The following is a 114358-nucleotide window of genomic DNA, read 5'->3' on the forward strand; positions in this document are numbered from 1 at the left end:
TGCTCGCCAAGGCGATCATCGCGTTCTACCTGACCTTCTTTCCGGTGACGGTGAACACGCTGCTGGGCCTCGAGACCGTCGATCCCAGGCAGGTCGACCTGATGCGCAGCTTTGGCGCCTCCAACCACCAGCTCCTGCTTCGCTTGCAGCTTCCCACCGCTCTGCCGCAGATCTTCGTGGCGCTGCGGCTTGCCGCATCGCTGAGCCTGGTCGGCGCCATCGTGGGCGAATGGTTCGGCGACACCACCGGGCTCGGCGTGCTGCTGCTCCAGGCGATGTTCACCGAGAATGTCGTGGCGATCTGGGCCGCCCTGCTCGCTGCGGCCCTGCTCGGCACCGGCTTCTATGCCGTTGTCGCGGCGGTCGAGCGTCACCTCGTGTTCTGGAGCGCCGAGCAATGAGCCGCGCGGTCGCTTCATCGTCGCTCGCCGTCCAGCGCGGCATTTTGGGCGCCGTCCTCCTGATTGCATGCTGGGAAGGTGCGGCGCGCGGGCTGCATCTGCCGGCCTACGTTCTCCCCGCTGTCAGCGACATCGTCGCCGGCCTCTGGGCCAAGCGCGCAACGCTGATTGACGCCGCTGGCTACACGCTGCTCGAAGCGCTGGTCGGCTATGGCCTCGGCTGCCTGATCGGGATTGGCCTTGCCGTCGCCATTGCCTTGGTGCCAGCGTTGCGCAGCGCGATCCTGCCGCTCGCAACCGCGATCAATTCGGTGCCGGTGGTCGGCTATTCGCCGCTGATCCTGCTCTGGTTCGGCATCGGCGTCAGCTCGAAGATCGTGATGGTGGCGATGGCGGTGAGTTTCACCATCCTGTTGTCGATGCTGGCCGGGCTCGACCGCGTCGACCGTCGCGCCGTCGATCTCATGAAGAGTTTTGGCGCAAGCCGTTTCGGCGTGCTGTGGCGCCTGCGGCTGCCGACCGCATTGCCGCTGCTGCTGGCCGGCATGCGCGTCTCCACCGTGCGCAGCGTGATCGTGGCGATCGTCACCGAGATGCTTGGCGCCCATGGCGGGCTCGGCTGGGTGATCTACCAGGCCGTGCTCCAGATCGACTTCGTCCAGGTCTGGTCGGCGATCTTCGTGGCGTCTGCCGCGAGCCTCGCCTTCTTCGGACTGATCGGCTTTCTCGAGCGAAAAATCCTGTTCTGGACATGATGCCATGAAACGACAGATGCGTCTCGGCCTGTTCATCCTGGGCACCGGCAGCCACGTCGCGGGCTGGCGTTATCCCGGTGCGGTCGACAGTTTTCAGGATTTTGCGGCGATCCAGGAGATCGGCCGCACCGCCGAACGCGGCAAGTTCGACCTGATTTTCATCGGCGACAATCTCTATGCCGACGCGGCCGCCCATCCCTCCTACACGCTGCGGCTCGAACCGCTGACGATGCTGGCCGCGCTTTCGACCTCGACCAGCCATATCGGCCTCGGCGCCACTGTGTCCACCACCTACGGCGATCCGTTCTCGGTCGCGCGTGTCTTCGCCTCGCTCGATCATATCTCCAACGGCCGGGCGGCATGGAACGCGGTGACGACGGCCAATCCGGCGACGGCCGCGAATTTCGGTACCACTCATCCCGACCACGCCCGCCGCTACGAGATGGCGGGCGAATTCCTCGACGTGGTCAAAGGTCTCTGGGACGGCTGGGCAGACGATGCCATCGTCGCTGATCGCGCCAGCGGCCTCTACATCGATCCGGCCCGGCTGCGCCCGATCGATCATGACGGCGCGTTCTTCAAGGTGAAGGGCCCGCTCAACATCGGCCGCAGTCCGCAGGGCCACCCGGTCGTGCTCCAGGCCGGCGGCTCGGAGGCCGGACAAGCTCTTGCCGCGCGCACCGCCGATATCGTGTTCTCGGTGGTGCAGGACATCGAGGAGGCCAAGGCCGGTTACGCCTCGCTGAAGACCCGCCTGCCGGCATTTGGACGCAGGCCCGAGGATGTCACGGTGCTGCCGGGCGTCATGCCCGTCGTCGGCCGCACCGACAAGGAGGCATTCGAGAAGCTCAACGTGCTCCAGAGCTTTGTCAGCGGCAGCAATGCACTCGCCATCCTGTCGGACCGCTTTGGCCGGGACATGTCAGCTTACGACCTCGACGGGCCGATCCCGGACATCGCGCCTTCCGACAGCTATCACAGCTTTGCCAGCGTGATGCTCGCCAAGGGCCGCCGCGAGAACATGACGCTGCGCGATCTCTACAATCTCACTGCCGCCGCTCGCGGCCATTGGGTGCTGTGCGGCTCGGCCGAACGTATCGCCGACACACTCCAGCTCTGGTTCGAGGAGCATGCCGCCGACGGCTTCAACGTCATGCCCCCATATTTTCACGAAGGCTTCGAGGATTTCGTCAAGCTCGTGGTGCCAGTTCTGCAAGAGCGCGGCCTGTTCCGGAAAGACTATGAGGGAACGACGCTACGCGATCATCTCGGCCTGCAACGCCCGAACAACCCGTTCTTCAACGGCTGAACAGACGCGGCCAAGCTAGCCCAACGCTTCCGGCCAGCGATGCGCGAACAGCCTGCCCTCTTGCGCGCTCGCGAAGTTGAGCAATCTCCTGTCGCGGTCCCGCGCAGCTATCAGCTGCAACCCAACGGGAAGCGCACCATCGTCGACGATACAGGGCAAGGACATCGCAGGCAGCCCAAGAGCATTTGCGATCGGCGTGAACACGGCATGGCCGCGCGGGCCAACCGTGCAGCCGTCGATCGCGGTGGGATGGGGCTCTCCGGCAGGCCACGGCATGGCTGCGGCGGCCGGCGTCAGCAGAAAATCATATTGCGTGAAGAATGCATCGAACGATCGCTGCAACCCGGCGACGCGATCCAGCGCATCAAGATAGTCGCGCGCACTGTGCTTGCTGCCCGCCGCGGCCATCTCCGCGATGGCAGGCGCAACCTTGTCTTTCCAATCGTGATGCTGGTCCAGAAGCCAGGCAACGCCGGTCTGGCTGATGACCGGCCAGATCTCGGCCAGCGGATCGGCCAGAGTGAAGGATGACAGCGTCTCGATGTCGAGGCCCAGTGCGCGCGCTTGCGCGACCGCCCGCTCGATCGCATCGCGGATGACGGGCTCGACCGGTGCGTCGCCAAAGGTCGGCGCATAGGCAATGCGGGGCCGCGGCAGCGCGGACTCCTCGAGCGTCGCCCTCCATTCCGGGCCGCCAATCACATCCATGCTGCGAATGATATCCCCGACGCAGCGTGCGATCGGGCCGATGACCTCGAACCCGCCCAGGATCGCCGGAAAGCCCTTGCCGCGCGGCACGGTGTCGCGTGAGGGCTTGAAGCCGACGAGGCCGGTATGCGCGGCGGGCCGCCGGATCGAGCCGCCGCCATCGGTGCCGAGCGCCAGCGTGCACATGCCGCTGGCGACCGCGGCGACCGCGCCGCCACTCGAGCCGCCCGGCGTCAGCGCCGGATTCCAGGGATTGCCGGTGGTGCCGAAGAGCATGTTATCGGTGTAGCCGTGCACGGTGAATTCCGGCACGTTGGTCTTGCCGAGGATCACGGCGCCCGCCTCACGCATCCGACGCACCGGCAACTCGTCCTCATCCGGCACAAAGTCGCGATAGAGCTTCGAGCCCCAGGTCGCACGCAGGCCGGCAACCAGGATGTTGTCCTTGACCGTGATCGGTACGCCGTCGAGCGGGCTTGCGGGCTTGCCGTCCCGCCAGCGCCTGCCGCTCGCGTCCGCCGCGGCGAGTGCACCCGGCGCGTCCAGCGTGATCACCGCGTTCAGGCGCGGATTGACTTCGTCGATATGCGAGAGCGTCGCCTCGATCACCTCACGTGGTGAAGTGCCGGCTGCATAGGCGAGTGCGAGCTCGTGCGCCGACAACGTCCAGAGCGGGCCAGTGTCGACCATGGGTCACGCGAGCTTCGGGTAGCTCGGCTTGTCGAAGAAGCTCGCGCCCGCGACATATTTGCGCCCCGGCGACACGTCCGGCTTCTCCTCACCCTCCCCACCGCTTTCGAACGTGAGCTCGAGCTGCACGCCGGAGGGATCGTAGACGAAGAGCTGCCACAGCGACGTGCCGGGCACGATGAATTCGCGCCAGTCGAGACCGGCGGCTTTGAAGCGCGCAACATAGGAACGGTAGCCGGAGCAGGACAGCGAGACGTGGTCGATCGCGGCGGTCCCTGCCGGCGCCTTGCCTTCCGCGCCCAGCGCCGGACCGCCAGCATAGACATGGATGATGGCGAGGCCGCCGGGCTGGGTGCAGCCAAGCCAGGCACCAGGATAGCCGAAATCAGGTCGGGGAAATTCGCGCAGACCGATGATGTCGACCCAGAATTTCCGGGTCGCGGCAAGATCATCGGTCTTGAGCGCGATGTGATAGAGGCCATGCACGGTTGCAAGCGGCAGATCGGTCATCTCAACGTCTCCTCATGCCTTGTTGTCCACGAGCGGCAGGCCGATGTCACGATACAGCGTCTTCAGCTTGCTGAGAAACGGCTGTTCGGTCTTGTGCCGCGTACCGGCGACGGGATCAGCGCCGGCGAGCACGGTGTCGGTCGCCGCCCACGAGAACTCCATGACAAAACGCATGCGATCGCGCCGAAGCGCCTCGATCTCCTGGCACCAGCGTGCAGCGTCGCGCTGGCCGGCTTGATGGCGCATCGCGATCAGGGCCGCGGCACAGGCGGCGTCCTCGATCGCCTGCGTCGCGCCCTGGCCCAGCGTCGGCACCATGCCATGCGCGGCGTCACCGAGATAGAGCACGTTGCAGTCGGCAGCACGGTAGAGCGCGTCGTGCTCCTGCATCCGCGCCCAATGGGTGTCGGCAACGTTGCCGGCCAGCTGATCGATCAGCCAGCCGGCCTGGTCGCTCACCGGTGCATGCTGCGGCGTATAGGTCGCGCGCAATGTGTCCGGCGTCTTCATGTGATCGGGGATCTGTCCCTCGATCGGAAAGGTGCCGGCGACATAGACGTGATCCGGCGGTACGCGGAAGGCCAGAAGCCGGTTCGGCCCGTTGAACCATTGCCCGTAATCGTCGATCAGGCCGCGCGAGGTATCAGGCACCAACAGTCGGGAGATCGCAACTCCGGTGAGCCGTACCGGCGCCTCACCCGATATCGTCCGTCGCACCTCGGAGTAGCGGCCGTCGGCCGCGATCAGGAGATCGATGTTCTCGAGCCGATGCCGGCGTCCGTCTTGCGTCCACGCGACCGCCGTCTTGCGCGGATCGGAGGCCGCGCGCGCGATCTCCGTGATCTCGCAGCCATAAGCGACGTTGTCGCCGGCCGCTTCGCGCAGGACGCGATAGAGCTCGGACCAGCGGATACGCCAGCCCGGTCCGTCGGCGACATCCTTCAGCGCGAGATCGAACAGCACGGTGCCGTCGGTCAGCGAAATCCGCCAGTTCGACCAGGCGAAAGCCGCCGCAGTGACCCGCGCTGTCAATTCGGGATCGGTCGCACCCAGCGCCTTCACCGCGTTCGGCCCGACATTGAGCCCGGTGCCGGCCTCGGAATGGTCGTCCTGCGTCACCCGCTCCAGGCACGTGACCTCGACCCCGTCGAGGGCAGTGAGCCGGCGCGCCATCACGCATCCCGCAACACCGGCGCCGATGATGACGATCCGCATCTAGTCACCTCCGCTCTGCGCGGCGATGACCGCGATCAGGCCGCCGCCGTCCGGCCCCTGGTGCTCGGCACCGCCGGAGACGAAGATGCGGCCATCGCCGATCACGCCGGCGACAAGACCCGCGACCGCACCGCGGATGTGACGTTGCGCGTTGATGTCGGTATCGTCGAGCATGGTATGGCGGTGGCCGCGAACATTGCCGCGCCGGTCCGGCTCGCATTTGACCAGAATGGAGCTGATGCGCGTGAGGTCGGCGGCGGAGACTTGCGGCGCGGCGGCAATGCCGAGATCGGCGAGCACGTCGACAATCGCGCCGATATCGAGCGCGTCCGCCATTGGCCGATGCGCGATGCGCAAGTCGCCGGCCCAATGTGAGCTGTTGCCGAGCACGACGACCTCGTTGCTCTCGACCTCGACGCCGGAGGAAATGCTGGCTCGCGGCGACTGGACGGCGAAGTCGGACAGGAGCGAGGCGTCGGTGAAGTCGCCCGCCTTGATCTCGCCGAGCCCGAGCGCGACGCCAAAGGCGCCGGCGGCGCGTGCAAAGGCCATCGACTTGTTGGGATCGTTGGTGAGCGGCGTCTTGCCCGCGGCGATCGCTGCCGCAGCGCGCGCGACCGTGACGCAGGGGCACTTGACCTGGACGAAATGCACATCCTCCAGACGCTCGATACCGGCATTGGCAATCGCCTGCCGTACCGTCGCTGCCACGCTCTCGACATGCGCACGCCGCCCGACATTTTCCGCGGCGAGCGGTGCGCTGAAGGCGGTCCCGATCGCGAGCCTCGCGGCGCCCGTTGGTGTCGCATCGGTCTCGGGGATGCAGAACACACTATAATGCGGGCTCATCACGCCCTCGGTGCCGCCTGAGAGCACGCAGGGGATTTCCCGGATCAGTTGCGCGGCTGGCTTGCCGAGATGCTTCGACAGCAGCGCCATCAGCGTCTGGGTAAAATAGCCGCGGGTGAAATCGTTGACGCCGCCATTGCCCTCGGTCTTGCCGATGATGGCCGCGACGTCGGAGGCCTTGATGGTGCCGCGTACGATGAGCTCATCCAGTTCGGAGAGATCGCCGGGATGGGCCATCGACAGGCGAAACACGCGCGCCGTTCTCATGCCCCCTCCTGTCGGGTCAATTCGAACAACCGGCTCGGGCTCAGCGGAATCTCCAGAAGCTCGACCTTCCGCGCGGTGAGCTGCAGCGCATCCTCGATCGCCTGCGCGAACAACGGCCCGACCGGAATGGCGCCGGCCTCGCCTGCGCCCTTGATGCCGAGCGGATTGAGTGGCGACGGCGTCACCGTGTGGTCGAGCTCCATACGGGGCACTTCGAGCGCAGTCGGCAATAAATAATCGGCGAGCGAGGCGTTGAGCAACTGGCCCTGGTCGTCGAACGAAAGCTTTTCGTAAAAGGCATTGCCGATGCCCTGCGCCACGCCGCCATGGATCTGGCCTTCGAGGATCATCGGATTGATCACCGTGCCGCAGTCGTGGACCACGACGTATTTCAGCACTTTCAGCTCGAAGGTCAGCGGATCCACCTCGATGATCGCGGCATGCACGCCGTTGGCGGTCGAGCCGCTCGGCGGGCCGAAATATTGCGTCGATTCGAGGCCGGGCTCGGTGCCTGGCTTCACGGCGCCGCGCATCGGGTTGGCGCGTTGCGCGAGCTCGCCGAGTCGGATGAATTTGCCGGGCACGCCGACGATCGAGACTTTGCCGTCGGCGACGACGAGATCTTCCTCCGCGCATTCGAACGCATCGGCCGCGAGCTTCAACGCTTTCCGCCGCACCGCTTGTGAGGCCTCGCTGACGGCGTTGCCGGCCACCACTGCGCCGCGGCTCGCAAAGGTGCCGGCGCCCCAGTAGAACTGGTCGGTATCGCCGGTGACGATGTCGACATCGGATGGCGCGACGCCGAGCTGATCGGCGACGATCTGGGCAAAGCTGGTAAAATGCCCCTGTCCCTGGGTGCCGATGCCGGTCGCCACGCTGACCTTACCGTTGGTCTGCACCTGCACCTTGGCGCCCTCGTAGGGCCCGATACCGGTGCCCTCGACATAGCAGGCAATTCCGATGCCGACGCAGCGGCCCTCCTCGCGCAACTTCGGCTGCTCCTCCGTCAGGAAGCGCCGGTAGCCGATCGCGTCGAGCGCTTTGGTCAGCACCGGCTCGTAATTGCCGCTGTCATAGGTCAGCGGCGCAAAGTCCTGGTAGATGATCTCGTTGTTGAACGGAAACGCATCCGGCGGAATCAGATTGCGCCGCCGGATCTCCGCCCGGTCGATATCGAGCTCGCACGCGGCGAGGTCGAGCAGGCGCTCGATCACGAACACGCCGTGCTGGCGGCCGGCGCCGCGATAGGGCGTCACGATCGGCAGATTGGTGAACACCGCCGTGAAGCTGCTGTCATAGGCCGGGATGACATAGGGCCCTAGCAACGTGCACTGGCTATTGATCGGCACGGTCAAGCCGTACGGATTATAGGCGCCGGTGTCGTGCAGGAAGATGTCCTTGACACCGAGAATGCGGCCGTCGGCTGTGAGAGCGATCTCAGCATCGTGGATCTGGCCGCGCTCATGCGTGGTCGCGACGAAATGCTCGAGCCGGTCCTCGATCCATTTCACCGGACGATTGAGCCGCATCGAAATCCAGGGAAGCGCCACCTCCTCCGGATAGAACATCATGATCTTGGGGCCGAAGCCGCCGCCGACAAAGGGGGCGATGACACGCACCTGGCGCTCGCCGAGGCCGAGCATGGCGGCAAGGCCGTTGCGGATGAAAACCGGCGCCTGCGTCGTATCCCAAATCGTCATCTGCGCACCGCGCGCATCCCACTGCGCGACGACGCCGCGGGTCTCGATCGGCGACGAGATGCCGTGCTCGTAGTGGAAACGCCGCTTGAGTACGAGATGCGCGCCAGCCGCCGCCTTGCGATAGTCGCCCTTGGCCTGGTGCACCTGAGCTGCGACGTTCGAATTGAGATCATCGTGCACGAGAGCTGACGACGATATCAGCGCAGCCTCAAGATCGACGACCGCGGCAAGCGGCTCCAGCTCGACGTCGATGTCATCCAGCGCGTCCTCGGCAAGATACCGGCTTTCGGCCACGATCACGGCCAAGGGCTCGCCGGCATAGCGAACCTTGTCTCGCGCCAGCGGCACCTGGGTGCGGGGATTGAAGACGCTGCCGGCAATCGGAGGCGGCTGGACCAAGAGCGGACCGGGCTGCCAATAGGCGCCGTAGTCATCGGCCGTATAGACCGCGACGACACCCGCCCGCTGCAACGCGCGCGAGGTGTCGATGCTCTTGATGCGTCCGTGCGCGGCCTGGCTGCGCAGGAATGCCACGTGCAACATCCCCGGCAGCTCGACGTCATCGACGAACAGCGCCTGTCCGGTGAGGAGCTTTCGGTCCTCATTGCGCTTGACCGGCGCGCCGAAGAATCGCGTGGTCATGGCGCGGCCTCGCGCAGCTTTGCGGCGGCATCCATCATCGCATCGACGATATTCTGGTAACCGGTGCAGCGGCAGAGATTTCCGGACAGAGCCTCCCGTATCTCATCCTCGGACGGCGACGGATTCTCCTTGAGATAGGCCGTCATGGTCATCAGGATGCCGGGCGTGCAATAGCCGCATTGCAGGCCGTGATGGTCGTGCATCGCCTGCTGCACCGGATGCAGCTCACCGCTCGGCGAGGCCAGCCCCTCGATCGTCGCGAGCTCGCGACCGTTGGCCTGCACCGCGAGCATCAGGCAGGAGCGCACAGGATCACCTTCGAACAGAATGGTGCAGGCGCCGCAGACGCCGTGCTCGCAGCCGACATGGGTGCCGGCGAGCCCGAGCTCATGCCGCAGGAAATCGCTGAGCAGCATGCGCGGTTCGACTGCGCGACGATAGAGCGTGCCGTTGACCCGCAGCTCGATCTGGTGGCTGTCAGGCATGACCGGCTCGCTGATGTGCCGTACGCAGTACGCGCTGAGTCAGAACGCCGGCGACATGACGCTGGTAGTCGGCGGAGGCGTGGACATTGCCGAATGGCGCGATCATCTCCTGCACATGGCCGGCGATGGTCTCGATGGCCTCACCGGTCAAGCGATCACCGACGATCGTCGAGGCAGAAGCACTTGCATCGACGGGCGTCTCCCCGACGCCGCAGAGCGCAATCCGCACCTCGGCGCAGCGCCGCTCGTCATCCAGCGACACGACCGCCGCGACACCGGCAATGGCGAAGTCGCCGCGACGGCGCGCAATTTCCATGAAGCAGGCGCCGCTGCGCGGGCGCCGGGCCGGATAGGCGACGTCAACCAGCATCTCATCGCTGCCGAGATCGGTCGTGAGCAAGCCGACGAAGAATTCGGACGCCGCCACAAGCCGTTCGCCCGATGCCGATTTGATCCGCATCTCGGCCTGCATGGCGACCGCGAGCGCCGGCAATTCGGAGGCGGGATCGGCATGCGACAGGTTGCCGCCGATGGTGCCGCGATTGCGGATCTGAGGATGGGCAATGTGTGGCAGCGCGTCGGCAAAAAGTGGGCAGGCCCCCAGGAAACCGGCATCACGCTCCAGCGTCCGGTAGCGCGTCAGCGCGCCGACCCTGACCTTGCCCGGCTCGGAGCGATCGATCCCGGAAAGCTTGGTCAGGCCGTTGACGTCGATCAGCAGCTCGGGGCGCGCCAGGCGAAAATTCATCGCAGGGATAAGGCTTTGCCCGCCCGCGAGGAACCGCGCCTCGTCGCCATATTCGGCCTTCAGCGCAAGCGCGTGGTCGAGCGACGACGCCGCAACATATTTGAAGGGAGCAGGCTTCATATGGCTCGCATATCGAGGGCTCGCGCGATTGTTGCGAAAGCGAACACGAAACTATCTGCTGTGAACGAGGCAAGTCAAAAGCCCCTCGCCCTGCAATTGCTTCGAAATCGGACAAAAACCTGCTTATTATGCGTCCCGCCTGCGCAAACATTGGGCGCGCAACCACAATCCGCATTTGCGACAATATTTCGCATGGCCATGCCAAAGCCAAGTCTTTCCACATCCGACGAGCCGGTTGCTGCCCCCGCACCGAAGCGGCCCGTGGTCGATGCACAAAACATCTCACTCACCTTCGACACGGCGGACGGCCGCGTCGAAGCGCTCTCCAACGTCAACCTGCAGGTCGTCGAAGGCGAGTTCGTCTCCTTCATCGGCCCGTCAGGTTGCGGCAAGACCACGATGCTGCGGGTGATCGCCGATTTGCAACAGCCCTCCTCCGGCACGCTGACGGTCAACGGTATGAGCGCGGAAGGAGCCCGCCTCGCGCGCAGCTACGGCTATGTGTTCCAGGCGCCGGCTCTGTTTCCGTGGCGAACCATCGAGAAGAACCTGAAGCTGCCGCTGGAGATCATGGGCTATTCCGAGATCGAGCAGCAGCAACGGGTCGAGCGCTATCTGTCGATGGTCAACCTCACCGGCTTCGAGCGCAAATTTCCCTGGCAGCTCTCCGGCGGCATGCAGCAGCGGGTCTCGATCGCCCGCGCATTGTCCTTCGATCCGCCGCTGCTTCTGATGGACGAGCCGTTCGGCGCACTCGACGAGATCGTACGCGATCACCTCAACGAGCAGCTGCTGCAGCTCTGGAAGTCCACCGGCAAGACCGCCCTGTTCGTAACCCATTCGATTCCCGAAGCAGTGTTCCTGTCGACCAAGATCGTGGTGATGTCGCCGCGCCCGGGCCGCATCATCGATATCATCGACTGCGATTTCCCGGCCGACCGATCGCTAGAGATCCGCGAGACGCCGGAATTCCTGAAGGTGGCGCAGCGCGTCCGCAATGGGTTGCGCGCGGGGCACTCCTATGACGAGTAACGCCCTCGCTCTGCCTTTGCGCAGCTCACGCTCGCTGCGGGATCATCCTCTGGTCGCGGGTTACGCGCCGGTCCTGACAATGGTGCTGGCGCTCGTCGCGATCTGGTATGTCGCGGCCGTGGCCATGAACTGGTCCCTGGTTCGTGACGGCTTCGAACGCGAGGAGACGCCGTACACGACGAGCGACGTGCTCGCTGGCACGATGGACGCCGAGCGGCCGCTGCTGCCGGCACCGCACCAGATCGCCTCCGCGTTTCTCGATTCCGTGTTTGGCTATCCGCCATTCGCCCCGCGCAGCCTCGTCTATCATTCGCTGGTGACGTTGTCGGCGACATTGCTCGGCTTTGTGCTCGGCGCGCTGTTCGGGATCGTGCTGGCGCTCCTGATCGTGCACAGCCGGGTGCTGGAGCGGAGTCTCCTGCCCTGGATCATCTGCTCGCAGATGGTGCCTGTGCTGGCGCTGGCCCCGATCTTCATCGTGGTGCTGGGAGCGCTCGGCTTGCACGGCCTGCTGCCGAAAGCAATCATCTCGGCCTATCTGTGCTTCTTTCCCATCACGATCGGCATGGTCAAGGGCTTCACCTCGCCCGACCCGCTCCAGCTCGAACTGATGCGGACATGGTCGGCGACGCCGCGCCAGGTGCTGTGGAAGCTGCGCTGGCCGGCGTCGGTCCCCTATCTCGTCGCGAGCCTCAAGGTCGCCGTCACCATCTCGCTGATCGGCGCCATCGTCGCGGAACTGCCAACGGGCGCGGAGGCCGGCATCGGCGCGCGGCTGCTCTCGGGTTCCTATTACGGTCAGACGATTCAGCTCTGGTCCGCACTGGTCGCTGCCGCCGTGCTGTCATCCGGCTTGATCGCGCTGATCGGACTGATCGAGCGCACGATCGGCCGCCGCATGGGAGCACATTGATGGATCCGCGCAAGCTGAGGCTGGGATTCATCGCCGCAACCGCCGCGCTGGCGCTTGCTTCCGCGCTTCCACTTGCACCACAAACACCGCCCTTGTCGGCCTATCCAGCCGTCTGGCCAATCGTCGGGGCGGCCGGCGCATTGTTCATGGTGGCTGCCTGGCTGTCGGACTGGCGGGCAACGATTCCCGGTCTCGCCGGTGCGGCACTTGCCGCCACGGCGTCGCTGCTGCTGCTGAGCGATCCGGCCGTGGCGGGATCGGCGCGCGCGGGCTTCTGGATGATCGTGATCGCCTGCTGGCTATCGGCGGCCCTCGGCGTGATCACTCTCGCCGGAATGCACCCGGGCCGGGGCAAGCGGCAACGCGTCGTCGGTCTCCTGGTCCCGCTCCTGTTCGGTCTCACCGTGTTCTATCTCTGGGAGGTCGCGGTGCGCGGCTTCGGCGTGCCGCCGGTGCTGCTGCCCTCGCCAAGCGCGGCGGGAGCGAAATTCGTCCACTCGTTGCCGACGCTTGGCGCCGATTTCGTCCAGACCTTCGTGCGCGGCGTGCTGGCCGGTTACGTCATCGGCTGCGGTGCCGGGCTTCTGGTGGCGATGCTGGCCCATCGCTACGCCTTTCTCGGCCGCGGGCTGTTGCCGCTCGGCAATTTCTTCTCGGCGCTGCCGCTTGTCGGCGTCGCCCCGATCATGGTGATGTGGTTCGGCTTCGACTGGCCTTCGAAGGCCGCCGTCGTCGTGCTCGTCACCTTCTTTCCGATGCTGGTGAACGCGATCGCCGGGCTTAACGCCGCCGGCCATATCGAGCGCGACCTGATGCGCTCTTACGGCGCCACCCATTCCCAGGCGCTGACCAAGCTGTACCTGCCGGCTGCGCTCCCGTTCATCTTCAATGCGCTGAAGATCAACGCCACACTTGCCCTGATTGGCGCGATCGTTGCAGAGTTTTTCGGAACTCCGACGCAGGGCATCGGATTTCGCATCTCCGTCGAGGCGGGCCGCATGGCCATCGACATGGTCTGGGCGGAGATTGCGCTGGCCGCCCTCGCCGGAATGGCCTTCTACGGCATTGTCACGCTCGCCGAACGCGCGACAACATTTTGGCATCCGTCCTACCGGACCTAGATCGGCAAGGTCCGCTTTGAATTTGGAGTCTTGCATGAAGCACGCATTGGCACTGGCGGCAGGTCTTTCGCTCGGCCTGACGCTTTCGAACGCACAAGCAGCCGATTCCGTCACCATCCAGCTCAAATGGGTCGCCCAGGCCCAGTTCGCCGGCTACTTCGTCGCCAAGGACAAGGGCTTCTACAAGGAGGCCGGTCTCGACGTGACCATCAAGCCGGGCGGGCCGGACGTGGCACCGCCACAGGTGCTCGCCGGCGGTGGCGCGGACGTCACGGTCGACTGGATGCCGTCGGCACTCGCCTCGCGTGAAAAAGGCGTGCCGCTCGTCAATATCTCGCAGACCTTCAAGAAGAGCGGCCTGGAGCTGACCTGCCGCGCCGACACCGGCATCAAGAAGCCCACCGACCTCAAGGGCAAGACGCTCGGCATCTGGTACGGCGGCAACGAATACCCCTTCCTGTCCTGGATGTCGAAGCTCGGCTACAAGACCGACGGCTCGGCCGGCGGCGTCAAGGTGATCAAGCAGGGCTTCAACGTCGATCCGATCCTGCAAAAGCAGGCCGACTGCGTCTCGACCATGGCCTACAACGAATACTGGCAGGTGATCGACGGCGGCTTCAAGCCGAGCCAGCTCGTCGTCTTCAAATACGAGGACGAAGGCGTCGCTACGCTCGAGGATGGTCTCTACGTGCTGGAGAAGAATTTGAAGGATCCGGCCTTCGTCGCCAAGATGGCAAAGTTCGTCAAGGCGTCGATGAAGGGCTGGGAGTACGCCAAGGCTCACCCGGATGAGGCCGTGAAGATCATTCTGGCCGGCGACTCGACCGGCGCAAAGACCGAGAAGGATCAGAAGCGGATGATGGGCGAGATCGCCAAGCTGCTCGGCGAAGCCGACGGCAAGCTTGACGTCAAGGACTACGACCGTACGGTCGCGACCCTGATGTCAGGCGGCTCCGATCCGGTCATCACCAAAAAGCCCGAGGGCGCCTATAGCTTCGCCGTCTACGAGGCGATGAAGAAGTGATGCCACGGAGGACGGGGCGCTCGCACGTCCCGTCCTCCCGGCGATTCCGATCAGATCGTTGCGGCATCCGGCCGCGACGGCGTCACGCCGGCTTCGATATCCTGAAGCAGCTGCAGCAATCTGGCGCCTCCCTCCATCAGATCGGCCTTGATCGACTGCTTCACCGCCTCGGGATTTCTTGCGGCAAGACCGTCGAGCACGTTGAGATGCTGATGCCGTCCCGGATAGGTCGGGGTCGCATGCGGATACAACATGTTGAGCAGAGGACCGTTGCGGAGCCAGATCGTCTCGATCATCTCAAGCAGCTCGGGTGCGTCGGCAGCCTTGTAGAGCGTATGGTGGAATTGCCAGTTCACCTGCACGGCCTCGCGCCAGCGCCTGCCGCGTTCGGCAGCGACCAGCGCCTGATGATACTTCTTGAGATTAGCGATATCGGCCTTGGAGATCCGGGTGGTCGCGCGTTCCGCGGCCAGTCCTTCGAGCAAAATCCGGATGCCGCGTAGTTCCTCGTACTGAGCCGCGCTCAGGCGCGCGACCTCGATCAAGCGGCTTGCCTGCATGTCAAGCACCCGCGCGCGCACCAATTGCATCAGCGCTTCCCGGATCGGCGTTTCGGAGACGCCCATCGCCTCGGCGAGCTCGCGGATCTTGAAACGGTGACCCGGACGGAATCGTCCCTCCATCAAGGCGAGCCGCAATTCCCCGAACACACGGGCCGTCAGGTTGTCGCGGCCGACCAGACCGACAGCATCGTTGGACATCGAGGGGCCTGCTTTCCAGTCGAAGGCGACCGATCTCTATGCGTGGTCTGCACGTCTGCCCGCGGTCTTTGCACGATCAAAAGGCGAGAAAGGTCTTCGCAGTTATGATATATCATATATTGTGTTGGTGTCGCAACGGCGCCGCCGTCCGACACGAGGGACTTGCCATGGCACCTGATGACAGCTCATCCAGGCTCCTTTCGCAGGACGAGGCGTTGCGGGCCCGAGCCTTGAAGGTCATTCCCGGTGGCATGTGGGGCCACATGAATGTCGCTCGGCTGCCTCCCGGCTATCCGCAGTTTTTTCGCAGCGCGAGTGGCTGCCGCCTCCGGGATATGGCGGGCACCGAATACGTCGACCTGATGTGCGGCTACGGGCCGATCGTGCTCGGTTACGGCGATCCCGATGTGGAGGCTGCAGCCACGGCGCAGCGTGGCCGTGGCGACTTGATGACCGGGCCGGCTGAATGCCAGATCGAACTCGCCGAGCTCGTGGTCGAGACCATTCCGCACGCCGACTGGGTGCTGTTCGCCAAGAACGGCACCGACGCGACGACGGCCTGCGTGACCATCGCGCGTGCGGGCACGCAACGGCGCAAGGTGCTGGTGGCGAAAGGCTCCTATCACGGTGCCGCGCCGTGGTGCACGCCCTCGCTGGCCGGCGTCACCGCGGAGGATCGAGCCCACATCCTGCACTTTGATTATAACGACGTTCCGAGCCTGGAACTAGCCGCCGACGAGGCCGGCTGCGACCTCGCAGCAGTGCTGGTGACGGCGTTCAAGCATGACGTGAGGCGCCACCAGGAGGCGCCGACGCCCGCGTTCACACACGCGGTGCGGAGGATCTGCAACGCGGCCGGTGCAGCGCTGATTCTCGACGACGTCAGGGCGGGCTTTCGCCTTCACACCGGCGGAAGCTGGGAGCCGTACGGCGTGCGGCCCGATCTGTGCGCCTGGAGCAAGGCGATCGCCAACGGTCATCCGCTTGCGGCGGTGACCGGCACCGATCGCTTTCGCGACGCCGCGCAACAGGTTTATGTCACCGGCTCCTTCTGGTGCTCGGCTGTACCGATGGCGGCAGCAATTGCCACCATCAAGAAACTGCGCGCGACCGGTGCGATCGCAACGATGGAAGCCATGGGCCACCGTCTACGCGACGGGCTCGAGGCGCAGGCACGCGCGCATGATATACGGTTGCGGCAGACCGGGCCGGTCCAGATGCCGATGATCATGTTCGAGGACGATCCGGATTTCGTGCTCGGTTATCGTTTCGTGCAGGAGGCCCTGCGGCGCGGTGCCTACATGCATCCCTGGCACAACATGTTTCTGTGCGCTGCACATCAGGCCGACGATATCGATCGAGTCCTCGAGGCGACCAACGAAGCCCTCAAGCAGGTGGCCGCTCTGGTCGACCGGCGCCAGTCTGCGAAAGCGGTCCAGTGAACGCGGTGCGGGCATCCATGCGGGTGAATGACGACTGATACGCGAGCTCAACAGGAAGGCAGTTGTAATGACAAGCTTTTCGGCCATGTTTCGTATGATCACCGCGTTGGGCCGGTTGACTGCCCTGCTCGGCGCGCTGGCGACTCCGCTCCATGCCGCCGAACCCAACCGTGGGGGCAGCCTTGTCTATGCCTATCTCTCGGGCCCCGGCACGCTCGATCCTCATGTTGCCTCGAGCCTCGTCGAACTCGAAGTCATTCACCACTTGTTCGAGCCGCTGGTTGCGATCGACAATAACTATAACGCCAGGCCTGTCCTCGCCTCGAAAATCGAGACCAGTGCCGATGCCACGGTGTTCACCTTCACTCTCCGCAAGGGGGTGAAATTCCACAATGGCAAGGAGATGACGTCGGCCGACGTGCTTGCGTCGTTCGAGCGCTATCGCAAGGTCAGTCCCAACGCCTCCGTGCTCGCCGATGTCGACGGCTTCGAGACGCCCGACCCATACGGCTTCGTGATCCGGCTGAAGAAGCCGAACGCTGTGTTCGTCGACGTGCTGAAATCGCCGGTCTATCCGTTCGAGATCTTGCCAGCCGAGCAGAAGGACAAGGCGGCGCGCGAGATCGACATCATCGGAACCGGTCCGTTCATGCTTGGCGAGTGGGTGAAGGACAGCCATCTCGTCATCAAGCGCTTCGACGGCTATGTCCCTGACGAGAGCGCGCCCGGGCCGGATGGTCTGGCCGGGCGCCGCACCGCCTATCTCGACCAGGTCCGCTATAATTTCGTGCCCGAAGCGAACGCTCGCGTCGCCGCATTGCAGACCGGCAACGCCGACGTCATCGGCGACGTCCCCCGCGATCTCGCCAAGCGTTTTGACGGCCAGGCCAATATCACGACGCAGCAGATTTTCCCCTATTGCATGCAGGTGTTCGTGGTGAACACGCAGGCGGCGCCGACCACCAATCCGCTGGTCCGCCAGGCGATCGAGGCGGTGGTCAATATCGACGACATCACCGGAGCCATGGGACAGATCTCGCGACCGGGCCATTCGCTGGTGTATGCGTCGAGCCCCTACTATCAGGGCGATGCGATGAAGCCCTATTACGACCAGCGCAATCCGGCCAAGGCCAAGGAGTTGCTGAAGCAGGCCGGATACAACGGCGAGAAGATCGTGCTCCAGACGAATTCCAACTACCCGAACTTCCGCGACGCCATCCTGGTCTTGTCCGAGCAGATGAAGGACGCCGGCTTCAACGTCGCGGTCGATATCGTCGACTGGACCACCAACGCGAGCAACATGCAGCGCGGCACCGGGGTCTGGAATGTATCCACCACCGGCTATTGCTCGAATCCATTGCTCGGTCCGCAACAATGGAAAGTGATGTTCTACACCTTCCCGCACGTCAAGGACGACCACGTTCTCGACGCTGCCTATGACGCGTTCTACGCTTCACTTGACCCGCAAAAGCGCATCGCGGCCTGGGCCGATATCGAGAAGCGTGTGCTGGAGCAAGCCTACATGATCAAGATTGCCGATATGGGCACGATGCGAAGCTACAACGCCGCCAAGGTCGTGAATTTCATGCCCTACTATATCGTTCATTTCTGGGACGTTTGGCTGAAGTAGCGTCGTAGGCAAAGCGCCGGGCTGGGCAGGAACGAAAAGCATCGTATCGGGTATCTCATGTTTCGCACGATTAGCGTCCGTCTCATGCAATCCATACCGGTCCTGCTGCTGGTTGCAGTGCTGTCTTTCATTCTGATGCATCTGCTGCCGGGAGATCCGGCGGTGGTGATTGCCGGAGCCGATGCCACGCCCGCGGCGGTTGAACGAATTCGTCGTGAACTGGGCCTCGACCAGTCGATCTGGCGACAGCTGTTGTCCTGGTTCCTCAACCTGGCACAGGGCAAGTTCGGCAGCTCGCTGGTGCTGAACCAGACCGTGCTCTCCGCAGTTGGAGAGCGTCTGCCGGTGACGTTGTCGCTGGCCGCCCTGTCGCTCGCGATCACCTTGCCGATCGGTATCGCTCTCGGCATCCTGGCCGCCTACTTCCGGAGCAGCTGGATCGACGCGGGTGTCATGGCGATCGCACTGATCGGGGTCTCGGCCCCGAGTTTCTGGATCGCGATTGTGTCAGTCATCTTGTTCAGCGTGAAGCTCGGATGGGTCCCGTCCGCAGGCTACGCTCCGTTGCTGACCGCGGGCCCCGGCGCCTGGTTCGCCTCGCTGATCCAGCCCGCCATGGTGCTCAGCCTGTTTCAGATCGGCTTCCTGGCGCGCATGACGCGCTCGGCGATGCTCGATGTGCTCGAGCAGGATTTCATCCGGACGGCGCGCGCCAAGGGCGTGAGCGAGTGGCGAACCGTCGGCAAGCACGGCTTCCGCAATGCTCTGGTCGCCGTGGTGACGGTCAGCGGCATCATCCTCAGTCTTCTGATCGGAGGTTCGGTCGTCGTGGAGCAAGTGTTTGCGCTGCCGGGCATCGGCCGGCTCGTAGTGCAGGGGATCATGGCCCGCGACTATCCGCTGATCCAAGGGACCATGCTGTTGTTCGGCTTCGCCTTCGTGCTGATCAATGTCGCCGTGGATATCATCTATACCCTGGTCGATCCACGGGTGCGCTATGACTGACGTCGTACTCGCCGCTCCGTCGACCCAGATACTGGCGGAACGCCGGCGGTTTCGCGTCCTGCGTAAGCTCGCCGCACACCGGTCGTTCAAGATCGGACTGGTGCTTGTCACCGTCCTGGCGCTTTGCGCGATCATCGGGCCGATGCTGACCGGCACCGATCCGACGGCCATGAGCATTCGCTATCGATTCAAGCCGCCGTCGGCGCGCTTCCCGTTCGGCAGCGATCAATACGGACGGGACATCCTCACGCGTGTGCTGTATGGCGGCCGGTTGTCGCTGTCGATCGGATTTTCAGTGGCCCTTCTCTCAGGCGTCTTCGGCGCCATGATCGGCGTCATAGCAGGATATTTTCGAGCGCTCGATCCGTACGTCATGCGATTGATGGACGCGCTGATGGCGTTCCCGGCGATCCTGCTTGCCATCGGTATCGGTGCGGCCCTCGGCGCGCAGGCCGGCAGCATTGTCGTGGCGCTCGCGGTCGCCTATGTGCCTCGGACCGCTCGGATCGTGCGTGCGTCGGTACTGGTCATTCGCGAGATGGAATATCTGCAGGCCGCGCGGGTGAGCGGTGCCGGCGACGCGCACATCATCGTCAAGCACGTGCTGCCCAATTGCCTCGGACCGCTGATCGTCCAGCTGACCTTCATCTTTGCCTACGCCATTCTCGCGGAGGCGACGCTCAGCTTCCTCGGCATCGGCCCGCCGCCGCCGGCTCCGAGCTGGGGCAACATCATCGCCGAAGGGCGTGACTACTCAGTCGAGGCGTGGTGGGTGATGCTGTTTCCCGGCCTCGCGGTCAGCCTCGCCGCACTCGGCATGAACCTGCTCGGCGACGGGCTACGCGACGTGCTCGATCCACGCTTGAAGATCGAAACTTGAATGGCCCAGCAAACCCTTCTGAGCGTCGAGAACCTCACGGTCCAATTCCGCGGCGACGCCGGCTGGGTGAATGCCGTCGAAGGCGTCGAATTTGCCGTTCGCGCCGGCGAATGCCTCGGCATCGTCGGCGAGTCCGGCAGCGGCAAGAGCGTCAGCGCCCTTTCGATTCTCAGGCTGCATAGCCGTGCTAACACACGTTACCCATCGGGAACGATCCGCTACGACGGACATGATCTTCTGACCGTTTCGCAACGCCGGCTGCGCCAGGTTCGCGGCGGGGAGATCGCGATGATCTTCCAGGATCCGATGTCTTCGCTCAATCCGGTCCTGAGCATCGCCGACCAGATCATGGAGCCGTTGCGCCAGCATCAGGGGCTGTCGGCACGAGCTGCCCGTCGCGAGGCCATCGAGCTCCTGGAGATGGTGCGGATTTCCGACGCCTCGCGCCGCATCGACGATTACCCTCACCGGCTCTCCGGCGGAATGCGCCAGCGCGTCATGATCGCCATCGCAGTGGCGTGCCGTCCCAAGCTTCTGATCGCAGACGAGCCGACCACCGCCCTCGATGTCACCATCCAGTCCCAGATCCTGGAATTGCTGCGCGAGTTGCAGCGCGAGATCGGCATGTCGGTGATTCTGATCACCCATGATCTCGGCGTGGTCGCGGAGTTCGCGCAGCGTGTCGTCGTCATGTATGCCGGGCGGGTCGTCGAATCCGCTACCGTCCCCGCCCTGTTCGAACGGCCGGTGCATCCCTACACTGAAGGCCTCATCCGCGCCGTGCCAGATCCCGACTCGGACGTACGCCGGCTCGCCACCATTCCCGGGAACATCCCCGATCCGGCGACGTCGATTGCAGGGTGCCGGTTCAATCCGCGCTGCCGCGAGGCGATCAAGGCCTGCCTGACAGAGCCGCCGACGCTGATGGACGCCGGTGCAGGGCATTTCGCGCGCTGTCCGCCGCGCATCGCCGGGGGAAGAACCGCATGAGTGCAGCTCCCATCGTCGCCGTGCGCGAATTGGTGAAGACCTTTGCCGCGCGAGGGGTGTCGTTGCGTGCCGTCGACGGTGTCAGTTTCGATGTCGGGCAAGGAGAGACGCTGGGCCTCGTCGGGGAGTCGGGCTCGGGGAAATCCACCACCGGACGCATCCTGGTCGGGCTCGAAGCCGCGACCAGCGGTTCAATCAAGCTGTTCGACCAGGAGGTTTCTCCGGCGAGCGGCAAGGCTGCACTCAGGGCAGTGCGTCGACGGCTGCAATTCGTGTTTCAAGACCCGCAGAACTCGCTCAATCCCCGCATGCGCGCGAAGGATGCAATCGCAGAGCCGCTCGATGTTGCGGGCGGTCTGTCGCGCGCCGCGCGCCATGATCGTGTTTGTGAACTACTGGAGATGGTCGGTCTGCCGCGTTCGTGCGGCGACCGCTTCCCCCACGAGTTTTCCGGCGGCCAGCGCCAACGCATCGGCATCGCGCGCGCGTTGGCGCTGAGGCCGGACTTCATCGTCTGCGACGAGCCGGTGTCGTCGCTCGACGTCTCGATGCAGGCGCAGATCGTCAATCTGCTGCTCGACCTCCAGGAGCGGCTTGGCCTCAGTTATCTCTTCATCGCCCATGATCTCGCGGTGGTCCGCAGCATTTCGGCGCGGGTGGCGGTGATGTATGCTGGCAGCATCGTCGAGATTGCGCGCAAGCACGACCTATACACCTCTCCCCGGCATCCCTACACGCAGGCGCTGCTTGCGGCGATCCCGCGTGTCAAGCCGAACAACGCCCGCGCCGCGGTCGTGACCGGCGAATTGCCGAGCCAGATCGACACGGTGCCGGGCTGCACGTTTCATCCGCGGTGTCCGTTCGCATTCGGACGCTGTCGAGCCGAGAAGCCGAAGCTGCGCGAGATCGCGCCAAGCCATCTCGCCGCCTGCCACCTCCACGAAGTCCCCGCCTGACGGCTGCCGCCGCCGCTTTGCCGATTGATGGAGTTTTGAGATGACTGATCGCGATCTTCTCTTCATGCCCGCCACGGCGGCCGCAAGCCTGATCCGCAAACGCGCTTTGTCTCCGGTGGAGTATGTCGACGCCGTGCTTGGGGCGGTCGAGCGGACGCAACCGACGCTCAATGCCTACGCGACGGTGACCGCTGATGCGGCGCGGGCGCAGGCTCGGGTTGCTGAGCAGGCCGTCATGGCCGGCGAACGGCTCGGGCCGCTGCACGGCATTCCCATCAACATCAAGGATCTCTTTGCGACCAAGGGCGTGCGCACGGCGCATGGATCGGCGATCCTTGCCGACAATGTTCCCGCGCAGGACGACATCCTTGTGACTCGCCTGAAGAACGCGGGCGCGATCATGGTGGGGAAATCGACCACACCTGAATTCGGCCACAAGGGCCACACTGACGGACCGAGCTTCGGAACGACGCGCAACCCCTGGAATACCGCGCACACCGCAGGCGGATCGAGCGGTGGCGCGGCCGTCGCGGTCGCGGCCGGACTTGGGCCGCTGGGTCTCGGCACGGATGGCGCGGGATCGATCCGCATTCCCGCGGGGGCCTGCGGCGTCGTTGGACTGAAGCCGACCACCGGCGCGGTGCCCTATGAGCAGACCTCGGATTCGTTCTTCAACTATGCCGCAGCCGGTCCGTTGACGCGCACCGTTGCCGATGCGGCCTTGATGATGAACAGCCTGGTGGGTCCGTCCACGCTCGATCCCTGGTCGCTCGGTGCGCCCGACAACGGGGCGCTGACGCCCAGCCTGATCTCGGAGGATTTGTCGGGACTACGGATCGGATATCTCTCCGCGATGGGCGATTGCAGCGCAGACGTTGCGGCAAACGCCAAGGCCTCGCTCACAGCCCTCGCAGCGCTTGGCGCAGAGGTCGAAGAAGCCGGCGCTGGGATGGACTGGATTGCGGGCCCTGCCCGGCTGATGTACCTCGCCAACCTGAACGTCTATTTCGGCCACCATCTGGAAAAATGGCGCGACCAGATGGACCCGGTCCTGGTGGAATGGATCGCAGCGGGCAGCCGGGCGACCCTGGTCGATTTTCGCAAGGCCCAGATCGCTCGTTCGCGGCTCTATCGTGCCGTGCAGAAGCTCCTGGAAGATTATGACTTCCTTGTCACGCCCACCTTGCCGACGACCGCGATTGCAGCCGAGACCGGCAAGACCGTCGATGCGTTGTTCAATCGCGGTTGGAACGCTTTCGTCTATCCGTTCAACCAGAGCGGCAATCCGGCGCTGTCGGTGCCGAATGGTTTTGGCGCGGATGGATTGCCGACCGGCCTGCAAATCGTCGGCCGATGGTGGAAAGACAATGATGTTCTGCGCCTCGGTGCGATCCTCGAACGGAGTCGCCCCTGGGCCGATCGACGGCCGCCCACTTGAAGAACGATCGGACGAAGCCTCTACCTGCAAGCCTGACAAGACGGGGAGAAGAGCGTGGCAAACGCTACCAATGACGGACCTTCATGCCTGCCTCAGATCAAAGGCACCGTCGTGCTGCATGGTCTCGAGGACAAGGCGGACGTCCATCGCGATGCCTGGGGCATCCCGCACGTCCGCACACGCGGGACAGCAGATGCCTTCTTTGCGCAAGGCTATGTCCATGCCCAGGACCGGCTCTGGCAGATGGACGCCGCACGCCGGCGCATGCTGGGCCGTTGGGCGGAATGGGAGGGCGGCGCAGGTGTCGCGGCGGATACGCTGGCGCGGCGGCTCGATGTCGCGGGCGCGTCGCAACGCGACTTCGCCGGTTTGTCGGGCGAGGCGCGCGCAATGCTCGAAGCCTATGCGAACGGCGTCAACGCCTTCCTGGCGCAGGGCACGCCGTTGCCGTTCGAGTACGACCTGGTCGGAGGCGATGTCGAACGCTGGGAGCCGTGGCACTGTATCCTCGTGATGCGGCAGCGCGGCTATCTGATGGGCTCGGTCTGGTTCAAGCTGTGGCGCGCGGCGGCCATGCGCAGAATCGGACCGGATCACATCGCCAAGCTGCGTTACGATGATGGCGGCCAGGATGTTCTCGCCACGCCGCCGGGCGCGGAAGGCAGGCGCTGGACCGCCGCGCTGCAGGATCTGGCGCCAGCGATCGAAGCACTGGCAGCGCTCGCGGGGCCGGAGGCCACCGATGGCGGCAGCAACAATTGGGCGATCGCGCCGTCGCGGACCGCGACCGGCCGGCCGTTGCTGGCCGGCGATCCACATCGCGTCTTCGAGATGCCGAGCCTGTATTCGCAGTTCCACCTCGCCTGCGACGCCTTCGATGCCATCGGGCTTTCGGTACCCGGCGTGCCGGCATTCCCGCACTTTGCCCATAACGGCCATGTCGCATTTTGCGTGACTCACGCCTTTGTCGATATCCACGACGTCTATGTCGAGAAGTTCAAGCCCGGCGACGCATCCTGCTACCTGTTCCGGAACGAATGGCGCAACAGCGATGTCCGTCATGAACGCATCGGAGTTCGCGGTGGGCCTGCCGTCGATGTCGAGGTGATCGCGACCCACCATGGGCCGGTGATCGCTGGCGATCCGCATCAGGGAGCGGCATTGACGCTGCGGTCGGTGCAGTTCGCGGAACTTGATCGGTCGTTCGATTGCCTGCTGCCGATGCTGCGCGCCGGAAGCGTCGACGCGCTCTATGAGGCGACGCGCGGCTGGGGCCTGATTGATCACAATCTGGTCGCGGCCGATACCAGCGGGCGGATCGGAAATCTCGTGCGCGCCATCGTGCCGCGGCGCCCGCGACTGAATGGCTGGCTGCCGGTGCCGGGCTGGACGGGAGAGTATGAATGGCAAGGTGTCATCCCCTGGGAAGATATGCCGCGCGCCTTTGACCCGCCGGAAGGCTTTCTGGTCACCGCGAACAACCGTGTCGTCACCGACGAGAATCCGGATTATCTGTGCACCGACTGTCATCCTCCGTACCGAGCCAAACGGATCGCTGAGCGGCTGACCGAACTTCCAGCCGCGACCGCTAACGACATGGGCAGCATCCACGCCGACACGCACAGCTTCACAGCGCGCGAATTCATTGCCCGCCTGAACCGGCTCCCCGCGATCGAAGGACCTGCCGCCGCGTTGCGCGACCTCATCGTCAATTGGGACGCACGCATGGCTGCCAATTCAAAGGCGGCAGCAGCCTATGCGCGGACACGACGCGAGCTTGCGCGTATCGTGCTCGATCGATCCGGTTTGAGCGCGGTGTCGCGAGATCCCGTCGCCCAAATTGCCCCCGGCGTGGCGCCGCTCAATCAGATCTGGTGGGCACTCCCGTCATTGCTGCGCAACGACGATACCGCGTTGCTCGGCGGTTGGGATTGGGATCGCGCTCTGACGGCGGCGCTCGAGCGCGCCGCGGAGGCCGACAAGGACAAGACATGGTCGGAGCTGCATCACGTCCGCATGTCGCATCCGTTGTCGGCGGCCTTCCCGCGGGCGGCATCGCAGCTCGAACCGCCAGGGCTTCCGGCTGGCGGCGACAACGATACCGTGATGGCCAATGGATGCTATTGGGCTTCGTCAGGCCTCACCGCAGCCTATGGCGCGGTCGCACGCTATGTCTTTGATGTGGGTAACTGGGACAACAGCGCCTGGGTCGTGTTTCATGGCGCGTCCGGGCACCCCGCGAGCCCGCATTTTGCTGACCAGCATGCATCATGGGCCTCCGTCCAGATGGTTCCGATGTTGTATGACTGGGGCACGATTACGAAGGCCAGCGACCAGCTCGTGCTGAAGCCTTCCACGTAGGTCCTTCGAAGCGCCCCCTACCCGTCAATCAAATTGACCTAGAGGAAGGGCACCAATTTGGGAGCGCACCGGGCCCGAACCTGGGACCCGCTGATCAAGAGTCAGCCGTGGCTTAGGTATGCGGCTTCGCCTCACTAGACTAGATGACCTTCCGGCCGGCCAGCGCTTTGATTTCGTCATCCGAAAGGCCCAGCCAGCTCTGATAGATGTCGCGATTGTCCCGACCTATGTCGCCGGCGGATTCACGTAACTGCGTGCGATCGACGGTAAAGCGAGGCACAACGTTCGCCATGGCAACCGAGCCAAAATCGCGGTCGGGAACGCGGGTGATCATCCCACGCGCTCGGGATTGCGGATCGGCAGCGATCTGATCGATCGCGTAGATCGGCGCCAAGGTGCCCTCCTCAGCCGCAAAGGCGGCAAGCACGTCCGCAAGCGTATGATCACTGCACCATTGCGAAAAGATCGCGTTCAACTCAGTCGAATGGTCGACGCGGCGGGCATTGTTGGAAAAGCGCGGATCCTCGATCAGGTCCGGCCTGCCAATCGCCCGGCAATTCGCGGCGAAGAGCGCATTGGTCGATCCGGCAAGCGTGACCCAGCGATCATCCCGGGTCCGGTAGACGGCTGCCGGCGCGGAATAGGCGTTGGCGTTTCCGATGCGACCGCGCACATCCCCCAACTGGTCGAACTCGATGGCCAAGACGTCGAGCAGGCGGAAAACCGCCTCGGTCAGCGCGAGGTCGATCTCCTCGCCGGGCGCATCCGGGTCTCTTGCCCGCTTCCACAGCGCCGCAAGCACGCCGACCGCACCGAACAGGCCACCGATGGCATCACCGATCGGATATCCTGGATGCATCGGCTGTCCGTCGGCGTCACCGGTGATGTAGGTGAGCCCGCCCATGGCCTCGAAAATCCGCGCGAAGCCGGGCCGGTCGCGATAGGGCCCGTCCTGGCCGAATGCAGTCGCACGCAGGATGACGAGACGCGGCTGGAGCTGCCACAATACCTCTTTCGACAGTCCCCAACGGTCGAGCGTGCCGGGACGAAAATTCTCGATCAGTACGTCGAAATACGGCAGCATCCGCTTGAACAGCGCCACGCCTTCCGGCTTGCGAAGGTCGAGCGTTGCGAATTTCTTGTTGCGGTTCACCGTCTTCCACCACAACGGCTTGCCGTCCTTGAACGGGGGAAAGGCCCTCACGCCGTCGCCCTGTCCGGGCATTTCGAGCTTGAGGACATCGGCGCCGTAATCCGCCAGCAGCGTCGCGGCGAATGGCGCAGCCACGATCGTCGCGATGTCCAGGACCTTCAACCCATCGAGCGGCCCACTCATCTCTGTTCCCCGAACATGTTTGAAACCTAGCTACGGCTCACGCCGCATCCCGCAGTATAAGGCGCGCAATATTAAGCTGGTGGATCTGGCTGGTCCCCTCGTACAGGCGAAACAACCTGACGTCCCGGTACCAGCTCTCGATCGAGGAATGATCGGCGATGTAGCCGGCGCCACCGAACATCTGCACGCAGCGATCGGCCACCCGGCCGCACATCTCGGTCGCAAAGTACTTGCACATCGATGCCTCGAGCGCGACGTCTTCACCGCGATCCCGCTTGCGCGCAGTTTCGATGATCATCGATTGCGCCGCAAAGATCTCCGTCCGGCAGTCGGCGATCATCGCCTGAACGAGCTGGTAGTTCGCGACCTGCTCTCCGAACTGAACGCGTTTGCTCGTATGCTGGATCGCCATATCGAGCATCCGGATCGCCGGCCCGGTGGACAGGGCGGCCAGATGGATGCGCTGCTTGTTCAGCACCTTCATGATGGTCTTGAAGCCCACGCCTTCGCGGCCGCCGATCACGTTGGCCGCGGGCACGCGGCATTGATTGAAGTAAACAGCGCTGACGGGCGAGCCGGCCTGCCCCATCTTGCGATAGGGCGCGCCGGTCGAAAGGCCGGGACTGCTGCGCTCGACGATGAAAGCCGAAACGCCCGCCGCGCCTTTCGAATGCGGATCCGTTCGCGCCGTGACAGTGAAGACGTCAGCCAGGGGTGCGTTGGTGATGAAGCATTTCTCGCCGTCGAGGACGTAATGATCGCCTTCGCGGCGGGCGACGGTCCGCACGTTCGAGGCCTCCGAGCCGGCATCGGGTTCGGTCACGGCGAGGCAGCCGGTCCATTCGCCGCTGGCAAGGCGCGGCAGATAGGTCTGCTTCTGCTGCGCGGTCCCGTCGGCGACGATGCCCTCCGATCCGATGCCGGTGTTGGTTCCGACACGGGCGCGAAAGGCGACCGAGCATTGCGACAGTTCGAATGCCGCCAGAACGAGCTCCTCGGTGGTGAGCCCTGCGCCGCCATAGATCTCGGGGATGCTCCAGCCGAAGAAGCCCTCCGCACGCATGGTAGCAACGATATCCGCCGGGACCTCATCGTCTCTCTCGACGCGTGCCTCGACCGGAATCGCGACGTCACGGACAAACCGGCGAACCCGCTCCAGCAGGGCCTCGAAGACGGCAGATTCGCGGATCACGGCAGAGCCCTCCCGATGCGTCTCATCCTTGTCATTCCTGGAGCGCCTCCTCGCGTCGCGCCCGGATCGTCGGCAGCATGATCAGGAGAATCGCGATCGCGGCCGCGGCCAGCAGGCTTGCCGAGAGCGGCGAGGTGAGCAGCGCGGTGGCGTCACCGCGCGACAGCACCATGGCCCGGCGGAAGTTTTCCTCGATGGCCGGGCCCAGCACCAGACCCAACAGCAGCGGCGCGGCCGGCAGTTGCAGCTTGATCAAGACATAACCAAACACGCAGAAAGCGGCTGCCTCATAGACTTCGAACGTTCCGCTGTTGATGGAATAGACTCCGATCGAGCAGAACACCATGATCGCCGGGAACAGGTATCGATAAGGGATGGTGAGCAGCTTCACCCACAGTCCGACCAGCGGAAGATTGAGGATCAGCAGCATCAGATTGCCGACCCACATCGAGGCAATCAGGCCCCAGAACAGGGTTGGATTCTTAGTCATCACCTCCGGACCCGGATGGATGTTGTGGATGTTCATGGCGCCGACCATCAGCGCCATCACGACGTTGGAGGGGACCCCGAGCGTCAACAATGGAATGAACGAGGTCTGGGCGCCGGCATTGTTCGCCGATTCCGGACCGGCGACGCCCTCGATCGCGCCCTTGCCGAACTGCTCGGGATGCCGCGACAGCTTCTTTTCGAGCGTATAGGACGCAAAGGACGAAAGCACCGCGCCGCCGCCGGGCAGGACTCCGAGCAGCGTCCCCAGCGCCGTGCCGCGCAGTACCGCCGGTATCATGCGGCGGAAATCATCGCGGGTCGGAAACAGATTGGTGATCTTCTGCGTAACCAGCGACAGCTTGTCGTCCTGCTCGAGATTCTTGACGATCTCGGCAAAGCCGAAGATGCCCATCGCCAGCGGAACGAAATCGAGGCCGTCGAACAGCTGCGGAACGCCGAAGGCAAACCGCTGGCTGCCGCTGCTGAGATCAGTGCCGACGAGACTCAGCAGCATGCCAAGCACGACCATGCCAATGCCTTCAATGAAAGGGCCGCTCGACAGCACCGAAGCAAGAATCAGCCCCAGGACCATGAGCGCGAAGAATTCCTTGGGGCCAAACAGCAGGGCGGTCGCGGTCAATGGGCCCGCCAAGGCAGCGATGGCGAGCGTCGCCACGCAGCCGGCGAAAAACGATCCAATCGCCGCGGTGGCAAGCGCGACGCCGGCGCGGCCCTGCTTCGCCATCTGGTAACCGTCGAGCGTCGTCACCACCGAAGACGACTCGCCGGGCAGATTGACCACGATGGCCGTGGTCGAGCCGCCATACTGCGCACCATAGTAGATGCCCGCGAGCATGATCAGCGCGGCATCGGGTTGCAGCGCGTAGGTGATCGGCAGCAGCATCGCGATGGTCGCAAGCGGACCGAGGCCGGGAAGCACCCCGATCAGCGTCCCCAGCAAGCAGCCGAAGAAGGCGTAGAGCAGATTGGTGGGTTGAGCGGCGGTCGCAAATCCGATCGCCAAATTGTGAAAGAGATCCATCGATCGGCTCGTTCAGTTGAGAAGGGACGGCCAGACGGGCAGTTGCAGCCCGAGGCCATAGACGAACACGGCCAGACACAGCACAATGAGAACCGCCGCGTTGGTCAGCGCTCCGATCCAGGTGAACTCGGGACTGGCCTTGCTCGACACCATGATCAGGACGAACAGCGCGCCGACCAGGCCGAGGGGAAACAACAGGGCTCCGAACAGGATCACGGATCCGGCCACCCAGACGAGCCCTTTTAGGTCCCATTTGCGCAGCACCTGCCGGTCTGTGGTCGATTTCAACGCGCCAAGCATCACGACGAGACCGATCGCGGCGAGCACGATCGCGAGCAGACGCGGGAAATAGCCCGGCCCCATTCGCGCCGTAGTGCCCGCGGGGTACTCCAGGGCTCCGACGAAGAAGAAGGCTGCAATGGCGAAAAACAGCGCACCCGACACAAAGGCCCTCTGATTGCGGATCGTCAATCCTCGCATTCTTGCTGTCCTCCCTGGCTCAGTCTTTCCCCCGTCTCGCCCGGCGACGCGCGTTCATCGAGGGCTTCCATCAGAACCGGTACGCCGACGGCGCAGGCGTGCACGCCAAGATGCGCGGTCATCTGGAGAACTTGCCGAATCTCCCGCTGGTCAATACCGAGCCGAAGAGCCCGCTTGATCTGCACACGCAGTCCGTGCGGATCGAGCGCTGTGAAGCAGGCGTTCAAGGCGAGCGAGATCAGACATTGCGACCGTCGGTCGAGACCACCTCCAGCCTGCGGGTCCGCGAGGAGATCCAGCAGGACAGCGAAATAGCCGGGATCGTATCGCAACCATTGCTCGCAGAAGTCCGGCCAGTCCCCGAATTGCGCAACGTAGGCGTCTCGCAGCACTTGCTGTTTATGCGAGAGTTCGGCACGATCGACCTCAAGGCCCGCGCTCGCCAATTCTTCCGCCAGGATACCGATGCCAAGGTTGCACCCGTCCAGCCCCTGAACCGTCGCGAGGCGGAACACGTCGGTGATCTCCCGCGCCGTGGCCCCTTCCTGAAGCGCCAGCCGCAGGTGCAATGCGAGCCCGGAGCGAAACAGATGCGTTGCCGATCCATCGAGCGCGACGTAGATCAGCTCGCACATCTTGCGCGATAGCGGCCCCTTCTCTGCGGCATAGCCGGCATATTTGCCGTACGCCTGGAGGAACGCCGGATCGAGCCGCAACAACCCCTCCGTCCAGGGCCGCCAATAGCCGCGCGCCCTGACATAGGCGTCCTTCAGGGCCTGCTGTTCCGCCGTCAAACCGGACATCACGATGGTCCTGTCAGGCAATGTTGGTCAGCGTGATCCCGCCATCGACGGTGAGCACCTGCGCCGAAATGAAGCCGCTCTCGTCGCCGGCAAGGAAGCAGATCGCCTTGGCGATGTCGTCGACCGTGCCGAGCCGGCCCAGCGGCGTCCGTGCAATCCGGCGCGCGTCGAGCTCGGCGTTACGGTTGCGCATCGTGCCTTCCGTCGGAATCGCCGACGGCGCCACGGCATTGACGCGAATGTTGCGCGCGCCGAGCTCGGCTGCGGCCGCGCGCGTGACGCCCATGATTCCGGCCTTGATGCCGCTGTAGACGATGCTGTTCTTGGCCGAGATCAGGCCGGCAACGGAGGCGACGTTGACGATGGCACCGCCGCGCTCCGCATCCATGACCTCGGCGGCAGCCTGGATTCCCCAGATCACCGCCTTGAAGCCGATGTTGAGCATGCGCTCGACCGTTTCCGGAGCGATGTCGGCGGTGGACTGATAGCGGACCCATGCTGCGTTGTTGACGAGGATGTCGAAACGCCGCTGCTGCTCGGCCAGTCCAAGAATCGCTTGGCGCATGCCGTCGCGGCTGGCCACGTCCTGCGTGACGGCAACCGCATTGCCGCCGGATGCCTTGATCGCGTCCACCGTGCTGCCTACGAATTCCGGCTTCAAATCATTGACGCCGACGATCGCGCCGCGCGCTGCGAGCTTGAGTGCCGTTGCGCGACCGATGCCGTTTCCGGCGCCGGTGACGAGTGCGACGCGGCCTGCGAGCGTCTGATCCCTGGTTTCGGTCATGGTCATCTCCCTCACGCTCCTGCTTCCGCAAACGGAGCAACTTCCGATACGTAACGGCGGCCGAATGCGCTGATCAGGGCGCTGGCATCACCCTGCGCCTGGAGCGTGCGGATGCGACGGAGATGGCGGTGCACCGGCACATCCCATGTAAAACCCATGCCGCCATGGATCTGCAACGCGCCTTCGCTGATCGAGCTGCCATAGGTCGCCGCGGCGAGAAACGCCGCATCGCGCTGACGTGCACCGCCATCATCGGACAGGCTGCGCGTGATGGCATGACGGATGCTTTCGAGCCCGAGCTTCTGGCGCGCCAACGCGTGGCGGATCGCCTGGTTGTAGGACAAAGCGTGGCCGAACTGGCGGCGGGTCGAGGCGTGCTCCTGCGCGAGCGCCAGACATGCTTCGGCCGATCCCAGGATGGCCGCCGCACGGAGCACGTTGGCATCCGAGTTGAGCAGATCCCATGTTCCCACCGGCAGGATGGAGCCGATCGGGATTTCGACTTTCTGAAGTCGCACGGCGTGTTCTGGCACCGTCAGGTCGAGGCCGGCGGCTTCGTCGACGAGAACACCTTCGGCCTTCGTCGCAATCAATGCCACAGCGCCCGCACTCATCCGCACCAGGATGTAATCGGCCATCGCCGCGCCGGGCGCTCGCGCGAGCGAACCGCTCAGCAGCAGCAATCCGCCCTCGCGTTCGGCGATGGCCTCACCATGCCAGGCGATCGTCGCCAGCGTCTTGCCGGAGACGATCGCGGCGGCGAGACGTGGCAGCGACGACTGAAGCAGACGGCCCGCGAGAATGGTCTCCAGAAGCGGAAATCCAAGCAACCTCGCATGCGCGGCCGCGATCACCGGCACCGCGAAACCGAGCGGCAGGGCCAGTCCGCCCACCTCCTCGTCCGCGATGACGCCGAGCAGACCATCACCGGCGAGATTTTGCGCCTGTTCGCGCACCTCCAAACCCGCACATGCGGCCGCTGCGCGAGCAGCGGTTGCCGCGAACTCGTCGGGCTGAAGTCCTTCGCCGGGCATGGTCATGATCTTCCTCTTTCGAAAACTGTGCGACTACAACTGCCCACTACGCGAGAAGCCCGCCGTCGACGGGCAGGATGACGCCATTGACATAGGACGCCATCGCCGAGGCCAGGAATATCACCGGCCCGGCGATCTCGTCGGGCTGACCCACACGCTTCAGCGGGGTGCGCGCCATCAGGCCGGACAGCCTCGCCGGATTTTCGCGGGTGGTCTCGCTCATCTCGGTCTCGACGATGCCGGGCGCGACGGCGTTGACCCGAATACCGTCCGGCGCGAGATCGCGGGCGAGCGCCTGCGTGAACAGCCTCACCGCACCCTTGGACGGCGAATATCCAAGAGTGCCACCCATGCCGACAAAGGCCGCGGCGGAAGCAACGTTGATGATGGACCCCCGCGTCCTGCGCAACGCAGGAATGAAGGCATGAACCACGTTGAAGGTGCCGTTGACGTTGACGTCGAAGACCTGGCGCCAGTTCTCGTGGGCGCGCGGGCTGTCGATCGGCTCGCGAATGATGATTCCGGCGTTGTTGACGATGACGTCGGCGGGGCCGATCTCCTCGTCCACGCGCTTCGCCATATCGCTGCACGCCGTAGGGTCAGTCACATCGAGCGCGTAGGCGATCGCGTCCTTGCCTCCGTCCCTTATCTCGCGAGCGGCCGCATCGGCCCGCTCCTGCCGCAAGTCGGTCACGACGACCCGTGCCCCGGCGGCGGCCACACCCAATGCGATGGCGCGTCCGATCCCTTGGCCCGCTCCCGTCACCACGACGAGACGATCCTTCAGCAACCCCGCTCCCTGGCCCTGACCTACGGACATCACCGGCTCCCTGCCGTTCGCAACGAGGCAATGCGAAGAACGACCATCACTTGCCTCGCGACAGCTGGAGGATGCGATCGGCGATAATGCCAAGCTGGATCTCGGTCGTGCCGGCATAGATAGTCTCAGCGCGCGCCTGGAGATAGATCGCCTCGAACCGTCGCCGCGCCACCTTGATCGCGGGAATCTGCGGCAGCGACGCCTGCTGAAGCAGTTCGAGGGCGAGTGCGGCAAAGCGCTGATGGGCTTCGCTCCAGTAGAGTTTTGCGAGACTGCCGCGTGCCCCGATCTTGTCACCGTTGGCGAGCGCCTCGACGGCGGTCTCGACATGCGCCTTCAGCACCTCGATCTCGACTGCGACCTCGCCGAGCCTGACCGCGTAATGGCGCTCGGCGACCATCTCGGACAGCGCGGCATCCGCCTTGCAGGCCGAAATCAGATGGCGCAGCTCGTTCTCGAATCGCCAGGCGCGATACATGCGATTGGTCGCCCGCTCGATCTCGAGCACGCGGATCGCTGCGGCCCACCCTTCGTCGGGCGCGCCGATCGCATCAGCCTGGGCAACCTCGACCTCGTCGAAGAAGACCTCGCAAAAGCTCTCGCGCCCGTCGATCGACTTGATGGTGCGCACGCGCACGCCCTTGGCATCGAGCGGCACCGCGAACATCGCAAGGCCGCGATGGCGATCCTCCAGCGGCCCGGTGCGGGCGAGCACCAGGCAGCGCTGCGACCGGTACGCACCGCTGGTCCAGATCTTCTGGCCGTTGATCCGCCAGCCGTCACCGCTCCGCGTGGCACGGGTGCGAAGCCCCGCGAGATCGGAGCCGGCCTCGGGCTCGGAAAATCCCTGGCACCAGATGTCGCGCATCTCGAGGATCGCAGGCAAGAAGCGCCGTTTCTGCTCCTCGTTGCCGACGGCCAGGATGATCGGACCGGCGAGCTCCTTGCCGATCGAGTTGACGCTCTCCGGCATCGCAAGCCGACCGATCTCCTGGTTGGCGATCAGATGTTCACGCAGCGTGCGACCGTGCCCGCCATAGGCCTGCGGCCAGGTGATGCCGGTGAGACCGGCGCGGTACATCGCCGCCTCCCAGGCGACGGATTGCTGGAGCGTCGGCGCCGCGAATGCAGCGCTGTCGCTGCGGAAGCTAGCCGGCAGATTGGCATGCAGCCAGCGATGCATCGCGTCGCGATAGGCCTCGCCCGTCAGGTTCTCACCCGCGACAGCTTGCGTCGATACCGCTTCAAGTACACTCATCGCTTGCTTCCCGCTTTCGCCGTAGGTGCCGCAATACCCTGCCGGGCCGTCCGTCTTCACTGCGACTTGAGAAGATCGCAGGCGCTTTCCGACGCCGGGCGCCACGCATCCTCCGGCGCGATCGTGCCGGTGATCTCGTAATAGTCGTAGGTGTATTTGGATTCCGCCGGCGCCTTGATCCGCGCGACATAGAGCGGGCGCATTACCTGGCCGTCGGCCCGGATGCTGACATTCTTCATTTCGAAATCGTCGACCGGCGTGCTCTTCATCCGCCGCATCACGGCATCGCCATCGTCGGAACCGGCGGCCGCCACCGCCTTCAGATAATGCGTGATGGCGCTGTAGGTGGCCGCCTTGCCCTCGTTGAGGAGCTGGCCGTTGGTCGCCTCCGCATAGCGTTTGGCAAAGGCCCGGCTCTCCGGCGTCATGTCCCAGTAGAAGGGCGTCGTCAGCCGCACGTTCTGGAGATCCTTGAGCCCGATGCCATGCGTCTGGCTGATCATGAGGCCGAGGGGGACGAGCAATTGGGTCTTGGTCAGCCCGAACTCCTGGGCCTGCTTGATCGCATTGGCGAAATCCGCGCCCGAATTGGCAAGCGCGATCGCCTTGGCGCCGCTGGCCTGCGCCGTGAGCAGGAACGAGGAGAGGTCCGAAGAGTTCAGCGGATGCAGCACCGACCCCACCACCTTGCCGCCGCCGGCCTCGATGAACTTCGTCGCATCGGCCTGCCAGGCCTTGCCGAAGGCATAATCGACCGTCAGGAAGAACCAGCTGTCGATGCCCTGCGCCAGCAGGGCTTTCACCGTTGCCTTCGGCTGGGCATAGGTATCGACCACCCATTGCGTAGTCATCGGCGAGCATTTGTCGTTGGTGAAGAACGAGCCCGCCGTGCCGGCCAGCATGTAGGGCTTCTTGCGGTTCTTCATGATCTCCTGCACGGCAAGCGCGATCGACGACGCCGAGCAGCCGACGATGGCGTCGACGCCTTCATTGTCGACCCAGCGCAATGCGATCGCGACGCCGACATCGGGCTTGTTCTGGTCGTCGGCGATCACGAGCTCGATCTTCTTGCCGTTGACCGCTCCGCCGAAATCGGCGACCGCAAGCTTAGCGGCCGCGACCGAGCCAAGGCCGCAATTGTCAGCATAGGGGCCATTCTGGTCGTTCATGATGCCGATCTTGATCACGTCGCCCGAAATCCCCTGCGCGGACACGGGCGCCTGCGTGAACAGCAAGATCATCATGCCAAGCGCAGCGACCGTCCATCTCATCATGTTATCCTTCCTGCTTCCCTGCGTTTCCTCTGGGCCTGCTTTTGCGGCCTCTTGTCGTTGCGTTCAGTGTCCCTGGATCGGCCGTTCGCCGTGCGGGATCAGCAGCGCGTCCAGCGCCACGGCCCCCTCGCCTTCGGCGCGCAACAGCAGCGGGTTAATGTCGATCTCCGCGACCGTCTCGGCATGCGCCGCGGCGAAGCGCGACAGCGCGGCAACGGCGCGGGCCGCGGCGTCGAGGTCGGCGCGCGGCCGGCCCCGCGCGCCGTCGAGCACCGCAAACGCCTTGAGCGATCTGAGCATCGCCATGGCCTGCGCCTCGCTGACCGGCGCCATCTGCACGGCGGAATCCTGGAGGATCTCCGCAAAGATGCCGCCGAGGCCAACCATCACCACCGGACCGAACACCGGATCGATGCGGCTGCCGAGAATGAGCTCGGCGACGCCTTTGGCCATCGGAGCCACGATCACGCCGTCGATCACCGCCTTGGGCGCCCTGGTTGAGACGCGATCGCGCATCTGCGCATAGACGCGCCGGACCTCGGCTTCCGAACCGAGGCCGACGGCCACACCGCCCACTTCCGTCTTGTGCGGCAGATCGGGCGAGGCGATTTTCAGCACCACCGGATATCCGATCTCGGTGGCCGCACGCACCGCCGCGTCCGCGTCCAACACCAGACGCTCGGCAAGCACGGGAACACCGGCACCGGCAAGCGCGCGCTTGGCACCGAGCTCGTGGCGGAAGGCGTCTGCGGCAAGCGGCGCTGCCTGCGCGACTGCCGCTGGCTTGTCTTGTGGACGCTTCGATGCAGCCTGCAACCGCACCAGCGCGGCGACGGTCGCGCAACAACCGTCGAAGCTCGCGATCGTGGGAAAGCCCAGCGCGTGCAGCTCGGCCAACGCGTCCTCCGGACCGTCGACACACAAAACGATCGCACGTGCGGGGAATTGCGCGCGCATATTGCGCAGCGTGTCCATGTAGATGGAGCGCAAGCGCGGCAGATGCAGCGAGAACGGCAGCGGCAGGATCACCGTGTCGGCGCGATCGTCCGCCACGACCGCGGTCATGATCTTCTCCAGCAGATCCGGGCGGCTCGACATCTGCGCCGTGGCGTCGACCGGATTGCGGGCCGATGCAAAGGGCACGAGCTCCAGAATCTTCCGTTGCGTGTCGCCGCCGAGCTCGGGCAACGACAATCCCACCGACTGCGCGGCGTCGGCAAGCAGCACGCCGAAACCGCCGGAGGCGGTGAGGATGGCCACACCCGGCCCCTTTGGCAGCCGGTCCGGCAGCAGGATCGATGCGGCGTGGCCGAGATCGATGAGCTCGTCGATGCTGCGAACCCGCACCGCGCCGCAACGGGCAAACAGCGCATCGAACACGGCATCCGACCCCGCCATCGCGCCGGTGTGGGAGGCCGCGGCGGCCTGGCCCGCCGCCGAGGTCCCGATCTTCATGGCGACAACCGGCTTGCCGGCATCGCGTGCCTCCTCCATCGCGGAGATCAGCCGACCGGCGTCGCGGCAGGCTTCGAGACAGCACAGGATCACCTTGGTGGCGGGATCGCGCGCCATCCAGGCGATGCCGTCGGCGATGTCGATGTCGCACTCGTTGCCCGTAGTGATGAAACGGCTGACGCCGACGCCACGCTCACTGGCGAGGCGCATCGTATAGCTGCCGAGATTGCCGCTCTGCGACACGATGCCGAGCGCGCCCGCGGCCGGCATGCCGTGCTCGAGCACGATCGAAAACGTCGCGATGCTCTTCTCGGCAACGCTGACCGCGCCGAGGCAATTCGGCCCGAGCAGGCGCATGCCGCCGTTGCGCGCGGCAACGCGCAGCCGTTCCTGCATGGCGCGGCCCTGCTCGCCGAGCTCGGCAAAGCCCGACGAGAATACGACGACGCTGCGGACACCTCGGGCAGCGCACTGTTCGACCGCCTCGCCGGCGCGCTCCGCATCGACCGCGACGATGGCAAGATCCGGCGCCTCCGGCAGGTCGGCGACGGAGGCGTAGGCTTGCAATCCCTGCACCGTCGCAGCCTTCGGATTGACCGGATAGATGCAGCCTGCATAGCCATGGCGGCGCAACAGATCGACCGGCCGGCCGCCAATCTTGGTCGCCTCCTGCGAGGCGCCGATGATCGCAATCGAACGCGGCGACATCAGCGCGTCGAGACCTTCTCCCGGCCGCATCTCAGCGCCCCTTGAAAACCGGCGCGCGCTTCTCCAGGAACGCCTGCCGCGCTTCCTTGGCATCTTCCGTCTTCGACAACGCCATCGTGATGTTCTGCTCGAAACGATAGGCGTCCCGCGGCGGCATCAGCTCGACCATGTTCGCCGCATTCTTGGCGTACTCCATCGCGATCGGGCTCTTCGAGGCGATTTCCCTTGCGATCTTCATCGCTTCGGGAATCAGATTCTCCTTGGTCGTGCAGGCCTCGATGACGCCGAGGCGATAGAGTTCGGCGGCGGGCACGCGGTAGCCGGTGAAGAACATGCGGCGCATCAGTGAGCGACCGAACAGCGTATTCAGCATGGCCGCACCGCCGGCGAGACCGACATTGATCTCGGGCATGCCGAAGACGGCCTCCTCGCAAGCGTAGAAAATGTCGCAAGAGGCCATCAGGCCGACGCCCGCGCCGAGCGCAACACCGTTGATCGCCGCGATGACCGGTTTGGCGCATTCACGGATGCAATTGCCGGTCTCGCGCGTGATACGGTTGTGGCTGTGGAACGCGCCGATCTTGGCCGGATCCGGACGATCCTTCAAATCCGCGCCGCTGCAAAACACCTTTCCGGCTCCGGTCAGGATCGCGACCCTGACGTCGGCGCGCTCGGAAATCTCGTCGAACACGCTCACGATGCGGTCGCGCATGGCGCGGTCGAGCGCATTCACCGGAGGACGGTTCAGCGTCACCAGCGCGATGTGATCGGACACTTCAAGGGTGACGATATCTCCTGACATGGCTTCCTCCTGGGCTTCCGCTTGCATTGTGTTCGTCTTGCTTAGCGCCTGACCGATCGGTCAGCTTTCTGTGCTGATATCACCAACTGCGCTTACTTGCAATATCCTCTCGATCTTCTATTGACCGACCGATCGGTCAGCCGATAGATTCACGATAAGCAAGAACGAACTTGAGGAGGACTCCCCATGCCCAGGATCAGCCGACGCCAGGCGACAGCTCTGATCGCCGGCGCCCTCGCCGCACCACTTGGCGCGCCTGCCATCGTGAGGGCGCGCTCGTCGCAGATCTTCATCATCGTGCCCTATGCGCCAGGCGGCTCGATTGACAGCCTGATGCGCTCGATCGCAAAGGCGATGGCCGAAACTCTCGACCAGCCGGTGCTTGTCGACAACAAGCCGGGCGCCAACGGCATCGTCGGATCGCAATATGTGGCGCGCGCGCCGAAGGACGGATCGGTCCTGCTGGCCGGCGGCACCGGGCCGATCTCGCTGAACGTGCTGTTGCGCAAGAACCTGCCCTACAAGCTCGAGGACTTCGCCTCCGTCGCCATGCTCTGCAACGGGCCGCTGTCGCTGACCGTAAACGCGCGGACGCCGGCGACTGACGTGAAGAGCTTCATCGCCTACGCCAAGGGGCGCGACAAACCGCTGTTCTACGCCACGCTCGGTCCGGGCAGCGTCACGCATTTGTTCGGGATCATGATGGGCAAGTCGATGGGATTTGCCGTCACCGACGTCGCCTATCGCAACAATCCGGCTTCCATCATGGAGACGCTGTCGGGAGAGTGCGATCTCAATTTCGCAACGCCCGCCGCCGTCATCGAGCACGCGCGCGGCGGCCAGCTTCGCATCCTCGCGCTCTCCTCGGACAAGCGCATGGCGAGCTATCCTGAAATACCGACACTGGCCGAATCCGGTTATCCAGACCTCACGGCATCATTCTGGACCGCGCTGCATGCACCCGCGGGCACGCCGCGCGATGTTATTGCGCGGCTGAATGCGGCAACCAACGCCGCGATGCAGAAAACCGAAATCGCAAACCAGCTCGAGACCGACGGCCTGATCGCCGATACCGGCGCACCGGAGCGGCTCGACGCCCAATTGACCAAGGATGCGGCGCTCTGGGGACCGGTGATCAAGGCGCAGAACATTGCTCTGGAATGAGGCGTTGCGTCCGCAGCCTGGCTGGTCAACGCGATTTTCGCCGGCCGGCCCGCGGCGGCTCTACCCTGGGAAGCTCGACCCGCTCGCCGCTTCGCAGGCCGTTGAACAGCGTGTCGAAGAAGATGTCCGCGATCTGCTCCGGCGTGGCTGACTTGTTCGGATTGTACCAGCGATGCATCCAGTTCAACGAGGAGAGGATCAGCCGCCCGGTCATGGGAACATCGACCTTGCGGATTTCGCCGGCATCGATGGCTTCCTGGATCAGGCCGCGCAGAAAGTTCTCAAAGCGGTCGCGACGCGTCAGCCGCTCCTTGTGCCGCTGGCGATCAGGATCGTTCCAGAAGGCGGTCGTGGAGGCGATCCAGGCCCAGCGATAGCGCCGGAAATATTCCGCCGTGGCGACCATGAAAGCGCGGATCTTCTGCGAGGGCGGGCCGTCGGGAATGCGATCGCGCACAAACAAATAGAGTTCGAGCGTCGAGCCCACCGCCACGCGCGCGTAGATCTCGTCCTTGTTGGAGAAGTGATGATAGAGCAGCGACTTGGAGATGCCGCAGGCGAGCGCGATGTCGCGCATCGAGGTTCCCTCAAATCCCTTGCTGGCGAACAGCCGCCCGGCCTCGGCGAGGATCTGAAGCACGCGATCCGACGCCTCGGCCTGGTTCGCAACGCCATCCTTCATCGTTGACAATTCGGTCATGAACTCCGCAATCCATCCGTCGTCCGAGGGTCCTTAGAATGAAACTAGTTTTTCACCGACCGATCGGTCAAGCCCGGCGATTCCGGTGCGAGCAACCATGAGCGCGGTCCGGATCAGGCGCATCGGCGCGACCAGGGATCAGCTCGGCGAGAGCCCGGTGTGGGATGAGCGCCGACAGCGCCTCGTCTGGATCGATGCACTCGCCGGATCGATTCATGCGCTCGATCCCGTCACAGGTGCCCTCGAGCTGTTCAGCGTGCCCGCGCCGATCGGCTCGCTGGCGCTGCGAGGTGACGGCGGCGCAGTGTTGGCCCTGCGCAACGGATTTGCGCGCTATGATTTCGATGGGTGCGCGCTGACGGAAGGCCCGTCGATCGGGCTCGACCACCCGAAGGTACGGCTGAACGACGGCAAGGCCGATCCCCAGGGGCGTTTCCTCGCAGGCACGATGCATGGCGACCGCGCGCCGGACGAGGCGCCGCTCGGCGGCCTCTATCGCCTTTACGCATCGGGCGCTCTAGAACTGCTGGAGACCGACCTCGCGGTGAGCAACGGACCGTGCTTCAGTCCGGACGGACGAACATTCTACCTTGCCGACAGTGCGAGGCGGATCATCTGGGCCTACGACTACTGTCAGGATGGCCCACTCACGAACAAGCGCGTCTTCGCCAACACGATAGCGCACGGATCCGGCTCCGACGGTGCGACGGTCGATTCCGAAGGCCACCTCTGGTCCGTCCTCGTGCGGATCGGCAAGGTCGCGCGGTTTGCGCCGAATGGGACGATCGCGCGGACGATCGACATGCCGACCCGTCATCCGACCAGCGTGACCTTCGGCGGACCCAATCTCGACGTTCTCTACGTGACATCGATCTCGCGCAGCCACGCTCTTGCCGACGATCACCCCGATGCCGGCGGCTTGTTCGCCGTCGAAGGCCTCGGCGTTCGCGGACTGCCGGCGCACAGATTTGGCTCGGACTGACCCGCAGCTATGGCTCCGATCTCTTGATCTGACTTTTGACTTGGCTTTTGACCTGCCGCGGCACGTTCTCTGCCATGTAATCCACGAATACCCTGATCTTCTCCGGCAGATAGCTGCTCTGGAGAAACGTCGCATAGATCCCTTCGTCGAAGGTGGAGTTCGTCACCCGGAATCCCGGCAGCAGGCGTAGCAGGCGCCCGCTCTTCAACTCCTCAGCCACGGTGTAGTCGTCCAGCAGGGCGATGCCGTGTCCGGTGACGGCGAGATCGCACAGCACCACCCCGTTGTTGCTGCCGAAGGACGACGGCACGACGATCTCGCGCAGCTTGTTCCTGCGCATGAACTTCCAGACCACGTCGTCGGGGCCCATCCAGTAGGTCAGGCAATTATGGCGGGTGATGTCCTCCGGCTCGCGCAATTTCGGCATCCGGCCGACATAGTCCGGCGAGGCCACGAGAATTCGCTCGCTCCGCAGCAGCCTTCGCTGCATCAGGCCCGGGTCCTTCGGTGCCTGGATCTGGAAGTCGACGTCGAATTCGTCTTCGCGAAGCAGGGCGCGCCGCTCGGACAGACGCAGCTCCACCTTCAGCTCCGGATAGAGCTTCTGAAAGCCCGGAATCAGAGGCGACAGCACCTTGATGCCGAACAATGTCCGCGAATGCACCCGTAGCGTTCCGCGCGGCGCGGTCTGGAGGGCGAGCGCCGCGGCCTCGGCATCCTCGATGCCGTGCAGCACCTGCTCCGTCCGCTGAAAGAAGATCTTGCCGGCATCGGTCAATCCGAGATGGCGTGTGCTGCGGTTCAGAAGCTGTACGCCGAGCTGCGCCTCGAGCTCGCCGATGTAGCGCGACACCGACGCGGGCGAGAGCCCGACGCGGCGCCCGGCCGCCGAAAAGCTGCCCTCGCGGACGGCGCTGACGAACAATTCCATGGCCTGGAGACGATTCATCGATCTTTTCAGATTCTGCAAAGGACATGCTCAGATTACGTCAATTGTTCGAAAAAGCTCAAGCCCGTAACCTCCTGACAACGGATCGCAAAAGCGACCGGCGGATCGCAAGCGCGACCGCGATTTGGCGGAGGACCCAACCGATGGAATTCGGCGTATTCATTCTGGCGCAGCAACGCGGTTATCATCAGACTTCGCAGCAGGTCATCAACAATGCCGTCGAGCAGACCGTTGCGGCCGAGCAGGCCGGCTTCGATACGGCCTGGTACGCCGAGCACCATTTCAACAATTACAGCCTCTGTCCCTCGCCGCTGATGATGGTCGCGCATTGCGCCGGCCTGACCAAGCGCATCCGCCTCGGCTCTGCCGTCTGCGTGTTGCCGCTGTACAATCCGGCGCGGCTGCTCGGCGAGATCGGCTTTGCCGACACGGTGTCGAACGGCCGCCTCGATCTCGGCATCGGCTCGGGCTACCAGAAGTTCGAGTTCGACCGCTTTGGTGTGAATCTCGACGATTCGCATGCGCTGTTCGCCGAATTCTACGATGTACTACAAGCCGGCATGCGGGAGCGCATCTTCTCCTATTCCGGCGAGCACCTAAAGATGCCGCCGACTGCGATTGCGGTGCGCACCGTGCAGACACCGATGCCGCCAATCTGGGTGACCTCTGGACACGGCGAGACGCTCGGCCGCGCCGTCCGCGACAACCACAATCTATTCGTCACCGCGCTGCTGAACGGCCTCGACGCCATCAAGGCTCTGCGTGAACGTCTCGAGGGCATTGCCGCGAAGGAAGGGCGTTCGATTGATGACACCCGGTTCGGCTTCCTGCGCTGCGGCTATGCCAGCGACAACGAAAGCGAGATCCAGTCCTATCTCGACAATGCGCGCTTCCAGCGCCGTCTCTCCGAGAGCCTGAAATTCCGCCGCGCCCAGAGCGACGACGGCTATCTGATCAAGGAAGAGGCTGGTCCGAACGACATGAGCCTGGAGACGATGCGCAAGAACCTGCCCGTCGGCAGCGTCAATCAGGTGATCGACCGCATGCTGGAAGAGATCAGCATTCTCAAGCCGACCCACATCGCGCTTCAGACCCAGCTCGGCGATTTCGACCAGCGCACGGTGCTGCGCCAAATCGAGCTGTGGGGTAGCAAGATCATTCCCGCGATCCGCAAGGAGCTGAAGTCCGGCCGAACCGAACGCGGCGGGATCGCGAGCGAAGCGATCTCGGCCTAGCGCACCGCTCGGGGCGACTCCGGAGGTACGTCATGGGATGTCACATGCCGCAAATGGGCGATTTCCGCTCAATCGAAGCCGCCGAATTTCGGCTAGCCATGCGCAATCTGGCGAGCGGCGTCGCGATCGTGGCGACGGGAGCAGAGACTGCGCGGCGCGGGCTGACGGTCAGCTCCGTCACCTCGCTGTGCATGGATCCGCCCTGCCTGCTCGTCGGCATCAACTCAAGCTCCGAAACGCATGCCGCGATCCTTGCCAACGGCCGCTTCGGGGTCAGTCTCCTCGGCAAAGGGCAAGAGGATCTAGCGCTGCGTTTCGCCGGCGGCATCAAGGGCATCGACCGCTTTACGACGGCACCATGGGAGCAAGGCGTTCTCGACGTGCCGCTGCTCGAAACCGCGATCGGCGCATTGCAGTGCGTGTTGCACCATCACCAGTTGGTCGGCACGCACGGTCTCTTCATCGGCAGGATCGTGGCCACCCGTGGCGGGAACGGCGATCCGCTCGTCAATTTCCAGGGCGCGTTGCGAGCGTTGCCGCAGGCGTAATCGATCTTCGATGATGCCGACCCGCTACCATCGCCGGACGGGGCAGGATTGCAAAGGAGTGGCGTCGTGATCATCGAGTGCTACGACGGCGGCATTGTCCGACTGGCTGACCCCCTCGACTTCCGCAAGTTCAAGCTGGTGCTGCATGCCGACGCCCGGCGCGAAACACAGAGTTGGAATGGCATCACGCTTTTGGACGATCGCGATGCGCTTGTTGCGATCGATCTTGTCCCTACCTTGGCGGGTCGGCCTCATGATGCAAGCTGGGACCAGCACTACGCGGAGATGGTGGCAAAGGCCCGCGAGCATGGCTGGATCGATGCCGAGCGGCACGCAATCCGGGCACATATTGAACGAATGCCTTAGGGCTGCAGGACCGCCAGCCATCGACACAGGTTGCCGGAATGAAACTCTGACATCCTTCGATAAGTGTTTGAATGCAGCGCATCCATTCCTCCAGCCCAGCTCGTCCCGATGTTTGTTTTGGACCGATGCCAGAGGCACCAAAATGGATGAACAACCGAAATCTTGCGCATCTGGAGAGGACGGGGCGCGGGCCCGCGACCTCTCCGTGCGGGACGACCGCCGTCGTTTGGCTCTCGATCGATCCTCCATGTCACGAGATCGATTGAGAAAATTTCCTTGACCAAGCCGTGGCAGATCGGCCGTTGAGGTTCATCGTCCGCATTGCGCAGGTGTGATGCTTCATGCAAGCGATCGCCGCGCGACGGCTTGGCAAGGCAAGTCCTTGATTTTTATTGAAGCCCGATCGACTTGATCACGGGTGCCAGGCTTGCCGAAGTGGCATCAACAATTCGCTGGAATTTATCCGGGCTGGAATCACTGTCCGGCTCCATGCCCTGAAGACGATAATTCTCCTGGAGTGCTGGGTCGGCCATCGCCGCGCGTGTCTCCTGCGCGATCCGGTCGATGATTGTATCCTTGGTCATCTTCGGTGCGAACAGGCCGAACCATCCCTCATATCGTAGATCCGGCATCCCTGATTCAATTGCGGTCGGGATGTCCGGCGCACCGCTCAACCGCCTGTCGGTCGTGACCGCAAGCAGCCGGATCTTGCCGGCCCGACTGAGTTGCTGCAACTGAACCGACATCACGGCAATGACAAGAGATATCTGACCGCTCACGACGTCACTGGTTGCCTGGGAGCTCCCTCGATACGGAACGTGGACGATGTCGAGCCCACCTGCCTGCTGCTTCAACGATTCGCCGACGAGGTGATTGCCAGTGCCGATGCCCGGCGTCCCGTAGGACAGCTTGCCGGGATTGGCCTTCGCATACGTAATCAGGTTTTGCAAATTGGCTACCGGCAGCGAGGGGCCGACAGCGAAAACCAGCGCAGTGTTGATCAGGCGGTAGATCGCCCGGAAATCGCCGGCGGAATAAGCCGGATTTCGCGTTATCAGCGGAATGATGACCTGGGTGCTGCCATTTCCCAGGAGCAGCGAATAGCCGTCGGCGTTCTCGCGCGCGACCGCGGTCGTTCCGATCGCACCGCCCGCACCGCTGACATTTTCGACAAAGCTCGGACCGAGCTGTGATGACATCTTTTCGACCCACGGACGTCCGATCTGATCACCCGGGCCGCCGGCCGCATACGGGATCACCAGCCGGATGGGGCGGGAGGGATAATCGGCGGCCTTTCCGCTGCGCGGAAGTCCAGCGATCGTGGCTGCAAATGCAGCCGTCTTAACGAGGCGTCGCCGCGAGAGGGAGGGCATGTCTTATTCCGAAAGTCGACAGCTGTTGATGAGGCGGGACCGGCTCCCGAAACTCCAATCGCAGCAGGCCGCGGGCGTCGTCAATGACACACGCGGTTGGCGAAATGACACGACCCACGTGCGCGACGGGATCCCCACCTCGTTTGCGGCATGCACCCCCTGCGTGGAGCTTACGGCTGCCCGACTGAGATCGCTCTCAACCACTGGCTTAAGCCATTAATTTAACAACGGTATTTCTTCCGGGAGGCCTCAACCAAGTGACCGGGAGTACAGCCTTGCGGTCAATGTCCTGTGCTTTGGTCCAGTTTACTCGTCCCCTTGATCTGCTAGACCCAATTCAAACATTTTTGACTCCCTGCCGAGGGGGCAATGGCGCTGCCCGACGACAACAACCAGGACTCGGCCATTTCTTTTGGGCCATTTCGACTGTTTCCCAAATCCCGGTTGCTGGAGCGGGATGGCGCGCAACTTCACGTCGGTGGCCGCGCACTCGACATCCTGATCTTCCTGGCCGAGCGGCCGGGAGAGGTCGTCGACAAGCGCGAGCTGGTGAAGCGCGTCTGGGCTGACGTGAATGTGGACGACGGCAGCCTCCGCTTCCACATCGCAGCGCTGCGCAAGGCGCTTGGCGATACCGGCAAGGCGGCCCGTTATGTCGTCAACGTCCCCGGGCGCGGCTATTGCTTCGTCGCGTCCCTCGCCCACACGGCGCCTGCGGTCCAGCCTTCCCCGGTTGACATCTCCCTCTCCCGCTCGCTTCCGCCTCCACTCGCCCGTGTGATCGGGCGAGACGACGTCATCGAGAAGATTTCGACCGGGCTCTCGCTGCATCGCTTCGTCACGGTGGTCGGCCCCGGCGGCATCGGCAAGACCGCGGTGGCGGTGACCGTGGGCCATCGCCGGCTTGCTCATTTCGACGGACAGGTCTTCTTCGTCGACTTCGGACCGGTGAGGAAGCCCGAGCTCGTCGCAATCACCATTGCGTCGACACTTGGGCTCTCCATCAATGCGGAGGATCCGGTCCCGGCCCTGTTGACGCACCTCCATGCGAAATCGATGCTGCTGATCTTCGACAGCTGCGAGCACGTGCTGGAGACCCTTGCGCCGCTGGTCGAGCGTCTCGTTCGCGAGACTCCGCGATTGCATGTGCTCGCGACCAGCCGCGAGTCCTTCCGCAGCGAAGGCGAACGGATCTTTCGACTGTTTCCACTGGATTGTCCGCCCCGGCGCGACGACCTCGCCGTGGCTGATGTCCTCGCCTATCCTGCAGCCCAGCTCTTCGTCGAACGAATCGCGCAAAGCTCCGGCCCATTTCAGCTCAGCGCAGAAGAAGCGCCGCTCGTTGCCGACATCTGCCGCCGCCTCGACGGCATCGCGCTCGCAATCGAGCTCGCCGCCGGACGCGTCAATGCCTACGGTATCGCGGGCACGGCCTCGCTCCTCGACAGCCGCTTCTCGCTGCAGTGGCGCGGGCGGCGCACGGCCATTCCGCGACATCAGACACTCAGCGCCGCGCTCGACTGGAGCTACGACCTCCTGCCCGCATTCGAGAGCGCGATCTTGCGGAGATTGTCGATCTTTGTCGGACCGTTCACGCCGGAGGCCGCCGCCGCCGTTGCTTCCGGCGATGGGCTCAGCGCCTCTGAGACCATGGAGGCTATCGATAATCTTGTTACGAAATCGCTGATCGCCCCGTCGGGCGCACGGGCACTGCGCTATCGTCTGCTGGATACCACGCGCACCTACGCCCTCGGGAAGCTGAACGAGGTCGGCGAAGCGAAGCGCATTGCGCGACGGCATACCAAATATTTTCGTGACCTGTTCGAGCACGCCGAATCCGAGACCTCCCCCCCGCCGTCCGACTGGCTTGGCACCTACGGCGCGGAATTGGACAATCTCCGCGCTGCGCTGGATTGGGCCTTTTCACCCGATGGCGACGCGCAGCTGGGCGTTGCGCTGACCGCGGTCGCGGTGACGCTTTGGGTGCGCCTGTCGTTGTTCACCGAGTGCCGCGAGCGCGCCAGGACGGCGCTTGCCGCGCTCGGAGATCACGCCAGCGGCAACGACAGGGTGCGCATGCAGCTCCTCGCGGCGCTTGGCTGGTCGCTGATGTACGGAGAAGGACGCGCACGCGAGGCGCGCCCGATCCTGGAGGCCACGCTCGAACTGGCCGACAAACTCGATGACAAGGATTTCCGGCTGCGCGCCCTCTGGGGATTGTGCATCGACCAATTTAACAACGGCGAATTCGGCAAGGCGCGCGCGTTCGCCGATCGTTTCGCCACTGCTGCGGCAGGCTCATCCGATAAGACCGACCTGATGCTGGCCGACCGGCTGACGGCCGTCACCTTGCATTTTCTCGGCGACCAGAGCGAGGCGCGCCTACGCATCGACCGGGTCAATGCATCGCTGCATGTGCTGGTCGACAAGCCGAAGATCTTTCCACTCGATCTCAGAATATCGACGCAGTATTTCCGCGCCCGCATCCTGTGGCTCCAGGGCTTTGCAGATCAGGCCCTGGCGCTCGCCGAGCAAAACCTCCACGAGGGTCGTGCCAATGACCACGCGCTGACCTTCTGTAGCGTGCTGGGACAGGCCGCCTGCCCGATCAACTTCCTCGCCGGCGACTATGACGCCGCCGAACGCTATGGTGCCGAGTTGCTCGGGCACACTGAACGGCACGCGATCCGATTATGGGGCCTGTGGGCGCGTGCGTTCAACGCGCTGGTCATCGCCAAGCGCGGAGATGTCGAGACCGGCCTGCCGCTGCTGCGCGACGAACTCAATCGCGCAGGCGATGCGCGCTTCCTGCCGCGCTTTCTTCTCCTGCTCGGTGAGCTCGCGGCTTGTTTCGGACAGGCCAACCAGATCCACCAAGGCCTCGACGTGATCGAGAACGCTTTGGTCCGTTCCAACGACCGGCAGGAGTATTGGTATCTGCCGGAGCTGCTTCGAATCAAAGGCGAGTTGCTGCTGAAGGAGGCAACGCACTCGCAAGCCGCCGAAGCCTGCTTTCAACAAGCCATCGAGCTGGCAGCCCATCAGGGTGCCGCCTTCTGGGAACTCCGATGCGCAATCAGCATCGCGCAATTCAGGATCGGGCGGAATCAGCACGCGGACGCTCTCGCCATCCTGGAAAAGGTGCAGGGCGCGCTGACAGAAGGATCTGATATCGCCGACATGCGGATCGCACGCAGCCTGATCGCACAACTGCGGACCTGATCGCTACCCTCCCGCGGCAGCCGCGCGCCGTGGCAGCTTCCAGTCCGGCCGAATGAAATGGCAGGTGTAGCCGTCCGGATAACGCTCGAGATAATCCTGGTGCTCGGGCTCGGCCTCCCAGAACTCGCCTGCGGGCGCGACTTCGGTCACAACCTTGCCCGGCCACAGATGCGATGCCTCGACATCGGCGATCGTGTCCTCAGCGATCCGCTTCTGCTCCCCGCTGGTGTAGAAGATCGCCGAACGGTAGCTCGTGCCCCGATCGTTGCCCTGACGATTGAGCGTCGTCGGATCGTGGATCTGGAAGAAGAACTCCAGCATCGTTCGGAAGCTCGTCTTCGCCGGATCGAAGGTGATCTCGATCGCTTCCGCATGCCCCTCGTGATTGCGGTAAGTGGCGTTCTTCACCTTGCCGCCGGTATAACCGACGCGGGTGGAGATCACGCCGGGCTGCTTGCGGATGAGATCCTGCATGCCCCAGAAACAACCTCCGGCCAGAACTGCGCGCTCTGTCGTCATATCTTCACTCCCAGTTGATCGTGCTGCCCGCGCCAGACAAGGACGGGACGGGCAGCATATCGAAACCGCGTGGTTAGGTCAGCTTGGCGTCGAGTGTGATCGTTGCATTGAGCACTTTCGACACTGGACAATTCTTCTCCGCCTCGCCCGCAATACGCGCGAATCCGGCATCGTCCAGGTTCGGTACCTTCGCACGCAAGGTCAGCGCCGACTTGCTGATCTTGAACCCCTTGCCTTCCGGCTCGAGCGTCACCGCAGCTTCGGTGGACAGTTCGGTCGGCGTAAAGCCGGCGAGTTGAAGACCAAAGGCCAGCGCCATGGTGAAACAGCCCGCATGCGCCGCGGCTATCAATTCTTCGGGATTGGTCCCCTTCTCGTTCTCGAAACGGGTTTTGAAGGAGTACGGCGTCTCGGCGAGCACGCCGGACTCGCTCGACAGATGCCCTGTCCCGTCGCGGCCGGTCCCCTGCCAAATGGCTTTTGCCTTGCGGATCATGTGATTTCTCCTCGTTTAAGGTGGATCAGGCGACAGCGGCGCTCCGCACCGGTGGAAAGTGACATTGACGTGGCCGCCTGTCACCTCACCAACCGGTCGCGCGCCGCAGCAGTTCCGTTGGCCGCCGATCTGGGCGGAGCCCGTGTCGGCGTTGAAATAGATTCCCGCAGCTCAGGTCGGTAGCTTCTGCCCGGCCTGCTCACGCACCATGTAGTCGGCGTACCACTCCGGCCAGTTCTCGTCGTGCCCGCCTGTGCGCTTCTCATGCTCGCCATGTGCCGCCGCCGCGCGGCGCAATGCGCCGGCAAGCTCGCCCGGCGAGGTGAATGTCGTATTGGCTGCCTCGATGCGACCGGCCAGCCTTGCCGTGACCTCCTGGAACAGCCAACCATTGCCGTCGGGATCCCTGAATGACGCAAAGGAGCTGTAGCTGCCGCGTTGCGGGTCAGGACCGTTGACGCGGACGCGGCCAAAGAGATACGGCTCGTCGACGCCTGCGTGGACGTCGCCTCCGCCATGGAAGGGTTCGCTGACCTTGATGCCGCGGGTGAGCAGATCCTGTCGGGCTGCTTCGAGATCGGAGACGATCAAATACAGACCTTGTGCCGAACCGGGCGCTGCGGCGGTCACGTTGTTGCCGAAGATCACGGAACAGGCGGAGCCCGGTGGCGTGAACTGGATGACACGCCAGCCATCGCCTGAGGCAAAATCGGCATCCAGCCTCCAGCCAAGATTCGCATAGAATGCCTTGGCGCGATCCGCGTCCGACACCGGGATCACGACGATCTCGAGCTTGACATCAACACCACGCGATTTCGAGGGCTTGGCAGCTGCTTCGTGATTCATCTCGATTGTGACCATGTCGAACTCCTGATTTGAGGCGAACCGCTTCTCAAGCGGCACTGGCAGGCATCATGATGGTGATGCGGGTGCCACCTCGCCCGGCTTCGCCGCACATGCGGGCTTGGATGCTGCGCGCGAGACCTTCCAGGATCCGGCTGCCGGCCCCTTGAAGCGGTCTTGTCGCACCGATGCCATTGTCGGCCACTGTGCAGAACCAGCCACCTTCGCGGTTCACCATTTCGATGCGGATCTGCGCGCCATTCTTGTTCGAAAAGGCATGCTTTGCCGCGTTCGTGACCAGCTCCGTAAGCATCAGCGCGAGACGATGACATTGCCAAGCCGGGAGCGAGCCGCTCTCGATCGACGCCTCGCAGCGGATGCCGGCCGGCTCCAGCACCGCCTCGGAGAGCGCGCCGCACAGACTTTCGAAGAAGGCCTCGACGGAGATCGTCGACATATCGTCATTGTCAGACAAAAGTTGATAGAGCCTGCCGAAAGCGACGATGCGCCGCTCGAGCCTGTCCACCGCAACCGACATGTCCCTGATCCCAGGGCGCGTGAACTCGCGGCGGACTGACGCACCCAGGAGCGTCAAAGTGTTCTTCATGCGATGGTGGGACTCCCGCAGCACGAGTTCCCAGTCACGCGACGCATCGTCATGATTGGCGGCGAAGTGAGATCGAACGACCTTGTCGTTCGGCCGAGAGCTCAGATCGGGCATCATAGCCTCCCCCGTTGGTAACAGGCCTACCTCGAAGCCCATACTGGTGGAGAGTCACCGCTTACGCTCGTTAGACGTTGCAAGATTCTGTTATGATTGGTCACGCGCGATAGTTGCAAAAGCCTACCGACTTCGTGGGCACTCAAGGCTCTGCCTGGTTCTCCCGATTGCCGCATAAGCCGTTCGCGTTTAAACAAAATTCGTTGCTTATCGTGCTCGGGCTTTCGACCCTTTCCTGCGTTCATTGCTCGATTTCGCCGCTTTCGGCCGGTTTACTCACGGCCCTGTTCTGATAGATCAAACAGACAGCTGCACTTTCCTTTCGCTGGAATCATGGCGCGTGCCAGACACTAACGACCAGGACTCGGCCATTTCCTTTGGGGCCTTTCGGCTGTTCCCAAAGTTGCGGCTGCTGGAGAAGGATGGCGCTCCGCTTCACCTCGGCGGCCGCGCGCTCGACATCCTGGTCTTTCTCGCCGAACGGGCCGGCGAGGTCATCGACAAGAGGGAGTTGGTCAAACGGATCTGGGCCGACGTGAATGTCGACGAAGGCAGCCTGCGCTTTCACATCACGTCGCTGCGCAAGGCGTTGGGCGATGCCGGGGAAGGCGCCCGCTATATCGTCAACGTACCCGGCCGTGGCTATTGTTTTACGGCCCCGCTGCTCCGCACCGCGACTGCGGACAGCAGATCCCCCGCCCCTGCCGCCTCATCGCGCTCGCTGCCCGCCCCGCTTGCGAGGATGATCGGACGCGATGACGCCGTCGAGAGGATTGCGACCGAGCTGTCGCTGCACCGCTTCGTCACCATCGTCGGCCCCGGTGGCATCGGCAAGACGTCGGTCGCACTTGCAGTCGCGCATGCCCAGCTGGCGGGCTTCGATGGCCAGGTGTATTTCATCGATTTCGGCGCGCTGACGGACCCGCGGCTCGTCCCCGGCACGATCGCCGCGGCGCTTGGCCTCACCATCAATTCCGACGACCCGATGCCTGGGCTGCTGACGCTCCTGCGCGGTCGGCGAACGCTGCTGCTGTTCGACAGTTGCGAGCACATTCTCGACGAGCTCGCGCCGCTGGCGGAGCGTATCGTACGGGAAGCCCCCGAACTGCATGTTCTCGCCACCAGCCGAGAGTCCTTTCGAACCGAAGGTGAGCGCGTGCATCGGCTGTTTCCGCTGGATTGTCCGCCGCAGGGCGGCGGCGGGCTGAGCATGGCCGATATCCTGGCCTATCCGGCGAGCCAGCTTTTCGTCGAGCGTATTGCCGAGAGTCTCAGCGAATTCGAACTGAGCGAGGAGGACGCGCCGCTCGTCGCTGATATCTGCCGGCGCCTGGACGGTATTGCGCTCGCGATCGAGCTTGCCGCAGGACGGGTCAACGCCTACGGGATCGCCGGAACCGCCTCGCTGCTCGATAGCCGGTTCGCTCTCATGTGGCGGGGACGCCGCAGCGCTATCCCCCGGCACCAGACGTTGAGCGCCGCGCTCAGCTGGAGTTACGACCTGCTGCCGGCGGCCGAGAGCGCCACGTTGCGCGGCTTGTCGGTGTTCGTCGGACCATTCACGCTGGAAGCGGCACTCGCCGTCGCCTCTTGTCAGGGCATCAACGAGGCGGAGGCCATCGACGCGATCTCGAACCTGCTCTCGAAATCCCTGATCGCGACGTCTCCCGCGGAACGACGGCTGAGATACCGGCTGCTCGACACGACCCGCGCCTTCGTGGGCGACAAGCTCGTCGAGAGCGGTGAAGCGGCCCGCGTCGCGCGTGCCCACGCCGAATATTTCCGCGACTTCCTGCACGACATTTCCGTCAAATCCACGGGCATGCAGAGCACGGGCGGTTTCCTGCCCTATGCCGACCATCTGTCGAACGTCCGCGCCGCACTGACCTGGAGCTTTTCGGAAAGCGGCGACCGCTCAATCGGCGTGGACCTGGCGGCCTCGGCCGCGCAATTCTTCCTCGAGCTGACATTGCTGACGGAATGCTACCGGTGGACCCGGCAGGCGCTTGCGTCGGCCGATGCCGTCGCCGTCGACAGCCGCAAGGAAATGACATTGCAGGCCGCCCTCGGCGTGTCCGTGATGTTTACGCAAGGTAATACGGAAGGGGTCAGGTCGGCCTTCACGCGCAGCCTGCAACTGGCCCAGGAACTTGACGATTTGCACTGGCAGCTCTGGCTGTTGCGCGGACTGCACATCTACCTGACCCGGGTCGGAGATTTTCTCGGCGCGCTCGGAACCGGCGAACAGGGCGAAGCCGTCGCGCGCAAGCTGAACGACCCGACCAGCACCTTGAATGTCGAGTGGATGCTGGGCGTGGCGCACCACCTGATCGGCAATCAGGATAAGGCCGTCCAGTTCTGCGGCAGCGCGATGGTGCACAATCCAGGCTCGCAGCGGCTCAATATCGGGCATCTCGGTTATGACGACCGTATCGTCGCGCTGGTCGCGCTGGCACGCGGGCTCTGGCTCAGCGGCCGGCCCGATCGTGCGATCGAGGCGGCCAGATATACCGTGCGGGAAGCCGAGTTGCTCGAGCAGCCTCTGACGCTCGGGATTTCCCTGATCTGGACCATCCACGTGTATCTGTGGGTCGGCGACTGGGCCAGTGCCGATAGCCTAATCGAGCGGCTGATCGATCATGCCGCACAGCATTTCCTCGGCCCCTATCATGCGGTCGGCATTGGCCAGAAGGGCGAGCTTCTCGTGCGCCGCGGCGACATCGCCGGCGGCATTGAACATCTGCGCCGCAGCCAGGCCACACTGTACGCAACGCGACACCGGATCATGACCACGGTGTTCGCGACGGCGCTAGCCGAGGGTTTGGCGGCCCAGAACCAGTCCGACGAGGCCTTGCGCACGATCGACGAGGCCATCGCCCAGATCGGCGATCATGGCGAATCCTTCGACATGCCCGAAATGCTTCGGGTCAAGGGCGATATCCTGGCGCAATCCGGCAGGGCGGCGGAGGCCGAAAGCTATTTCCGGCAATCGCTTGCCCAATCGCGCCGGCAATGTGCGCTCGGCTGGGAGCTGCGGGGAGCCATGAGCCTCGCCCGCCTCTGGCAACGGGCCGGACGGAAGCGCGACGCACAGACCCTGCTCGGTCCGCTCGTGGCGCAATATCACGAGGGCCTGTCAAGCCGCGATCTGGTCGCAGCCAGGGAGCTGCTCGAGGCCCCGAATTAAGAGCATCTTCAACGGGATACCGTAAGATCAGGCTCTCGCAACTCCTAACAACTTCTAACACGCCAATCAGCACGCGTCCCGCCATGGTGATCCCCATTCATGGTGGATGCAGCGAGACATGGCACTTCTTGACGATGCGATTGACGCCTGTGGGGGCTTAGCCCGCTGGAACAGTCTGAACCGGTTCACGCTGCATCTGTCCGTTGGCGGTACGTTGTTCTCCGATGCCGGACACGCCCGCGAGTTCAAGGATGTGACCGCCGAGGGATCGACGCGGACGCAATCCGTTCGCTTCACCGGCATTACCGGCGGCGAACAGTCCGGCGCCTTTCAGCCGGACGCCATCACGATCGAGAGCCTGGATGGCCAGGTGTTGCGGACCTGGCACGACCCGAGCCTCGCCTTCCCCACCAACGGCGCGCATGCGCTGGCCGACGAACTGCATCTGGTCTTCTTCTGTGGAGTCGCGATCTGGAATTATCTCACGACGCCGTTCCTCCTCGCCCATCCCGACGTCGTGGTGGAGGAGCTCGAACCGTGGCAGGAGCACACTGAGGCCTGGCGGCGTCTTCGTGCGCAATTCCCGCCGAGCCTCATCACCCTTGCGTCCGAGCAAGTCTTCTATTTCGACGAGAACGCCTTACAGAGGCGGGCCGATCATGATCTCCTCGGCACGCATGTCGCGCACTATTCGTGGGCCCACGAGGACTTCGGCGGCATCGTGGTGCCAACCTTGCGGCGCTCGCAGACGCTGGGGCCTGACGGAACCGTGATCGCCAAGCCCGTGCTGGTTGATGTCGAGATCTTCGATGCCGTCTTCGAGTAGCGGCGTTAAAGGGCCGGCCGCGCGGGCCGCGTCCTGGCGAAAGCTCGGATTCAGGTAAACACCTGACAATTCGAATAAAACCCAGTCTGCTGCGACCGGCCGTCGCACCCTGTGCGCCTCCACATAATCTAACAGATCCTAATCACCCCTAACGGGCTTCCCGGCCCGCTCACGCTTATCCTCTCAGCATAGCCAGGTTGCGAGCTCACCGGCCGTCGCGGATGGCCGCGAAGCTCAGAGGGGATGAACGATGTTGATCGAATTGCAGACGGGCCACGCCCGAATTAATCTTCCGGCTCGCCCGCAGGATCACGAGGTCTCTCACGCAGCCCTGGCGATTCCCCGGGAAGGCAGTTGGCGTCACATCGCTTGCAGCTCCGAGGCCACGACGGAGGACATCACGATCTCACGATGGGAAGATTCGCGAGCCTCCGGGAGCCACGCAGCGATCACGCCCCATGATCGATATTTCGTCGGCATCGCCTTGAAGACCACGCGCGCGAAGCTGACCAGGGAACGTCAGGTCATTTTCGACGGCGTCATGCCGTCGGGAACGTTCTATGTCAGCGCGCCATCGAGACAGCTGAGCGCACAGTTCGAGGCGCCGTGCGCCTTTCTCCATCTCCACATATCAGCTGACTATTTCCCGGCTCGATGGTCGCCAGGTGCGGCCGAAGAGCTCGATGACCTCATCGCGCTGCGCGATCCGCTGACCGCAGGGTTGGCCAAGGCCCTCGCCGAGCAAGGCGACGCCGCGGGCCACCAATTCGCCCGCTGCATCGGCCAGATCCTGGCGATGCATCTGATCCGGCCGGAATTGCCACGCGCCAAGGTCAACGCCTTGCCGAAATGGCGGCTGCGGCGCGTCGAACAGCATGTCGCCGCCCATTTCGAGCGCAGTATCAGCCTGTCCGAACTCGCCAGCGTTGCCGGCCTGTCCAGGATGCATTTTGCGGCACAGTTCCGCGCAGCGACTGGATACCGGCCTCGCGAATATCTGCTCAATTATCGGATCGAGCACGCGCAGTCGCTGTTGACGACGACCGAAAGGCCGCTGGCCGAGATCGCTCTCGCCGTTGGCTTTAGCACGCAAGCGCACTTTTCGACCGTCTTCAAGCGTATCAGCGGCCAGACGCCGGCGCGTTGGCGCGCCGCCAGCAAGGCCGAACGGCCGGACATTGACATGCTCTCGCGTCGCCGTCCGTCTACGGACGGGGACTGGATCGCCAAGACCGCCGCATGACGCATCCGAAACAGCGAGCAACAGAGATCACGAAATATGCGCCTGATCCGATCTCCGACGCCTTTAGCGTAAGTGCCCTGCCACTTGCGCCGGCTCGAGCCCTCTTCCTCCCGGGCATGCGAGCCTCTCGGGGCCGTCCTGCGCCCACACAGGACGGCCCCATTTTTTTGCCGCTGGGTTCGCTCTCGACCGCAAGATTCGTCGCAGAGTTCTCGGTCGCGAGCACCATGAAGAGGTCAGGCATCTTGTAGGTCTTGTTGGCGAAGATCGGGCGGCGGGAGTGCCTTCAGCACCTGCGCAAGTGCGTCGGACGCCAGCGCGGCTGCCGCGACCAGCGAGGACGTTCCCAGAAGCAGGTTGCGTCGGTCGAGCGTCTGCCTCGATGCGGCATCCGTCTCGATTGCATCACTCATTCGATACTTCTACGTCACGGAATGCACTGGCGACGGTTGAGCGCTGCGCGACCTCACCACGCACCTGAATCCGACGTGACTGGTCGATGTATCGACCGGCTCGGCGTGGCGTGCGGCTGGACGGTAACGGCGGCAATAATTCGGCGCGCAGAGATGCGAGCCGCCCTTCAAGACTTTACGTGGGATCTGGATGTTGGGTTGACATGGGTCGAAGCTCGCCTCCTCACGGCCGCCACGCGGATTTTGCGGAATGCAGCAGGGCTTCGCGACGTCTGCGACACGCCGCGCCGACCACCAGTCTCCGGTCCATTCCCAGACATTGCCGATCATGTCGTAGAGGCCGTAGCCGTTCGGCGGGAAGGCCATGACTGGCGAGGTGCGCTCGAATCCATCCTCGCCGAGATTCTGGACGGGAAAATTGCCCTGCCAGATGTTGGCCATGTGCTTGCCACCCGGCATCAGCGCATCGCCCCACGCGAACTCCTCGCCCTCGAGACCACCGCGCGCTGCGAATTCCCATTCCGCCTCGGTCGGCAGATCCTTGCCGGCCCAGCGCGCATAGGCCGCCGCATCACTAAAGGAAACATGCACGACCGGGTGATCGTCGAGGCCCTTGATGTTGGTGCCGGGGCCATAAGGATGCCGCCAATTGGCACCGCGCATGAAGCTCCACCACTGGCTCCAATCGCGCAGATCGGTGATCCGTGGCAACGGCGAGAACACCAGCGAACCTGCGTACAACATCTCCTTCAGCGCGCCGGGATAGTCCTTGGGATCGGGGACGATCTGCGCCTCGGTGACATGACCCGTGGCGTTCACGAATTGCTTGAATTGCCGGTTCGTCACTGGCGTACGGTCGATCCAGAAACCGTCCACGGAGACCCGATGGCTCGGCGCTTCCTCGGGATAATGATGATCGGATCCCATGCGAAACGTGCCGCCTGGAATGAAGACCATCTCGCCGGTCTTCGCATCATCCGGCAACCATTCTCGGTGATCCAGGTCCGCCCGCAGCATGGTGGAAACTCCGATACGCGCACTCCACCGAATGCTACGGCGCGGACGTCAGAGGCCGTCGATGACAGCGAATTGCCTGGTGCGTTGGGCGCATTTGTCTGGTCCTTTCTTCTTGGCGCCGATGGCAGAGATGCAGTTAGTAGGTTGCGTCAACATCTCTCCCTTTTTTTAGGCGCACTTTTTAAGGCACGCGGCAAAACCACGCCACGTGCGCTTCGCCATCCGCAAAGCGCTTCCAAATCATATCGCTTAGGTTGCAGACGGTATCCGAAGATTGGACGGCTGTGATGTGCATTTTGTGCCAATAGACCCGTGTGGCGCGTGAGGCCTAACGACCCATGCGGTAAATCCTCTAGCCACGATGCTATGTGGCAAATATGTCGCCTCAAATTCGATGATGATTTGCCTCAAAGCGCGAAGTCAGCTTGTCGCTGCCACTTCGCGTTGTGGTGGTATTTCGCTGCCGGATGCCGCAGAATAGTCGCGCTTTAGTAACAGGGTACAGCCATGGGGCAATTCCTGCTGGTTGATTCGCGGAAGCTGGACGGCTTCGAAGGTCTTCACCAGGCCGTCCATGGCTCTCACGTCGACGTCATGCAACTCGGACGCGGGCGGCTGCGTGGCACATTATCCCATATCGGCATCGGCGATTTCTCGCTCAGCATCGGCAGCTTCAACGTCGGCATGCGTACGCAGCGCGTTTCCAGCGACGACAAGCTGATCATCGGAATGCTGCTGGCGGCCGAACAGCGTGTCGCTCATTGGTCGTTCGACATGCAGCTCAACGACGTGCTCGTGATTCCGCCGCTGCTCGAGCATGACGGGGTCTTTCACGGCGGGTCCGCCTACGCTGCCATGCGCTTCGATCTCGGCGAAGTCGCATCGCTGTTCGGCGGTGAAGCTAGGCTGAGCGATCCGGACACATGGCGCGGCCGCGGACATTACCGGGCGGATCCCGCAACCGGATCGATGGCCTCACGCCGCCTGGTGCGGATCATGTCGCATCTAAGCAGCCACAGGCACGGCCTGACGCCATCGACCGCCGATTTCTGGAAACGATCGATCGTCGAATGCATGACGGAGAACGTCATATCGTCCCTGCCGCCCGACGACGCTGGATGGCTGCCTTCCGCAAGACGCCTGATCCGCAGGGTCGAGGAGTATCTGCACGAGGCCGGTACGCGCCCGGTGCACGTTTCGGAGATCTGTGCCGCGCTCAGCGTGTCACGGCGTACCTTGCATCGCGCCTTCCAAGAGGTGTTCGGCCTCGGCCCGGTCAGCTTCCTGCGGCACAAGCGCCTATGCACCATCCACTCGATCCTGCGCGATAGTGTCCCGGGCTCGACCACCGTGGCGGCGGTGGCCATGCAGCAGGGCTTCTATGAGCTCGGGCGTTTTGCGCAGTACTATGCGACGATGTTTGGTGAGCGCCCTTCCCAGACATTGGGATTTGGGTCATCGCCCGATGTCAAGCGATGAAGCGGCGGACGAATAGTTGAGATCGCCACCGCAAACGTCAGGCAGGACAATTCAAGAGCGCGTCCGGGGCGGGGCCAGCCGGATTTTGGGTCGAGGAAGCGCTCCCAGGTCCAGACCACCTCGCGCGAGGTCAGGGGCGCGCCATCGTGGAAGGTCACGCCCTCGCGCAGCGTAAAGGTGCAGGTGCGCCCATCCGCCGAGGTCTCGATCGTCTTGGCCAACATCGGAGAGACGGTACCGTCACCGCGCCAGGCGACGAGACCAGATCGGCGACATCTTCGCCGCCATCCGCCGCGCCCTGACTGCCATCGGCTAGCGGCCGACGGGGGCGCAACCGTCACTTCGAGTCTTTGTTCAGCTCGATCGCAACCTGTGAAACCCAGGCGCCCGGCGCATCCATGACAAACGACTGGTGCGTGCCTTTGGTCCGGATCGTCACCAGTGCTGCGACCGTGTTGCCTTCGATCCTGGCCTCGATCAGTCCGTCCTCCACGCTCGATCCGTAGATCTTGCCGCCCTGGCGGTATTCGCTCTCGAACCAGTTCCCCGAGAAATCCGTCCCGTTCTGCTCGATATTGGCGGACAGGATCATCTTGTAGGCCTCACTCGCACATTTCAGATCCAGAGTGAGCGAGCGGCCCGGCTTCGTGACATTGTAGGCAACCTTGCAACGCACCCTCTCGTTCTGACCATCCTTGGGTTTCATCGACCCTGTCCCGGACCACGAGCCGGCCAAAGCGTCCAATGTCGCCTCGGCGGGGAACGCGCCCAGCGCCACCAGCGCGAAGCAGGCGGCAGCAAGGCTCGTTTGTGTCACGGACAACTTCAAGGACATCGCGGCAATCTCCGATTGATACGTTTGGACCGATCTTACCTGCGGCGAGCCGATCAAATTTTGGCGAACATGTTGGGATATGTTGCAGCGTGTGACTGAAGCCCGCAGCCCCGCGCATGCGCTAGTGCGCGCTCGACCGCGACGATGGTTTGAGGCCTCAGCCCTGCGGCAGCGCGTCGAGGTGACACGCCACCCATTGCTCGCCTTCAGCAGAGCGTAGCTGCGGCTCCTCGGTCCGGCAGCGATCGAACACGTACGGACATCGGGTATGGAAGCGGCACCCGCTCGGCGGATTGATCGGGCTCGGCACGTCGCCACCGAGGATGATGGGATTGCGCTGGGCACCGGGTTCGGGCAGCGGGACCGCCGACAGCAACGCCTTGGTGTAGGGATGCCTCGGCGCGGCAAAGATCTCCCGGCGCGGCGCCACCTCGACGATCTTGCCGAGATACATCACCGCGACGCGGTGGGTCATGTGCTCGACGATCGCGAGGTCATGGCTGATGAACAGCAGCGCCAGGCCGAATTTCTGCTGAAGGTCCTGGAGCAGGTTGACGATCTGCGCCTTGACGGAGACGTCGAGCGCGGAGACCGCCTCGTCGCACACGATCAGCTCGGGCTCGGCCGCGAGCGCCCGCGCGATGCCGATGCGCTGACGCTGGCCACCCGAAAATTCGTGCGGCCTGCGGTTCAGTGCCTCGCGCGGCAGGCGCACGGTGTCCATCAGCGCCGTGACGCGGACCTCGAGATCTTCCGCGGATTTGGCGAGACCGAAATTGCGGATCGGCTCGGCCAGGATGTCGCGCACGCGCATACGCGGATTGAGGCTGGAAAACGGATCCTGGAACACCACCTGCACGCGGCGGCGCATCTGGCGCATCGTGGCCGGCGCGGCGTCGTCGATACGCTGGCCATCGAGGATCACCTGGCCGGCCGTCACATCGAACAGCCGCAGGATGGCACGGCCGACCGTCGACTTGCCGCAACCGGACTCGCCGACCAGCGACAGCGTCTCGCCGCGCGCGATCTCGAACGACACGCCGTCGACCGCGTAGACAAATTCGGACTTGCGCCCGAACAGGCCGGTCTTGACGGGAAAATGCTTCTTGAGGTCGTTGACCTGGAGCAACGGAACACTCATGCCGCAATCGCTCCCTTGGCCGCATAGTGGCAGGCTGCGATGTGGCGCGGCCCTTTTTCTTCGAGGCCCGGCGCATACTGCCGGCAGAGATCGGTCGCCAGCGCACAGCGGCCGGCAAAGACGCAGCCGGTGATCGGCTTCCTGAGATCGGGCACCTGCCCGGGAATCTCGGCCAGCCGCCGCGCGGTACCGGTCAGCGAGGAACCGAGCCGCGGCACCGCGCCGAGCAGGCCCTGCGTATAGGGATGACGCGGCGAGCGGAACACCTCGGCGACCGGCGCTTCCTCGACCTTGCGGCCGGCATACATCACCATGACGCGCTCGGCGATCTCGGCGACGACGCCGAGGTCGTGGGTGATCAGGATGATTGCCGCACCGACACGGCGCTTGAGGTCGAGCATCAATTTCAGGATCTGCGCCTGGATGGTCACGTCGAGCGCGGTGGTCGGCTCGTCCGCGATCAGGAGCTTTGGATTGCAGGCGAGCGCGATCGCGATCATCACGCGCTGGCGCATGCCGCCGGAGAGCTGATGCGGGTATTCGCGCACGCGTCGCTTCGGCTCGGGAATACCGACAAGCGTGAGCATATCGATCGCGTGTGCCTCGGCGGCCTGCTTATCCAGACCCTGATGGATCATCAGCGTCTCGCGGATCTGGCGGCCGACGGTCAGCACCGGGTTGAGGCTCGTCATCGGCTCCTGAAAGATCATCGAGATGTCGTTGCCGCGAATGGCGCGCATCTCGCGATCGGACAATTGCAGCAGATCCCGTCCCGCGAAGCGGATCGCGCCCGCGACCCTGCCGGGCGGCTCCGGAATCAGCCGCATCAGCGACATCGAGGTAACCGACTTGCCGCAGCCGGACTCGCCGACAATTGCGAGCGTTTCGCCCTCGTTGACATGGAAGGACACGCCGTCGACCGCGCGGTTGATGCCGCTGGGCGTACGGAAATGGGTCTGGAGGTTCTCGACTTCGAGCAACGCCATTTTGGTCAGCCCCGCAACATCAGAGGCTTTTGGCCATGCGCGGATCGAGCGCATCGCGAAGGCCGTCGCCGAGCAAATTCACCGCGAGCACCGTGACGGACAGGAACGCCGCCGGAAAGAACACGATATAGGGCTTGACCTGCCACAGCGCGCGGCCTTCGGCCATGATGTTACCCCAGGACGGAATGGTGGGTGGCGTGCCGGCACCGATGAAAGACAGGATCGCCTCCGTGATCATGGCGCTGGCACAGATATAGGTCGCCTGGACCAGCATGGGCGCGAGCGTGTTGGGCAGGATATGGCGCAGGATGATCATCGGCGTCCGTGTGCCGCAGGCCACCGCCGCATCGACATAGGGCTGCTCGCGCAGCGACAGCACAACGCTGCGCACGAGGCGGGAGACGCGCGGAACTTCGGCAACGGTGATAGCCAGAATGACGTTGCCGACACTGGCGCGCGTGAGCGCCATCAACGCGATCGCAAGCAGGATCGGCGGGATCGACATCAGGCCGTCCATGAAGCGCATCAAAATGCCGTCGGCCCAGCGGATGAAGCCGGAGACGACGCCGATGGCAAGGCCGGCCGCGGACGCAAATATCGCAACGAACAGCCCGACTGTAAGCGAGACCCGCGCGCCAAAGAGCACGCGGGAATAGATGTCGCGGCCAAGCACGTCGGTGCCGAACCAGAAAGCCGCCGACGGCGCGCGGGTCCGCTTGGCCGGCGCGAGCGCGGTCGGATCGACCGTTCCGAGATACGGCGCGAAGACCGCTATCAGAACGAGCGTCAGCAACAGCGCACCGCCGATCGCAATGGTGGGATGGCCGCGCAGGAAGCCGACGAAACCGCGCCGGATCGCGACCGGCCGAAGGATCTCCGGCAGTTGCGGCGCGACGACGAAGCCGGCCGGCAGCGTTTGCGGATTGACAGTCATGTCGGTCAATAGCGGATCCTCGGGTCAACGAGCGTGTAGGTGACGTCGATCATCAGATTGACCAAGACGTAGACGAAGCTGAAAAGCAGCACGATGCCCTGGATCACCGGGTAGTCGCGGCGCAGGATCGCATCGATCGTGAGGCGGCCGAGGCCCGGAATCGCGAACACGCTCTCAGTCACGACCGCGCCGCCAATCAGAAGCGCAATCCCGATCCCGATCACGGTCACGATCGGCACCGACGCATTCTTCAGCGCGTGAATGAACAGGATGCCGCCCTGCCCGAGCCCCTTGGCACGCGCGGTGCGGATATAGTCCTGCTGGAGCACCTCAAGCATGGTGGCACGGGTGATGCGCGCGACCAGCGCGATGTAGACACAGCCGAGCGCAATCGCCGGCAGGATCAGATTTTGCAGCCACGGCCAAAAGCCCTCCGTGAGCGGCGTATAACCCTGCACAGGGAGCCATTCGAGCTCCAGCGCGAAGACGTAGGCAAGGACGTAGCCAACGACGAACACCGGCAGCGAGAAGCCGAACACGGCGAACGCCATGATGGCACGGTCGATGAGGCTCCCGGCCTTCCATGCCGCCACCACGCCGAGCGGCACCGCCACCACGATCGTGAGCAGCAGCGTGACGATCATCAGCGACAGCGTTGGTCCGAGACGCTGCCCGATCATCGTCGAGACCGGCAAATTGGTGAAGATCGAGGTGCCGAGATCACCATGCAGGATGCGCCAGACCCAGCTGCCGAACTGGACCAGGAAGGGCCGGTCGAGGCCGAGGCTCTGGCGGATGCGCTCCACATCCTCCGGGCTCGCCTGGTCACCCGCAATCACCACGGCGGGATCGCCCGGCGCGATGTAGAGCAGGCTGAACACGAACAGTGCGACAATCGCCATCACCGGCAAGGTGGCGACGATGCGCCGGAGGATGTAGGAGAGCATCTGGACCTATTGCACGATCATGCGGACTTCGACACGCCCCAGAAGAACGGCAATGGTCCCTTGGCAATGCCGGTGACGTTCTTGCGCCACGCGGTGTAGCTCAGGAAGAAGCCGGTCGGAGCGTAGACGACGTCATCGAAGGCCGCCTTGTTGAGGCGACCGATGGTGGCCTTTTCCTCGTCGAGGCTCTTGGCCTCGAACCAGGCGGCAACCTCCTTCTCGGTATTGGGGCTTGTGGGCCAGCCGAACCAGGCCTTGTCGCCATTGGCGCGGATAGCCGTGTAGGGTGCGGGATTGATGCAATCCGAGCCCGCATGCCAGGTGTGGAACATGTTCCAGCCGCCCTGTCCCGGTGCTGTCTTCTGCGCACGGCGTGAGCCGACCGTGCCCCAATCGGTCGCGACGAAGTCGACATTCATGCCGAGCCTCTTCAGCAGGTCCGCAGTCACGTCGCCCATCGCCTTGGTGATCGGCTGGTCCTGCGCGACGAGGCACGTGACCGGCTGGCCGGAATAGCCGCTCTCGGCGAGCAGCTTCTTGGCGGCGTCGAGATCGCGCTTGCCCTTCAGGATCTCGCCACCCGCTTCGGTGTAGAGCGGCGTATCCGGCGTGAAGTAGCCGGGCAGCGGCTTCCACAGCGAATTGTCGTCGCCGACGATCGCGCGCATATAGTCTTCCTGGCTCATCGCCATCAGCACTGCGCGCCGCGCCCGCACGTCGTTGAAGGGTGGATACAGGAAATTCATACGGAACGAGCCGATATTGCCAAGGGGATCGCCGATATCGACGCTGATGTTCTTGTTCTTCTTCAGGACCGGGACGAGATCCGCAATCGGATTCTCCCACCAGTCGATCTCACCGTTCTGCAAGGCAGCCGCCGCGGTTGCCGGATCCGGCATGATCACCCACTCGACGCGGTCGACCATGATCTGCTTGCCACCGGCAAGCCAGGATGATTTCTCCTGCCGCGGCGAATAGTCGGCAAATTTCTCGAACACGGCCTTCGCGCCCGGCACCCACTCGCCCTTGGCGAACTTCATAGGACCGGAGCCGACATAATCCGAGATCTGCTTGAACGGATCGGTCTGGGCGATGCGCTCCGGCATGATGAAGGCGCAAGGCGAGTTGTTCTTCGCAAGCGCGTAGAGCATCTTCGGGAATGGCTGCTTCAGCACCCATTTGAAGGTGCGGTCGTCGACGGTGGTCAGCTCCTGCTGGAGCGCCTTGATCATCAGGCCCATCGGATCGCGTGCCGCCCAGCGCGAGAGGCTGGCGACGACGTCCTTGCTCAGCACCGGCTCGCCGTCGTGAAACTTGAGCCCCGGCCGCAACTTGAACGTCCAGGTCGTGCCGTCATCGGTCACTTCCTCGGATTCGACCATCTGCCGCTGTGGCTGGAGCGAGGAATCGACGCCGTAGAGCGTGTCCCAGACCAGCGCGGCCGCATTGCGCACGACATATTGGGTGCCCCAGATGGGGTCGAAATTGGCAAGATTGGCCTGCGGCACGAAACGCAGGGTGCGGGCCGAAGCGCCCTGGGCGATCGCCGGGGCCGAGAGGCCGCCCGTCAATGCCAGACCGCTCGCGCCGGCCAGTCCCTTCAATACGCTCCTGCGATCCATGTAGTCCTCCCGGTAATGCCGTGATGCCGGCCGATCATTGGCCAAAGGCAGGTGAAACAGAGCCCATTGGCCTGCAAATGGTATGCCAGTAAACGCGCCTTCGCCAGCGCGATCTCAACGGCTATTTTGATGGCCCGGGCCTCAAAGAGCGGCCGCCAGCACCTCGCCGGTCTCGAGATGGGGGATCGCCTCGACCAGCTTGCGCGTGTAGTCAGTCTTCGGATTATCGAACAGCGCCCGGCTTTCGCCCTGCTCGACGATGCCACCGTTGCGGAGCACGATGGTGCGGTCGCAGAGCATGCGCACCACGTTGAGATCGTGGCTGACGAACAGCAGCGCGATGTCGTTCTCGCGCCGCAAGCGATCGAGCAGTTGCAGCACCACCGCCTGCACCGAAACGTCGAGCGCAGCGGTCGGCTCGTCCAGCACCAGGAGCCGCGGGCGGCAGGCGATCGCGCGGGCAATGCCGACGCGGGCCTTCTGGCCGCCGGAGAGCTGATGCGGGAAGCGCGGCAGCAGATCGAGCGGCAGCCCGACCCGTTCCGCGCACTCTTCCACCCGTTGCCGCAACGCATCGCCAGCTCGCATGCCGTCGAGCCTCATCAAGGGATGGGCGATACAGTCGAAGGCCGTGTAGCGCGGGTTGAGGCTTTCGTTCGGGTCCTGGAAGACCATCTGAATGTCTTTGCGCAGGGGCGAACGATGAAAGTCGCGCGACGCCACGTGGCCGATCGACTGCCCGTCGAACACGATGTCGCCTTCGCTGGGATCGATCAGACGGCAGATCATCCGTGACGTCGTGCTCTTGCCGGAGCCGGACTCCCCGACGAGACCGACGCTCTCGCCACAGACCATGGTCATGGAGAAATCGGCGACCGCCGCGGAGCCCTGATCGAAACGCTTGGCGAGTTTCCGTACCTCCAGGAGCGGCGGGGTGCCATGCGGGACCTCCGCCCTTGGCTTGCTCACGACCGCAGCGGCGCGCTCCCGCTCCTCCTCGGTCACGAGATCCTCGATCCGGGACGTCGCCGTCGGCGAGGCCGCAACAAGGCGCCTGGTATAAGCGTGCTGCGGCGCGCTGAAGAGCGTCTTCGGGCTCGCTTCCTCGACGATGCGCCCGCGCTCCATCACGGCGATGCGGCGGCAATAGCGCGCCGCAAGGCCGAGATCGTGCGTGATCAGGATCGTCGCCATGCCGCGTGCGGCGGCGATGTCCGCGAGCAGGTCCATCACCACTTTCTGCGTAGTGACATCGAGACCAGTGGTCGGCTCGTCGGCAATCAGCAGAGCCGGATTGCAGGAGATCGCGATCGCGATCATCACACGCTGGCACATGCCGCCGGAGAGCTCGTGCGGATAGGCATTCATCCGCGCCTCGGGGTCGCGGATCTGGACAGCGCGCAGCAGCTCCAGCGCCTCGGCACGAGCGGCTTCTTTCGATATCCGCTTGTGGGTGAGGATCGCGTCGGCAATCTGCAAGCCGATCGCCCGGATCGGATTGAGCGCCGCCCGCGGATTCTGGAAGATCATCGACATCGCAGCACCCTGGAGATGACGGAGATCATCACCCCTGAGCTTTGTCACGTCCTGCCCGCGAAACAGGATTTTGCCGCCGGTGACGCGTCCGGCCGCATCGAGCAGTCGCGTCGTCGCAAAACCGGTGACCGATTTGCCCGAGCCGCTTTCGCCGACGAGGCCGAGCATTTCGCCCGCTTCGACAGTGAGCGTGACGCCGCGCACGGCCTCGACCAGCCCACGCCGTGTCGAGAACGAGACGTGGAGGTCGTCAATCCTGAGCAGTTGCTCGCTCATGTGCGCATGCGGGGATCGAGAATGTCCCGCATCCCGTCACCGAGAAGGTTGAAGCACAGCACGGCCATCATCAACGCGAGGCCCGGGAAGGCCACCAGCCACCAGCGTCCGGTCGAGATGAAGCGCGCGCCCTCCGCGACCATGATGCCCCATTCCGGTGTCGGTGGCTTAACGCCGAGGCCGATGAACGAAAGACCCGCAGCGTTCAGAATGGCCCAGCCGAGATTGAGCGAGATCTGCACCGCCATCGCCGGCAGGATATTTGGCAGCAGAAAGCGCAGCACGACCGAAAAATGGCTCTCACCGCAGGCGCGTGCGGCCTCGACCCAGCCGACATTGCGCCTGACGTTGACCTCGGCCCGCGCGAAGCGGATGTAGAAGGGAAGATTGATGATCGCGGTTGCGATCACGATGTTCTCGATCCGATTTCCCAGCGCCGCGACCATCGCCATTGCCAGCACGAACAGCGGAAAGGCCATCATCACGTCGACGAAGCGGCCGACCGCGCGATCGAGCTTGCCTCCGGCATAGCCGCAGAACGAACCAACGACGGCGCCGATCACGAAGGAGATGCCGACCGCCGAGACCGCGATCGCAAGGTCGAGCCTCGCTGCGATGACGAGGCGGCTGAACACATCGCGTCCAAGCTGGTCCGTGCCGGCGATGTGCGCCGCGCTTGGCGGCAGCAACGCTTCCGAGACGTTCGAGACCACGGGATCATAAGGCACGATCCATGGCCCGATGATTGCGATTAGAACAAACAAGGTCACACCCGCCGCCGCGACGGCCGTGAGCGGGTTGCCGCGCAGGATCCAGACCGAATGACGGAGGGTGGCGCTGGTCATTCGATCGACACCCTGGGATCGGCGATGCCGTAGCAGACATCGACGATCAGATTGACCAGCACGAAGATGCCAGCCATTAGCAGCACGAAGCCCTGCACCGGCGCGTAATCGGAGGACAGCAGCGCATCGAGTGCATAGGAGGCAACGCCTGGCCAGGAGAACACCTTCTCCACCAGGACATTGGCGCCCAGCATGGTCGAGAACACGATGCCGGCGATGGTGATGACAGGCAGGATTGCGTTACGCAGCGCATAGGTGACGACCACCTTGTGCCACGAGAGCCCGACCGAGCGCGCGGTCCGCACGAAATCGCTGCCGAGCGACACCAGCATCGAGGCGCGCGTGATCCGCGCCAGCGGTGCGATCACGAACAGGGCCATGCTCACTGCCGGCAGGATCAGCTGCTTGCAGGCCGCCCACCAGCCGTCGATATCGCCGGCCAGCAGGAAATCGATCGACAGGAAGCCGGTGTGCTGCGGCGGCAGCGAGGTGAAGACGTCGATCCGCCCAGTCGGATCAGGCGCAAGTCCGAGCAGATAATAAAAGACGTAGATCAAGAGCAGGCCGGAGACGAAGGTCGGCACGCAGACCCCGAGTGCGCAGAACAGCCGCACGCCGTGATCGACAATCGAACCCGGCCGCAGCGCTGCGACAACGCCGAGCGGCACCGCCGCAATCAGCGCAATCATCAGCGCGGTGAAGGTGAGCTCAAGCGAGGCCGGCAGCCGCTCGCGCAGATCCTTCAGCACCGGCTGCCCGGTCATCATGGAGCGGCCAAGATTGCCATGGCCGATGTCGGAGAGATAGAACACCAGCTGCTCCGGCACCGATTTGTTCAGCCCCATCTGCTTGCGGATCAGCTCGATCTCCTCCTTGCCTGCATTGGGCCCCGAGGCGAAGAACACCGCGGGGTCGCCAGGCAAGACGCGCATCAGCAAAAAGGTGAAGACAAGCACACCGAACAGCGCCGGCAGCGACGACAGAAGCCGCCTGCCCGCCCGCACCATCGTTGCGCCAACACCGGTCATCACCTTTCAGCGTCCCTCTTTGCGGATATCACTTGCGGCTGATATCGCGATAGTCGAGCTGCCGGTGGAACTCGTAGGTGTAGCCCTCGATCGACGCGGCCATCACGGCGTCCTGGTTCGGCTGCCACAACGGGATCTGCGGCATCTCGCTGAAATGGATTGCATTCAGCTTGCGGCCGTCTTCCTCGTACTTCGCCTTGTCCGGCTCGAAGCGAGCTTCCTGCGCAATCGCTGCGAGCTCGGAATTGTTGATCGAGCTGTAGTTCCAGCGCTGATTGCCGGTGTAGAAGTTGCGGTAGAAGTAATCGGTCGACGGCAGCCAGGCGACGATGCCTTCGGTGAAGAACGGCAGCTTCTTCTCGTTGATCTGCGTCGACATCTGCGCATCCGGAAGTTTCTGGATGTCGACCTTGATTCCGATCTTGCCGAGCGATTCCTTCACCAGCGCCGCCATCGGCTCCGCGGTCGAGGCCTGGCCGACATTGAAGCTGAAAGTCGTGGAGAAGCCCTCGGGCAGGCCCGCAGCCTTGAGGTATTCGCGGGCCTTGTCGAGGTCGATCTTCACCGGCGCCTGGAATGGATAGATGCCGTTCGCCGGCATGCCATCCGCCCAAGTCGCTCCGAACAACGGCGCACCGCGGCCGAACAAGGCGGCCTTGAACATGTCGTCATAGGGCAGCGCGAAGGCGATGGCGCGGCGAACATTGACGTTGTCGAAGGGCGGAATCTGGTTGTTCATCGAGACGAAGGTGATCGCATTGTATTGTGGCGTCGAGATCACCTTGAGCTTGCCCTTGGCCTCGAGCGATTGCACGTCGCTGGCCTGGAGATCGAGCACGAGATCGGCGTCGCCGCGCTCGACCAGATTGGCGCGGGTCGCGGGCTCCGGCACGGACTGCACGATCACGCGCTTGAAGAACGCCGGCTTGTTCGCAGAGCCGCGGTTCCAGGCCTCGTCGCGCTTGAGGATGACCTGCTCGCCGGGCTTGAAGGTCTCGACCACATAGGCGCCGCTGCCAGCGGTGTGCTCCTTGAGCCAGGCGGTGGCCCAGGGATCGTCCGGCGTCGCGTGCTCCTTGGCGACCTTCGAATTGATGATGATGGGATAGACGGTCGCCAGGTTCGGCAGCGCAAGCTTGTCGGGCTTCGGCAGCGTCACCTCGACCGTGAGGGGATCAATCACCTTGAACTGATCGGCCGACGTCAGCGATCCCGTCAACAGCTGCGCCTTGCCGAGGATCGGCGCGGTGACGCAGCGATCGAGCGACCATTTGACGTCCTCGGCCGTGACCGGCGAGCCGTCCTGGAATTTTGCGTCCTTGCGCAGATGGAACATGATCTTCAGTCGATCAGGACTGACGTCATAGGAGTCGGCGAGCTCGCCGGTGATCGTGTCGAGATCGAACACCCATTTGCCGTTGAGCTGCTTACGGCCGAACGACACCAGCCGATCGTAGGTGCTCATGCTCAACCCGAAGGACTCTCGGGTCGCACCGGGGATGTTGGGATCGAGCGTATTGACCGATGCGCCAGTCACATAGCGCAACGTCTCGGCCCTGGTTTGCGCCTTCAAAGGCGCAGTGGCGATGAGCAACAGCGCGGTGGTGGCGAGGACGCAGGACGCCGGCCTGAAAGACACAAAACGCATTGGTTTTTCCTTGAATTTCGACAAGAACGCCAGCAAGGCATGGTGAGAAAGAAGCAAATTACGCGCCAGTCGCAGATGGGCGCATCGTCGCGGCGGGGCGTGGACAATCACGTGGATTCACCCATTTTTTGCGCCGTCCGCGTCACCACGGCCTGCGGTACGTCATATGCGCTGAGCGAAGCCCAGTGATGCGCGATATCGCTACGGAACAGGCCGCGCGTCAGGCCATGGACCAGCTTCGGGATCGCGGTCGTCATCGCATTGATCGACGACCCCGACGGACCGAAGCTCATGGTGGATGCGATGGCGAAAAGGTGAATGTCGGAGATCCACGGCGTTTCGCCGGGTAGGCGCTCGGTGAAGGCGTAATCGTCGGCGAGATAGGGAAAACGGCCGAGCCGGGTGTTGCGCTCATTCTCCGGGGGCTGATAGCGGTCGGCCCAGGTCGCGATATTGCCCGCAAAGCTGCGTAGTTCGCCGCGCTCGGCAAAGTTCATGTCGATGCCTGTGCCGCAGATGACGAAATCCGCGGAGACGGCGCCGCGCGGCGTCCGAAGTTCAACGCCGCGATCCGTCTGTCGGCCCCCCTCGACCGGCGCGCCTTCGTGCAATATGAAATTAGCATGACGCGCGCAGCGGTCGAAGGTTGGCTGCGGAAATCCTTCCCGCATCTCGAGGACCTTGCGCATGAAGCGCCAGCGCCAGGTATCATCGAGATCACTGAGATGACGAAGGAAGCCACGAAAGGTCAGCCAACGATAGGGCTGGATCAGCTGGATCTGCGCCCGGCGGCAAAGCAGATGCACCTCTGCGGCGCCGGCCTCCAGTGCCGTTGCCGCATTATCGAATGCCGATGCGCCGGCGCCGATCACGGCGACCCGCCTGCCGCGGAGGCTTTGGAAGTCGATGTCGTCGGCGACGGTCGCGACCGAGCTGGCCGGCAGATGGCGCAACGGCTCTGGAATCATCCAGCCGCCCATTCCCTCTTGTCCGGTCGCAAGCACGATCTTGCGCGCATAGAGCGTTTCGACGCCATTGGCACGTTTCACGCGTGCGGCGAGCAGGCCGTCGGCCGCGGGCGCGATTTCCACGAGTTCGGAGCCGTTGCCGACCGGCAAGCCGATCGTGCGCCGCAGCCACAGCAGGTACTCGGCCCAGTGGCCGCGCGGAATCAGGTCGAGCTTGTGCCAGCTGTCCTTGCCGAAGCGGGCCTCGTGCCAGGACTGGTACGTCAGACTCGGGATATCGAGGTCGGGACCGGTGTAGTCCTTCGGGCTGCGTAGCGTCGGCATGCGGGCATAGGTGAGCCACGGGCCCTCCTTTCCCTCTTCAGCTTTGTCGAGCAGCAGGATGTTGGTGACGCGGGAGCGCATGAGGCCAAAACCGATGGCGATGCCGGACTGGCCCGCGCCAACGACGAGCACGTCCAGCGCCGGCTTTCCGTCCGGTCCCTGCTTCGGAGGTAGCCACGCGGCGCCGGGATGCGCGATCCTTGCGAGATCGGCGCACACGTTTGCCTCGAGCTCTGTCAGCGCGTCACTCATGCAGCGAGCCAGCCTCCGTCGACCACCATCACGGTGCCCGTCGTGAACGAGGACGCATCGCTTGCCAAGTGCAGCGCCGTTTGCGCGATCTCCTCGGCCTCGCCAAAACGCTTCATGGCATGGCGATTGCGCGAGGCCTCGCGCACCTCATCCGAATTGGCGTGACGGGCAAAGCTGCGGCGAAGCATCGGCGTATCGATCGCGCCGGGCGCGATCGCGTTGACGCGAATGCCGTCGGCGGCGAAATCCACCGCCATCGTGCGGGTGAGGCTGACGATGGCGCCCTTGGCGGCGATATAGGCGCTGTTTCCCTTGCCGCCGGCAATCGCAAGCTGCGACGCCAGGGTGATGATCGAACCACTCTTTTGCCGCTGCATCTGTGGCACGGCGGCGCGTGCCCACAGCCAGGTGCCGCCGACATTGGCGCGGAACACCGCGTCCCAATCTTCCGGGCTCGTCGTCAGCACCGTGCCACCGCAGGAGAAGCCCGCCGCGGTCATGAGGATGTCGAGCTGGCCATGCCGCGCCACGACATCGCCGACGATGGTCTCGGCGAAACCGACATCGCCGACATCGCCGACATGCGTTGTTGCCTCTCGCACCAGGCTCAACGTCTCCTCAAGCCCCGCCGCATCGCGATCGACCAGAGCGAGATGCGCGCCCTCTTCTGCGAACAGCTTTGCACTGGCGCGACCGATGCCCGAACCGGCTCCGGTGATAATGGCCGTGCGCCCTTCGAGCCGCATTTCAGATCGCCTCCTTGTGCTGCGTCCACCACGCGCTCATGGCCGCGGCCGACTCGGCACGGCCGAACCGCGCTCGCCAGCCGAACTCGTCAGCCATGCGCGCGACTGACAACGGTGCACGATCCGGCCCATGCAGTTCGATGACCGTTTTCTCTCCGGGCGCCGCGAGCCGGCACTCAAGGCCGGGATGCAACGCCGCAAAGGCTTCGCCCCATTGCAGCGCCGACCAGGGCGCGCCAGTGGAGATGTTGTAGAGCCGGTGGCGTGGCCGCTCCGCTTCGATCAGCACCGCCACTGCTTCGGCAGCGTCTGGAGCGTAGATCCAATCCTTGATCCCAGGTCCCGGCATGAGCGCTGGTTCGCCACGGGCGAAGTCGGCGAGAATCTGGAACTGAAGGCTCGGCGTATCCCGCACCTTGCCGATCCGCTCCCATGGACCGAACACGGCGCTGAGCCGAACGTTCAGAAAATCGCCGCCCCGCAGCTCCGCGAGCCGCGCCACCGATCGCTCCGAGGTGAACTTGCTGATCGCGTAGAAGGAAACAGGATCGCAAGGCGTCTCCTCATCCAATACCGGATAGCGCTGCCCAGCAGCGCCATAGGCGGAAGCGGAGGATAGATTGACGACCCGTCGAACCCCACGGCGGACCGCCGTGCTCAGGATCGGCATTTGGGCCATCACGTTGATTTCAAGGATACTCGAAGTGTTGGTTCGTTCGAGATGATCTCCGGCCGTTATGGCGGCGCCTAGGACGATCGCATCAAAGCCCTGTTTTACAAGCGCATCGATCCTTTCCACGTCCGTGATCTCGCCCTGAACAACCGTGAGCCGTTCCCGGTAATCGGCAAAGGATCGCTCCGCTCCCGCCGGAAGTTGCTTGCGATCATACAGCGTCACGTCATGGCCGCGCGCGAGCAGCACCTCCGCGAGATTGAGGCCGACAAATCCGGTGCCGCCGAAAATGACGATCTTCATCGCGCGCGATCCACCGTCATAGCAGCTTCGCCCCGAAATTCCGCTCCGGATCCATGTCGGCCACGAGCCGGCCAGTCGGCTTGGCCGCCTCACCGCCACTGCGCGCGAGGAATTTTCCGCTTCCGGGGCTCGCCAGGCACTTGTCGCCATCGACGACAACGCGACCACGCGAGAGCGTGGTCACCGGCCAGCCCCTCAGCTTGCGGCCGGCAAATGGCGTATAGCCGGTGAGGTCGTGCATCATCTCGTCAGCGATCGTCGTCTCGCGGTTGGGATCCCAGATCGCGATATCGGCGTCGGCGCCCACCGCGATCGAGCCCTTGCGCGGATGGAGATTGTAGATTCTTGCCGGCGCCGTCGAAGTCAGCTCGACGAATTTCTCCAGGCCCAGCCGGCCCTTCGACACCATCGCGTCGAACAGCAGCGGCAGCCGCAACTCCAACCCCGGCAGGCCGTTCGCGACCTGCTTGAAGTTCGGATTGGGCCCGGCGCGCAGCTTGCCGGTCTCGTCAAAACGATAAGGCGCGTGATCCGACGAGATGGTCTGGAGATCGCCGAGCGACAGCGCCTGCCATAGCGCTTCCTGGTCGGAATGCGTGCGCGGCGGCGGGCTGCACATCCATTTGGCGCCTTCGATGCCGGGCTTATCGAGATCGTTCGCGGTCAGGAACAGATATTGCGGACAGGTCTCGGCGAACACTTTCAACCCCTGCCCGCGCGAGTCGCGGATGACCTTGGCGCCTTCGGCGGTCGAGACATGGAAGATCATGATCGGCTGGTCGATCAGCGCGGCCATGCCGATCAGCCGCGTAAAAGCTTCCGCTTCAGACACGCGGGCATGACTGACCGCATGATATTTCGGCAGCGTGTAGCCCCGTGAGAGCAGGCGCTTCACCATCCAGGCGATGATGCCGTGGTTTTCGGCATGCGCGCACAGCATCGCGCCGGACTGGCGCGCAGCGAGCAGGATGTCGAGCAACGGCTCGTCGTCGACCTTGAGACGGTCGTAGGTCATGAAGATCTTGATCGACGCGTGCCCCTGCTTCACCAGCGCCGGAATGTGCTCCTCGACCGTCTCCTTGGTCGCGTCCGCGATGATCATGTGAAAGGCGTAGTCGATCACCGCGCCCTTCTTGGCCAGCGCGTGATAATCCTCCACCACCTGAGGCAGCTTCATGCCGACATGCTGGGCCGCGAAGGGAATAACCGTAGTCGTGCCGCCAAAGGCCGCCGATACGGTCGCGCTCTCGAAGGTGTCGGCATTCATGATGCCGGCGGCGGACAATTGCTCGATATGGGCGTGGCTGTCGACGCCGCCCGGCAGCACCAGCTTGCCGCGCGCGTCGATCTCCCGCTTGGCCGCCGGAAGGTCGCGACCGATGGCTGCGATGGTTTCGCCGGAAATGGCGACATCGGCCTCGAACACATCGGTGGTGGTGGCGACGCGCCCGCCGCGGATGATCAGGTCATAGGTGGGTTCAGTCATGAGGCACTCCGTGATATGCCCGAGGCAAGTAGTCGTAATTTCGCAGGAAGACCATCATGTCCCGGCCGCGCATTCTCGTCATCAACCCGAACTCCAACCCCGCCGTTACGCAGGGGCTGGCGGACGCGCTGAAGCCGCTCGATTTCGCGGGAGGACCCGAGGTGGTCTGCAAAACGCTGGCGGAAGGTCCGTTCGGCATTGAAAGCCAGGCCGACGTCGACAGCGTCGCAATGCCGCTGCGAAAGCTGGTCGAAGGCGATAACAGCTCGGCCGCCTTCGTCATCGCCTGTTATAGCGATCCCGGACTTCAGGTCTGCCGCGAAGGCACTGACCGCCCCGTGTTCGGCATCGCCGAGTGCGGTGTCCTGACCGCGCTCGCCCGCGCCGAGACGTTTGGCGTCATCGCGATTGCGCAGCGCTCGATCCCGCGTCACATGCGCTACCTGCGCCAGATGGGACTGACCGACCGCCTTGCCGGCGAGCGGCCGCTCAACATGAGCGTCGCCGAGACGGCCTCGGGTGAAGGCACGCTGGCGAAAATGATCGACATCGGCCGCGCGCTGCGCGATGAAGACGGCGCCCGCGCCATCGTCATGGGCTGCGCCGGCATGGCGCGCCACCGGCGTCTGCTGGAGGACGCGCTCGGCATTCCCGTGATCGACCCGACACAGGCGGCCGTCACCATGGCGCTCGGAGCGGTGCAGGTCTCGCGTCACTAGGCGTCCTTCAGCTCTTTGGCATCCTGCCGCGCGAGCCATTGCGCGTGGCTCTCGCGCGCAAGCGCAAACGTGTCTCGCTGCGTCGTATAGAGATTGCCGAACATGCGGCCGATCGGCCGGTAGGCGTCGAGATCGACATACATGTTGACCTCGTCGACCAGTCCCTCGCGAGCATGAACCCTGAGCACCTCGCCGACGAGGAGCTCGCGATCGGGCGAAAAATTCAGCACCACATGGCGACGGCATTCCAGCGCAAACGGTGCAGCAGCGAGCCTCGGCACCTTCACGTCAACCGAGGGAAGCGTGGCCAGCCCCGTCGCCGCAACCTCGCTGTCGCCGGACGGGAAATCGACGGCGCAGTCGTTCATCGTCGCCGACAATGCCTCGTCCACCATGTGGACGACAAACTCGCCGTCGCGGTGGATGTTGCGGGTCGTGTCCTTCGGGCTGTGATCGGGCTTGTGCTGGAGCCCCAGCACGATCAGCGGGGGATTTTCCGAGAAGACGTTGAAGAAACTGAACGGCGCGGCATTGACCGCCCCGTTCTCGTCCAGCGTCGTCACGAGCGCGATCGGTCGCGGCACCACCACACCACACAGCAGCTTGTAGCGATCGCGCGGATCGAGCTCGCGCAACGAAAAGCCCGATGTACTCATGTCCGACATCACTTCTCCGGCGGCGGCATCGCGCCGGTTTGGCTGGTGATCAGGCCATAATGCTCAATGCGTCGGTGCCGGGCGAAATCGAAGATCGTGGTCTTGCCGAAGGTCGTGGCGTCGAGGTCGCAAGCATGAACCAGAACCTCGTCATCTTCCGTCTTGGCTTCGGCGACGATCTCGCCATTGGGATCGACGATCAGGCTGCCGCCAAACAGCGGGTGCCCGTCCTCGACGCCCGCCTTGCCCACGGCGACGACCCAGGTCGCGTTCTGATAGGCACCCGCCTGCACGGAGAGGCGGTTGTGAAACAGACGCTTCTCGACGCCCTCCTCGCTCTTCTCCGCGTTGACGGACGGCGTGTTGTAGCCGATCAGCACCATCTCGACGCCTTGCAATCCCATGACACGAAAGGTCTCGGGCCAGCGCCGGTCGTTGCAGATGGCCATGCCGATGATGCCGCCCAGCTCGCGCCAGACCTTGAAACCGAGGTCGCCCGGCTCGAAATAGCGTTTCTCCAGATGCTGGTGCGAGCGCTTGGTGTCGTACTCCACATGGCCCGGCAGATGGACCTTGCGATACTTGCCGACGATCTTGCCGGACTTGTCGGTCAGGATCGCGGTGTTGAAATGATGGCCGTCGGGCGTCAGCTCCGCATAGCCGAAATTCATGGCCATCCGATGCTGCGCCGCGCGCTCGAACAACGGCTTTGTCGCCGCACCCGGCATCTCGCGTTCGAACCAGTTGTCGAACTCGGCGCGGTCTTCGACGTACCAGCGCGGGAAGAACGTCGTGAGCGCCAGTTCCGGATAGACGATCAGGTCCGCGCCTTTGGCCTTGGCCTCGTCCATCAGCGCAATCATGCGCTTGACCACCGCCTCCCGGCTGTCGGCTTTCTGGATCGGGCCCATCTGGGCGGCGGCAACATTGACGATACGCATTCGTGAGTTTCCTGATGACCTATTATGCGAAGCTGACCATCGCAGCTTCAACAATTTTCCGGCGCGCGCAGCATAACGCAGGCTCGCACCGCTTTTCCAGCCGGACGCGCCTCATGCCGTCCGCCCCCATTCGGCATCCTGCAAGAGCCGCCAGTTGATCTTGTTGCTTGCGGTGCGCGGCAGAGACTCGACGAAGACGACGGCCCGCGGCGCCTTATAGCTCGCCATCGCACCGCGCGCCCAGTTCACGACGTCGTCCGGCGACGTGGTCGCACGCGCCGCCTCGTCCAGCACGATTAGCGCCTTGACGGTTTCGCCGCGGTAATCGTCCGGCGCCGACACGATGCAGCATTCCCGGATGGCGCGATTCTGGTACATCGCGGCTTCGACCTCGGCGGGCCACACTTTGAAGCCGCTGACATTGATCATTCGCTTCAGGCGATCCACCGCAAAGAAATAGCCGTCGGCATCGCGATAGCCGAGATCGCCGGTGCGCAGGAACCGCTTGCCCGAGAGCTCGATGAAGGATTCAGCATTGGCCTGTGGCCTGTTCCAGTATCCCCGGAGCACCTGCGGCCCGTGCACGACGATCTCGCCGGTGACATTGTCGTCGAGCTCGATCAGGCTCTCGGGATCGACGACCCTCGCATCGGTCTCGTGAACGGCAATGCCGAGGCATTGTCGCTTCGGCGCCGCCATCGGATTGATGTGGGTCGGCGACATCGTCTCGGTCATGCCGTACCCCTCGACGAAATCGAGGCCGAAGCGTCCTTTGAGCCGCTCAGCGACCGCCGTCGGCATCGCCGCGCCGCCTCCGGTCAGCACCTTGAGTTTCGCAAAACACCGGTCGCGGAACCGAGCGCTGGCGAGGACGTCGACGATCATGGTCGGCGCCGCGTTCCAGAACGTGACGCCATAGCTCTCGAACAGGTCCGGGAGCAGGTCCTTGTCCCACCGCGCCATCAGCAGCAGCGTGGCGCCCGCCACCATCGCGGCATTCATCGACCCCTGCATGCCCGCGACGTGGAACAGCGGCATGAAGCCGGTCATGACGTCGTCAGCGCCCATTCCATACCAGCGCGCCTGCAACAGGGCAGTGAACAGCGCACTGCGATGGGTATGCATGCACGCCTTTGGCTTGCCCGTCGTCCCCGACGTATAGGCCAGGATCATGAGATCGTCGGGACCTGCACTCATGGTCGCCGGCGACACGCCTTGCGTGATCGCCGATGACCAGGAATGCCAGCCCGACGACGACGGCACCTTCGACGGTGCTTCGGTCACGCAGGACGGCAGCGTATAGGGTGTCGCGGCCGGAACCTCCTCGCGATACTGCGCCACAACGGCGTGGGTGATGGCCTCGCCCACCAGAGCGGCAAAAACGCCGCTTAGCTCACTGCCGATGATTGCGACCTTCGCGCCGCTATCCGCGGCGAGACAGTCAATTTCGGCGGTCTTGTTCATGGGATTGACTGGCACGATCACCGCGTCCGCCCGCATCACCGCATAATAGGCGATGACATATTGTGGCGAGTTCTGGAGCGCGATCATGACACGGGCGCCGCGCGTCACGCCGCAAACGCCTTGCAGGAAGCCGGCCATGGCGTCGACGCGATCGCGCAGCTCGGCATAGCTCAGGCTCGCGCCATAAAACACCGTCGCCGGATGCGACGGCCGGTCGTTCGCGGCACGTGCCAGCGCATCATAGAGCGTCCCCTCCGGCATCGCGAGATGCCAGGGCTCATGCGCCGGCCAGGCCGGCGATCGACGGGCTGTTGCGTGATCTGCCCTCACCCCTGCTCCTTGTCCGCGATGTCGAGGCCGTGGTCGAGCGCGTCGAGAAGCAGCGTAGCTTCGTGCTCTGAGATCACCAGCGGCGGCGCCAAAAACAGCGAGGTCTGCTCGCCGCTGGTTCCGATCACCGCTCCGGCCTGCAGCGCCCGCTCCGCCACGCGCGAGGCGATTGGCACCTCGGTCGTGTCGGCGTGCCAGGTACGCCAATCCGGTCCGTGCAGCTCCACCGTCCAGTGCAGCCCCTGCCCCGCCACACGCTGGACGCTCGGATGCTTTTGCGCGATCTCGAGCAGGCGACGGGTGAACAATTTCTCGAGCTTCTGGACGTGCTCCAGAATCTTCTCGTCGGTGACGACCTTCAGATAGGCGCTGACGGCGGCCATGCTGATCGGATGGCCGCGCAGCGTGCCGTAGTTCTGCCAGCTCGTGCCCTTGAGCCGCTCGACGATGTCTTTGGACACCACGACGGCGGCAACCGCCGCCGCACCGCCGCCGAGCGATTTTCCGAGTGTCACGATATCGGGACGGCTCTCCGCGCCCTGGAATGCGAACCAGCGCCCCGCGCGTCCTGCGCCTGTGACAACCTCGTCCGCGATCCAGTACGAGCCCGCCCGCCGCGCACAGCGCGCGACCTCGTCCTGATAGGAGCCGTCGTAATAGATACCGCCTTGCGTGTAGTCGATGATCGTCGCCGCCGTGTCCGAGAGCAGCCGCGGGGCATCCGCCAGATATTCGCTCGGCGGCGTATTGTTGGCCGGCGCGCCATAGATCGCGCCGTCCGGCGCCGGAAGGATCCGCACCGGCGCCATCGGCGCCGGTAGCTTCGAGCCACCGGCATGCACCGCAAGACCGCCGTGCCATTGCGGCTGCACCGTCATGCTGCGCGACAGGCCGGTGATGCCGTGATAGGCGCGCTCGCGCGTTGCCAGCGCGGAGCGCTGCGTCAGCGCTTGGCAGAGCGACAACGCCATGTCGTTGGCCTCGCTGCCGCTGATGCAGAAGCGGACAGCACCGACCCAATCCTCTTCGCCTCTGAACGCGGTGGCCATCAGATCGTCCGCCGCCTGCTCGCGCCCGACCCAGGTCCAGCCTTCGTTCACGACCGGCGTATCCGCGGCATGGCGGATCGCCTCCACCATCGCGGGGTGGCGATGTCCGAGGCCGCCACCGGTGTTGCTGCCATCGATCAGCTTGCGGCCATCGGAGAGATGAAAATAGACGCCCTCGCCGCCGACCACGGCCATCGGCGCGGCTTCGCCTGCATTCAGCCCGGTTCGCAACAATTTGCTCATCGCCATCCCCTCACTCTGCCGCTACGGCGCCATAGCCGCCGCCGCCGCACATCTCGATCGTGACGAGATCGTCTTGCTGCAACACCAGGTTCGATTTGCCGTCGATCGCGACGTTCGCGCCCTGCCGGACCAGCGAGATGCGGCAAGCCTTGCCGGATTCGCCACCCTGCATTCCGAATGGCGGGATCACCATGCGCTCGATGCACGTGGTCAGATGCATCGATGGCGCCAGGATGCGGTACGTGCGGACGGAGCCGTCACCGCCGCGATGCGCACCGGCGCCGCCGGAATCCCGGCGAATGGCCTGCTGCTCCAGGCGGATCGCATAATTCGCCTCGATCACCTCGACCGGCGTGTTCGAGGTGTTGGACAGATGCACCCGGGTTGCCGACATGCCGGCCCGATCGTGCCGCGCGCCCTCGCCGCCGCCGTGAACCTCGTAGAGCATCTTCCACGAACCGTTCTGCCGCGGTTCGGCAAAGAACAGCACACCCGCGGTGGTCGCACCGCCAGCCGACAAGCGTTCTGGGATAGTATCCTGCATCGCACGAAAAATCGCATCGACGATGCGCATGGAGGTCTCGTGGTTGCCGGCGGCAACCGACGCGGCCCAGCCCGGCTCCAGGATCGAGCCCGGGCGCGTGATGATGGTCAGAGGCCGGAGCGCGCCCGCATTCTGATTCATGTCGCGCCCGCTCATGATGCGCGCAGCATAGGCGACAGCCGAGCGGGCCATGAACGGCGTCGTGTTGCAGAAGTTCGAGACGCGGTCGCAGCTTCCAGAGAGATCGAAGGTCGCCTCGTCACCGCGAATACTGATCTTCACATGGATGCGCGCGGGCGCGTTGTTGACGCTGCCGTCGTCGAGGTAGTCTTCACCTTCGTAGACGCCGTCCGGCAGCGCACGCAGTGCCTCGCGCATCTCGATCTCGGAGAGATCGTGCAGGCGGGACTGCGTCGCCATAAAGACCGCCTTGCCGTGCTCGCGGCAAAGCTCGAGGATGCGCTTCTCGCCGGCCTTGGTCGCCGCGATCTGGGCGAGCAGATCGCCCTCGCAGGATTCGGCATCCCGGACGTTGGCCTTGAGCAATTGCACGATCGGCGTGATGACGCCGGCCGAGGTTGCGATCAGCACCGGCGGAATCCGCATCGCCTCCTGGAACGTGTCGATGGCTTTTGCAAAATAGCTGCCCGGCCAGGTGCCGCCGATGTCGGGCCAGTGCGCAAGGCTGACCGCGAAGGCCACGATCTCGCCCTCGAAGAAGACGGGCCGCACGACCTTGACGTCGTTGAGGTGATTGCCGCCGAGCGCGCCGACATTGTAAATCACCACGTCGCCATCGTTCAGGTTTTCGCGCGGCATCACCTTCAGCAACTCTGGGATGGTGTAGGCCATCGCGCCGAGATGGATCGGGATGTCGCGGCCCTGCCCGACCAGGCCGCCGTGGCCGTCGGTGATCGCGGAGGAAAGATCCCCGGCCTCGCGCAGCAGCGGCGAGCGCGCCGAGCGCGTCATCACCAGGCTCATCTCCTCGGCCGCAGCGGAGAGCCCATGCCGGATGACTTCGACGACAAACGGATCGAGCGTCATGCCGCCCTCCGCGTCAGGAACAGGTTGCCGGCGGCGTCGGGTCTTGCCTGCCAGCCGGGCGGGACAACCACGGTTGACCAGGCGTCCTCGATGATCGCGGGGCCGCTGACGATCTCGGCCAGCGCGGCGCGGTCGATGATTGCGGTCTCGGTCTCGTGCAAGCCGTCGAACGAGCAGATGCGCTTGCCCGACGACACCGCCCTCGCCACGGTCGCGGGCCGGCTCACAACAGTCGTCGAAGGACGCCGCGCCTGCACCCGGACGGATTCAATGACGCAAGGCTCGCTTGTCGCATAACCGAAGAGCTCGTGATGCCGTGTCAAAAAGTTCTTCTTGAGCTTGGCTTCATCCAGCGGCAAAGCGAACGGCACCGGAATGGCATCGTTTTGCGCCGCGTACCGCATCAGGGCAACGAGCTCGACCTGAATCTCCGCTTTCACAACCCCGTTGGCGATCAGCGGCGCCGAGGCATCGTCAATCAACGTTCCGATCCGTTCCGACACGCGCGCGAGGTCGATGCCATCAAGCGCTGCGCGCAGAGTCTGCTGCTGGAGGAAGCTGAAATCGGCGGTGAGGCAGCCCAGCGCCGAGAAAGCGCTCGATGCGCTCGGCACGACTACCTGCGCAATCCCGTAGAGGTCGGCAAGGCCTGCGGCATGCATCGGGCCGCCACCACCGAAGGCGAGCAACGTGCAGTCACGCCCGTCGATACCGCGCTCGACCGTGACGCGGCGGAGCGCACGCGCCATCGTGGCATTGGCGACCTTGATGATGCCGAGTGCCGTTTCGGTCAGGCTCAGTCCGAGCGTATGGGCGATCGGCGCGATGACGCGCTTGGCGGCCTCGATGTCGATGCCAATGCGCTCGCCGAGTTTTGTCTGGGAATTGAGATAGCCGAGCACGGCATTGGCGTCGGTGATGGTCGGCTCAAGGCCGCCGCGGCCGTAGCAGACCGGCCCCGGCTCGGAGCCGGCGCTCTCCGGCCCGACCGTCAGGCCGCCGGGACCGTTGCGCACGATCGATCCGCCGCCGGCCCCAATTGAATGAACCGCAAGCATCGGCTGACGCAGCGGCTTGTCGCCGAGCATGCGGCCGTCGGTCATTTCCGCCTGGCCGTCGACAATGAGACAGACGTCCGTCGTGGTGCCGCCCATGTCGAAGGTCAGCATGCGCGATGTGCCGAGCTGGCGCGCGATGCTGACCGAGGCCGAAACACCGGCCGCCGGGCCCGACATCGCCATCACCAGCGGCCGCTGCTTCACGGCGGAGATCGGGACCATCGCGCCGGCGGAGTGAAACACCTGCAAGCCAGGACCGATCGGCAGCCGCTGCTCCAGCTCGCTGAGATATTCCACCGCGATCGGCATCGCGGCGGCGTTGAACACGGTCGCCGAGGTCCGCTCATATTCGCGCGCCTCGGGATTGACCTCGTGCGACAGCGAGACATGGGCGACGACATCCTTGAGGCGCTCACCGAGCATCTTTTCATGCGCCGGGTTAGCGTAGGCATGCAGCAATGCCACCGCGACGCTCTGCACGCCAGTCTGTTTCAGCCACGCCACCAGACGCTCGATCTCCGCGTCCTCCAGCGCCTTCAGCACGCGTCCCTCGTGATCGAGGCGCTCGGCGAGCCCAAAGCACCGCTCGGGCGGCACCAGCGGCGGCGATTTTGGCGGAATGTCCAGACGATAGAGATCGCGGCGGCGATAGCGCGCGATCTCCAGCACATCGGCAAACCCTTCGGTCGCGACCAGCGCCACCTTCGGCAGCCGGCCCTCGACGATGGCGTTGGTGACGCGCGTGGTGCCGTGGACGAAGCGCTTGACCTCGCTCTTGCGCAGGCCCACCGCCTCAATCGCCTCCAGCATCGCTTGAACCGGAGCCTGCGGCCGTGACGGCACCTTGGCGATCCGCGCCTCGTTGGAATCGCGCCGGATCGCGATGATATCGGTGAAGGTGCCACCAATATCGGTCCCGACTTCCCAGTGACTGTTGGAATCGCTCATGTGCTGGGTCAGCTAGGCATGACGTCCGGACCGGACATCGGGTCCCTGCCTTCCATCGTGACTTTCCATGCCGAACCGAGAGCGATCATCATGCATCCCTTCTCATGCCATCGTCGGAGAGCGTGCGACAGAGCTGTCGTCCGAGTTGTCGCAAACCGTCCTGCGGCCGACGCCGCGCGCCGCGACACCGGTTGCACGTTTTGATGCAGCATTGCTCACGTCAAGGGCACGCGAACGAAGATCGTTTGGCGTGACACGCGTGCAGCACACCCCAGTTTTCCAAGCGCAAATCGCATCATTTGGTGCACCGCGATATCGAACGCCTCCCGCGCCTGGCTAATTTGCAGGCGCTTGTCCGATCCTTTGGGACAGTCAGTTGCCTAGGAGCTATGCAGCGCACTCGGCTCAGCCTCTCTCTATTGTATGAGCAGTTTTCCGTATCCGGCCAGCCGCAAGGCCTCTTCGAGCGAACGCAGCTCCTCCGCTGTCGCCGGCGGCTGCGGCGGCCGCGCCGCATCGCATGAAAGCCGTCCAAGCAATTTCAGGCAGGCCTTGAGCCGCACGGTTGCCCGTCCGCCCGGCGCATTGCGGTAGATCGCGACCGCCAACGAATACAGTTTTTCATGCGCGGCGCGCGCGTGTTCCCAATTGCCGACCTCGGCCGCAGTCCACAAGCTGACGACAAGCTCCGGCACGACGCAGGCGAGGCTGACCTGGCTGCCGGCCGAGCCGACGAGATAGCTCGTCATGAGGTGCTCGTCACCCGAGCCCAGCACGACGAAGTCCGGCCGCAGCTTTCGGATCAGCCTCAGGTTCTGCTCGTAGGTCGCGACCTCCCAGCTACCTTCCTTCACGGCGACGAAGCGTGGGTCGGCGACCAGCCGCTCCAGCAGCGACGGCGCATAGGCCATGGCACCCGCGCCGACCGGTGCGGCGTAGAGCATCAAGGGCCCGGTCGTCGCATCGCGAATGCGACGGTGATGCTCGATGACGCAGTCATCTGCGTGAGCCAGCGCCCAGCTGTTCGGGGGAAACACGAGAAGCCCGTCGGCACCTGCCTGCTCCAGCGCGGCCGCCTCGCGCGCGGCCTCAAGGCTCGATTCATGATTGACCCCGGAGACGATCAGGCAATCCTTCGGTGCATGCGCACGCGCCAGCTCCACAACCCGCCGCTTCTCGGCCAGCGACAGCACGAAATTCTCGCTGGCGTGGCCGTTGATCAGGAGCCCATTGATGCCGGGCACGGATGCGACCGAGGCGAGATGCGCAGCCAGCGCCGGCTCGTCGATTTCGAAATCGGGCGTCATCGGCACGATCGTCGCGGCATGGATGCCGCGCAGGCGATCGCCGAAGGTTCGCGTTTCCGCCGACATCGCCGGCTAATGAATGATCTGGTCGAGGAACGTCCGCGCCCGCTCGGACTTCGGATGCTTGAAGAACTCCTCCGGTGCGGCCTGCTCGACGACCTTTCCCTCGTTCATGAAGACGATGCGGTCCGCGACCTCGCGGGCAAAGCCCATCTCGTGGGTCACGCACATCATGGTCATGCCCTCCTCTGCGAGCTTCTTCATGGTCTCCAGCACCTCCTTGACCATCTCCGGATCGAGCGCCGAGGTTGGCTCGTCGAACAGCATGATCTTCGGCTGCATGCACAGCGCGCGCGCGATGGCGACACGTTGCTGCTGGCCGCCCGACAGCTGCCCTGGGAATTTTTCGGCCTGATCCGGTATCCGGACCTTGGTGAGGAAATGCATGGCGAGGTCCTTCGCCTCCGCCTCCGACATCCCATTGACGGTCATCGGCGCCAGGATGCAATTCTCGAGCACCGTCATGTGCGGGAACAGGTTGAAGCTCTGGAACACCATGCCAGTGTCGCGTCGGATCGCATCGATGTTCTTGCGCTGATGGTCGAGCTCGACGCCGTTGACGTAGATCAGGCCCTCATCGTGCTTCTCGATGTGGTTGATGCAGCGAATGAGCGTCGACTTGCCCGAGCCGGAGGGGCCGCAAACGACGATCTTCTCGCCCCTCGCAACCTTCAGATCAATCTGGTTCAGCGCTGTGAAGTCGCCATAGTGCTTGTAGACGGCCTCCATGCGCACCGCTGGCGCCTGCACCATTGCCCCCGTCACGCTGCCATCCATGGCCGTGCTCATCGATACCTCACTCATGCGCGGGCCTCGACGCTGGCGACCGGGAGACTCGCGGCAGAGCGCTTCGCCTTCACGGCGCTCGATCGGCCAAAATGCTTCTCAAGACGACGCTGAACCGCATCCCAGACGGAGGTGAGGATCAGGTAGTAGGCCGTCGCCGCCGCATAGACTTCGAGGATCTGAAAGTGCTCCTGCATCAGCATGTCGCTGCGGCGCATGATCTCCTCGACCGAGATCACGGAGGCGAGCGACGTCGCCTTCAGCAGCGAATTGATGGAGTTGCCGAGCGGCGGGATCATCAGCCGGAACGCCTGCGGCAGGGTCACGCGACGGAGCGTCACCCAGGGCGACAGGCTAAGCGCCCAGGCGGCTTCGCGCTGGCCTGCCGAGACGGCCATGAAACCGCTGCGCACGATCTCGGCGAGATAGGCGGCTTCATTGAGGATCAGTCCGACCAGTGCGCAGGTGATCACGCTGAACTTGATCCCCAGTTGCGGCAGGCCGCTATAGATCACGACGAGCTGGATCAACAGCGGCGTGCCGCGGAAGAACCAGATGTAGAACCGCGAAAAGCCTGACAGCACCGGATTGGACGACATGCGCATCAACGCGATGCCCATGCCGAGAACCAATCCGCCGGCCACGGCCGCCACGGTCAGGCCGATGGTGACGAGCACACCCTTCATCAGGAAGTAGTTGAAGAAGTAGTTGACGGCGGCCGTCGGACTGAAATGGCTCATCGGCTCGTCTCCGTAGCTCTCAGGCCGGGCCCGGGCCGGCGATCGCGATCGGCTGATCCGCGGGCAGGCTGGTCAGGCCGAACTTGTCGAACAGCGCCTGATAGCTGCCGTCAGCCCGCATCGTGTTCAGCGCCTTGATAACGGCCTCGGCGACTTTCTTGTTGCGGAATGCCATCGCGGTGCGCGCAAGGCCAAGCCCGCTCAAGACTTCCTTGACGCGGCCGCGGCCGACAAGATCGCGCGCCACGCTGTCGACGAGCAGCGCGTTCTCCACCTGCCCCGCGAGCAGCGCACTCACGACGTTGGTCGCCGTCGGGAACGTGCGCATCTCGACGGCTCCGCCGCCTTTCGCCACGCTCGCGTCGCTGAATTTCTTGAGCCAGTTCATCTGATAGCTGCTGACCTCGACCGCGGATGATTTACCGATCAGGTCATTTTCGGTAGCAATTTTTGTGCCGCTATCGGGCGCAACCACGACGGATATCGCCTGGGTTGAATAGGGCACCATGTACATCAGCTTCGAACGTTCCTCGGTCCAGAACATGCCGGTATTCATGCCGTCGATGCGGCCTGCGGTCATGGCCGGGATCATCGCCGGAAAATCCATCCGGACAAGCTCGACCGGGAGACACAGACGTTTGCCGAGCTCGACAGCGAGTTCCACATTGAGGCCCTGCAACTGCCCGTCCTTGTCGACGAATTGCTGTGGCGGATTGGTCGGATTGATGGAGAGCTGCAACTTGCCCGGCGCAATCAGATTGTCGTCGGTGATCGCGGGCGTGCAGGCGGCATGCGCCGCATTGGATGCGAGAACGAGCGCGGCAGCCGCGCTCAAGCGAAGCAGTGTCGAGACCATGTATTACCTCCAGTAAGACGCCAATGACCGATGCAGTCCCTCGACCAGGATTCCCCTCGACGTTTCTTGGATGCGGCCGGCCGGACTTTGCGACACGGCGGACAGCATCGTCTTCGATCCCCTCAAGCCGGTCCCGACATCGGCTTGAGCTGGATGCGCACGAAATTCTTCACCAGGGATTCGAACGGACCGAATCCCCTCACCTTCAGAAACTCCGGCGTCTCGAACGCCCATCGTCCCGCGACTTCGTACATGGCCGCGTATTTCGGCCCGTCTCCGACAGAGACGAAGCGTTTTGCGGAGAGCCAACCCGGACAGGCGAGCAGATCCGGAAAATGCCTCTGCTCGTACCAGGCGTTGAACGCCGCTTCATGCTCGGGATCGATATCGACCCGCACAATGTGGATGAAGGATTCGTCCGCCATGGCGACCCCTACCTCAGGCGAATGTCGCCGGCCGCGCGCGCGACGCCGACGGTCGTTGCGATGGCGTCGCACAGCGCGGGAAGCACTGGCAGCAGCGGCGGCCGCGGATCGGCTTTACCGATCAGGCCAAGCGCCTTCAGCCCCTCCTTCATCCGCGTGTGCATGTCCATGATCGGCGCGGGGCCATAGATCGCCCGGACGATCGGATAGAGCCGCTCGTTGACGGCGCGCATTGCCTTGAGATCGTCGGCAAGCGCGGCCTGCCACAGCACGATGAACAGATGCGGCGCGAGGCTGACGAGGCCGGAGAGAATGCCGTCGCCGCCGATGGCAAGCTGCGGCAGGAACCAGTTGAAATTCGACGGCAGGATCGCCACGGAAGGATCGGCCTGCTTGACCGCCCGCCGGTTCTCGTCATAGGCGAAGATGGTGTCGCTGCCCTCCTTGATCGCGATGACGCTGTCGAGCGCAGCAATCTTCGCCAGCGTCTCCGGCGAATAGCCGAATCCGGAGCTGAGCGGATACTGGAAGATCGATACCGGAATCCCGATGGCGGAACTGACCGCCTGCACGAAGGCCACCGGCGCGCGCGAGGTCGCCGATGCACCACCTCCAAGTGGCGCCGGCGGGAATAGCACAGCGCAGTCCGCGCCGGCGGCTTCGGCGAGCTGGGACTGATGGATCGCCTCGGCAGTCGAATGCGCGATGATGCCGGCCAGCAGCGGCTTGCCGCCGATCTGCCGACGTGTCCGCTCGATCACGGCCTGGCGCTCGTCGTCGGAGAGCGATCCGCCCTCGCCGGCATGTCCGTTGACGAACACGGCCGCCACTCCGTCTGGGCACGCACAATAGTCGAGCACGCGGGCGTAGCCGTCCCAGTCGATCGCGCTATCGTCCCTAAAGGGCAGCACGGTTGCGACCGTGACGCCGCGCAGATCAGGCTTCTTCATCGGCTTGCTCATGACGGTTTCCGCCGCGGAAATTTCAGGCTCGCGCGCGCCTTCAGCACTTCGAGACCACCTTCATTGCGGGCGCTCGCCTCCCAGATGACGGTTCGGGTCTCATCGTGTTGCTCCGCGATCCAGACGTCGAAGGTCAGCGTGTCGCCGTAGAACACGGGGCCGGTGAACCAGAACCGGTCCTCCACCGACACGCCGATGGTGCCGACCAGCTCGCTGGTGAGGATGCTGGTGCAGAGGCCCGCAACCATGATCCCCGGCGCCAGCCTGCGGCCGAAGCGGGTCGCGCTTGCATAGACCTCATCGACATGGACGGGCCCGAAATCGCCGGTCGCGGCGATGTACAGCGCACCATCGGCCTCGGTGATGGTCTTGCTGAGGCTGACCCTGTCGTTGACCTTCAGATCGTCGAAGGATTTCGGCTCGTACATGGCTCAGCCCTTCGCGAAGGGAACGAGCATCGCGGTGCCATCCACCACGATCGCGCCTGAGGGCGACAACGTGCAGGTGACGCGGCAGGTCGCCTCGTCGCCGGCGACCTCGACGATCTCGGCCTTGGCCTCGACGGAATCGCCGACGATCACCGGTGCGGCAAAATTCAGCGCGATGCTTCCGATCCGCCGCGTCGGCCCGCCGAGCTGGCTAAGGCAGGTGGTGGCGAGACCGCCGACGGCGAGCTCGAAGGCGACCATGTTGGAGGCGCCCGCCTTCTTGGCGCGGACGGCATCGACATAGAGACCGCCGAGATTGCCGCTGATGCCGGTGAACATCGCCTGTTCGGCCACCGTCATCGTTTTACGGAAGGCGAAGGCTGCGCCGGGCTTGAGAGGTGAATGAGACATCGGTCGTTCCCTAGAGCTGCAAGCCGTTCTTGATGGTGCTGCGCGCAACCAGCATGCGGTGGATTTCGGAGGTACCGTCATAGATGCGGGTGACCCGCGCATCGCGATACATGCGCTCCAGCGGCAGGTCCTTGCTGAATCCCATGCCGCCGAACACCTGGATGGCGCGGTCGACCACGCGGCCCTGCATCTCCGAGGCCGCGACCTTGATCATCGAAACCTTGTCGCGTGCATCCCGCCCCTGGTCGATGTCCCAGGCCGCGTTCATCACCATCATCTTGACGCCATAGATCTCGGTGGCGGAATCGGCGATCAGCTTTTGCACCATCTGGAAGTCGCCGATCAGCTGGCCGAACTGGCGCCGCTCGCCGGCGTGCCGGCGCATCATCTCGAGCGCGCGCTGCGCCATGCCGACGGCGCGCGCGCCGATATGGGCGAGCCTGATCTGGAGCACGCTCTGCATGATCAGCTTGAAGCCGCCGCCGACCTCGCCGAGCACGGCGTCCTTCGGGATGCGGCAGTCCTCGAACGACAGCTCGGCGTGGCCGTAGCCGCGATGGCCCATCATCGGCTGGGTGCGCGCCACCTTGAAGCCGGGCGTGCCGCGGTCGACCAGGAACAGCGTGATGCCGCCGCGGGCCCGCTTGTCCTTGTCCGTCAGCGCCATCAGGATCACATAGTCGGCGATGTCGCCGTCGCTGATGAAATGCTTGGTGCCGTTGAGCACCCAGGACTCGCCGTCGAGATGCGCCGTCGTGCTGATCGAGGCGGCGTCGGAGCCGGCGCCCGGCTCGGTGATCGCCATGGCGCAGATCTTGTCGCCCCTGACCGTCGGCAACAGGTAGCGCTCGATCTGGTGGCCCTTGCAGGCCATCAACATCGGATAGACCTGGCCGAACACACGGCGGATCAGCGCGTCCGAGGTCTTGCCGAATTCCTCCTCGACGAGGCAGTGCTCGACGCAGGACAGCCCGCCACCGCCGACATCGGCCGGCATGTTCATGGCGTAGAGACCGAGCTTCTGCGCCTTGGCTTTTGTCATCGCCAGCGCATCGGCCGGCACCGTGGCCGTGCGCTCCACTTCGTCCTCAAGCGGCTGCACTTCCGTCTCGACGAAGCGGCGGATAGTATCGACCAGGAGGCGCGTATCCTCAGGAATTGAAAAATCGATCATCGCGCCACCCCCACAGCCTTGGCTGCAACCATGGCCTCGATGGCGGCGGCGCCGTAACCGATCTCGCCGAGCACCTCGCGCGTCTGTGCACCGAGCCGCTGCGGCACCAGCCGCACCGCCGGCGTCTGGCCGTCATAGCGCGCGGGATGCGCAACCATCCGGATCGGCGCGCCGCCCGCACTCTGGGCCGTCTTGAACACGCCGAGATGGTTGAGCTGGGGATCCGATTCGAGATCGCGATAGTCCTGCACCGGCGCGTGCCAGATCCGCGCCGCTTCCAGCAAGGGTAACCATTCGGCCGTCGACCTCTGCTTCAGCCTGATAGCAACGATCCGCGTGATCTCCTCTCGCTTCGAAAAACTGTCGGCCTCGCCGAACTGCTTCAATTCCTCGCTGTCCAGCGCGACCGCCAGCGCCTTGGGTGCTGCCATGGAGATCGCGAGATGGCCGTCCGCCGTGGCGTGGACGCCGTAAGGCCCCGGGCTGAACCAGGCGGCAATGCCGGCCGGCCCGCGCGGCGTCGGCGACGGCGCGCCGTTCAGCCAGGCCGTCAGCGGCTCGACCTGGAGATCGATCGCGGCCTGGTACAGGTTGACCTCGACGAGCTGACCCTTCCCGGTCTTGGTCCGCGCGAACAGCGCCGCGAGAATGCTCATCGCATAGAGCGAGGCTGCGTGTTGATCGACGATGACGGCACCGACCGCCGTCGGCTCACCGTCGGCACGCCCGGTCCGCATCGCAAGGCCCGACATCGCCTGAAGCAGGAGATCCTGACCCGGACGGTCCTTGTAGGGACCATCCGATCCGAAGCCCGTTGCGACCGCATAGATCAGGCCGGGGTTGATCGTCTTGAGCGTCTCGTAGCCGAGGCCGAGCTTGGCCATGGTCCCCGGGCGGAAATTCTCCATCACGACATCCGAGGTCGCGACCAGCTTCTTCACGGCGGCGATGCCATCGGGATGCTTGAGATCGACGGCGATGCTGCGCTTGTTGCGCCCGGTCGCGAGATGATTGACGCTGTCGCCCGCGACAAAATGGTTGGCGACAGCCCAGTTGCGCTGAAACGCGCCCTCGATCGGCTCGACCGCGATGACGTCGGCACCGAGATCGGCGAGCGTCTGCGCCGCCAACGGGCCCGCGAGGTAATGATTGAAGCTGAGGATCTTGACGCCGTCGAGCAGGTTCATCCGTTCACACCATGCCTGGCGCGCGACCTGCGCGTTCGGTGACGCTTCTGTCGCTGCGCGATGTCTTCGCGCGAAGCGTAAGCCGCGGCTTCCTGCATCGACAACATCGCCATCAATTATTTTCCGCGCGAGGTTGATAACCGAAATCTATGATGCACATTGTCATCGCTCACTCATGATCGGACCGACCTCATGAATCTCCGACAGCTCGAAATCCTGCGCGCCGTGATGCGCACGCGATCGACGGTCGCGGCTGCGAAGGATCTCGGCATGTCGCAGCCAGCGGTCAGCAACGCCATCAAGCACGCGGAGACCGCGCTCGGCTTCCTGCTGTTCGATCGCATCAACAAGCGCATGATCCCGACCCAGGAGGCGCAGATCCTGCTCGCGGAAGCCGAGCCGCTGTTCCTGATGCAGGATTTGATCAGCCAGACGGCCGCGCATCTGCGCGCCGGCCGCAAGGGGCGGATGCGCATCGTGGCGACGTCCGAATTGTCGGAGTCGCTGTTGCCGCAGGTGGTCGCGCGGTTCAGCCGCGATCATGGCGGTGTCGAGATTTCGCTGGAGACGCAGCGCCTCGACGATCTCCTCGAATATGTCGAGACCGGTGTCGTCGACATCGGCTTCGCCATGGAGCCGCACCCGCGACCGACGCTGGACTATCTGCCGCTGGCGCAGCTCGACATGGTCTGCGCCTGCCCGGCCGACAGTCCGCTCGCGCAGCTGAGCTTCGTCAGCCCCACCGATTTGCGCGACATGCCGCTGATCAACGCCCGGACGTCGAGCCGCATCAGCAGCCTGATTCAGGAGGCCTTTCGCCGCAGTGCCGTCAACTTCGCACCCGCCATCGACGTGCGCTTCATGAACGTTGCCGGACATTTCGTCGAGGAAGGGCTCGGCGTCACCATCATGGACGAGCTGACGGCCTCCTCGAAGCGCTACGACCGTCTCAGAAGCGTACCGTTCAAGCCGAAGACCGAGGTCACCGTGTCGGCAATCGTGCCCGCCGGCCGCATGCAGCAACGGTTGACGCAATCCCTGATCAGGCACGCGCGCGAGGAGATCGCGGCGCGGATTGCGGCGGCGCGGCAGTGATGCCCTCATGCGCTCGCCCGCGATAAGGATGCCGGCCACGCCAATTCGAACCGCTTGACCAGCGCAAGCGCGGCCGCATCCTGCGCCGCCGGCAGCGGCAGCCGCGGCGGGCGTGGATTGCCGACCGAAAAACCCATATGGCCGAGCAGCGCCTTGCTGCCGGCGACATAGGCCTGGCCGCCGACGAATTCGATCACCGGCAGATATTTCAGGTAGAGCTCGCGCGCCTCCTTGATCGCACCGTCATCGGCGACGAGACTGAAGATGCGCGCCATCTGCGACGGCACCACATTGGAGGCGACTGCCACCCAACCCTGCGCGCCTTCCACGAAGGATTCGAAGCCGAGGATGCCGCCAAACACGGTCAGCCTGTCACCGCAGAGGCGGATGATGTCGCGCACCCGCGTCACCTCCAGCGTCGACTCCTTGATATAGAGACAGTTGTCGATCTCGGCGAGGCGCGCCACGAGCTGCGGCTTGAGATCAACATTGGCGGTGGCCGGATTGTTGTAGACCATGATCGGCAGCGAGATCGCCTCCGCCACCGTCTTGTAATGGTGGACGAGCTCGTCGTCGGTCGGCGTCGAGTAGAACGGCGGAATGATCATCACGCCATCCGCGCCTAGTTTTTCGGCACGACGGCTGAGGCGCACGACCTCGCGCGTATCCTCCGCGCCGGTGCCGATCAGCACCGGCACGCGACCTGCGGCCTGGCTGATAACGACGTCGGCAACCAGCGCCTTCTCGTCGTCATCGAGCGACAGGAATTCGCCGGTCGAGCCGAGCGGAATCAGTCCATGGATGCCTTCCGCGATCTGCCAATCGACGAACGCCCGCAGCGATGCGACATCGACGTCGCCGGCCGGCGTAAACGGGGTGATCATGACGGTGTAGGTGCCACGGAACGTCTTCATCGGGGAGCTGCCGGATCATCGAGCGAGGCCACGGGACGGCGATACCTTGCGGAATATCCGCAGGATTTATGCAATCGATTGCGCAACTGGCTCAGCATTGAGCAACACCATCCATTTTTTGGGCTTGATCCCCGCGGATTTGGCCCATAAATTTTCTGCAATCGTTTGCAGTTTATCGGCAGGTTTGATGAGCGTCACGCTCAAAGATGTGGCACAGGCGGCCCGTGTTTCGGTCAGCACTGCTTCCCGAGCACTGACCGGGACGGGCCTGACCAGCGAGCGCACGCAGCAGCGCTTGACGCGCATTGCGCGCGAGCTCGGCTATCGGCCGAACCCGATCGCGCGCGGCTTGAAGACCGGGCAGTCGCGGCTGGTCGCGCTGCTCGTGCACAATCTCACCAACGCCTCGTTCCAGGTGATGGCCGAAGTGGTGCAGGCGCGCCTCAAGGCGCTGGGTTATCAAATGCTTCTGTGCATCGGCGGCGACGATGCCCAGCAGGAGAGCGACACGCTCACCACGCTGGTCGACCACCGCATCGACGGGCTGATCGTGGTGCCCACCGGCAAGAACGGCGCGCAGCTCGAGACGCTCGCCAAGGACGTCCCGATCGTCTGCCTGGTGCGGCGCGATGACGCAACCGACCTCGAGACCGTGCTCGCCGACGATCCGCAAGGCGCCTATCTCGGCACCCGCCATCTGATCGAACTCGGCCACAAGCGCATCGGGCTGATCGTCGGCCGCAGGGACACGACATCCGGCCGCGAGCGTTTGTCCGGCTACATCCGCGCTTTGCGCGAGTCGGACATCCCCGTTGACGACACGTTGATTCACGCCGGCCATTTCGTGCCCGAGACCGGCGCGACCTGCTGCCGCGCCCTGCTCGATCTCCCGCGCCCGCCCAGCGCGATCTTCGTCGCCAATCACGAGGCAACGCTCGGCGTGCTGCGGGTGACGGCGGAGCGGAACATCGCGATCCCCAATGATCTGTCGCTGCTCTGCTACGAGGACATGCCGTGGTTCGAATGGCATCGCCCGGCGATTAGCATCGTCGACAACGGCGCGCGCGATCTCGCCAATCTCGCCGTCGACCGGCTGCTGCATCGCATGGACGCGAAGGGCAATGGTAATGATGGCGTGCGCGAATATCGTGTCGGCGCCCGGCTGGTGCAGCGCGATTCCTGTCGCCGGTTCGACGCTGCGAAGTCCGCGAAATCCAAATCTCCCCCGTCCAAATCGTCTGCGGCCAAGTCGCCTGCGACGAAGCCCGCGAAGGTCTGATCAATGCCCTATGTCGAAGTGCTCGCCCCGCAGGTTCCGCCCCAGCGCAAGGCCGCGCTGGCGCGGTCCGTCACCGACGGCCTGATGTCGGCCTTCGGCGTCACCGCGGATACGATCACGCTCTACTTCCTCCCCATTGCGCCGGAGGACTACGCCCATGCCGGCACGTTCGGCGCACAGGACACAGGCATGCGGATCCTGCTCAAGGTGCACGCCTTCCGCCGCACCGAGGCCGAGCGCCGCGCCGCCGCCATCGCCCTGACCCGCGGCGTGTGCAGCGCTTACGGCGTATCCGGTGACGATGTCGCGGTCTACTTCCTCGATCGCGACAAGAGCGAAGTGTCCCACAATTCCAAGCTCGCCAGCGACTGACGGGAGCCTCACGCCATGGACCGCTTTTACAGCCAAGACCAGAAAGCCCTGCGCGAGACCGCCCGCCGCTTTGCGGAGGCCGAGATCCTGCCGCGCGCGGCGACCATCGACCGCGAGGACCGCTTCGATCGCGCGCTCTACCAGGGCATGGCCGATCTCGGCCTGTTCGGCATCTGCCTGCGCGAGGGCGCGGGCGGCGCCGGGCTCGATGCGGTCGCGGCCTGCATCGCGATGGAGGAGCTGGCGCGCTGCTCAGGCGCGGTCGCCAATGCCTTCGCAATTCCGGTCGAAGCGGTGTTGTTCTTTGACCACCACGGCACCGATGCGCACAAGGCGCTGATCCCGAAAATCCTGAGCGGCGACATCATTCCGGCCACCGCCGTGTCCGAGCCCGATCACGGCTCCGACGTTGCGGGCATCCGCACCAATGCCGTCCGTGACGGCAATGGCTGGCGGCTCAACGGCACCAAGGCCTGGGTGACGCTCGGCGGCGTCGCCGACCGCATCATGGTGTTCGCGCGCACCGGCGCGGATGCCGGCCATCGCGCCATTTCCTGTCTTCTCGTCGACGGCGCCCTGCCCGGCATCGCGCGCGGCAAGAACGAGGAGCTGCTCGGCATGCACGGCCTCGACGACTGCCAGATCACCTTCTCGGACGTGCAGCTGCCGGCCGACAGCGTGATGGGGCCGGAGAACCAGGCCTTCAAGATGGCCATGAGCAATTTCAACTTCAGCCGGCTGATGATGGCCTCGATGGCACTCGGCATGGCGCAGGCCGCATTCGAGGATGCCACCGCCTACGCAAAGGACCGCAAGCAGTTCGGCCAGGCCATCATCGGCTTCCAGGCCGTCCAGTTCATGCTCGCGGACATGTCGACCGACATCGCCGCCGCGCGCCTCCTGATCCATCACGCCGCGCGTCTGCACGATGCCGGCGAGCCGATCGCCAAGGAGGCGGCGCAGGCAAAGCTGTTCACGACCGACATGGCGATGAAGCACGTCTCCAACGCGCTCCAGATCCACGGCGGCAACGGCTATTCGCGCGAGTACCGTATCGAGCGGCTGTTCCGCGACGTCCGCCTCGCCCAGATCTACGAGGGCACCAACCAGATCCAGCGGCTGATCATCGCCCGCCAGGTCGAGAAGGAGGCCGCGTGATGGGACGCGTGCAGTCATGCTGAGCATCATCACCGCAGCAGAGGCCGCAGGCCTCATCCGCGACGCCGACACGCTGATCGTCGGCGGCAATGGCGGCACGGGCGCCGCCGAAGCCATCCTCGATGCACTGGAGCAGCGCTTCCTCGGCGGTCAGGGCCCGCACAATCTGACGCTGATCAACATCACCGGCGTCGGCGCGGTGACCGAGAAGGGCCTCTGTCATCTCGCCCATGAAGGCATGATCGCACGCGTGATCGGCGGCAATTTCGGCTTGCAAGTGCCGTTCATGCGCCTCGTCCGTGACGAGCTGATCGACGCCTACAATTTCCCGCAAGGGGTGATGAGCCAGCTCTGCCGCGCGATGGCGGCGAAGCATCCGGGCGTGCTCACCCATGTCGGCCTCAACACCTATATGGACCCGCGCCAGGACGGCGGCCGCATGAACACGCGCACCACCGCGCCGCTGGTCGATCTGCTCGAGCTGCACGGCCAGTCCTGGCTGCTCTACCGCGTTCCTGCCCCGCCCGATGTTGCCATCATTCGCGGCACCTCCGCGGATGAGGACGGCTATATCAGCATGGAGCACGAGGGCACGACGCGCGAGGATCTCTCGATCGCGCAGGCTGTGCACAATGCCGGCGGCACCGTGATCTGCCAGGTCAAGCGAATCGTCAAACGCGGCTCGATCCATCCGCAGATGGTGAAGATCCCGGGCTTCCTGATCGATCATGTCGTGCTCGAGCCCGATCAGATGCAGACCTACGGAACGGTCTACGACCCCGCGCGCTGCGGCGAGACGCGCGTGCCGGTGGCCATGATCACGCCGGATCCGCTGACCGAGCGGCGCGTGATCGCCCGCCGCGCCGCTTTCGAGCTGCGCCCGCGCGACGTGGTCAATCTCGGCGTCGGCATCTCCGCGATGATCCCCAATGTCGCCGCCGAGGAAGGCATCTCCGACCTGATCACGCTGACGGTGGAATCCGGCGTGGTCGGCGGCGTGCCCGGTCATGCTCGCGAGTTCGGCACCGCGATCAATCCGCGCGTCATCCTCGACCAGGCCTATCAGTTCGATTTTTACGACGGCGGCGGATTGTCATGCGCCTTCCTCTCCTTCGCGGAGGTCGACGAGGCCGGCAACGTCAACGTCACCCGCTTCGGCGACCGCCGCGACGGCTCCGGCGGCTTCATCGACATCACGCAAAACGCCAAGCGGCTGATCTTCAGCGGCACCATGACCGGCGGCAAGTTCGACATCGGTGTCGAGAACGGCCGCCTCGCGATCCGGCGCGATGGCGCCTTCCGCAAATTCGTAGCCCAGGTCGGCCAGATCAGCTTCAGCGCGTCGCTCGCCGCGCAGCGCGGCCAGCACGTCAGCTACATCACCGAGCGCGCCGTGTTCGAGCTCGAGAACGGCAGCGTGACGCTGACCGAGATCGCACCGGGCGCTCGCCTCGAGGAGGACATCCTCGCCCATATGGGCTTCCGCCCGCGCATCAGCCCGCAGCTGCGGGATATGGACCCGCGCATCTTCCGTTCCGGGCCGATGGGGATCGCACAGAGCTTCAAGGCGCTGCCGGCACGGTCACGCAAGGTCGCCTGAGGGATCCCTATGGACACGAGCGCACCGATCAATCTCCGCTATGAGGACATCGCGCTCGGCGCGGAGTTCGAGACCGCCGTGCACACCGTGACGGAGGCCGATATTGCGACCTTTGCCGACGTCACGCGCGACCATCACCCGCTTCATGTCGACGGCGCGTACGCGCGCTCGCGCGGCTTTCCGGCCGTGATCGGCCACGGCCTGTTCGGCCTGTCGCTGATGGAGGGACTGAAGTCCGAGCTGAAGCTGTACGAGGAGACGTCCATCGCCTCGCTCGGCTGGGACGAGGTCAAGTTCAAGGGCCCCATCGTCGCCGGTGACAGCCTGCGGGTCCGCTTCCGCTTCGTCGAGAAGCGGCCGACCAAAAATCCCGAGCGCGGCATCGTCGTCGAGACGCTCGATCTCATCAACCAGCGCGACGAGGTGGTCACCGCTGCCCGCCACATCTCGCTGATTTTGACCCGGCAGGCCGATCAAGGCATGCCGCTTGCTACATGACACGACAACACGAGAAGACGTCGGACCGGAGACGGCTGCCACCCACGATTTGACAGGAGTACTTTGATGCGATTTCCAAAAACCTTCTCCGCTTTCGCTGTTCTGATCGGCCTGTCGCAGGCGGCCGCCGCCCAGACCTGCACGCCAAAGGTGCCGGCGTCGAGCCTGATCGAGGCGCCGAAATGGCAGATGTCGATCAACCCGACGCTGCCGCCGCAGCAATTCGTCGACGACAAGGGCGAGCTGCAGGGCCTCAATGTCGAGCTCGCCCGCGAGATCGCCAAGCGCATCTGCGTCGAGCCGGTGTTCCTGCGCATGGACTTTCCGCCGATGATCCCGGCGCTGCGCTCCGGCCGTTTCGACGCCATCAACACCGGCCTGTTCTGGACCGAGGAGCGCTCGAAAATGCTCTACCTCGTGCCGTATGCGCAGCAGGCAATCAGCATCTACACCGACCCCGCCTCCAGCCTGAAGCTGGAGAAGTTCGAGGATCTCGCCGGCCGCGTCGTCGGCGTCGAATCGGCGACCTACACCGAGCGCAAGGCACGCGAGTTCAGCGCCGCGATGGAGGCCAAGGGCCTGAAGCCGATCGATCTGCGCACCTTCACCACCGTCACCGCGACCTCGGCGGCGCTGCGCGCCGGCCAGCTCGAAGCCGCGCTCAACATCAACGAGACCGCGAACTCGCTCGAGCAGAAGGGCATCGCAAAGATCTGGGTGCGCGACATCGCCGGCACCGACATCACATTTGCCTTTCGTGACAAGCTGCTCGCACAAGCTTTCGCCGACGCGCTGACTGCGGCCCGCGCCGACGGCACCTATGACAGACTGTTCGACAAGTTCGGCATGACCAAGCTGAAGACGACGACGTTTGCCATTCGTGGCGAGGGGCCGACGAACTAAGGGGGCGTGCTCTGCTCTTGTGTCCCGGGCGCGCTGCAACGCTCTTGCGTTGCGGCGCAGAACCGGGACCCAGACGGCGACACCGCACGCGGCGAGATGGCCGGGCGACGAGCCGTCACACCAGGCTCGACTTGCCGCGGCTCAGCACCTCACCGGCGCCCTTGTCGCCGACGATCCTGCCCTGCTCATACACCACCCGGCCGCGGGCAATGGTCGTCACCGGCCAGCCGGTGACGTCAAACCCCTCCCAGGGTGTGTAGTCGGCGCCGTGGTGCAAATCGGCCTGCTGAATGGTCTTCTTCAGCTTCGGATCCCACAGCACGATATCGGCATCGAAGCCGATTCCGATCGAGCCCTTGCGGGGATAGAGGCCGTAGATGCGCGCGTGGTTGGTCGCGGTCAGCTCGACGAACTTTTGCAAGCTGATGCGCCCCTTCGAGACGCCCTCGGAGAACAGGATGGGCAACCGCGTCTCGACGCCAGGGATGCCGTTCGGGACCCAGCGGAACGAGGTGCGGGCATTCGGCGTCAGCTTGCCCTTGGGATCGTCATAGCGGAACGGGCAATGGTCGGACGAGAAGGTCTGGAACACGCCTGACGTGATACCTTCCCAGATCGCCTGCTGGCTCTCGACATCGCGCGGCGGCGGCGAGCAGACATACTTGGCGCCGGTGATGTCCATGTTGAGGCCCTTCATGTCGTCGGCCGTCAGCGTGATGTATTGCGGGCAGGTCTCCGCATGCACCGGCAGGCCGCGCTGCTGGGCCCAGCGCACCTGCTCCATCGCCTCGCGCCCGGAGACGTGGACGATCATGATGGGAACGCCGATCACCTCGGCATGGCTGATGGCACGATGCGTCGCCTCGCGCTCGACGGCCTGGGGCCGCGAGGCGCCATGATAATAGGGCGCGAGGTGGCCTTCACGCTCGAGCTTCGCGGTGAGGAAGCGGATGGCGTCATAGCCCTCGCAATGGACCATCACCAGCGCCTCCTCGCGGCGCGCGACCTCGAACACCTCGAGCAGCTGCCTGTCGCTCAGCACGAGGTCGTCATAGGTCATGAACACCTTGAACGAGGTGTAGCCGTCCTTGACCAGGGCCGGCAGCTCCTGGCCGAGCACGACCGCGGTCGGATCGGAGATGATGAGGTGAAACGCCGTGTCGATGTAGCACTCACCTTCCGCGAGCTTGCGGTAGTTCTCGACACAGGTGCGCAGCGAAGTGCCCTTCTCCTGGAGCGCAAAGGGCAGCACCATGGTGTTGCCGCCGGCCGCCGCCGCGCGCGTCGCGGACGCAAAATCGTCGGCCATCACGACGTCCGGGCCGGAGGCCTGGGAGATGTGGACGTGGCTGTCGATGCCGCCCGGCAGCGCCAGCAGGCCCGTGGCGTCGATCTCGCGCGCGGCGCCCTCGATGCGATCGGCGATGCTGACGATGCGGCCGTCGCGAATGCCGATATCGGCGGAAAACTCGTCGCTGGCCGTCACGATGGTGCCGCCGCGAATGGCGAGATCGAGCTGCGTCACAGAGGTCTCCGTCACTTGGTGATCGGCACTGTCTGGAATATCCGGCCCCACGACGCAAGGGCCGTGATGTCGCCGCCGGCGAGACTGAGGCTTCGCCACAGCGTGACCGCGACCGAGTCGAGCACGGCGATATCCAGATCGCGTTCGAGCGAGGCGGCAAGCGCCGCGCCGTCAAGATTGGTGCAGAGGATGACGACGGCATCGGCGCCCTCGGCCGCCACCGCGCGGATCATGTCTGCGATCGTCGCAGGCGCGACCTCGCCGAAGGAGAAATTGTCGCGAAGCCCAAGATGCCGCTCCGCATGCGGGGCGATCCCCTCCTCGGCCCAGACATCTCCAATGCGCCGCTGAACGTCGTCGGTATACGGCGAGACCAGGCCGACGCACCGGGCTCGAAGCGCGCGGGCCGCATCGATGCAGGCGAGTGTCGAGGTCGTCGCCGGCACGCCGGTGCGCGCCGTGATCGCTTCGCACAGGCTGCGGTCGCGGCCGATGCCGAGCCAGCTGGCGGACGTGCCGTTCCAGGCGATGGCGTCGACCTTGGCATCGGCGAGCAAATCCGCCGCCGGGAGCATCACGGAGGCATCGAACTGGCTCAGTGCGGCCGCATCGAGCGCGATCTCGGTGACACGGAAGCGAGAGAAATGCGCGGTGACGTCGACCACGCCATGCAGCATGGCGCTGGTGACGGGCTCCAGCACCGAATTGGAGGACGGCGTGATCATGCCGAGACGCTTGCGCATGGCCCTACTCTACGACGCCTGCGCGAGCCGCGTCGACTCCTGCCGGATCAGAGCTAGAATGCGGCGCTTGGCGTCGTTGAATTCGGGGCTGGTGATGTCGCGCGGGCGCGGCAGGTCGAAATTGACGGCCTCGCGGATCCGGCCGGGCCGCCTGGTCATCACCACGATCTTGTTGCCGAGCACCAGCGCCTCGTCGACGCTGTGGGTGACGAACACGATGGTGCAGCGGCGCTTCTGCCAGATCGCGACCAGCTCCTCCTGCATCTCGAGCTTGGTCTGGGCATCCAGCGCCGCGAACGGCTCGTCCATCAGGATCACGCCCGGGTTCATCAGCAGCGCACGCGCAATGCCCACGCGCTGGTTCATGCCGCCGGACATTTCGGAGGGATGATGGTGCTCGAAGCCGCGCAAGCCGACGAGATCGATGAACTCCATGGCGCGATCGTAGCGCTCGGATTTAGTGACGCCCTTGAGCTTGAGATGGAAGGCGATGTTGTCGATCGCCGTCAGCCACGGCATCAGGGTCGGCTGCTGGAACACCACGCCGCGGTCCGAGCCCGGCCGCTCGACCTGCTTGCCGCCGACCAGCGTGCGGCCGGAGGTCGCCTGCTCGAAGCCGGCGATGATGTTGAGCAGGGTCGACTTGCCGCAACCGGACGGGCCGAGCAGGCAGACGAAGTCGTTGGTTTCGATGTCGAGATTGATGTTGTCCAGCGTCAGCAAATCGCGGCCGCGCCGCTTGTCGGAAAACACCTTGACGATGTTGCGAAGCTCGATGGCCGCCATCAGCCCGCCCTGCCCTGCACGGTGGTTGTCTGCTGCCAGCGCAGCGTGCGCGCCATGATCGCCTTGAGGCCGATATCTGAGAGATAGCCGAGCAGCCCGATCGAGATCATCGCCGCGAGCACGATGTCGTAGCGCAGGAAATAATAGGAATCCCACAGCACATAGCCGAGGCCGCTCTTGACCGCGACCATCTCGGCCGTGACCGTCAGCATCCAGGCCGAGCCGACCGCGATGCGTAGCCCCGCAAAGATCGAGGGCAGCGCCGCGGGCAGCACGATGTCGGTCAGCATCTGCCGCTGGCTTGCGCCCATCATCGCGCCGGCGCGCACCAGATTGTGGTCCACGGTCTTGACGCCGTGAATGCTGTTCATCAGCACGGGAAAGAAGGCGCCGAGAAAGACCAGGAAGATCGCCGGCTTGTCGGCGATGCCGAACCAGATGATGGCGAGCGGAATCCAGGACACCGGCGGGATCGGCCGCAGGATCTGGAGCGTCGGCTCCAGCGTCTTCTCGAACAGCCGCGACCAGCCGATCGCGACGCCGGCGAGGATGCCGAGCGCGCTTGCCAGCGCAAAGCCGCCGAACACGCGCAAGGCGCTGGCGAGCGCATCGCGCAGCCAGTGCCCGGAATAGGTCTGCGTGGTCTCGTCGAACCCGAACACCCAGTCGCCGAGCGCATGCAGCACCGCACTCGGCGCCGGCAGCAGGGCCGGCGGCAGCATGCCGCTGCGGGCAAACGCCTCCCAGCCGGCGATCAGCAGCGCGGGCACAATGAGGCGCTCGAGCCCCTGGAGCGCCCGCGTCAGCCGAAACGCCGGCTTGGCTGGAGCTGTGTCAGTAACCGAGGTCATTCTTGGCTTTTCCCGTGGCCTGCTCCAGGAAGGAATAGTCCATGTTCTTCTCCGCTTCCGCGGAGACGTCCTTCGAGATGTATTTGAGGTCGCGCATCATCGCGGCGATCGCGAGCGTCTGCGAACGATGGATCGCGGGATCAGGCGAGGCGTTGTTCAACGCCTCGGTCGCCACCGTCTTGTCGAGGCCGGTGAGCTTGTTGATGACGTCGATCCACGGGCCCTTGTCGGCCATCAGCCTGTTGTCGAGCTCGACCACGGCGGTGACGATGCCCTGGACGCCGGCACGCTGGCTCGCGATCACGTCGGAGCGGGTGACGATGAGGTTGGTGAGGTTCCCCGCGGCCTGGTCGTACGGCAGCACAAAATGCTTGCCCGCGCCCGCAAGCCGGATCTGCGAGGCGAACGGCTCGACCGAGCAGATCATGTCGACCTCGCCGCGCTGAAGCGCCGCGAGATGGTCGGACGGATTGGGAATGTTGATGAACTGGATGTCCTTGTTGGGATCGACGCCCTGCTTCAGGAACGCGCCGCGCATGTGGATGTCCTGCGCGTTGCCGCGCGAGGCCGCGACCTTCAGCGGCTGCCCGTCGCTCTTTGCCTTCGCGACGGTCGCCTTGAAGGCCGACCAGTCATCCGGCGGAAGGTTCAGCTTCGCAGACGAAAGACATTCCGAGCCGCCATTGATCTGTCCGGACACGGCGACGACGTCGAAACCTTTGTCGAGCGCGGTGATGTAGTGGAGATAGGTGACCTGCGCGACGTCGATGCTCTTCGATATCAGCGCGGTGAGAACGTCGTTGCCCGAGTTGAAGCCGGTGGCCTCGACCTCGACGCCCTTCGCCATGCCGGGGATGAGTGACATCGGCAGGCAGTGCGCGCATTTGGCGTAGCCGAGCTTGATCTTCGCCGTCTGCGCGGAGGCGAGCTCGCTGCCACCGAACATCGCCGCCATCACCACGAGACCCAGTCGCAAACTCGTCCGCATCGCTTACTCCGTCTCAAAGGCGCGAGATCCCGCGCGTTGCGCAGGATCATCCGTCGCTCTTCGCCGCAGCGCAATCCGGTTTTTGCATGCTGCATACAATTTGCGCGGTATGCCATTGTTTTCAGCTAGATGCGTCGGTATTTTGGGCAAGCTAAAGAGCTCAAAACGGCTAAGATCATCTTGAGAAACGAGGCACGCGTGCAGCCAAAATCGGAAGCGCCGAAGGGACGAAAACCGCCCAAGCTCAAGCGGATGGGCCTGCACGAGCGCGCGGCTGCGCGGATGCGGACAATGATCATTCGCGGCGAGCTGCCGCCGGGATCGCAGACCCGGGAAACGAGGCTATCGAAGGAGCTCGGCGTGTCGCGCACGCCGCTGCGCGAGGCGATGAAGGTGCTCGCGGCCGAGGGATTGATCGAGCTGCGCCCCAACCGCAGCCCGCGCATCGCCGATATCGCAGTTGACGGCATCTCGGAATTGTTCGAGGCGCTGGCCGGCATCGAGCGGCTCGCCGCAGAGCTTGCGGCGGAGCGCGCCACCGAGCGCGACCTCGCCCGTCTGCGTACGCTTCAGACCCGGATGGAGGGTCATCACCGCAACGGCAGGCTCGACGAGTATTTTGCGATCAATGGCGAGATCCACAACGCCATCGTCCGCATGGCCCGCAATACCCCGCTGCGCGAAGCGCACGAGACGTTGATCTCCCGCGCCGAACGCGCGCGCTATCTCGCGCTCGGCGCCGACCGCCGCTGGAGCAATTCGGTCGACGAGCACGCCGATATTCTCGCAGCGCTCGAGGCGCGCAACGGCGAGGCGGCCGGCCGCCTGCTCGCTGCCCATGTCGCGCGCACCGGCACGGCACTGCTGGAGGTTCTCGCAAACTCTCGGCCCAAGCAGACGGCGGCCTGATCATGAAGCTTCTGCTGCTCAACCCGAACACCAGCACCGCCGTTACGCAGTTGATGACGGATGTCGGGCAGCGCGCAGCCTCGCCCGGCACCAGGCTGATCCCCTGCACCGCGACCCGCGGCGTGCCCTATATCTCGACCCGCACCGAGGCGCAGATCGGCGGCGCGATTGCGCTGGAGATGCTGGCCGAGCAGCACAACAAGGTCGACGCCGCGATCATCGCAGCCTTCGGCGATCCCGGCCTGTTCGCCGCGCGCGAAACCTTCGACATTCCCGTCATCGGCATGGCGGAGGCGGCGATGCTGACGGCGTGCATGGCCGGCCGTCGCTTTGCCATCGTCACCTTCGCGCAAGCGCTGGGGCCCTGGTACGAAGAGTGTGTCCGCGACCACGGGCTGCGGGAGCGGTGCGCCGGTATCCGCATGCTCGATACGCCGTTCCAGGCGATCTCCGAGGTCGGCAGTGAGAAGGAGGATGTGCTGGTCGAGCTTGCGCAGCGCGCCATCGTCGAGGACGACGCCGATGTGCTGATTTTTGCCGGTGCCCCGCTCTCGGGCCTCGCCGAACGCGTCGCCGACCGGATCCCCGTTCCCGTCATCGATCAGGTCGTCGCTTCCGTGAAACAGGCCGAGGCGCTGGTCGCGCTGCGTCTGCGCAAGGCGACCGCGGGGACGTTCCGCAGGCCAGCCGCGAAGCCGACCAATGGCCTTGCCGAGACGCTGGCCGCCCGGCTCGAGCATCGCGACAGCTAGGGGAGCTTTGGCCGGCGATGCCTGAGGTTCAATCCATTTTCGATCGCACCGCCGGCATTTCAGGGCACGGGACTTGCTTTCTTCCCCTTGAGAACGGGAGGCAACACCATGGCTGATGCGCCAAGCGGACGTTCGCTCGTCGTCGATGCGGTCACGCACCGCTATCCGAGCGGCGCGCTCGCGGTCGAGAACATCAATCTCGACATCAAGGGCGGCGAGATCATCGCGCTGCTCGGCCCGTCCGGCTGCGGCAAGACGACGCTGCTTAGGATCGTCGCCGGCTTCATCGCGCAGACGCAGGGCCGGATCATCATCGGCGACGACATCGTCGATGCGCTGCCGCCGAACCGCCGCGCCGTCGGCATCGTATTCCAGAACTACGCGCTGTTTCCGCATCTCACCGTCAGCGAGAATGTCGGCTATGGGCTCGCCGCCCGCGGCGTCGACAAGGCGACGCGACAGCGCGAGGCGCAGCGCCTGCTGGAGCTGGTGCAGCTGCCGACGATGGCCGATCGGCTGCCGCGTCAGCTCTCCGGCGGCCAGCAGCAGCGCGTCGCGCTTGCCCGCGCGCTCGCGATCAAGCCGTCGATCCTGCTGCTCGACGAGCCCTTTGCCGCGCTCGACAAGAATTTGCGGCTCGACATGCAGATCGAGATCAAGCGATTGCAGCGTGTCTCCGGCATCACCACGCTGATCGTGACGCATGACCAGGAAGAGGCGCTCTCGATGGCCGACCGCGTCGCGGTGCTGAGCCACGGCAAGCTCGAGCAGTTCGGCTCGCCCTCCGATGTCTACGACCGGCCGCAGACACTGTTCGTGAACACCTTTGTCGGCTCCAGCAATCGCATGCCCGGCGTGGTGGTGTCGGCGGATCGCACCGCTGCAAAGGTGCGGCTCGACGCCGGCGCTGAGATCGTTGCGCGGCCCGCGGGCGGCGCGCTCGCCGAGGGCGGCCGCGTCACCGTCTGCATCCGGCCCGAACATCTGCAATTCGTCGGCGACGAGACCGGCTTTGCCGGCGTGGTCGGCATGTCGCTGCCGCTCGGCGCGACCGTCGTGCACGAGGTCACGACCGCGGACGGCTCCGGCGTCAAGGTCTCGCAGGCGCGCATCGGCGAGACGCGCGCCCTGGAGAACGGTGCCGCGGTGCGCCTCGCGCCGCTCGCCCCGTCGCTCGCCAATGCCTTTCCCGCAACGCTTTAGATTTGAGTCTTTGTCCATAGGGAGTTCGACATGATCCTGAACCGCCGAAGCCTGATGACGACCGCACTGACACTCGGCGCCATGAAGGCGTTTCCCGGGCTGAGCTACGCCCAGGCCCGCCCGCTGGTGTTTGCGACCTTCACCGGAAGCTGGGAGGAAGCGCACAAGGCCGTGCTGGTGCCGGCGTTCCGCAAAGCCAACGCGGATGCCGCGATCGTGCTCGACCCCATGCTGTCGGTCGACCAGATCGCGAAGGTCAACGCCGCAAAGGCCAATCCGCCGATCGACGTCATGCTGCATGACCCCGGTCCGGCGCTCGTCGCAATCGGCCAGGACCTCGCCGAACCCTACCCGGTCGAGAAGAGCGCCTATTACAAGGACCTGATCGCCGAGGCGCAGGAGCCGATGGGCCCGGCGCCGTTCTTCCAGGTCGTCGGCCTCACCTACAATCCGGAAGCGATCAAGACGCCGCCGACCTCCTGGGCCGATCTCTGGAAGCCGGAGTTCAAGGGCCGCGTCGGCATCACCAACCTCAACTCGACGCTCGGCACCGGCTGGCTGGTCGAGATCGCCAAGATGCGCGGCGGCTCTGAAGCCAATGTCGATCCCGGCTTCAAGGCGCTGGAGGAGCTGAAGCCGAATCTCGCCGCGGTCGCCGCCAATCCCGGTGCGCTCGCGACCCTGTTCCAACAAGGCCAGATCGACATCTCGCCCGGCAATTTCAACGCGATCCAGATCCTGAAAGCGCGCGGCGTGCCGGTCGAGTTCGTGGCGCCGAAGGAAGGCGCCATCGCCTTCAAGACCACGATCCACATCGTCAAGAACTCGCCCAACCGCGAGCTCGCCTTCAGGCTGATCGAGGCATCGCTGAGCCCGGAGGTCCAGACCACGCTGATGAACCCGCCCTATCTGATCGTGCCGACCAATTCCAAGGTGGCGATGGGCGGCGAGATCGCGCGCGTGCTGGCCAAGGACACGGCGGAATTGAAGCAGAAATTCGTGTTCCAGGACTGGAAGAAGATCAACGAGCAGCGCTCGGCCTGGATCGAGCGCTTCAACCGCGAGATCAAGATCTAGGACCTTGAAGGGCTGAGTGATGGGCGCAGCACCGGCATCACGCGACGTGACGTCCTACGGGATGGGATTGGCCGCGCCGCTGGCGCTGTTCTTCCTGGTCTTCTTCGTGGCGCCGCTGCTGCAATTGCTCTGGCTCTCGCTGCACAACGACACGGCCGGGCTCCATTGGGGGCTCGGCCAATATCTGCATTTCCTCTCCGATCCCTTCAGCCTCAGCGTGCTCGGCTCGACGCTGCTGCTGGGCGCCGAGGTGACCGCCGTCTGCCTCGTGCTCGGCTTTCCCATTGCATGGCTCTATCAGCGGGTGGGGCCGCGGCTTCAGACCATCATCATCCTGATCGTGCTGCTGCCGCTCCTCACCAGCGTGGTGGTGCGCACGTTCGCCTGGATCGTCATCCTGGGGCGCCAGGGCATCATCAACGCGACGCTGCAATCGCTCGGCATCATCGATACGCCCTTGAAGCTGCTCTACACCCAGTTCGGCGTCGTGATTGCGCTGGCGCAGGTGCAGATGCCGCTGATGACGCTGCCACTGATCACCGCGCTCGGCCGGATCGATCCCAATCTCGACGATGCCTCGTGCTCGCTCGGCGCCGGCAGCTGGCGTACCTTTTTCAGGGTGGTGCTGCCGCTGTCGCTGCCCGGCGTGATCGCCGGCTGCACGCTGACCTATGCGGCCGCGATCACCGCCTTCATCACCCAGTCCCTGATCGGCGGCGGGCAGATGCTGTTCATGCCGATGTATCTGTACCAGCAAGCCTCCACGTTGCAGAACTGGCCGTTTGCGTCGGCAATCTCGATCATCTTCCTGCTGGCCGTGCTCGCGGTCGTCTCCGTCTTCACCACCCTCGGCCGCCTATCGCGCGGCTATGGAGGGGCGTGATGAGCGGTCGCAAGCGTACGCTCGAGGCGATCAGCTTCGAACTCGTGATGACCGTGATCGCGATCATCGCGCTGATCATCATCATCGCGCCGTCGCTGGTCGTGCTGATCGTCTCCTTCACCAGTGGCTTCTCGCTGCGCTTCCCCCCGCCCGGCTATTCGCTGCGCTGGTACGCCGAGCTGTGGGACGCCTGGCAGCTGCACTTCGCCGCGAAGAACAGCCTGATCGTGGCATTGTGGGCGACGGGCCTGTCGATCGTGCTCGGCGTTGCCGCGGCGCTCGCAATCTCGCGGTCGCCAACGCTGTCGGCCCGGCTGCTCGATTCCCTCTTCATGTCGCCGCTGGTGCTGCCGGCGCTGGCCTTCGGCCTTGCCGCCTTGATGCTGTTCTCGCTGGTCGGCCTGCCGGTATCGCCGCTGACGCTGGTGATCGGCCATACGGTCGTATGCGTGCCTTATGTCGTGCGCAATACGGTCGCAGCCCTCGCCCAGCTCGAACCGACGCTGCTGGAAAGCTCGGCGGTGCTGGGCGCGAGCCGCCTCTACACGTTCCGCCGCATCGTGCTGCCACTGATCCGGCCGGGCATCATCGCCGGCGCCTTCATCGCCTTCATGTCGTCCTTCGACAATGTGCCGGTCTCCCTGTTCCTGCGCGATGCCGCCACCGACATGCTGCCGATCCGGATGTGGCAGGACCTCGAAGGCAAGCTCGACGTCACCATCGCCGCATTGTCGAGCGTTCTGATCATCGCGACCATCGCCCTGGTTGCGGTGATGGAACGCGTTACCGGCCTGTCGCGGCGGCTGACGAACTAAAACTTGATCCGGAAGTTGCGAAGGGGTTCTCCGCAAAGATCACGCTCAATCAACAACTTAAAGCGCGATGAACGCTGGTAGGGCGTGTGCTCATTAAGCGGCAGCGTGACCGATGTCCGCTTCCCCTCCAATTGCGGCGCAAACGCGGACATGGCCGGACGTCGGCTTTAGCGAGTTAGACCAATATTTGGCGGTGGGGCTCAGTCGTGGCGTTGGACATTCGCCACTCCTCGACTGGCTCCGGCACCCTTCTTGACCTGCCCTCGCTCAAAATGCTGCCGCTCGTCGCGGCTGAGACCTGGCGTCGACCGGCAATACATCCGCGAAAAGATACCGATCGAACCATGTCGGAAACGCGCGGGCCAGATCGCGCTTTCCAGAAAGCTCGAGCCCCAGCCGTTTCGCTTCGATGAAGCTGACGTCCCCCCGCCACCACGCAACTAGAACTGGTAGCTTTGCGCGCACGAGCAATGGCTCGGGGAACCCGGGGTTCACCAGACAAAAAGATATTTCGGATGCTTTGAGCAGCAGAAAGCGGGGCTTCATAGCGTCGATCTCGAACCGAACGACGATCGGTCGAGCGGGGAGCGCATCGCTCCGCACGCGCCGCTGCATATCGACGAACAGCGGCTCCGCGTCGAGATTTTCCTTCTCGGACTGACGCGGCAGGAAGCGCTGACCCCATGTGCCCAAGGCCATGACGACGGAGCTGATCTCCTTCCCCGACGCCGTGAGTTCATATTCCGGCCCCGAGTTTCCATCGTGGCGCTCGACTGCGCCGATAGCGATCAGTTCCTGGAGCCTCTCCGACAACATGGTTTTGGAGATGCGAGGAATGCCTCGGCGAATGTCGTTGAAGCGTCGGCTCCCGCAGAGCAGTTCCCGCACCACAAGCAGCGTCCAGCGTCCACCCAAGACTTCATGGGCGCGCGCGATCGAGCAAAACTGTCCATACCCGGCCATCGCGGCAGACTACCACGTATGGCCGAGTTGCACAGGTCCGGAATCCGTACCCCAACGCCCGCGATGTGGCTAACGAAAGCAGAGTTTGAGCGGGCCACGCGTTGGCTCCTCGCGCCTGTTGTTGGAGTGTGTCGCGACGAGCATTAAGTTTCGTCGGTGACGACGATGATCGTCGGCGCGCCGCCGGAACTGATCGACGCGGCGTGCTCCAGGGCTTCCTTGCCGCCTTTGGACGTTGCACAGCTTTTCAGTGCATCGATCGTCGGAAAGCTTACATCGGACATCCAATGGTAGGGCGGTGGCGCAAACGCCGGCCCGACCACGCGCTTGGTGGCGACACCTGTCGCGCCGATGAGTCTCGGGCCGGCGTAGGGAAGATGCTCGTCGTGATAGGCGCGCTCAAAAGCCACGGCGTCTTTGGGGATAGGATAGATAATGAGGAGA

At 64.3% G+C, this 114358-nt stretch carries 107 protein-coding genes and 1 pseudogene (2 of these 108 running past the window's edge); 39 read left to right on the forward strand and 69 right to left on the reverse strand.

Features of this window, described 5'->3' with window-relative positions; genetic code table 11:
- The 3 genes in view from IC761_RS22600 to IC761_RS22610 are tightly spaced (at most 4 nt apart) and all read left to right on the forward strand, a layout consistent with a single transcriptional unit that may run on beyond the window.
- On the forward strand, window positions 1-401 hold the end of the coding sequence (locus IC761_RS22600; protein WP_195798840.1) for an ABC transporter permease. Its footprint begins 415 nt before the window's first position; only the last 401 of its 816 coding nucleotides appear in the window; its start codon lies beyond the left edge, outside the window; its stop codon occupies window positions 399-401.
- Window positions 398-1156 carry an ABC transporter permease gene (locus tag IC761_RS22605; protein WP_195798841.1) on the forward strand — a complete coding sequence of 253 codons (759 nt, stop codon included), beginning with the start codon at window positions 398-400 and terminating at the stop codon, window positions 1154-1156. The genes IC761_RS22600 and IC761_RS22605 overlap by 4 nt, the downstream gene beginning before the upstream one ends.
- Window positions 1157-1160: 4 nt before the next feature.
- Window positions 1161-2465 carry an LLM class flavin-dependent oxidoreductase gene (locus tag IC761_RS22610; RefSeq protein ID WP_195798842.1) on the forward strand — a complete coding sequence of 435 codons (1305 nt, stop codon included), beginning with the start codon at window positions 1161-1163 and terminating at the stop codon, window positions 2463-2465.
- Between the two features lie 15 nt (window positions 2466-2480).
- Here the strand turns inward: IC761_RS22610 and IC761_RS22615 are convergent, their stop codons facing one another.
- The 7 genes from IC761_RS22615 to IC761_RS22645 are packed head-to-tail and all read right to left on the reverse strand — an operon-like array spanning window position 2481 to window position 10399.
- Window positions 2481-3863, reverse strand: a complete 1383-nt coding sequence (locus IC761_RS22615; RefSeq protein WP_195798843.1) for an amidase — start codon at window positions 3861-3863, stop codon at window positions 2481-2483.
- Between the two features lie 3 nt (window positions 3864-3866).
- On the reverse strand, window positions 3867-4373 hold the full coding sequence (locus IC761_RS22620; protein WP_195798844.1) for a VOC family protein: 507 nt from the start codon (window positions 4371-4373) through the stop codon (window positions 3867-3869).
- Between the two features lie 12 nt (window positions 4374-4385).
- Window positions 4386-5588 carry an FAD-dependent monooxygenase gene (locus IC761_RS22625; protein ID WP_195798845.1) on the reverse strand — a complete coding sequence of 401 codons (1203 nt, stop codon included), beginning with the start codon at window positions 5586-5588 and terminating at the stop codon, window positions 4386-4388.
- Entirely contained in the window at window positions 5589-6704 is a 1116-nt protein-coding gene (gene atzD, locus IC761_RS22630) for a cyanuric acid amidohydrolase (protein ID WP_195798846.1), read from the reverse strand. It lies immediately after the preceding gene.
- On the reverse strand, window positions 6701-9046 hold the full coding sequence (locus IC761_RS22635; protein WP_195798847.1) for a xanthine dehydrogenase family protein molybdopterin-binding subunit: 2346 nt from the start codon (window positions 9044-9046) through the stop codon (window positions 6701-6703). The genes atzD and IC761_RS22635 overlap by 4 nt, the downstream gene beginning before the upstream one ends.
- The gene (locus IC761_RS22640) at window positions 9043-9531 is read right to left on the reverse strand and encodes a (2Fe-2S)-binding protein (RefSeq protein ID WP_195798848.1); all 489 of its coding nucleotides are present in this window, start codon (window positions 9529-9531) and stop codon (window positions 9043-9045) included. Before IC761_RS22640 ends, IC761_RS22635 begins: the two co-directional genes overlap by 4 nt.
- Window positions 9524-10399: an FAD binding domain-containing protein gene (locus tag IC761_RS22645; protein ID WP_195798849.1), complete on the reverse strand. Its 876-nt coding sequence runs from the start codon at window positions 10397-10399 to the stop codon at window positions 9524-9526. Before IC761_RS22645 ends, IC761_RS22640 begins: the two co-directional genes overlap by 8 nt.
- 198 nt (window positions 10400-10597) lie before the next feature.
- Here IC761_RS22645 and IC761_RS22650 point away from each other — a divergent pair, with 198 nt between their 5' ends.
- Genes IC761_RS22650 through IC761_RS22665 form a run of 4 tightly spaced genes read left to right on the forward strand, consistent with a single transcriptional unit; the run spans window position 10598 to window position 14489 of the window.
- A complete protein-coding gene (locus IC761_RS22650; RefSeq protein ID WP_195804739.1) occupies window positions 10598-11431 on the forward strand; it encodes an ABC transporter ATP-binding protein in 834 nt (277 codons plus the stop codon).
- Complete coding sequence (locus tag IC761_RS22655; protein ID WP_195798850.1) at window positions 11421-12344, forward strand: ABC transporter permease; 924 nt, start codon at window positions 11421-11423, stop codon at window positions 12342-12344. The genes IC761_RS22650 and IC761_RS22655 overlap by 11 nt, the downstream gene beginning before the upstream one ends.
- The gene (locus IC761_RS22660; RefSeq protein ID WP_195798851.1) at window positions 12344-13465 is read left to right on the forward strand and encodes an ABC transporter permease; all 1122 of its coding nucleotides are present in this window, start codon (window positions 12344-12346) and stop codon (window positions 13463-13465) included. The genes IC761_RS22655 and IC761_RS22660 overlap by 1 nt, the downstream gene beginning before the upstream one ends.
- 34 nt (window positions 13466-13499) lie before the next feature.
- On the forward strand, window positions 13500-14489 hold the full coding sequence (locus IC761_RS22665) for an ABC transporter substrate-binding protein (RefSeq protein WP_195798852.1): 990 nt from the start codon (window positions 13500-13502) through the stop codon (window positions 14487-14489).
- A gap of 50 nt (window positions 14490-14539) precedes the next feature.
- Here the strand turns inward: IC761_RS22665 and IC761_RS22670 are convergent, their stop codons facing one another.
- Entirely contained in the window at window positions 14540-15250 is a 711-nt protein-coding gene (locus tag IC761_RS22670) for a GntR family transcriptional regulator (protein WP_195798853.1), read from the reverse strand.
- 167 nt (window positions 15251-15417) lie between these two features.
- On the opposite strand from IC761_RS22670, the gene IC761_RS22675 reads away from it, so the two are divergent.
- The 8 genes and pseudogenes from IC761_RS22675 to IC761_RS22710 all read left to right on the forward strand — a co-directional run bounded on the left by IC761_RS22675 (window position 15418) and on the right by IC761_RS22710 (window position 25952).
- Entirely contained in the window at window positions 15418-16692 is a 1275-nt protein-coding gene (locus IC761_RS22675; RefSeq protein ID WP_195798854.1) for an aminotransferase class III-fold pyridoxal phosphate-dependent enzyme, read from the forward strand.
- Window positions 16693-16786: 94 nt separating this feature from the next.
- The gene (locus tag IC761_RS22680) at window positions 16787-18322 is read left to right on the forward strand and encodes an ABC transporter substrate-binding protein (protein WP_438265144.1); all 1536 of its coding nucleotides are present in this window, start codon (window positions 16787-16789) and stop codon (window positions 18320-18322) included.
- Between the two features lie 84 nt (window positions 18323-18406).
- Window positions 18407-19327, forward strand: a complete 921-nt coding sequence (locus IC761_RS22685) for an ABC transporter permease (RefSeq protein WP_438265029.1) — start codon at window positions 18407-18409, stop codon at window positions 19325-19327.
- A gap of 24 nt (window positions 19328-19351) precedes the next feature.
- Window positions 19352-20207 (forward strand): annotated as a pseudogene (locus IC761_RS22690) (ABC transporter permease); the annotation flags it as partial.
- On the forward strand, window positions 20208-21197 hold the full coding sequence (locus IC761_RS22695) for an ABC transporter ATP-binding protein (RefSeq protein WP_195798858.1): 990 nt from the start codon (window positions 20208-20210) through the stop codon (window positions 21195-21197).
- Window positions 21194-22153, forward strand: a complete 960-nt coding sequence (locus tag IC761_RS22700; protein WP_195798859.1) for an ABC transporter ATP-binding protein — start codon at window positions 21194-21196, stop codon at window positions 22151-22153. The genes IC761_RS22695 and IC761_RS22700 overlap by 4 nt, the downstream gene beginning before the upstream one ends.
- A 40-nt stretch (window positions 22154-22193) precedes the next feature.
- On the forward strand, window positions 22194-23591 hold the full coding sequence (locus IC761_RS22705) for an amidase (RefSeq protein WP_195798860.1): 1398 nt from the start codon (window positions 22194-22196) through the stop codon (window positions 23589-23591).
- Window positions 23592-23645: 54 nt separating this feature from the next.
- Entirely contained in the window at window positions 23646-25952 is a 2307-nt protein-coding gene (locus tag IC761_RS22710; protein ID WP_246791302.1) for a penicillin acylase family protein, read from the forward strand.
- Window positions 25953-26091: 139 nt separating this feature from the next.
- On the opposite strand, the gene IC761_RS22715 is transcribed toward IC761_RS22710, so the two are convergent.
- The 12 genes from IC761_RS22715 to IC761_RS22770 form a co-directional block, all read right to left on the reverse strand.
- The gene (locus IC761_RS22715; protein ID WP_195798861.1) at window positions 26092-27288 is read right to left on the reverse strand and encodes a CaiB/BaiF CoA transferase family protein; all 1197 of its coding nucleotides are present in this window, start codon (window positions 27286-27288) and stop codon (window positions 26092-26094) included.
- Between the two features lie 37 nt (window positions 27289-27325).
- Window positions 27326-28480, reverse strand: a complete 1155-nt coding sequence (locus IC761_RS22720) for an acyl-CoA dehydrogenase family protein (RefSeq protein ID WP_195798862.1) — start codon at window positions 28478-28480, stop codon at window positions 27326-27328.
- Between the two features lie 31 nt (window positions 28481-28511).
- Window positions 28512-30011 (reverse strand): tripartite tricarboxylate transporter permease, encoded by a 1500-nt coding sequence (locus IC761_RS22725; RefSeq protein WP_195798863.1) that lies wholly within the window; start codon window positions 30009-30011, stop codon window positions 28512-28514.
- Between the two features lie 12 nt (window positions 30012-30023).
- On the reverse strand, window positions 30024-30491 hold the full coding sequence (locus IC761_RS22730; protein WP_195798864.1) for a tripartite tricarboxylate transporter TctB family protein: 468 nt from the start codon (window positions 30489-30491) through the stop codon (window positions 30024-30026).
- Window positions 30479-31294 (reverse strand): carboxymuconolactone decarboxylase family protein, encoded by an 816-nt coding sequence (locus tag IC761_RS22735; RefSeq protein ID WP_195798865.1) that lies wholly within the window; start codon window positions 31292-31294, stop codon window positions 30479-30481. The genes IC761_RS22730 and IC761_RS22735 overlap by 13 nt, the downstream gene beginning before the upstream one ends.
- Before the next feature lie 13 nt (window positions 31295-31307).
- Window positions 31308-32081, reverse strand: coding sequence for an SDR family NAD(P)-dependent oxidoreductase (locus IC761_RS22740; protein WP_195798866.1), 774 nt, complete (start codon window positions 32079-32081; stop codon window positions 31308-31310).
- An 11-nt stretch (window positions 32082-32092) separates the two neighbouring features.
- A complete protein-coding gene (locus tag IC761_RS22745; RefSeq protein WP_195798867.1) occupies window positions 32093-33121 on the reverse strand; it encodes an acyl-CoA dehydrogenase family protein in 1029 nt (342 codons plus the stop codon).
- Window positions 33122-33161: 40 nt separating this feature from the next.
- Complete coding sequence (locus tag IC761_RS22750; protein ID WP_195798868.1) at window positions 33162-33935, reverse strand: SDR family NAD(P)-dependent oxidoreductase; 774 nt, start codon at window positions 33933-33935, stop codon at window positions 33162-33164.
- Between the two features lie 46 nt (window positions 33936-33981).
- Window positions 33982-35193, reverse strand: a complete 1212-nt coding sequence (locus tag IC761_RS22755) for an acyl-CoA dehydrogenase (protein ID WP_195798869.1) — start codon at window positions 35191-35193, stop codon at window positions 33982-33984.
- Between the two features lie 56 nt (window positions 35194-35249).
- Entirely contained in the window at window positions 35250-36467 is a 1218-nt protein-coding gene (locus IC761_RS22760; protein ID WP_210338481.1) for an ABC transporter substrate-binding protein, read from the reverse strand.
- 63 nt (window positions 36468-36530) lie between these two features.
- On the reverse strand, window positions 36531-38660 hold the full coding sequence (locus IC761_RS22765) for an acetate--CoA ligase family protein (protein WP_195798870.1): 2130 nt from the start codon (window positions 38658-38660) through the stop codon (window positions 36531-36533).
- A 1-nt stretch (window position 38661) separates the two neighbouring features.
- Window positions 38662-39432 carry an enoyl-CoA hydratase/isomerase family protein gene (locus IC761_RS22770; RefSeq protein ID WP_195798871.1) on the reverse strand — a complete coding sequence of 257 codons (771 nt, stop codon included), beginning with the start codon at window positions 39430-39432 and terminating at the stop codon, window positions 38662-38664.
- Between the two features lie 186 nt (window positions 39433-39618).
- Here IC761_RS22770 and IC761_RS22775 point away from each other — a divergent pair, with 186 nt between their 5' ends.
- The gene (locus tag IC761_RS22775; protein WP_195798872.1) at window positions 39619-40596 is read left to right on the forward strand and encodes a tripartite tricarboxylate transporter substrate binding protein; all 978 of its coding nucleotides are present in this window, start codon (window positions 39619-39621) and stop codon (window positions 40594-40596) included.
- A gap of 25 nt (window positions 40597-40621) precedes the next feature.
- On the opposite strand, the gene IC761_RS22780 is transcribed toward IC761_RS22775, so the two are convergent.
- The gene (locus IC761_RS22780; protein ID WP_246791303.1) at window positions 40622-41296 is read right to left on the reverse strand and encodes a TetR/AcrR family transcriptional regulator; all 675 of its coding nucleotides are present in this window, start codon (window positions 41294-41296) and stop codon (window positions 40622-40624) included.
- 97 nt (window positions 41297-41393) lie between these two features.
- Here IC761_RS22780 and IC761_RS22785 point away from each other — a divergent pair, with 97 nt between their 5' ends.
- Window positions 41394-42278: an SMP-30/gluconolactonase/LRE family protein gene (locus IC761_RS22785; protein ID WP_195798873.1), complete on the forward strand. Its 885-nt coding sequence runs from the start codon at window positions 41394-41396 to the stop codon at window positions 42276-42278.
- Between the two features lie 7 nt (window positions 42279-42285).
- On the opposite strand, the gene IC761_RS22790 is transcribed toward IC761_RS22785, so the two are convergent.
- Entirely contained in the window at window positions 42286-43227 is a 942-nt protein-coding gene (locus tag IC761_RS22790; RefSeq protein WP_195798874.1) for a LysR family transcriptional regulator, read from the reverse strand.
- 143 nt (window positions 43228-43370) lie between these two features.
- Between IC761_RS22790 and IC761_RS22795 the strand changes: the two genes are divergently transcribed.
- The 3 genes from IC761_RS22795 (at window position 43371) to IC761_RS22805 (ending at window position 45376) form a co-directional block, all read left to right on the forward strand.
- Window positions 43371-44462 (forward strand): LLM class flavin-dependent oxidoreductase, encoded by a 1092-nt coding sequence (locus IC761_RS22795; RefSeq protein WP_195798875.1) that lies wholly within the window; start codon window positions 43371-43373, stop codon window positions 44460-44462.
- A 53-nt stretch (window positions 44463-44515) separates the two neighbouring features.
- Window positions 44516-45010: a flavin reductase family protein gene (locus IC761_RS22800; protein WP_195798876.1), complete on the forward strand. Its 495-nt coding sequence runs from the start codon at window positions 44516-44518 to the stop codon at window positions 45008-45010.
- A 66-nt stretch (window positions 45011-45076) separates the two neighbouring features.
- On the forward strand, window positions 45077-45376 hold the full coding sequence (locus IC761_RS22805; protein WP_195798877.1) for a hypothetical protein: 300 nt from the start codon (window positions 45077-45079) through the stop codon (window positions 45374-45376).
- Between the two features lie 389 nt (window positions 45377-45765).
- Here the strand turns inward: IC761_RS22805 and IC761_RS22810 are convergent, their stop codons facing one another.
- Window positions 45766-46749, reverse strand: coding sequence for a Bug family tripartite tricarboxylate transporter substrate binding protein (locus tag IC761_RS22810; RefSeq protein WP_195798878.1), 984 nt, complete (start codon window positions 46747-46749; stop codon window positions 45766-45768).
- A 369-nt stretch (window positions 46750-47118) separates the two neighbouring features.
- Here IC761_RS22810 and IC761_RS22815 point away from each other — a divergent pair, with 369 nt between their 5' ends.
- On the forward strand, window positions 47119-49971 hold the full coding sequence (locus IC761_RS22815) for an ATP-binding protein (RefSeq protein WP_438265030.1): 2853 nt from the start codon (window positions 47119-47121) through the stop codon (window positions 49969-49971).
- Between the two features lie 3 nt (window positions 49972-49974).
- Here IC761_RS22815 and msrA read toward each other — a convergent pair whose 3' ends face one another.
- The 4 genes from msrA to IC761_RS22835 all read right to left on the reverse strand — a co-directional run bounded on the left by msrA (window position 49975) and on the right by IC761_RS22835 (window position 52550).
- Window positions 49975-50490: a peptide-methionine (S)-S-oxide reductase MsrA gene (gene msrA, locus IC761_RS22820; RefSeq protein WP_195798879.1), complete on the reverse strand. Its 516-nt coding sequence runs from the start codon at window positions 50488-50490 to the stop codon at window positions 49975-49977.
- A gap of 73 nt (window positions 50491-50563) precedes the next feature.
- Entirely contained in the window at window positions 50564-50986 is a 423-nt protein-coding gene (locus IC761_RS22825) for an OsmC family protein (RefSeq protein ID WP_195798880.1), read from the reverse strand.
- Window positions 50987-51157: 171 nt separating this feature from the next.
- Window positions 51158-51847, reverse strand: a complete 690-nt coding sequence (locus IC761_RS22830; RefSeq protein ID WP_195798881.1) for a VOC family protein — start codon at window positions 51845-51847, stop codon at window positions 51158-51160.
- 31 nt (window positions 51848-51878) lie between these two features.
- On the reverse strand, window positions 51879-52550 hold the full coding sequence (locus IC761_RS22835; RefSeq protein WP_195804744.1) for a sensor histidine kinase: 672 nt from the start codon (window positions 52548-52550) through the stop codon (window positions 51879-51881).
- A 340-nt stretch (window positions 52551-52890) separates the two neighbouring features.
- On the opposite strand from IC761_RS22835, the gene IC761_RS22840 reads away from it, so the two are divergent.
- From IC761_RS22840 to IC761_RS22850, 3 genes are all read left to right on the forward strand, one after another.
- Window positions 52891-55737, forward strand: coding sequence for an ATP-binding protein (locus IC761_RS22840; protein WP_195804745.1), 2847 nt, complete (start codon window positions 52891-52893; stop codon window positions 55735-55737).
- A gap of 118 nt (window positions 55738-55855) precedes the next feature.
- Complete coding sequence (locus IC761_RS22845) at window positions 55856-56563, forward strand: hypothetical protein (protein ID WP_195798882.1); 708 nt, start codon at window positions 55856-55858, stop codon at window positions 56561-56563.
- Window positions 56564-56813: 250 nt separating this feature from the next.
- Window positions 56814-57806: a helix-turn-helix domain-containing protein gene (locus tag IC761_RS22850; protein ID WP_195798883.1), complete on the forward strand. Its 993-nt coding sequence runs from the start codon at window positions 56814-56816 to the stop codon at window positions 57804-57806.
- A gap of 236 nt (window positions 57807-58042) precedes the next feature.
- Here IC761_RS22850 and IC761_RS22855 read toward each other — a convergent pair whose 3' ends face one another.
- Both IC761_RS22855 and IC761_RS22860 read right to left on the reverse strand, forming a co-directional pair.
- The gene (locus tag IC761_RS22855; protein ID WP_195798884.1) at window positions 58043-58219 is read right to left on the reverse strand and encodes a hypothetical protein; all 177 of its coding nucleotides are present in this window, start codon (window positions 58217-58219) and stop codon (window positions 58043-58045) included.
- Window positions 58220-58228: 9 nt separating this feature from the next.
- Window positions 58229-59236 (reverse strand): formylglycine-generating enzyme family protein, encoded by a 1008-nt coding sequence (locus IC761_RS22860; RefSeq protein WP_195798885.1) that lies wholly within the window; start codon window positions 59234-59236, stop codon window positions 58229-58231.
- 507 nt (window positions 59237-59743) lie between these two features.
- On the opposite strand from IC761_RS22860, the gene IC761_RS22865 reads away from it, so the two are divergent.
- Window positions 59744-60715 (forward strand): helix-turn-helix domain-containing protein, encoded by a 972-nt coding sequence (locus tag IC761_RS22865; RefSeq protein WP_195798886.1) that lies wholly within the window; start codon window positions 59744-59746, stop codon window positions 60713-60715.
- Here IC761_RS22865 and IC761_RS35920 read toward each other — a convergent pair.
- The 15 genes from IC761_RS35920 to hydA (IC761_RS22940) all read right to left on the reverse strand — a co-directional run bounded on the left by IC761_RS35920 (window position 60643) and on the right by hydA (IC761_RS22940) (window position 77265).
- Window positions 60643-60939, reverse strand: coding sequence for an ABC transporter substrate-binding protein (locus tag IC761_RS35920; protein WP_246791304.1), 297 nt, complete (start codon window positions 60937-60939; stop codon window positions 60643-60645). The two genes, IC761_RS22865 and IC761_RS35920, sit on opposite strands and share 73 nt — an antisense overlap.
- 113 nt (window positions 60940-61052) lie before the next feature.
- Complete coding sequence (locus IC761_RS22875) at window positions 61053-61550, reverse strand: hypothetical protein (protein ID WP_195798887.1); 498 nt, start codon at window positions 61548-61550, stop codon at window positions 61053-61055.
- Between the two features lie 157 nt (window positions 61551-61707).
- Window positions 61708-62691, reverse strand: coding sequence for an ABC transporter ATP-binding protein (locus IC761_RS22880; protein WP_195798888.1), 984 nt, complete (start codon window positions 62689-62691; stop codon window positions 61708-61710).
- A complete protein-coding gene (locus tag IC761_RS22885; RefSeq protein ID WP_195798889.1) occupies window positions 62688-63677 on the reverse strand; it encodes an ABC transporter ATP-binding protein in 990 nt (329 codons plus the stop codon). Before IC761_RS22885 ends, IC761_RS22880 begins: the two co-directional genes overlap by 4 nt.
- A gap of 19 nt (window positions 63678-63696) precedes the next feature.
- The gene (locus IC761_RS22890) at window positions 63697-64620 is read right to left on the reverse strand and encodes an ABC transporter permease (protein WP_195798890.1); all 924 of its coding nucleotides are present in this window, start codon (window positions 64618-64620) and stop codon (window positions 63697-63699) included.
- Complete coding sequence (locus tag IC761_RS22895) at window positions 64617-65558, reverse strand: ABC transporter permease (RefSeq protein WP_195798891.1); 942 nt, start codon at window positions 65556-65558, stop codon at window positions 64617-64619. Before IC761_RS22895 ends, IC761_RS22890 begins: the two co-directional genes overlap by 4 nt.
- Window positions 65559-65575: 17 nt before the next feature.
- Window positions 65576-67180 (reverse strand): ABC transporter substrate-binding protein, encoded by a 1605-nt coding sequence (locus IC761_RS22900; protein ID WP_195798892.1) that lies wholly within the window; start codon window positions 67178-67180, stop codon window positions 65576-65578.
- A 141-nt stretch (window positions 67181-67321) separates the two neighbouring features.
- On the reverse strand, window positions 67322-68992 hold the full coding sequence (nikE, locus tag IC761_RS22905; protein ID WP_195798893.1) for a nickel ABC transporter ATP-binding protein NikE: 1671 nt from the start codon (window positions 68990-68992) through the stop codon (window positions 67322-67324).
- The gene (locus tag IC761_RS22910) at window positions 68989-69837 is read right to left on the reverse strand and encodes an ABC transporter permease (protein WP_195798894.1); all 849 of its coding nucleotides are present in this window, start codon (window positions 69835-69837) and stop codon (window positions 68989-68991) included. Before IC761_RS22910 ends, nikE begins: the two co-directional genes overlap by 4 nt.
- Window positions 69834-70868, reverse strand: a complete 1035-nt coding sequence (locus tag IC761_RS22915; RefSeq protein ID WP_195798895.1) for an ABC transporter permease — start codon at window positions 70866-70868, stop codon at window positions 69834-69836. Before IC761_RS22915 ends, IC761_RS22910 begins: the two co-directional genes overlap by 4 nt.
- Window positions 70869-70893: 25 nt before the next feature.
- A complete protein-coding gene (locus IC761_RS22920; protein WP_195798896.1) occupies window positions 70894-72513 on the reverse strand; it encodes an ABC transporter substrate-binding protein in 1620 nt (539 codons plus the stop codon).
- Between the two features lie 107 nt (window positions 72514-72620).
- Window positions 72621-74057, reverse strand: a complete 1437-nt coding sequence (locus IC761_RS22925; protein ID WP_195798897.1) for a flavin-containing monooxygenase — start codon at window positions 74055-74057, stop codon at window positions 72621-72623.
- A complete protein-coding gene (locus IC761_RS22930) occupies window positions 74054-74803 on the reverse strand; it encodes an SDR family oxidoreductase (RefSeq protein WP_195798898.1) in 750 nt (249 codons plus the stop codon). The genes IC761_RS22925 and IC761_RS22930 overlap by 4 nt, the downstream gene beginning before the upstream one ends.
- A 1-nt stretch (window position 74804) precedes the next feature.
- Window positions 74805-75779 carry an NAD-dependent epimerase/dehydratase family protein gene (locus tag IC761_RS22935; RefSeq protein ID WP_195798899.1) on the reverse strand — a complete coding sequence of 325 codons (975 nt, stop codon included), beginning with the start codon at window positions 75777-75779 and terminating at the stop codon, window positions 74805-74807.
- 16 nt (window positions 75780-75795) lie between these two features.
- A complete protein-coding gene (gene hydA, locus IC761_RS22940; protein WP_195798900.1) occupies window positions 75796-77265 on the reverse strand; it encodes a dihydropyrimidinase in 1470 nt (489 codons plus the stop codon).
- A 56-nt stretch (window positions 77266-77321) separates the two neighbouring features.
- Here hydA (IC761_RS22940) and IC761_RS22945 point away from each other — a divergent pair, with 56 nt between their 5' ends.
- The gene (locus IC761_RS22945; protein ID WP_195798901.1) at window positions 77322-77984 is read left to right on the forward strand and encodes an aspartate/glutamate racemase family protein; all 663 of its coding nucleotides are present in this window, start codon (window positions 77322-77324) and stop codon (window positions 77982-77984) included.
- Here IC761_RS22945 and IC761_RS22950 read toward each other — a convergent pair.
- The 16 genes from IC761_RS22950 to IC761_RS23025 form a co-directional block, all read right to left on the reverse strand.
- A complete protein-coding gene (locus IC761_RS22950) occupies window positions 77981-78649 on the reverse strand; it encodes a flavin reductase family protein (RefSeq protein WP_195798902.1) in 669 nt (222 codons plus the stop codon). The genes IC761_RS22945 and IC761_RS22950 overlap by 4 nt on opposite strands.
- Window positions 78649-79581, reverse strand: coding sequence for an N-carbamoyl-D-amino-acid hydrolase (locus IC761_RS22955; protein ID WP_195798903.1), 933 nt, complete (start codon window positions 79579-79581; stop codon window positions 78649-78651). The genes IC761_RS22950 and IC761_RS22955 overlap by 1 nt, the downstream gene beginning before the upstream one ends.
- A gap of 111 nt (window positions 79582-79692) precedes the next feature.
- Window positions 79693-81375 (reverse strand): long-chain-fatty-acid--CoA ligase, encoded by a 1683-nt coding sequence (locus tag IC761_RS22960; RefSeq protein ID WP_195798904.1) that lies wholly within the window; start codon window positions 81373-81375, stop codon window positions 79693-79695.
- On the reverse strand, window positions 81372-82667 hold the full coding sequence (locus IC761_RS22965; protein ID WP_195798905.1) for an aminotransferase class III-fold pyridoxal phosphate-dependent enzyme: 1296 nt from the start codon (window positions 82665-82667) through the stop codon (window positions 81372-81374). The genes IC761_RS22960 and IC761_RS22965 overlap by 4 nt, the downstream gene beginning before the upstream one ends.
- A gap of 10 nt (window positions 82668-82677) precedes the next feature.
- Entirely contained in the window at window positions 82678-84258 is a 1581-nt protein-coding gene (locus IC761_RS22970) for a hydantoinase B/oxoprolinase family protein (RefSeq protein WP_195798906.1), read from the reverse strand.
- Window positions 84255-86264 carry a hydantoinase/oxoprolinase family protein gene (locus IC761_RS22975; protein ID WP_195798907.1) on the reverse strand — a complete coding sequence of 670 codons (2010 nt, stop codon included), beginning with the start codon at window positions 86262-86264 and terminating at the stop codon, window positions 84255-84257. Before IC761_RS22975 ends, IC761_RS22970 begins: the two co-directional genes overlap by 4 nt.
- Window positions 86265-86680: 416 nt before the next feature.
- Entirely contained in the window at window positions 86681-87637 is a 957-nt protein-coding gene (locus tag IC761_RS22980; RefSeq protein WP_195798908.1) for a dihydrodipicolinate synthase family protein, read from the reverse strand.
- Between the two features lie 6 nt (window positions 87638-87643).
- Complete coding sequence (locus IC761_RS22985) at window positions 87644-88435, reverse strand: amino acid ABC transporter ATP-binding protein (RefSeq protein WP_438265032.1); 792 nt, start codon at window positions 88433-88435, stop codon at window positions 87644-87646.
- The gene (locus tag IC761_RS22990; protein ID WP_195798910.1) at window positions 88432-89157 is read right to left on the reverse strand and encodes an amino acid ABC transporter permease; all 726 of its coding nucleotides are present in this window, start codon (window positions 89155-89157) and stop codon (window positions 88432-88434) included. The genes IC761_RS22985 and IC761_RS22990 overlap by 4 nt, the downstream gene beginning before the upstream one ends.
- 19 nt (window positions 89158-89176) lie before the next feature.
- On the reverse strand, window positions 89177-90013 hold the full coding sequence (locus tag IC761_RS22995) for an ABC transporter substrate-binding protein (RefSeq protein ID WP_195798911.1): 837 nt from the start codon (window positions 90011-90013) through the stop codon (window positions 89177-89179).
- Between the two features lie 122 nt (window positions 90014-90135).
- Window positions 90136-90438, reverse strand: a complete 303-nt coding sequence (locus IC761_RS23000) for a DUF4286 family protein (RefSeq protein ID WP_195798912.1) — start codon at window positions 90436-90438, stop codon at window positions 90136-90138.
- Window positions 90439-90446: 8 nt separating this feature from the next.
- Window positions 90447-91400 (reverse strand): dihydrodipicolinate synthase family protein, encoded by a 954-nt coding sequence (locus IC761_RS23005; RefSeq protein ID WP_195798913.1) that lies wholly within the window; start codon window positions 91398-91400, stop codon window positions 90447-90449.
- Window positions 91397-91828 (reverse strand): MaoC family dehydratase, encoded by a 432-nt coding sequence (locus tag IC761_RS23010; RefSeq protein WP_195798914.1) that lies wholly within the window; start codon window positions 91826-91828, stop codon window positions 91397-91399. Before IC761_RS23010 ends, IC761_RS23005 begins: the two co-directional genes overlap by 4 nt.
- A gap of 3 nt (window positions 91829-91831) precedes the next feature.
- Window positions 91832-92239, reverse strand: coding sequence for a MaoC/PaaZ C-terminal domain-containing protein (locus IC761_RS23015; protein ID WP_195798915.1), 408 nt, complete (start codon window positions 92237-92239; stop codon window positions 91832-91834).
- 10 nt (window positions 92240-92249) lie between these two features.
- Entirely contained in the window at window positions 92250-93413 is a 1164-nt protein-coding gene (locus tag IC761_RS23020; protein WP_195798916.1) for an acyl-CoA dehydrogenase family protein, read from the reverse strand.
- On the reverse strand, window positions 93410-94600 hold the full coding sequence (locus tag IC761_RS23025) for a CaiB/BaiF CoA transferase family protein (RefSeq protein WP_195798917.1): 1191 nt from the start codon (window positions 94598-94600) through the stop codon (window positions 93410-93412). Before IC761_RS23025 ends, IC761_RS23020 begins: the two co-directional genes overlap by 4 nt.
- Before the next feature lie 192 nt (window positions 94601-94792).
- Between IC761_RS23025 and IC761_RS23030 the strand changes: the two genes are divergently transcribed.
- Window positions 94793-95695 carry a LysR family transcriptional regulator gene (locus IC761_RS23030; protein WP_195798918.1) on the forward strand — a complete coding sequence of 301 codons (903 nt, stop codon included), beginning with the start codon at window positions 94793-94795 and terminating at the stop codon, window positions 95693-95695.
- A gap of 5 nt (window positions 95696-95700) precedes the next feature.
- Here the strand turns inward: IC761_RS23030 and dapA are convergent, their stop codons facing one another.
- Window positions 95701-96609 carry a 4-hydroxy-tetrahydrodipicolinate synthase gene (gene dapA, locus IC761_RS23035; protein ID WP_195798919.1) on the reverse strand — a complete coding sequence of 303 codons (909 nt, stop codon included), beginning with the start codon at window positions 96607-96609 and terminating at the stop codon, window positions 95701-95703.
- Window positions 96610-96675: 66 nt separating this feature from the next.
- Window positions 96676-96915 carry a hypothetical protein gene (locus IC761_RS23040; protein ID WP_195804892.1) on the reverse strand — a complete coding sequence of 80 codons (240 nt, stop codon included), beginning with the start codon at window positions 96913-96915 and terminating at the stop codon, window positions 96676-96678.
- Between IC761_RS23040 and IC761_RS23045 the strand changes: the two genes are divergently transcribed.
- The 6 genes from IC761_RS23045 to IC761_RS23070 all read left to right on the forward strand — a co-directional run bounded on the left by IC761_RS23045 (window position 96818) and on the right by IC761_RS23070 (window position 102419).
- Window positions 96818-97888, forward strand: a complete 1071-nt coding sequence (locus tag IC761_RS23045; protein WP_246791576.1) for a LacI family DNA-binding transcriptional regulator — start codon at window positions 96818-96820, stop codon at window positions 97886-97888. The genes IC761_RS23040 and IC761_RS23045 overlap by 98 nt on opposite strands.
- A gap of 3 nt (window positions 97889-97891) precedes the next feature.
- Window positions 97892-98260 (forward strand): tautomerase family protein, encoded by a 369-nt coding sequence (locus IC761_RS23050; protein ID WP_195798921.1) that lies wholly within the window; start codon window positions 97892-97894, stop codon window positions 98258-98260.
- Between the two features lie 15 nt (window positions 98261-98275).
- Window positions 98276-99418 (forward strand): acyl-CoA dehydrogenase family protein, encoded by a 1143-nt coding sequence (locus IC761_RS23055; RefSeq protein WP_195798922.1) that lies wholly within the window; start codon window positions 98276-98278, stop codon window positions 99416-99418.
- A gap of 16 nt (window positions 99419-99434) precedes the next feature.
- The gene (locus IC761_RS23060; RefSeq protein WP_195798923.1) at window positions 99435-101018 is read left to right on the forward strand and encodes an acyl CoA:acetate/3-ketoacid CoA transferase; all 1584 of its coding nucleotides are present in this window, start codon (window positions 99435-99437) and stop codon (window positions 101016-101018) included.
- Window positions 101019-101027: 9 nt separating this feature from the next.
- On the forward strand, window positions 101028-101516 hold the full coding sequence (locus tag IC761_RS23065) for a MaoC family dehydratase (protein WP_195798924.1): 489 nt from the start codon (window positions 101028-101030) through the stop codon (window positions 101514-101516).
- A gap of 66 nt (window positions 101517-101582) precedes the next feature.
- Window positions 101583-102419, forward strand: a complete 837-nt coding sequence (locus IC761_RS23070) for an ABC transporter substrate-binding protein (RefSeq protein ID WP_195798925.1) — start codon at window positions 101583-101585, stop codon at window positions 102417-102419.
- A gap of 115 nt (window positions 102420-102534) precedes the next feature.
- On the opposite strand, the gene hydA (IC761_RS23075) is transcribed toward IC761_RS23070, so the two are convergent.
- The 5 genes from hydA (IC761_RS23075) to IC761_RS23095 are packed head-to-tail and all read right to left on the reverse strand — an operon-like array spanning window position 102535 to window position 107312.
- Window positions 102535-103944, reverse strand: a complete 1410-nt coding sequence (gene hydA / locus IC761_RS23075) for a dihydropyrimidinase (RefSeq protein ID WP_195804746.1) — start codon at window positions 103942-103944, stop codon at window positions 102535-102537.
- Between the two features lie 11 nt (window positions 103945-103955).
- Entirely contained in the window at window positions 103956-104687 is a 732-nt protein-coding gene (locus IC761_RS23080) for a maleate cis-trans isomerase family protein (RefSeq protein ID WP_195798926.1), read from the reverse strand.
- Between the two features lie 9 nt (window positions 104688-104696).
- The gene (locus tag IC761_RS23085) at window positions 104697-105473 is read right to left on the reverse strand and encodes an ABC transporter ATP-binding protein (RefSeq protein WP_195798927.1); all 777 of its coding nucleotides are present in this window, start codon (window positions 105471-105473) and stop codon (window positions 104697-104699) included.
- Window positions 105473-106324, reverse strand: coding sequence for an ABC transporter permease (locus IC761_RS23090; RefSeq protein ID WP_195798928.1), 852 nt, complete (start codon window positions 106322-106324; stop codon window positions 105473-105475). Before IC761_RS23090 ends, IC761_RS23085 begins: the two co-directional genes overlap by 1 nt.
- On the reverse strand, window positions 106308-107312 hold the full coding sequence (locus IC761_RS23095) for an ABC transporter substrate-binding protein (protein ID WP_195798929.1): 1005 nt from the start codon (window positions 107310-107312) through the stop codon (window positions 106308-106310). The genes IC761_RS23090 and IC761_RS23095 overlap by 17 nt, the downstream gene beginning before the upstream one ends.
- A gap of 198 nt (window positions 107313-107510) precedes the next feature.
- On the opposite strand from IC761_RS23095, the gene IC761_RS23100 reads away from it, so the two are divergent.
- The 6 genes from IC761_RS23100 to IC761_RS23125 all read left to right on the forward strand — a co-directional run bounded on the left by IC761_RS23100 (window position 107511) and on the right by IC761_RS23125 (window position 112951).
- The gene (locus tag IC761_RS23100; RefSeq protein WP_246791306.1) at window positions 107511-108221 is read left to right on the forward strand and encodes a GntR family transcriptional regulator; all 711 of its coding nucleotides are present in this window, start codon (window positions 107511-107513) and stop codon (window positions 108219-108221) included.
- A gap of 2 nt (window positions 108222-108223) precedes the next feature.
- The gene (locus tag IC761_RS23105; protein WP_195798931.1) at window positions 108224-108973 is read left to right on the forward strand and encodes an aspartate/glutamate racemase family protein; all 750 of its coding nucleotides are present in this window, start codon (window positions 108224-108226) and stop codon (window positions 108971-108973) included.
- A gap of 108 nt (window positions 108974-109081) precedes the next feature.
- Complete coding sequence (locus IC761_RS23110) at window positions 109082-110176, forward strand: ABC transporter ATP-binding protein (RefSeq protein WP_195798932.1); 1095 nt, start codon at window positions 109082-109084, stop codon at window positions 110174-110176.
- 30 nt (window positions 110177-110206) lie between these two features.
- A complete protein-coding gene (locus IC761_RS23115) occupies window positions 110207-111253 on the forward strand; it encodes an ABC transporter substrate-binding protein (RefSeq protein ID WP_195798933.1) in 1047 nt (348 codons plus the stop codon).
- Between the two features lie 19 nt (window positions 111254-111272).
- Window positions 111273-112136, forward strand: a complete 864-nt coding sequence (locus IC761_RS23120; RefSeq protein WP_195798934.1) for an ABC transporter permease — start codon at window positions 111273-111275, stop codon at window positions 112134-112136.
- Window positions 112136-112951: an ABC transporter permease gene (locus IC761_RS23125; RefSeq protein ID WP_195798935.1), complete on the forward strand. Its 816-nt coding sequence runs from the start codon at window positions 112136-112138 to the stop codon at window positions 112949-112951. Before IC761_RS23120 ends, IC761_RS23125 begins: the two co-directional genes overlap by 1 nt.
- A gap of 267 nt (window positions 112952-113218) precedes the next feature.
- Here IC761_RS23125 and IC761_RS23130 read toward each other — a convergent pair whose 3' ends face one another.
- Together IC761_RS23130 and IC761_RS23135 are read right to left on the reverse strand one after the other, a co-directional pair.
- On the reverse strand, window positions 113219-113914 hold the full coding sequence (locus tag IC761_RS23130; protein WP_027532145.1) for a winged helix-turn-helix transcriptional regulator: 696 nt from the start codon (window positions 113912-113914) through the stop codon (window positions 113219-113221).
- A gap of 143 nt (window positions 113915-114057) precedes the next feature.
- A protein-coding gene (locus IC761_RS23135; protein WP_195798936.1) for an EthD family reductase crosses the window boundary here: on the reverse strand, window positions 114058-114358 show its 3' portion. The gene runs 11 nt beyond the window's last position; only the last 301 of its 312 coding nucleotides appear in the window; its start codon lies beyond the right edge, outside the window; the stop codon is at window positions 114058-114060.

The organism is Bradyrhizobium commune (genome assembly GCF_015624505.1).
Lineage (GTDB): Bacteria > Pseudomonadota > Alphaproteobacteria > Rhizobiales > Xanthobacteraceae > Bradyrhizobium > Bradyrhizobium commune.

Excerpts from the sequence above, each read along its gene's own strand:
- IC761_RS22605 (WP_195798841.1), top strand. The coding sequence starts at position 398 with ATGAGCCGCGCGGTCGCTTCATCGTCGCTCGCCGTCCAGCGCGGCATT.
- IC761_RS22610 (WP_195798842.1), top strand. The coding sequence starts at position 1,161 with ATGAAACGACAGATGCGTCTCGGCCTGTTCATCCTGGGCACCGGCAGC.
- IC761_RS22615 (WP_195798843.1), bottom strand. The coding sequence starts at position 3,863 with ATGGTCGACACTGGCCCGCTCTGGACGTTGTCGGCGCACGAGCTCGCA.
- IC761_RS22620 (WP_195798844.1), bottom strand. The coding sequence starts at position 4,373 with ATGACCGATCTGCCGCTTGCAACCGTGCATGGCCTCTATCACATCGCG.
- IC761_RS22625 (WP_195798845.1), bottom strand. The coding sequence starts at position 5,588 with ATGCGGATCGTCATCATCGGCGCCGGTGTTGCGGGATGCGTGATGGCG.
- atzD (WP_195798846.1), bottom strand. The coding sequence starts at position 6,704 with ATGAGAACGGCGCGCGTGTTTCGCCTGTCGATGGCCCATCCCGGCGAT.
- IC761_RS22635 (WP_195798847.1), bottom strand. The coding sequence starts at position 9,046 with ATGACCACGCGATTCTTCGGCGCGCCGGTCAAGCGCAATGAGGACCGA.
- IC761_RS22640 (WP_195798848.1), bottom strand. The coding sequence starts at position 9,531 with ATGCCTGACAGCCACCAGATCGAGCTGCGGGTCAACGGCACGCTCTAT.
- IC761_RS22645 (WP_195798849.1), bottom strand. The coding sequence starts at position 10,399 with ATGAAGCCTGCTCCCTTCAAATATGTTGCGGCGTCGTCGCTCGACCAC.
- IC761_RS22650 (WP_195804739.1), top strand. The coding sequence starts at position 10,598 with ATGCCAAAGCCAAGTCTTTCCACATCCGACGAGCCGGTTGCTGCCCCC.
- IC761_RS22655 (WP_195798850.1), top strand. The coding sequence starts at position 11,421 with ATGACGAGTAACGCCCTCGCTCTGCCTTTGCGCAGCTCACGCTCGCTG.
- IC761_RS22660 (WP_195798851.1), top strand. The coding sequence starts at position 12,344 with ATGGATCCGCGCAAGCTGAGGCTGGGATTCATCGCCGCAACCGCCGCG.
- IC761_RS22665 (WP_195798852.1), top strand. The coding sequence starts at position 13,500 with ATGAAGCACGCATTGGCACTGGCGGCAGGTCTTTCGCTCGGCCTGACG.
- IC761_RS22670 (WP_195798853.1), bottom strand. The coding sequence starts at position 15,250 with ATGTCCAACGATGCTGTCGGTCTGGTCGGCCGCGACAACCTGACGGCC.
- IC761_RS22675 (WP_195798854.1), top strand. The coding sequence starts at position 15,418 with ATGGCACCTGATGACAGCTCATCCAGGCTCCTTTCGCAGGACGAGGCG.
- IC761_RS22680 (WP_438265144.1), top strand. The coding sequence starts at position 16,787 with ATGATCACCGCGTTGGGCCGGTTGACTGCCCTGCTCGGCGCGCTGGCG.
- IC761_RS22685 (WP_438265029.1), top strand. The coding sequence starts at position 18,407 with ATGCAATCCATACCGGTCCTGCTGCTGGTTGCAGTGCTGTCTTTCATT.
- IC761_RS22695 (WP_195798858.1), top strand. The coding sequence starts at position 20,208 with ATGGCCCAGCAAACCCTTCTGAGCGTCGAGAACCTCACGGTCCAATTC.
- IC761_RS22700 (WP_195798859.1), top strand. The coding sequence starts at position 21,194 with ATGAGTGCAGCTCCCATCGTCGCCGTGCGCGAATTGGTGAAGACCTTT.
- IC761_RS22705 (WP_195798860.1), top strand. The coding sequence starts at position 22,194 with ATGACTGATCGCGATCTTCTCTTCATGCCCGCCACGGCGGCCGCAAGC.
- IC761_RS22715 (WP_195798861.1), bottom strand. The coding sequence starts at position 27,288 with ATGAGTGGGCCGCTCGATGGGTTGAAGGTCCTGGACATCGCGACGATC.
- IC761_RS22725 (WP_195798863.1), bottom strand. The coding sequence starts at position 30,011 with ATGGATCTCTTTCACAATTTGGCGATCGGATTTGCGACCGCCGCTCAA.
- IC761_RS22730 (WP_195798864.1), bottom strand. The coding sequence starts at position 30,491 with ATGCGAGGATTGACGATCCGCAATCAGAGGGCCTTTGTGTCGGGTGCG.
- IC761_RS22735 (WP_195798865.1), bottom strand. The coding sequence starts at position 31,294 with ATGTCCGGTTTGACGGCGGAACAGCAGGCCCTGAAGGACGCCTATGTC.
- IC761_RS22740 (WP_195798866.1), bottom strand. The coding sequence starts at position 32,081 with ATGACCGAAACCAGGGATCAGACGCTCGCAGGCCGCGTCGCACTCGTC.
- IC761_RS22745 (WP_195798867.1), bottom strand. The coding sequence starts at position 33,121 with ATGACCATGCCCGGCGAAGGACTTCAGCCCGACGAGTTCGCGGCAACC.
- IC761_RS22750 (WP_195798868.1), bottom strand. The coding sequence starts at position 33,935 with ATGTCCGTAGGTCAGGGCCAGGGAGCGGGGTTGCTGAAGGATCGTCTC.
- IC761_RS22755 (WP_195798869.1), bottom strand. The coding sequence starts at position 35,193 with ATGAGTGTACTTGAAGCGGTATCGACGCAAGCTGTCGCGGGTGAGAAC.
- IC761_RS22760 (WP_210338481.1), bottom strand. The coding sequence starts at position 36,467 with ATGATGAGATGGACGGTCGCTGCGCTTGGCATGATGATCTTGCTGTTC.
- IC761_RS22765 (WP_195798870.1), bottom strand. The coding sequence starts at position 38,660 with ATGCGGCCGGGAGAAGGTCTCGACGCGCTGATGTCGCCGCGTTCGATT.
- IC761_RS22770 (WP_195798871.1), bottom strand. The coding sequence starts at position 39,432 with ATGTCAGGAGATATCGTCACCCTTGAAGTGTCCGATCACATCGCGCTG.
- IC761_RS22775 (WP_195798872.1), top strand. The coding sequence starts at position 39,619 with ATGCCCAGGATCAGCCGACGCCAGGCGACAGCTCTGATCGCCGGCGCC.
- IC761_RS22780 (WP_246791303.1), bottom strand. The coding sequence starts at position 41,296 with ATGACCGAATTGTCAACGATGAAGGATGGCGTTGCGAACCAGGCCGAG.
- IC761_RS22785 (WP_195798873.1), top strand. The coding sequence starts at position 41,394 with ATGAGCGCGGTCCGGATCAGGCGCATCGGCGCGACCAGGGATCAGCTC.
- IC761_RS22790 (WP_195798874.1), bottom strand. The coding sequence starts at position 43,227 with ATGAATCGTCTCCAGGCCATGGAATTGTTCGTCAGCGCCGTCCGCGAG.
- IC761_RS22795 (WP_195798875.1), top strand. The coding sequence starts at position 43,371 with ATGGAATTCGGCGTATTCATTCTGGCGCAGCAACGCGGTTATCATCAG.
- IC761_RS22800 (WP_195798876.1), top strand. The coding sequence starts at position 44,516 with ATGGGCGATTTCCGCTCAATCGAAGCCGCCGAATTTCGGCTAGCCATG.
- IC761_RS22810 (WP_195798878.1), bottom strand. The coding sequence starts at position 46,749 with ATGCCCTCCCTCTCGCGGCGACGCCTCGTTAAGACGGCTGCATTTGCA.
- IC761_RS22815 (WP_438265030.1), top strand. The coding sequence starts at position 47,119 with ATGGCGCTGCCCGACGACAACAACCAGGACTCGGCCATTTCTTTTGGG.
- msrA (WP_195798879.1), bottom strand. The coding sequence starts at position 50,490 with ATGACGACAGAGCGCGCAGTTCTGGCCGGAGGTTGTTTCTGGGGCATG.
- IC761_RS22825 (WP_195798880.1), bottom strand. The coding sequence starts at position 50,986 with ATGATCCGCAAGGCAAAAGCCATTTGGCAGGGGACCGGCCGCGACGGG.
- IC761_RS22830 (WP_195798881.1), bottom strand. The coding sequence starts at position 51,847 with ATGGTCACAATCGAGATGAATCACGAAGCAGCTGCCAAGCCCTCGAAA.
- IC761_RS22835 (WP_195804744.1), bottom strand. The coding sequence starts at position 52,550 with ATGCCCGATCTGAGCTCTCGGCCGAACGACAAGGTCGTTCGATCTCAC.
- IC761_RS22845 (WP_195798882.1), top strand. The coding sequence starts at position 55,856 with ATGGCACTTCTTGACGATGCGATTGACGCCTGTGGGGGCTTAGCCCGC.
- IC761_RS22850 (WP_195798883.1), top strand. The coding sequence starts at position 56,814 with ATGTTGATCGAATTGCAGACGGGCCACGCCCGAATTAATCTTCCGGCT.
- IC761_RS22855 (WP_195798884.1), bottom strand. The coding sequence starts at position 58,219 with ATGAGTGATGCAATCGAGACGGATGCCGCATCGAGGCAGACGCTCGAC.
- IC761_RS22860 (WP_195798885.1), bottom strand. The coding sequence starts at position 59,236 with ATGCTGCGGGCGGACCTGGATCACCGAGAATGGTTGCCGGATGATGCG.
- IC761_RS22865 (WP_195798886.1), top strand. The coding sequence starts at position 59,744 with ATGGGGCAATTCCTGCTGGTTGATTCGCGGAAGCTGGACGGCTTCGAA.
- IC761_RS35920 (WP_246791304.1), bottom strand. The coding sequence starts at position 60,939 with ATGTTGGCCAAGACGATCGAGACCTCGGCGGATGGGCGCACCTGCACC.
- IC761_RS22875 (WP_195798887.1), bottom strand. The coding sequence starts at position 61,550 with ATGTCCTTGAAGTTGTCCGTGACACAAACGAGCCTTGCTGCCGCCTGC.
- IC761_RS22880 (WP_195798888.1), bottom strand. The coding sequence starts at position 62,691 with ATGAGTGTTCCGTTGCTCCAGGTCAACGACCTCAAGAAGCATTTTCCC.
- IC761_RS22885 (WP_195798889.1), bottom strand. The coding sequence starts at position 63,677 with ATGGCGTTGCTCGAAGTCGAGAACCTCCAGACCCATTTCCGTACGCCC.
- IC761_RS22895 (WP_195798891.1), bottom strand. The coding sequence starts at position 65,558 with ATGCTCTCCTACATCCTCCGGCGCATCGTCGCCACCTTGCCGGTGATG.
- IC761_RS22900 (WP_195798892.1), bottom strand. The coding sequence starts at position 67,180 with ATGGATCGCAGGAGCGTATTGAAGGGACTGGCCGGCGCGAGCGGTCTG.
- nikE (WP_195798893.1), bottom strand. The coding sequence starts at position 68,992 with ATGAGCGAGCAACTGCTCAGGATTGACGACCTCCACGTCTCGTTCTCG.
- IC761_RS22910 (WP_195798894.1), bottom strand. The coding sequence starts at position 69,837 with ATGACCAGCGCCACCCTCCGTCATTCGGTCTGGATCCTGCGCGGCAAC.
- IC761_RS22920 (WP_195798896.1), bottom strand. The coding sequence starts at position 72,513 with ATGCGTTTTGTGTCTTTCAGGCCGGCGTCCTGCGTCCTCGCCACCACC.
- IC761_RS22925 (WP_195798897.1), bottom strand. The coding sequence starts at position 74,057 with ATGAGTGACGCGCTGACAGAGCTCGAGGCAAACGTGTGCGCCGATCTC.
- IC761_RS22930 (WP_195798898.1), bottom strand. The coding sequence starts at position 74,803 with ATGCGGCTCGAAGGGCGCACGGCCATTATCACCGGAGCCGGTTCGGGC.
- IC761_RS22935 (WP_195798899.1), bottom strand. The coding sequence starts at position 75,779 with ATGAAGATCGTCATTTTCGGCGGCACCGGATTTGTCGGCCTCAATCTC.
- hydA (WP_195798900.1), bottom strand. The coding sequence starts at position 77,265 with ATGACTGAACCCACCTATGACCTGATCATCCGCGGCGGGCGCGTCGCC.
- IC761_RS22945 (WP_195798901.1), top strand. The coding sequence starts at position 77,322 with ATGTCCCGGCCGCGCATTCTCGTCATCAACCCGAACTCCAACCCCGCC.
- IC761_RS22950 (WP_195798902.1), bottom strand. The coding sequence starts at position 78,649 with ATGTCGGACATGAGTACATCGGGCTTTTCGTTGCGCGAGCTCGATCCG.
- IC761_RS22955 (WP_195798903.1), bottom strand. The coding sequence starts at position 79,581 with ATGCGTATCGTCAATGTTGCCGCCGCCCAGATGGGCCCGATCCAGAAA.
- IC761_RS22965 (WP_195798905.1), bottom strand. The coding sequence starts at position 82,667 with ATGAGCAAATTGTTGCGAACCGGGCTGAATGCAGGCGAAGCCGCGCCG.
- IC761_RS22970 (WP_195798906.1), bottom strand. The coding sequence starts at position 84,258 with ATGACGCTCGATCCGTTTGTCGTCGAAGTCATCCGGCATGGGCTCTCC.
- IC761_RS22975 (WP_195798907.1), bottom strand. The coding sequence starts at position 86,264 with ATGAGCGATTCCAACAGTCACTGGGAAGTCGGGACCGATATTGGTGGC.
- IC761_RS22980 (WP_195798908.1), bottom strand. The coding sequence starts at position 87,637 with ATGTCGGCGGAAACGCGAACCTTCGGCGATCGCCTGCGCGGCATCCAT.
- IC761_RS22985 (WP_438265032.1), bottom strand. The coding sequence starts at position 88,435 with ATGAGTGAGGTATCGATGAGCACGGCCATGGATGGCAGCGTGACGGGG.
- IC761_RS22990 (WP_195798910.1), bottom strand. The coding sequence starts at position 89,157 with ATGAGCCATTTCAGTCCGACGGCCGCCGTCAACTACTTCTTCAACTAC.
- IC761_RS22995 (WP_195798911.1), bottom strand. The coding sequence starts at position 90,013 with ATGGTCTCGACACTGCTTCGCTTGAGCGCGGCTGCCGCGCTCGTTCTC.
- IC761_RS23000 (WP_195798912.1), bottom strand. The coding sequence starts at position 90,438 with ATGGCGGACGAATCCTTCATCCACATTGTGCGGGTCGATATCGATCCC.
- IC761_RS23005 (WP_195798913.1), bottom strand. The coding sequence starts at position 91,400 with ATGAGCAAGCCGATGAAGAAGCCTGATCTGCGCGGCGTCACGGTCGCA.
- IC761_RS23010 (WP_195798914.1), bottom strand. The coding sequence starts at position 91,828 with ATGTACGAGCCGAAATCCTTCGACGATCTGAAGGTCAACGACAGGGTC.
- IC761_RS23015 (WP_195798915.1), bottom strand. The coding sequence starts at position 92,239 with ATGTCTCATTCACCTCTCAAGCCCGGCGCAGCCTTCGCCTTCCGTAAA.
- IC761_RS23020 (WP_195798916.1), bottom strand. The coding sequence starts at position 93,413 with ATGATCGATTTTTCAATTCCTGAGGATACGCGCCTCCTGGTCGATACT.
- IC761_RS23025 (WP_195798917.1), bottom strand. The coding sequence starts at position 94,600 with ATGAACCTGCTCGACGGCGTCAAGATCCTCAGCTTCAATCATTACCTC.
- IC761_RS23030 (WP_195798918.1), top strand. The coding sequence starts at position 94,793 with ATGAATCTCCGACAGCTCGAAATCCTGCGCGCCGTGATGCGCACGCGA.
- dapA (WP_195798919.1), bottom strand. The coding sequence starts at position 96,609 with ATGAAGACGTTCCGTGGCACCTACACCGTCATGATCACCCCGTTTACG.
- IC761_RS23040 (WP_195804892.1), bottom strand. The coding sequence starts at position 96,915 with ATGCGCGTCAAGCGCTGCTGCGTGCGCTCGCTGGTCAGGCCCGTCCCG.
- IC761_RS23050 (WP_195798921.1), top strand. The coding sequence starts at position 97,892 with ATGCCCTATGTCGAAGTGCTCGCCCCGCAGGTTCCGCCCCAGCGCAAG.
- IC761_RS23055 (WP_195798922.1), top strand. The coding sequence starts at position 98,276 with ATGGACCGCTTTTACAGCCAAGACCAGAAAGCCCTGCGCGAGACCGCC.
- IC761_RS23060 (WP_195798923.1), top strand. The coding sequence starts at position 99,435 with ATGCTGAGCATCATCACCGCAGCAGAGGCCGCAGGCCTCATCCGCGAC.
- IC761_RS23065 (WP_195798924.1), top strand. The coding sequence starts at position 101,028 with ATGGACACGAGCGCACCGATCAATCTCCGCTATGAGGACATCGCGCTC.
- IC761_RS23070 (WP_195798925.1), top strand. The coding sequence starts at position 101,583 with ATGCGATTTCCAAAAACCTTCTCCGCTTTCGCTGTTCTGATCGGCCTG.
- IC761_RS23080 (WP_195798926.1), bottom strand. The coding sequence starts at position 104,687 with ATGCGCAAGCGTCTCGGCATGATCACGCCGTCCTCCAATTCGGTGCTG.
- IC761_RS23085 (WP_195798927.1), bottom strand. The coding sequence starts at position 105,473 with ATGGCGGCCATCGAGCTTCGCAACATCGTCAAGGTGTTTTCCGACAAG.
- IC761_RS23090 (WP_195798928.1), bottom strand. The coding sequence starts at position 106,324 with ATGACCTCGGTTACTGACACAGCTCCAGCCAAGCCGGCGTTTCGGCTG.
- IC761_RS23095 (WP_195798929.1), bottom strand. The coding sequence starts at position 107,312 with ATGCGGACGAGTTTGCGACTGGGTCTCGTGGTGATGGCGGCGATGTTC.
- IC761_RS23105 (WP_195798931.1), top strand. The coding sequence starts at position 108,224 with ATGAAGCTTCTGCTGCTCAACCCGAACACCAGCACCGCCGTTACGCAG.
- IC761_RS23110 (WP_195798932.1), top strand. The coding sequence starts at position 109,082 with ATGGCTGATGCGCCAAGCGGACGTTCGCTCGTCGTCGATGCGGTCACG.
- IC761_RS23115 (WP_195798933.1), top strand. The coding sequence starts at position 110,207 with ATGATCCTGAACCGCCGAAGCCTGATGACGACCGCACTGACACTCGGC.
- IC761_RS23120 (WP_195798934.1), top strand. The coding sequence starts at position 111,273 with ATGGGCGCAGCACCGGCATCACGCGACGTGACGTCCTACGGGATGGGA.
- IC761_RS23125 (WP_195798935.1), top strand. The coding sequence starts at position 112,136 with ATGAGCGGTCGCAAGCGTACGCTCGAGGCGATCAGCTTCGAACTCGTG.
- IC761_RS23130 (WP_027532145.1), bottom strand. The coding sequence starts at position 113,914 with ATGGCCGGGTATGGACAGTTTTGCTCGATCGCGCGCGCCCATGAAGTC.